Raw genomic sequence first — 81,305 nt, 5'->3', positions numbered from 1 at the left:
ATGACCACCCCGCTGAAACTCCAGGCCGTCGTGACGCTCGACGCCAGCCAGGTTCCGGCTGGTGCGCGCGCCACCAAGGCCGAGATCGCGGGGATAGGAACCGAAGCGCAGACCACGACGTCGAGACTGCAGGCGCTGATCAACGCGCAGATGGGTCTCGGCGCGCCGGCAGCAAACCAGAATGTCCGGGAATGGACCGGGGCGCTTGCCATGCAGGGCCGCTCGCTGGACGAGTTGCGCGCGAAATACAATCCGCTGTTTGCCGTCATCAACCAGTACAAGACGCAGCTGACCGAGATCCGGACGCTGCACGCGCAGGGCGTCCTCTCCACCGACGAGATGACGGCAGCCATTTCGCGCCAGCGTCAGGCAACGCTGGCCTCGATCGACGTGATCAAGGGCCGCAACGGGGCGCTCGGAGAAAGCGACGGGGCTGCCCAGTTCCGACGCCAGAACCTCACCTATCAGGCCTTTGACGTGGGCCAGTCGCTGGCCGGCGGCATGCCGATCGGCATGGTGCTTGCCCAGCAGGGACCGCAGATCGCCCAGATCTATGCTGGCCAGGGAGGCGTCAACACGGCGCTGAAGGACTTCTCGACCATCGCATCCGGGGCAGCGCGCGCCGTCACGCCTTTGACGGTCAGCATCGCCGGACTGACCGCCGCCGCCGTCATCGGCGCGGCTGCCTGGTCGCGCTATCTGCAGTCGACAAAAGAGGTGGAAACGGCCGCCAGAGGCCTTGGCCTTGCCGTTGCCGGCACCTCGGCCGAATTGGAAGCATCGGCGCGCGCCGGCGCATCCGCCGCCGGGATTTCGGTGTCGACCGCGCGCTCGATGGAAGCGGGCTTTCTGCGCACCGGCCGCATCGGCGCGGAAAACTTCGAGAAGCTGATCGCCATCAGCAAGGACTTTGGCGCCACGATCGGGCTTGATGCCGCCTCGGCCGGCGATGCGCTGGCAGAAATGTTCGCCGACCCGGCCAGGGCTGCCCAGACGCTCTATCAGCAATACGGCCTGATCAGCGCGGCGACCGCACGTCAGGCGACGAACCTTGCCCAGCAGAACCGGGTCTCGGAGGCGCAGGCGGTGCTGCTCGATGCGCTGCCGCGGCGCCTTGCCAGCGCGACAGAGGCGACGACCGCGCTCGGCCGGGCGTGGTCAACCGTCTCGACGGCTGCCGGCAATGCCTATGACGCGCTCGGCCGAGCAGTCGATCGCGCCCTTTCCGGTCCCTCCCTTGACGAGCAGCTCGCCGAAGCACGAAAGGCCCTGGCGCAACTGCAGTCCGGTCCGTCCGGCGTCCTCAGCCTCCTGTCACCCAGCGGCATGCTGCAGGCGCGCGCCGCGACACGCGTGCAGGAACTGGAAGAGCAGATCCAGCAGCGCGACGCACAGGAAGCCGCCCGCCGGCGTCAGGCGGAAGAGATCGCCCGCAGCCGTGCCGTGACATCCGTGATCGACACGTCCGGCGCCGGTTCCGATCGCCGCCGTATCCAGACCCTGCAAAACGAAATCGCGACGCTTCAGAGCGGCGCCGGCCTCACGGGCATCAACGAGGACGAACGCACCGCAACGCTCGAGGCCAAGCAGCGGGTGCTGGACAGTCTCGTCAACCGGCAGCAGCGCCTGGCCGAACTGGACCGACTGGACATCCAGATCCAGACCGAACGCAATCCGCTGGTGCGGGCCGACCTTGAGGCGCGGCGCACCCGCCTGGAGATGGCCGGCGAGGAGAATGCGGCAACATCGATCGAGATCGAGGCGGCGCGGGCGCGCAACCGCGTGATCGCGGAAACGATCGGCAATGCGCGTACCCAAGCGCAGGATATGCGGACGGAACTGGAGACCCGCATTCGGCTGAATGGACTCGTGAATGCCGGCTCCATCACAACCGCCGACGCGAACCGGATGCTCCAGGAAGAACTGACGCTACGGCCCCTGATTGCCGCAGCGGCCGTAGCAGAAGGGGATGCGAAACAGCGGCTCAACCAGCAGATCGCTGATCTCCGCGCCGGATATGCCGGTCTTGCCGAGCAGGAGAAGCTGGCGTCCGCACAGGAATACCTGCGCGGCCAGAACGAGCGCATAGAAAAGCTGCGTGTCGAACAGTCGCTGATCGGCGCAAACGACACTGTGCGGGAACGCTCGATCGCCCTCTTGGAAGCCGAACAGGAAATCCGCCGGCGCGGTCTTGCATCAAACAGTGGCCTTGCAGCGCAGATCCGCGCCGAGGCGGATGCCATGGCGGTGATGAACCGGCAGATCGAAAAGCAGGCCGATGCCTGGGGTAAGGTGCAGGGCAGCGCCGAAAACGCCATTGACGGGATCGTAGACGGGCTTTCGAGCGGCGACATCTCCGGCGCGCTCGAGGGCATCGCCAAGGATATTTCCGGGACGCTGATCGATATCGGCATCAAGACGCCGCTGAAGAATGCCATGCTCGGGACAGACAAAGGCACGCTCTCGGATCTCGGCGGCATCGGCGGGATCATCGGTCGCCTGTTCGGCGGCGCGACGCCTGCAGATCCGAGCGTCATCGTCTCCAACGCCATGGGCCGCAGCGTCGGCTCCATGTCGGTCATGGCAGGCACCGTCGTCATCAATGGCGGCCTCGGCTCCGGGCTCGGCAGCGCAGGCGGCCTGATCGGCGGGGCAGCCAACAGCAATGTCGCCGGTGGGCTGGCGTCGAGCGCAGTTGACAAGGCCATGGGCCTGATCGGCGCCAACGAGGTGAGCCAGCGGACCGATATCAATTCCTTCCTGCGGGCCGGAGGTGTCGACATCGATGCCGCGACCACGGCCTGGTGTGCCGGCTTCGTCAACTCGGCCCTGAAGCAGGTCGGTATAGACGGCACGGGATCACTGACCGCGAACGCCTTCCAGAACTGGGGCCGCGCGATCGATCCGTCCCAGTTGATGCGCGGCGACATCCTGCTGCAGACGCGCGGCCTCGGCGCTGGCAATACGGGCGGGCATGTCGGCTTTGCCACCGGCGCCAGCCGCCTGTTCGGTGGTCAGCAGCAGTTCCAGATGCTGTCGGGCAATCAGCAGGATTCGGTAACGACCAGCTGGATCAATGCGTCCGAACTGCAGATCCGCCGGGCAACGGAAGCCGCATCGTCGCTGGCCTCGCTCGCCGGCACCTCAGGCGCCGCGACGCAAAATCTCGGCGTCTTCGGCAATGGGCTCGGGCAACTCGCAAACGGCCTTGGGCAGATCGGAAATATTGCAGCGAATGGCGGCGCCTCGGCTGGCGGCGGCTTCTGGTCGTCGCTGCTCGGCGGGATCGGCCGACTGTTCGGCGGCGTCGCGCCGACCAGCTCGGCCTGGGCCGCCAACACCACGCTCGGCTCCTTCCTGGTCCGGGGCTATTCCAGCGGCGGAGCCACCGGCGGTTCCGACCCCGCACGCGTTGCCGGGCTCGTGCACGAGAAGGAATATGTCTTCGATGCCATTTCGACGGCCGCGATCGGCGTCCACAATCTCGATGCATTGCGGCGCATGGTGCGCGGCGGCGGGAAGACCGGCTTCGACACCGGTGGCTATGTCGGCTCGATCGCCCCGGTCTATGCCAGCGCCAACAGCAACGCCCGGACGGCTGATCCCTATTCGTCCGGTTCCAGCGATCGTGGCTCTTCGATTGTCATCCACAATTACGGCCGCGACCAGGTGCAGGCAGAGGAGCGGACCGACCCGCAGGGCCGCCGGCAGACCGTGATCCAGGTCGGACAGATCACCTCGGCCGCCGTGGCCCAGCGTGGCAACCCGCTGCGGCGTTCGCTGCAGACCGAATTCGGCGTGAAGCCGCAGAGGGTGGCCCGATGACGATTGCCACCTGGCCGGCCGAACTGCCCAAGCCCGAACGCGCCACCTGGTCGTCGCTGCCGCAGGAGGCACGCCTGCGCCGCGCCTCCGATGCGGGACCGGCCGGCTACCGCCGCCGCTTCTCCAACGTTGCCAAGGTTGTCACCCTCTCCGTGCTGCTCGATGCCGATCAGCGGGCACGGTTCGACAATTTCTTCGAACATGACACGAAGAAGGGCTCGCTGCTGTTTCGCATGCCGGACCCGACGACGGACGGCTGGGCGCTGCGCACAAGTGGCGGCTCGCTGCTGCTGACCAGTGACGACCAGCCGATGCTGATCGCGGCGATGTGGCTGTGCACCTTCGGCGACCAGTTGCCCACGGAAACCATTGTCGGGATCGACTTCCGCAAGACCTTCACGGTCGAGGTGATGCCATGAGACGCGTTTCGCTGAACGCCCGCCTAGCCCAGGATGCGGAAGCCACGGCCGAGCTTTATGTCGTGCTGTTCGAGATCAACCATCCGCAACTGACGCAGCCAATCCGGCTGTCCACCGACAACACCGAACGTCTTTCGGACGATCCGCTCTATTACGGCACCCGCTCCACCTGGCGCGGCGCCAATCCTGTCACGGAACCATTCCTCTGGGTCGTCGCCTCGACGGTGCTGCCATCCGACCAGGAGGACGCACCGGCCTCGGCAACGCTCATTCTCGAAAATCTGGATGCCGACATGGCGCGCCTCGTCCGCTCCTTTGTCGACATCGCAACGATCCACATGGCCGTGGTGCTGGCCTCGTCGCCGAACCTCATCGAGCTTGAATACACCGACCTCGAAATCATCTCGGCCGAGATCGATGCCGGCGAGATCAAGCTGTCGATCACGCGCGAAGAAATCGAAAACGAATATTTTCCGGGCGGCCGCATGAGCCGCGACGGGTTTCCGGGGCTTTACCTATGACCGATTGGACGAACCATTTCGTCGGATTGCCGTTTGCCGCCTTCGGCCGCGACCGCTCCGGCTGCGACTGCTGGGGGCTGGCCTGCCTCGTCTATCGCGAGGAATTGCAGATCAGCCTTCCAGATTACCTCGGTTACACGTCCGTCGACGAACATGCCGAGATTGCGGCGCTCGTTGCCGATGCCAAGGCGTCGCCGGTCTGGCTGCCGGTTACCGGACCGGTCGAACCCTTCGATCTGGCGGTGTTCCGGCGCGGCCGTCTCGACAGCCATGTTGGCATCGTCGTGCAGCACGGCCTGATGCTGCATGCGGCCGGTGAGGATTGCGCCAAGGTCGAGAGCTATCTGGCGCATCCGTGGCGCCATCGTTTGACGGGCGTTTACAGGCACATCGAACGCCTTTCGAGGGCAGTTCGATGAGTAAGCGGAAGGGCCTCGTTTCCGTCCTCGCCGCGCCGGCGCTCGATCCCGGTCATGGTCGCATCACGGCAGAGTTTCCCGAAGGCATGACGATCGCCGAGATCGTCGACCAGGTACTGCCCGATCGGGCCATCGGCCGCGAATATATCCGCGTGGCGCTGGTCAACGATCGCGGCGTCCAGATCGTGCCGCCGGCGATCTGGCACCGGGCCTATCCGCATGCCGGCGTGCGCGTCGTCATCCGTGTCATACCCGGCAAGAACGCGCTCCGCTCGATCCTGCAGATCGTCGTCTCGATCGCGGCGATCGCGCTCGGCCAGTTCTGGGCGGCCAGCCTCGGCTTTGTCAGCGGCACCATCGGGTTTTCGGTGGTATCCGGCCTGATCGGCATCGGCGTTTCCGTCCTCGGCAATCTCCTGATCAATGCGCTCATCCCGCCGGAAAAGCCGCAAACACAGGAACGCGAGAACCGCTATGCGATCAGCGGCTGGCGCAACCGCCTCGACCGTGAAGGCGCAGTCCCGGTCGTGCTGGGCAGGATCCGCTATGCCCCGCCCTTCGGCGCGCTGTCGCATAGCGAGATCGTCGGCAACTGGCTCTATATCCGCTCGCTGTTCAATTTCGGATACGGGCGCCTGCCTCTCAGCGGCATGCAGATCGGCGAAACGTCAATCTCGGAATATGACGAGCTTTCGACCGAGGCGACCGAAGGTCTTTCCAGTGATCCGCCAATCTCGCTGTTCCCCCGCCAGGTGGCCGAGGAAACCATCGGCGCCGAACTGACGCGCCCCTATCCGCGCGACGACCTCGGCGAGATCATCAGCGGCAGCGCGGCAAAAGAGACGCCGGTAACGCGCACCACCGGTGCGGACGCCTCCGGCGCCTCGATCATCTTTGGCTGGCCGGCCGGCCTCTATGCCAGCAACGACAAGGGCGGCACCAATGCCACGACCGTCTCGCTGAAGATCCAGCACCGGCTGGTCACGCCGGACGATGGCGCCGCCTGGACGGATGTGACGACGCTCAATGTCACCGCGCGGTCACTGGAAGCCTTCTATCGCCAGCACAGCTGGACATTCCCCACGCGCGGCCGATGGGAGATCCGCGTCATCATGCTGACGCCGGAGGCGACCGACATCAAGGTTCAGCAACGCACCACCTGGGCAGCGCTGCAGACCATCCGCCCGGAATATCCGATCGCCTTCGGCAAGCCTTTGGCCCTGGTCGGCCTGCGCATCAAGGCCACCCATCAACTGAACGGACAGCTGGACAATTTCAGCGCCGTGGCCTCGCGCATCTGCCTCGACTACGACCACACGACAGGCTCCTGGATCGAACGGGCGACCAGCAATCCGGCATCGATCTATCGCTACGTGCTGCAATCACCCGCCAACCCGCGCCCCGCCAGTGATGCCGGCATCGATCTCGATCAGCTGGCCGACTGGCATGACTTCTGCCGGGTCAAGGGTCTCAAGTTCGATGCGGTCATCGACGATCCATCCCTGTCGATCGGCGACGTGCTGAGACAGGTTGCCGCCGCCGGCCGTGCCACCAAGCGGCATGACGGCATGCGCTGGGGCGTCGTGATCGACCGGCCGCAGACGCTGGTCGTCGATCACATCAACCCGCGCAACGCCTATAACATGCGCGCCACCCGCACCTATATCCGGCCCCCGCATGGCTTCCGGGTGAAATTTCTCGACGCCACCAATGACTACAAGCCGGCCGAACGGCTCGTGCCCTGGCCGGGCCATAGCGGGCCGATCACGCTGACGGAAGCGCTCGACCTGCCGGGCAAGACCGACCCCGCCGAGATCTGGCGCGAGGCCCGCCGGCGCATGTACGAGGCACTCTATCGCCCGGACATTTACGAGGCCTCGCAGGACAGCCCGGTGCGGGTGGCAACGCGCGGTGACCTCGTCATGCTGTCGATGGACATCCTGGATCGCACCCAGGCAACCGCACGCGTCCGCTCAGTCGAGGGGAGGCTGATCGAGCTTTCGGACGCGGTCACCATGGATGCCGGCGTCACCTATGCCGTGCGGTTTCGCGTGTTCGGCGATGCCGAGGACACGATCGGCACGTCCGTCGTGCGAACCGTCACGACGTCCCCCGGCGAGACGCGGTTGCTGCTGCTGAACGAAGGTGGCGACATGCCTGATGTAGGCGACATCGTGCATTTCGGGCGATCGACCAGCGAGAGCTTTCCCGTCGTTATTCTCGACGCGGAAGCCGGAGAGAACATGTCGGTGCATTACCGGATGGTGGATGCAGCCCCGATCATCGACGAACTGACCGACGAGGAGGTGCCGCCGGCCTGGAACGGTCGCGTCGGTTCGGAAATCGATCTTGGTTCGGCCGTGCCGCCGACGCCGCGCATTACCTCGATTGCGACCGGCTTCAGCGGCACGGGCCAGGTTGGCGCGATCACGCTTTTGATCACGCCTGGCACCGGCTCCGTGATCACGGCGAGCTATCGCCTACAGCATCGGCTGTCGGGCGCCAGCACCTGGACGCCGATCGACATCCCGGCATCCAACGGCGGGGCGACAATAACCGGCTATGCCACCGGGAATGTGGTGCAGCTTCGCGCGGCCGCAATTGCACAGGATGGCACGGTCGGCGCCTATACGGCCGTGGTCAGTGTGACGGTGGGTGATGGCGATGCGGCCGCACCCGGCGCCCTCGACGCCGGCATGATCTCGATCGGGCCGCTGCTCGGGGGCGCCGTGGTGCAGTGGTCGACCTCGGACGATACCGCAACGACGCAGGTGCAGATCTACCGCTCCACCTCCGCCATCCTTAACCGGGCAACAGATGCGGTCGGCAGCCCGATCCAGGTCGTGCCGTCGCGTTCCTATTCGCAGCCGATCGGCGACGCCACGCGCGAAAACCTGCTCACCAACGGCAGCATGGACAACAGCGGCACATGGACGCTTGCAGCGGGCTGGACAATTGCTGACGGCAAGGCAAGCCATACGCCCGGTACAGCCGATGCGATCAGTCAGCCGCTCGCAGCCGTCAGCGGCAAGTACTACCGCATCTCGGCGCTGCTGGCGGACATCACGGCCGGAACGGTGACGCCCAGGCTGACGGGCGTTTCCACCCGCGCAGGCACAAGCCAATCGAACAACGGGATCTTCGCGGATCGCATCCAGGCGACCGCCGGCAATGACACACTATCGTTCCTGGCGAGCAGCACCTTCGACGGATCGATCGACAATGTCGTCGCCTACCTCGAAACAGCGACCTGTCTCGCCCAGGGCAGCCATCACATCTGGCTTGAGCCCCAAAACTCCGACGGCCTTCCGGGGCCTTTGTCGGGTCCAATCACCGTTAACATCCGCTGAGGTAACCATGGCAGACGGCCCCAGAACAACCAACCTGAACCGCGTTGCGATGAGCGACGAAGTCATCGTCAACAGGGCTAATTCGACCGGCCTGCAGGCGATCCAGGATCTCGCCACGCAGTTGGCCGGCAGTGGCGCGATTGCCTCCGCACTCAACGCAATCGCGCTGGTCTCGGCTGCGGATTACGCCCGCGTTTCCTACGCCGCGCTGAATGCCGTCACCGGCGCATCCAACGGGCAGACGGGTATAGCCCTCGTCGGCGCCGACCGTGGCATCTATGAGCGCCAGTCAGGCGCCTGGGTGCGCGTTGCCGATCTGCCATCGGATACCGGACAGGCGGCGGCCGAGGCGGCGGCGGCGGCGGCGGATGCCGATCGGATCGTGGCGCAGGCGGCCGCCTCCGAGGCGCTGGCGCATCGCACGGCCGTCGAGGCGACCGAGGATCGCATCGAGGCCGCGACAGCGATCATCACCAATTATCGCGGCGCCTGGACTACAGGCACCGCATACGCGGTGCGCGATACCGTGATGCAGGGCGGCGTGCAGTATATCTGCACCGTGGCGCACACGGCCGGCACCTTTGCGACGGATCTCGCCGCGCCTCGCTGGCAGGTCTATCAGGGCGCCGCGCTGGCCGATCTCGCCAGCCAGTCCAGCACGGCGCTGGGCGCCGGTATGATCGGGTACGAGCGGCAGCGCACCACGGTGGCATCACGGCTGGAAGGCGTGTCACTGCTTGAGGGCAAGCATAATCTGAGGGATTTCTATAACGCCCTCTACACCTACAATCCGGGCATTTCGCCGGGAGCTTCCCCCTCTGGCTTCATCGGGATTGGCTACTACGGCGACAGCGTCTCGCCCCATGTCTGGGCGTCTTTCGTCCAGCAGATCTTCCAGGCGATCCCGCAGGGCGCCGTGATCGGCGGCACCTCCTTTTCAATCCCCGGCCCATCGCCAGCGACCTTTACGGGGTCCTATTTTAACAGCGGCAGCGCGGTGGTGGATTGGTACGCAAACGACGGCGCCGGTGGCAAGGCGGACTTCACGTACCTTCCTTCCGGCGGACATCTGACGCTGTTTGATGCAGCGACAATGACCATCGACATGGGGCAGCAAAACGGATTTGCCACCATGCGTGCCTACTTCGCGAAGGGGCCTGGGATGGGCACCGCGACGGTCCAGTTGATCAATCGCGATACCAATGCGGTGATCGACACGCAGACGATCAATCTGGCGGACAGCGCGCTGGGCGGCGCAAAAGTCCAATGGAGCGTGTCAGCCAGCGTCAAGTACAAGATGGTGATCACCGCGAGCGGGCAAGTCGTCGTCCTCAGTGGATTTTGTGGCGGTTTTCGCTCGCACGGTATCGTCCCGCTGGGCTTTGGCCGCGGCGGCAGCATTCTCAGCAACAACAACTATTCCTCGAACGCGATTTTCGCGTATCTGATGGCCGAGTTTAACTGCAAGCTCATGTTCATCCAGGCGAAGGAAGAGAACGCTGCGGTCAATATCCCGGCGACTTTCAGCCGTTTCGCCAGCCTGCCGGCCTGCTCCCTGCTGGTAATCGGCTCTCTGCCCGACGTGACCTCCGAAGCGTCCCAGCTGGCGATCCAGAAGATCTGGCGTGACAACGCGATGGCCAATTATGCCGCCTATTTCGACGGCTACCGTGCCTGCCGCAACTACACCGAACTTGTCCGCCTCGGCTGGATCACCGACGGCACGCATCCGCTCGAACCGGCAAACCGCTTTGTCGCGCAGTTGTTGCACGGGGAATTGGGCATACTGGAAACCTTCGGCACCAAGGTTTATCGCAATGTCGCCGCAGGTGAGGTCAAGGCAAGCGCCTTCCGTATTCCCAAGAGTGGATATTCACTCGGTGACGCCGCTCCGACGATTGACTTCGTGCAGCCATACGGTGGCGGGGATCCGGATCGTGCCATCCTGAAATTCATTCGCGAACTATGGTTTGGAGATCCGACGGCCGCCAACGTCATGCGGCTATCCCAGTATGGCAACTTCGGTCTGGATATCTCTGACAAGGACGGCACCGGGATGGGATTGCGGCTCGGCAACATTATCGAGCTACGCAATCAGGCGGTCACGACAGCAGCACCTGGTCCAGGCGGAGCCGGCGTCCTGCCGACAACGCCTGCAGGATATATGCAGTTCGCCATCAACGGCCAACAGCGGCGCATTCCCTACTACTGAGCATGGGTTTCGTCCGGCGCTTAGCCGGGCGGCCGGTGCACATCATGCGCACCGAACGACGGGCTCTAAGTTTGGCGACCAGACCCGTCCGACAGCACCACACGATAACTGTCGCACCCGTACCCTGCAGGGCGAAGGAGGTGTGACTGAGTCGTGAGCATATGGAAAGATGAGAGACATTCGCTGCGGAAAGTGCTCGGCGCTGCTGTTTAGGGCTGAGCACGACGCAATAAGTAATGTAATAGAGATCAAGTGCCGCCGCTGCGGCACCCTCAACCACCTGAGGCCGATTGAGCCCGCATCCGATCGCCAGGAGCGACAACCGGATCGGGTCCTCCATGAAATCCAGCGATAAGCTCCCTCCCCTGCCACGCGGCGCACCGGGCGCCAACGGCCACGTCCACCGTCAGCAACACGGCGTCATTCTCGTCTGCTCGGACGAGCAGGCCCAACAGCAGCTGTTCGTGGCCTTGCAGGCGCTGAAGGCCTGCAAGATCAAGGTGGTCTGCACATGAAGATCGAGATCCGAAACACCTGCGCGGACTTCGACAGCTACCGTGCGGCTCGCGTGAAATCCCTGTTCAATGTCGAGGACGGCAGCCGGTTCGAGCACGTCGCCGACCTGCCGATCGAGGACGACGCCTGGCAGATCGGCCTGATCGTCGGTCCGTCCGGTTCCGGCAAGACCTCGCTCGGCCGCCGGATTTTTGGCGAGGACAGGATCGCCTCGGCGACATGGCCAGACGATCGACCGATCATCGACGCCATTGCACCCGATGGGCGTTTCGACGATGTGACGGCAGCCCTTGCCTCGGTCGGCCTGGGCTCGGTGCCCTCCTGGCTTCGGCCCTACTCGGTCCTCTCGAATGGCGAGCGCTTCCGCGCCGATCTCGCCCGGCTCATCTGCGAACGGCCGGCCGAGGTGGTGATCGACGAGTTCACCAGCGTGGTGGACCGGCAGATTGCCCGCATCGGCGCGCTCGCCTTCGGCAAGGCGTGGCGGCGGGGCAGCAGCAAGGCGGTCATGCTGTCGTGCCATTACGATATCATCGACTGGCTCGACCCGGACTGGATCTACGACACCGCGACGGGGCAGTATTCCGGGAGGTATCTTCGACGACGGCCGCCGATCACCCTGGAGATTCGCGAAACCGGCTGGCGATGGTGGCGCTATTTTGAGCCGCATCACTATCTGAAGCTCCCGCACATGATCGCCGCCACCTGCTACGTCGCCTTTGTCGAGGGCGAGCCGGTGGCGCATGTGGCCGTCTCCACCCGGCCGGGCCTTGTCGAGGCCCGTGCCTGCCGCCTGGTCGTCATGCCGGAATGGCAGGGCGCCGGCGTGGGCTTACGGTTCCTGAATGCGGTCTGCGGCGCCTGGCGCCGGGGGAAGAACCGCTACGGCAAGCCGATGCCGACGCTGTTCCATACCTCCCATCCGGGTCTCGCAGCGGCGCTCCGGCGGGACAAGCTCTGGGCGCAGGTGTCAAGCACCTTGCATGGCGGCAGGAGCAGCGTCGGCGTCAAGGGCCGATACGGCGGCCACTTCCGGGCCGTTCAGGGCTTCCGCTATATCGAAGGCGCGGAGGTGCGCGCATGAAGATCGGGCTGATTGGTCAGAAATGGCTGGCGGCCGAAGTGTTCAAGGCCCTCAACGATCACCACGACATGGCCTTCGTTGCCGTGCCGCGCGCCAGCGACCGCCTCTATGCCCTCGCCATGGCAGCCGATGTGCCGGCCATCCTCTATGGATCGACGGGGCTCGATGCACTTGCGGGCATCTCCGTCGATCTCCTCATCTGTGCCAATGCCTTCGTGTTCGTGCCGGCATGGGTCCGGCAACAGGCACGCTATACGATCGGGTTTCATCCGTCGCTCCTGCCGCTCTACCGGGGCAGAACCGCGGTGGCCGATGCGATCGCAGCCGGTGAGCGCATAACCGGCGGCACCGTCTATCATCTGACCGACGAGATGGACGGTGGTCCGGTGGCGTTTCAGGACTGGTGCTTCATCCAGGAGAACGAAACGCCGGCCGATCTCTGGCGACGAGCACTGGCGCCGATGGGGCTGGAACTGCTGACCAGGGCGGTCGACCATCTTGCCGCCTATGGCTTCATCCCGGCAGAGGAACAGGCCATCCTTTGAAGGGTGTTTGAAGGGGCTTTGAGACCGCTTCGAGGCCCCTTCGATCTTGTTCAGATGGCGGCTTTCACGCTACCGTCGCGGCGTTGGTTCGGGTGAATGGGGGGCGCCTATGAACGACCTGAGGGAGATCCTCGCGCAACTCGAAGCGGCAAAAGCCCGCGCCGAGAAAGCCGAACTGCCGCTTCTGGTCTATCTCATTGCAATGGCCATTCTTGAAGCAGAAGAGCAGACGCGTTTGCTGGGGCCGCCAACGACGCGTCATTGAGCAAGTTCGCTACTGCGTAACACCCTCGGCCTTGTCCGGCCGATGCGCGAAGCAATAGAAATCCGATTCGCCACGCCCGCGTGGGGACGGGTAACCGAAGGATCCCCACTTCTTGCAGCCTGGCGCCTGACAGTAATGCTCGAAATGGACTGCCGCCCCGGACGCGCCGGTGTTGTCACTGGCCATGCTTGGCGCTCCTCTGTTCGTACATCTTTTCGATATCGTAGTGCAGATTACATCGGTCGTCCTTGTCTCCGACACGCGGGCACCCTTCGGCCAACGCAATTCGGGTGAGCAGATCCGGCAGGACGTAATCCCCGACTTTGGCCAATAACATTGAGGCGTCGTATCGACGCTGGATGCCGCATTTTGGGCAAATCAGATGAACCTTGCCGCCGAGAAAGTCTGACAGGTAAGGCGAGCTGAAGCGTGGTTCTGCTTTACTGTTATTGGGACGCTGCGGGCCGCGCGAATGGGGCATCCGAATCTCCATGTTCGGACCGGCCGCATTCGGTCATTTGGTTCAGGCACCCGCCGCCTTCGGGGCGCTGAGAACTGCCTCATAAAGCTCGAGGCGTCAAGGCTAATGACAGCACCGTACCAAGCTCATAATCTGCGCAACTATGGCCAATGTTAATCATTTGGCAAGCATGTTCTCTGAATGTACCATGGGTCGATTTATGACAGGGAGACGTGCGATGGCCATGAATTCTACAATTGAGTGGACCGACCACACGTTTAACCCTTGGACGGGCTGTACCAATATCAGCCCAGGCTGCGACAACTGCTATGCCGAAGCATGGTCAAAACGATCGGGCCACGTGAAATGGGGCAATTCTCCTCGCAAGAAAACAACTGATGCGTACTGGAAAGCGCCTCATATCTGGCAGCAGAAGGCGGCTCAGTTTGCAGCCCTGCACGGCAGAAGACAGCGCGTCTTTTGCGCATCTCTAGCCGATGTATTCGACAACCAGGCGGACCCGGCGTGGCGAAAGGACTTGTTTGAGGTCATTCGAGCGACGCCGGCGCTCGACTGGCAGCTGCTCACCAAGCGCCCTCAAAACATCAAAAAGATGCTGCCGGCAGACTGGGGGGCTTCCGGTTACCCGAATGTTTGGTTGGGCTTCACCGCAGAAGATCAAACTCGCTTTGACCAAAGGAAACGCTTCATCGCGGATATTCCTGCCGCAGTCTGGTTCGTTTCGTACGAACCCGCTATCGGCCCTCTGCGATTGTCAGAAAGCGATCCCAAACCGGATTGGCTTATCAGCGGCGGCGAAAGCGGCCATGGCGCGCGTCCGATGATGGCACAGTGGGCACGAGACATCGTCGCCGACTGCAGGAAATTTGGCGTCGCGCCATTCCATAAGCAATGGGGCGCAGCGACAAACAATCCCTTAGTGCAGGAACAAGGACTTCCCGCGTCTTTGGTTAAGGAACTAGACCAGTTTGGAAAAGGAGGAGGCTTGCTGGACGGTGAATTAATACGTGAGTTTCCCGCAGAAAAAGAAAGTCAGTTCAAGCTTCGCGCTTGACGAATCAATGACTACACAACTCACTGTCTGAGTATCGGCAGGAGTTACAACAATTAAGACGTTTGGCTGGAAACCGGGCGCGGCGCCTCCCTCGCTAGAAGATCATAGCGACGCGAAACTGAGGTTGATTGCGGCTTATCTAGAGGGCTACTTCCCCGCCATTTTGGTCAGTCCTGCACAACGGCGGCAACGAATTACACTGGTTGACGGATTCTGCGGCGGTGGTCGTTTTCTACGCGACGGGCAATTTGTGAAAGGCACGCCTCTACTATTCCTCGACGCGGTGGATGCAGCAGAACGGCAGGCGAATCAAGGAAGGAATCACAAGCTAGAAATTGACGCTGAATTTCACTTCGTTGACAGTGAAAAGAACCATATTGATTTCCTTCGGGCTGAATTGCACGCCCACGGGCACTCTTCGAAAATCGGACGGTCGATATTCATACATCACTCGAAATTTGAAGACGTATTTCCCCTGATTTCATCTCGCATAGAGATGAGGACCCGACGCCAGGTCGGTCGTTCTATTTTTCTTCTCGATCAATTGGGATACTCCGACGTAGACCTCGAAATCGTCAGGAAAATCCTGAGATTTTCTGCCGCGGAGTGCATTCTGACATTCGCAGTCGGATGGCTAATTGATTATCTCTCAACAGATCCGGAAGTCCTGCGACGATTAGCGCCAATAGAGATCTCGGCGGAGCAGCTGAAAGAATTTCTTCATGTGAAAGGCGAACGGGGCGGACGATATGTAATTCAGCGCTTGCTGCTTAGACATATTATGCAGCAGACTGGCGCGCCTTTCCTAAGCCCCTTCTTCCTGCGATCAAAAAAAGCTCGTAAGGATCTTTGGCTGCTCCACCTATCGCACCATGTAAAGGCACGTAACGTCATGGTCGATAGCCATTGGGAGATAAACAATCAATCATTGCATTTGGGGCATGGCGGGTTGGAGATGCTGGGTTTTAATCCAAATGCCGATCCTCAAAATGCTCCAGATTTTCTCTTCGGCCGAGCCGACAAGGAACTGATGCGGGAGCGATTGGCGGAAGACTTCCTTAAGCGCCTGCACGAACGTCATCGAGACGAGAGGCTGTCCTATGAAGTCTTCGTTAAGTCTATTGCTAACGAGACACCCGCGCGATTGGTTGACATCGCCGATGTCACCTCGTTTCTAGTCAGTGAAAAAGAACTCGACCTCCGGAATACAAATAATTCTGAAAAGCGTGTGCCTACCCCCTCCTGGTCTGATTCCATTTCGTTGAACCGTCAGGGCAGACTTTGGTCTTTCAAGAGATAGAAGCTCTGGGGTGGCTGTGATTCATCCCCGAAGGGCGCACAGGCGGCTCGGGGCCAACCCGCCGAGAACGCTAATGTACCGCGCCCGAGAGGCGCCTTGGGAAGAACTTTCGTCAATAGATATGAGATTTCCGTTTTTCCGGTTTTAGGTGTCAAAATTCCGGAAATCCGCGTCAAGCTTGTTGTCAGTCACCGTTATCCGGAAAACCCGTCATTGTCCGTCAAATCGCGGCAATTCGTGGCAATGGGCTGAAATACAAGGGCTTTTCGCGGTATCAAACGGGCGGAGATGGCAGGCGCGTTTGACACGGAAACGGATAGTAGTGGCCGCTGCGGCGCGTTTTATCGGTGGTTCCGGCGAAAGGTTCGAGGCGGTTTTGAAAACCGTTTGAAGGGCTTTGAAACGGTTGTGAAAGCCCGGAAAACCGGGCTTTTTACATTTTGAGGATTTCCGCAGCCCCGTGCGGAATGGCGCCATTTTTGACACGAAAATCCAATTCGAACATGGAAGTCACTTCCATGTTGCGCTCACTGCCGACAAAACAATTAGAATTCAGTGGGTTACAATAAGCCTTCGCTCTTTTCCAACATGGAAGTCGTCATTGAAAAAGACGGGTTTCTTCCATGTTCGGAGAGGCGTGGCGCTGACACTTATTGAGCGTCTTCAATTTTCAAAAAGCGCTCTCGACGAGAGACACGATAACGCTTGTACCCGTATCTGATTTGCACGTCATCAGAAAGCCTCGGCGTTGAGCACCAGTTTCGTTGCAGGATCATAATCGCATGTATAGGTCATGTGCTTCCATGCGCCGAACCCGTTCTGCAGTTTCAATCTATTGCCCATATAGGTCACAATACCCTTCTGCTGGTCGCGCCATTGAAACTTCGAGAACCTCGGTTCGCCAAATCCATCGGTCCACTGATAATCCCATTTTGCAAGGCTCTGGATGGCGCGTGCGCAATCCACATGTGCGTCGACGGAAACACTTTCTGCCCAGCAGCGGAGGTCCTTCTTGCAGGCGGCCTGCTTTTCGAGTGCTGCCCGCTTATCAGCTTCAGCCTTCTGTCGCACAAGTTCGGCATCAGCCTTGCGCCTGGCCTCAGCCTCGGCCGCAGCCTGGGCCTGCTTCGCGGCCTTCTCCTGCTCGGCAATTCGATCTCGTTCGGGTCGGCCTGCAGCCCATAGAGTGGGATCTGTGATGCCAGCATCCCTTGCCTGCTTCATATCGGCGTAGCTGAGAAATCCGGCATCCTGCGCCTCCCAACCAAGCCCCGTACCGGCCACGAGCGCGAAACATATGAGCGAAACAAATCCTAACGCCAAATAGGCCAGTTTTCTCAGGCGTCTGCCTTTTGAAAAGAGAACACCAAATACGTTCCAGACCATCACCAGCAGACTGATGCCTAAGCCGATAAACCCCACAGTTTGCATGTTCCCCCCTGCCATATCTATCAGATTTATGGTGCACGCATGATGCACATGACGCGACCGAGCGGGACGATCGAGGCGAGTTCGTCTCTGGTATAGGTTTCAGGAGGATAGCCGGCGAGTTGGTTGTCCGAAACCAAATCGATGCGCGCATTGTCCACCCGCCAGCGGGCGCGCTTGACCTTGATCCCCTCGCCCACGCGAAAGACGAAGATCCCGCCCTCCTCGATATGCGTCTTGCTGCGATCGACGAGCAGCAGCGAGCCATCCGGGATGGTGGGCAGCATGCTCTCGCCCTTGGCAAAGATGATCTGCGACTTTTCAGGCGATGCACCAAGCCTGCGAAGGAAGGATCGAGCCAGAATGATATCATGGGGCTCATCATGTTCATCGACGGGCACCAAACCGGATCCGGCAGAGGCGTGAACGTTGTAAACGCTCACAGCCACCAAATCATGAGGGAGTTCCGGCGTGTCTTCGTTGTCGTCTTCTTCCGTCTCCTCGGCACGGTAAGACATCGCCCAAGAGATCATGTCGATAGGGACTAGATAGTTAATCGAGTGGTCCGCGGCTTTTGCCAGCCGAAGAAGCTCCAAAAATTTGGGCTGAGTTTTTCCCATTCTGTAGTTGTCCAGCGTGGTTGGTCCTACGCCCATTACCGCAGCTGCCTTATCGCGACCTCCGGCATAACCGGTCAACATAGTAATCTTCTCAGCTAGATCACGTTCTGCAGTCGGAAGCGTTTCCCAGTGCGCTTTGTATCGCTCAATCGCCTGTTCCACTGACTTGCGATCATAAGTTGGATCCGCATCGGGGTCTATTTTTTTGGATTTTCTCGCCATAACCCTCTTCTAAAGTCCATTTATTTGGACTAACCTCTCCATAAATACGGACCAAATCACCCATGAAAAGGGAGGCCGGCCAGGGCCTCCCTCGTCACAACCGAGGAAAGACTATGCATCGCGACCGCAAGGCGGACAAGACCACCAACGCACGCGTCGAAGAGGCCACCCGCGTCAAGGCCAGGCTGACGAAGCAGGGATACTGCCTGCTCGATGTCGATCGCCTTTACGGCCTTGCACGCGGCACGGCCGGAACCACGTTGCGCGAACCGAACGTTGCCGGTGAGCGCGCCATTGCCGCCATCCTGAAGACGCGACCGGAGTTTCTCTGGCGCACCCGCTACCACGCCGATGGCCGACGCAAGACGCCGCAGCCGCCGGAGAATTATCAGCGATCGACGATGCGCGATCGCCGTCTGGCATCGCCGGCCCAGGCGGCCGCGTGATGTGGAGCGGCCAGCCTGCCGTTCTAGCCTTTGCCATCCGGCGCCGGGTCACCCCTACCGGCAGGGCTTCGATCTCGTCCATCAAGCCCCGGCTGACGGACAGAACTGGCCGCTCCACGCCTTCCACTTTCCCCATTTTGACCGGCAATCCAATGACGAAACGTCACGGAAAATCTGACACCCAAAACCCGTTCATTCCCGCCGCGTCGCCCATCTGCCGCGCGGCCGATACAGCGCTTTTGTTCAGCGTCGCGCTCTTCGGCCTCGCGGCAGCAGTGGCCGCCCTGCTGCGGCAGGTTCTGTCATGATCAACCGGTTCGACCAGGGCCAAATGTACGAGGCCACGCTGCATGCCTGCGTGGTGGCCGTGCAGGAAGGTTTTCCGCATCTTGCGATCCGCGAGATCCTCGACCCACCGCACCACTGGTTCGATGCGGCACTGGCGCGCCAGATCGTCATGCACCTGATGGTGCGCCAGCACGATTGGCCGAAGCGCCGCGTGGTGGAAACCGAGGACCGGTCGCGCGAGGCGATCAATCGAGCGCTGCGCACCATCGACGAGCGCCTGATCACCCCCCGTTTTGAAACGCATTACCGCAGCATGGCCGAGCGCTCGCACGCCCTGTTGGCCCTGCGGCTTACCGAGAGCGAGGCAGCCTGATGGCCGAATTCAAACGCATATCCATTGACCAGATCGCCGTTCCGGAGCGGTTGCGCACCGTCGAGGAAGAGCATGCGCTGGCAATCGCACAATCGATCGTCGAACACGGGCTGTTGAACCCGATCACCGTGCGCGCCACGCCGGCTGCCGGCAAGGGCGCAACACCGTTTACGCTGGTGGCCGGCGCGCACCGTCTGCGGGCGGTGAAGATCAATGAAGACAGCGAGATCGACGCCATCGTGATCACGGCCGACAAGGAAGAGGCGCAGCTCGTCGAGATTGTCGAGAACATCTTTCGCAACGAGCTTTCGGTCATGGACCGGGCGATCTTCGTACAGTCCTATCGGGATATCTGGGAAGCGAAGTTTGGCAAGGTAGAGCCGGGGCGCCCCGGAAATCGCGCCAACTTGTCGCAATTATTTGCCGAGGAGGCTGAAAAGGGAAGTTTCTCGGTTCATGTGGCTGATCGTATGGGGCTTTCCAAGCGATCTGTCGAGCGCCTCAACAAGATCGCACAGAACCTGACGCCGAAACTGCGGGAAAAGCTGCGCGGCACGCCGGCTGCCGATAACCAGTCCGTGCTTCTCGATCTCTCCAAGCGCGGCCCCACTGAACAGGCCAAGATTGCCGCCGGGCTCGACGAGGCGGACCTGCCAAAGGTGCTGTCCGCGCTGGCGCCGCCCAAGCCGAAGCCGACATCGCTGGACAAGCAGGATGCGGCAAAGGCCGAACTCATGTCCGGCTGGCAGAAGGCCGATGACACGACGCGCAGCCTGTTCATCATGGATCGCCTGATCGAAGCCGGCGCCGACGCGGCGCTTGCCCGGCAGGTCAAAGAGCTTCTGGCGAGGGCTTCGTCATGAGCGCGCGCAAGGCCGATCCAGGGCAATTGGATTTCTTTCGTCAGCCGACATTTCCCAGCCGCACGGCGGCCCACAGCATCGACATCGAGCGGTTCCGCGCCCGCCTGAAGCGGGCGATGGCGCGCGCCATCCGCGAATGCCCGCATGACCGGGAGACCATTGCCGAGCGCATGGCGCTTTACCTCGGTCTGCCGTCCATCAGCCGGGGCATGCTCGATGCCTACACGGCCGAGAGCAAGACCGGGCACGACATCACTCTGGTGCGGTTTGCAGCCTTTGTGCATGCCACCGGTGCGATCTGGCTATGGGATGAGGCGATGGCCGACCAGGGCGCCACGCTCCTGATTGGTGACGAGGCGCGCCTCGCGGAAATCGCCCTGCTGCAGCAGGAGCAGGAGCGCATCAAGGCGCTGCTGCGGGACCTGAAGGCACGGCCCGTCAAGCTCAGCAGGGGGCGCTGATGGCCAAGGTTTCGCTCAAGAGCCAGATCGGCGCGGTCGATGCCATCGTGAACGGCCAGTTTTCCATCGTCGCCAGCAGCCAGGCCACGCGCGGCCTGCTGATCGACCAGCTGCGGGCGGTTTCAGACACGCTGCGCTGGGTCGCGCAGCACGAGGCAGAGATCCGCGCCGCCATTCAGACCAGGAAGGGGCAATGACATGAGCGTTATGCTGCTGCTGGTGGTCATCATTATTGGCGCTCTCAACGTGTCCGTCGCCATCTATGGCGTGCGCATACCGCCGCGCGCAATCATGATGCCTGCCCTTGGCTTTTTCGTCAGCATCATCTTTCTCGCCTGGGTGCTGGCATGAAGGAGTGGTTTACATCTGCGGAACTTGAAAAGGCCAAGCTGCCTGACTTGCCGCACACGCGTAAAGGCATTGAGTATCTTGTTGCCGAAAACGGCTGGCGCGCCACGGATCTCGCACGCAAGCGGGCCGGACGCGGCGGCGGCTACGAATACCATGTGTCGCTGCTGCCCGAAGCCGCGCGTCTGCAGCTGGAATTGGCCGATAAGGCATCATCGCTGAATGAGACGCCGAAAGCGCTGATCGCTCGCAAGAACGCGCTCTGGAACCGGTTCAACCAGCTTTCGAAGGCCTATAAAGCGCTCTGTGAAAAGCGCCTCGGCGTGCTGCGCCGTGTCGAGGATCTGGTGCGCCGCACCGGTGTCAATCGCACCTCAGCCATCGCCGTTGCCACGCACGAGGCGGGTGTTGCCAAGAGCGCCTATTACGAATGGCGCCAGCTTGTGCACGGGCTTGACCCTGATGACTGGCTGGCTGCACTCGCGCCTTCGACAGGATCGGCCAATGGTGTCGTTCCGGAAGAGACGCTCTGCCATCCCATGGCCTGGGACATTCTGAAAAGCGACTTCCTGCGCCCGGAAAAGCCGAGCTTCTCCGCCTGCTACCGCCGCATGGAGAAAACCGCAAAGCGCGAAGGATGGGCACCGATCCCTTCCGAGCGGACACTGCGCCGGCATTTTGACGCCAAGGTTCCGAAGTCCGTGCAGGTGCTTTGCCGCGAAGGCAAGGACAAGGCCAAGGGGCTTTATCCCGCCCAGCGCCGCAGCCGGTTGCACCTGCACGCCATGCAACTCGTCAACATGGACGGCCATAAGCTGGATGTCTTCGTGCGGGTGCCCTGGTCGAACAAGCCGGTGCGCATGTACCTCGTGGGCATCCAGGACCTTTTCAGCGGCAAGATCATCGCGCATCGGCTGTCCGACGCCGAGACCTGGGAAGTGGTGCGGCTGACGATCGGCGACATGGTCGAGACCTATGGCATCCCGGATGGCATCTATCTCGATAACGGCCGGGCTTTCGCCTCCAAGTGGATCACCGGCCAGATGAAAAAGCGCTTCCGGTTCAAGGTGCGCGAAGAAGAGCCGATGGGGCTTCTGACGACGCTCGGGATCGAGGTGACATGGACCACGCCCTATGCGGGGCAGTCCAAGCCGATCGAGCGCGCCTGGCGCGACCTGACGGACGTGATCTCGCGTCATCCCGCCGTGGCCGGCGCCTATACTGGCAACAAGCCGGACGCCAAGCCGGAGAACTATGCCAGCCGCGCCATTCCGCTGGCCGATTTCCAGCGGCATGTTGCAGAGCGCATCGCCGAGCACAATGCCCAGGCAGGGCGGAAAGCCAAGGCCTGCGCCGGCCGCAGCTTCGACGAGACCTTTGCCGCCTCCCTGGCCGAGCCGACGACAATCGTACGCTGGCCGACCGCTGCACAGAAGGCGCTCTGGCTGCTCGCCTCCGACATCGTCACCCTGCAGAAGGGGTCCGGCGAGGTTCACTTCCAGGGCAACCGCTACTGGTCTCCGCTGCTCAACCAGCATGCGGGCGACAAGGTGACGCTCAGGTTCGATCCGGACCGGCTGCACGATCCGATCCACGTCTACGACCTCGACAATCGCCTGATCTGCCGGGCCGAGTGCATCGACGACACCGGCCATAACGACCAGGCCGCAGCACGCCAGCACGCCCGACGCCGGTCCGATTATCAGAAGAAGGTGCGGGAACTGCGCGATGCCGAAGTGGTGTTCTCGCCCGATCAGCTTGCCGAGATCTACAGCCGTGGCGACGCGCCCGCCAGCGCACCGGAACCGATGCGGCCGGTGGTGACGCGGCTGGTGCCCAGCCAGAGCGGCAATCTGGCGGTGAAGGCCGAACAGAGCCTCAGTCCCGAAGAATTCGAAGACGCCTTTTCACGAGGGCTCGCCCGCCTCAGCGGCGGCGCCTCGATCCTGGAATTCCCGAAGGGGAATGGCTCCGGCGCGTGATGCCGGGGAGCGAATGAGCCGACATGTAGTGCGTACGGTTCCGACAAAAAAAGAGGGCGGGAATGGAAATCCCGCCCGCCAAACGCCCGAAAGGGCCACACAAGAGGAACCATAAATGAACCAGCATATCATCACAAGCCCGGCCAGCGGATGGGATCGGCCGGAGCCCAGCGAGAAGTTTATCGCCAAGCATTCCGCCGACGACGTCGAGATCTGGCGGCAGCTGACGGGAAAGGTTGCGGCGATCGCCAGCGAAAACGGCTTTGGCAAATCCGAGGTCGGGCGGCGCATGGGCATGGAGGTATCCACCTTCAGCCAGTGGTTTTCCGGGGCCTATCTGGGCCGGCTGGAAACCTATAACCGGATGGCCGAGCAGTGGCTGCATGCCTTTTTCGAGGCATCCGATGTGGTCTCCAACATCCGCCAATCGCCGCTCTTCATCAATACCCGCCTTTCGCGCGAGATCTTTGACACGCTGTCCTGGGCACAGACCACGGCGGATATGGTGATGATCACCGTCGGCGCCGGCATGGGCAAGACCATGGCCTGCCGCACCTATGCGGCCACCCGTCCGCATGTCTACCACGCCACGATTACCCCGCACACCAAGACGGTGCACGGCATGCTCGTGGAGCTTGCGGCGGAACTTGAGGTCAAGGAAAACAACCCGGCACGGCTCACCCGCGCCATCGGCGCCAAGCTTGGCCGCATTGGCGGCGGCTCGCTGCTGATCGTGGACGAAGCGCAGAACCTCGTCGATGACGCGATCAATCAGCTGCGCCACTTCATGGACATCTATCAGTGCGGCATCGCGCTGGTGGGCAATGACGAGGTCTATACCCGGTTCGGCCGCAGCGCCGGAGGCCCTTCCTATGCACAGCTCAAGCGCCGCATCGGCAAGCGCCTCAACCGCGCCAAGCCCTATCTGGAAGACCTGCAGGCCTATATCGCGGCCTGGGGTATCACCGATCCGGAATGCGTGAAGTTCCTGACCGGCATCGGCCTCAAGGGTGGTGCGCTTGGCCAGATCGACAAGACCGCGAAGCTGGCCTTCATGGCGGCGGAGGGAGGCGGCCAGCCGCTCTCCATCACGCATGTGAAAGCCGCCTGGCAGAACCGCGACGTAGAGGAGATCGCCTGATGCTGATCGCCTCGAAAGAACTATCGGCCATTGCGACCGATTTCCTCTCCCGCCCCCGGCCCGTCGCCATCGACGAGCTGCGGGAAACGGGCCGCTTCGTGGCGCATCTGGCGCAGCTCGTCGCGCTGCAGGAACGGGAGCTGGAGATCCACCGGCTGGCCGAGGCCGCACGGCAGGGCAAGGTGATCATCGCCGAGCTGGTCGACCAGCATTCGGCGGAAATCATCCGCATGCATCGCGAAAAGGATGACGACAAGATCATCCGTCCCAGCTTCGGGCGCGGTCCGAAAGGAGACCGGTCATGACCGAGACCATTTCCAATTATGCGAGAGGGCTGGCGAAATTTCTGGAGCCGCATATGGAAAGCGGCCTAACGCTCCGAGCCGAGGATGTGCGCTTTCTCGTAAAGGCCATTCATACCATCCGGGCGCTCGGCATCGAGATTGAACAGGATCACGAGATCCTCAAGCGCCGCATCCTGATGATGCGAGGCCGCAAGGTCGCCCCTGTTCTGGATGGGCGCACCGGCACCGTGATCCCTTTCCCGCCAAAACCCGGCCGACGCTTTGTCGTCGTCAATCCCGGCCCCGACGGAGGTGATGCGGCATGAGCGAGGAGCATGTCACCGTGCTGGTCGAGGTGCCGATCCCGCTGTCGCGCATCGCGGATGCGGTGGGGTTCATGGTGCACCAGCGCCTTGTCGACAAGTCAGCGCCGCGCCTCAAGGTGCGGCCCACCAATGATGCCGTCAAAGCCTCAATCGAGCGCGTCGTTGCCGCGATCGATCACCTGGAGCGCGTCACGCACACCGTCGGCGAGCCCGGCGCCCGTGATGCACTGATGGCCGCCGTGCGCGGTCTGCGCAAAGCCCACCTTTTGAACAGGAAGTCATGACGATGAAGACTGCGCTCAAGAACAAGACGAAGGCGATGTCCCGCGTGCCGCAGAGCCGCGAGGATGCCGTCTGGGCCGTCGGCCGGATCGGCACGCTGCGCCGCGAGATCGCCCACCACAAGGCCATTGCCGACGAGGCCGTGAAGGCTGCCGGCGAAGCGCTGGAAAAGGCAACCGCCGACCTGATGGCAGAACTTACGGACCACGAACGGGGCCTGCAGACCTGGTGCGAGGCAAACCGCCTGGCGCTCACCGTCGATGGCAAGGTGAAGTACCACGATTTCGGCACGGGCCGGATCAACTGGCGTCTGCGCCCGCCCAAGGTTTCGGTGCGCGGCCTGGAAGCCGTGATCGAAGGCTGCAAGAAGCTCGGGCTGACGCAATTCCTGCGGACGAAGGAGGAATTGAACAAGGAGGCGATGCTGGCCGACCCCGACAAGGCCCGCACGATCGCCGGCGTCACCATCACATCCGAAGGCGAGGATTTCGTGATCGAGCCGATCGAGATCGATGCGCCGAACGGCATGAAGGCGTGAGGGAGAGAGAGATGGAAAAATTCATGGAACCGCATTCCTTTCCGTCCGATCTCGTCGATATCGTTGCCAAGGCCATCTTCGACCAGGACGAGACGTTCAATCTGGAGGCCATTGCAAGGCTCGACGCGCAGGGCAACCGGACGCTTGGCGATACCATCGGGCGCGAGCGTGATAGCTGGGATAACCGCAGGAACCGCCCCATTCATGATGGCTATCGCCGACGCGCGGTAGCGGCTCTGAAGGCCGCGCAGATCTGCGGCGTCGTATTGCCATCCATCAATCCATACGTGCCGCAGCCGAAAAGCAAGGCAGAGCGGAAGGCAGGTGCAGTATGACCTATGGCGGATATTTCCTGCTCGGCCTGCTGACCCTCGGTATGATCATCACGGGCACGAATTTCGTGGTGGATGCCGGCCAGTGCCGGGCGATCCAGAGGGGGGTAAAATGACCTCCTCTCTCGCGGCCCTGCATGTGGCCAAGAAACAGCTCGGCCTGGACGATGACACGTACCGGGACAAGCTCAACAAGCTGACCGGCAAGGCCTCGGCCAAGGACATGACCGAGGCCGAGCGGCAGACCGTGCTGACGGTGTTTCGCAACGAAGGCTTCAAGCCGGCTTCGAACGGATCTCGAAAGGGTTTCCAAAAGGGGCTTCAGGGGAAGTATGCCAAAAAGCTGCAGGCGCTGTGGATCGCCGGCTACAATCTCGGCGTCATCAGCGACCGCACGGATGCGGCGCTGCTCGCCTTCGTCAACCGGCAGACCGGCCTCGATCATACGCGTTTCCTCCACTATCCGGACGATGCTGCGGCGGCGATCGAAGGCCTGAAAGGCTGGCTGAAGCGCGAGGCCGGCGTGATGTACGGCAACCTCAACGGCTATGACTGGCTGCGCCAGGATGGCGCAAAAGTGGCCTGGGCGCAGTGGAAGATCCTGCATCCAGGCGCGGATATCATGGTGCGCAAGCGGTTCGATGCCGAGGTGGTGGCCTATTCCGCCACCAAGGGCACCCTGCAGCAGCTGACGGCAAAGGACTGGCAGAGCGTCAACAACGAATTCGGCCGACGCATCCGCGCCCGGAAAGGCGGTGCGGCATGACATCGTCTTTCGAAAAGAACTTTGAGGGCCAGCTTGATGCCGCCCGTCTCCTCATGGAGGCACCTGACGTCCGCATCCACGTCCTCGGGATCGCCGTGAGAGGCAGAAACGTCATGATGGCGCGGTCTGTCAGCACCGGCACTTCGCGGCTTGAAGCCATGGGGATCATTCAAGCGCTGGAGCGCGAGGCGAACCGAATTCGCACTGTGCTCAACGGGCAGGAGCGAACGGCCGAGGGCTCTGGAAAAGGCGGTGCGGCATGAACACCAAGGCGATTTCCGCAGTTTTGATTTCGACGCTCGCCGTCATCGTCGGTATCGCGGACTACCAGATTTCTTCGCATATCGAGACCAAGACAATCCACATTGTGAACAAGGAGCGGCTGATGAAGATCAGCACCGATCGCGATGGCAATACATCTTCCTCGTATACCAACTTCGTCTACGCGGAGGATGAACTCTATGTCGTGCAGGACAGCCTATGGAACGGGCATTTCCGGGCCGGCAGTGTCTATGCCAGCATCCGGATCGGCGCAGACTGCGCGGTGACACTCTCCGGCTACAGATATGGGCCGCTGTCGATGTACCAGAACATCATTGCCGCGAGCTGCGGGCCGGAAGGCGGTGCGAAATGACATCGCTTTTCTGCCCATGCTGCGGCCAGCAGCGCACGGACTACAGTACCATCGATCTAACCAGGTTCACGAACCTGGAGCGCCGCCTGATCGAAGCCCTGGTTGCTACGGGCCAACGGTTCCAGGATAAAAACGTGCTGGCGGACAAGGTCTACAGCGACCGTCCGGACGGCGGACCGTTGGCTGCCCCCAACTCTATTCAGATCTTGATCCACAAGGCCAAAAAGAAACTGGCGAGCAGTGGATGGACGATCGAAAACCGCTGGGGCTGCGGCTATCGGCTCGTCCGCACAAGCGATGCTGGAAAGGCGGTGGCGTGATGAAAGACCGCGAAAAGATCCTCGCGAAGATCCGCGCGCTCACTGCCAAAACGATCACCTCCGGATGCACCGAGGCCGAAGCGATTGCTGCAGCCGAAAAAGCCGCAGCGCTGATGCGGGAATACGGCATCTCCGAAAGTATCGTCGAGATTGACCAGGGCAGCGTTGGCGTCAAATTCAATATGCGGTCGCCAAAGGCAGTCGTGTGCGCGGCCATCGCCTACAGCATCAACGGAATATGCGTTCATACCTACAGGGGCTCGCAAAAGTCCGTTGTCTATGTCGGCCAGGCACCGGGTCCGCAAATTGCCTGCTACCTGCACGACGTCCTTCACAGGGCTGTGGAAACCGCGTTGAAGGAATTTCGAGGCGGGCCTTTCTACAAGGCGCGGCGTAGCACAAAGACCCGTCGTAAAGCGGTCGATGACTTTGTGCACGGAATGGCAATGCGACTGGCAAGACGTGTCATTGACATGTTTGCAGAGACACGTTCGGACGAACAGCGCCGTCGTGCCGATGCCGCAGCTGCCGAGCTGTTCAACGCTGTCGGCGTCAAGCAGCGCGAGCGCAAGACACGGTTTGTCGAGGCTGAGCACCTCGGCGACAGAGCTGGTCGCCGCGTGACCATTGCTCGCGGCGTGAGTGAGGCACCTGTCTCCGGCCTGATTGCCGGAGGGGACCGCTAATGGTTTCCTACGGCTTCAAATCCTACTTCGCTCCCCAGATCGAGGATGGCAGCAAGACGCATACCATCCGCCAGCACCGCCGGCGCCATGCGCATCCCGGCGAGCCGCTGCAGCTTTATGTCGGGATGCGCACCCGCCATTGCCGCAAGATCATTGCGGATCCGATCTGCCGGTCTGTGCGGCCGATCGTCATCATGTCGAGCGACCTCATCGACGCCGGCATTGCCTATATCGAGATCGACGGCATGCCGCTCAGGCGCGACGAGATCGAGGCCTTTGCCGCCTCTGACGGCTTTGCGCCTGACCGGCTGCGGGGCCTTGCGCCGCAGAGCCTGATCGGCCAGACGGCGCGCGAGACCATGGGCCGCTTCTGGCGGGCCACGCACAACGGCACCCGGTTCGAAGGCGTCATCATCCGCTGGGGCGATGCCCGGCCCGCCTGGGAGTGCCGCTGACATGGCCATTCCGCTGCCGCTCATCGACGCCATGGAACTGGCCGAGATCAGACGCCAGCGGGAGGAGCTTCAACGCAAGCTGCAGCGGGGCGGCGTCGATGTTCGCACCCGCCTTCGTCGAGAAGCCAGGCTTCGGCATCTGACGGCGCAGCAAATCGAGATCGAGCTTCGGCTCAAACATGGATCAAGGACATGAGCGAGGATCTGGTACAGGAGCTGCTTGATGCGCTCGGCGAGGATGGCTTCTTTGCCCTTGTTGAGGCGCATGCTGGCATGCGCCTCTATGTCCCGGCCGATCCTGCCCGATCGGATCTGCCGCAGACCGTCGGCGAGGATGCAGCATGGAGGCTTTCCAATCTCTACAGAGGCGGATATATAAAAGTTCCGCTGGCGCGCGAGTTCCGCGCCTTGCGATACCGCGAAGCGGGTGTGAGCAACAAGGATGTTGCCCGCAGATTAGGCCTGACGGAAACCGGCGTGGAACTGCTTTTCCAGCGGGCGAGAAAACGGAAGCCTGGGAAAGGCAAAAAGCCCAAAGATAGCCGCCAAATGCAGCTTCTCTAGCCCCTCCCCATGCCGATGGGCGTTCAGTCCACCCCCTAGTTCAGTGATGTTAGCTCCGACCTGCCCACCGGCGATCGGAGCTTTTTCATGTCCGGCCTTCCCCACGCCATCACACTTTCGACCCTGCTTGCAATCGGCGGCCCCGTTCCGACCAGTCGCTCCGGCAAGCGGGAGGTGAATGCCTCCATCCTGCGCATCACGCTGCCGCCGCTGATGGACACCTATGAGATCGACCGGCCGCTTCGCATCGCGCATTTCCTCGCCCAGCTGGCACATGAAAGCGACAGTTTCTGCACCTTCGAAGAATATGCGAGCGGCTCAGCGTATGAGGGCCGTGACGATCTCGGCAATACCCGGCCGGGCGACGGCAAGCGCTTCAAGGGGCGCGGCCCGATCCAGCTGACGGGGCGTGCCAACTACCGCGCCTTTACCGGCTGGCTGCGTCGCCAGCTTCCAGGCAGCACGCCGGACTTCGAGGAGAGGCCGGAACTGGTGCTCGATGACCAGTGGGTGCCCTGGTCGGCGGTCTATTTCTGGGCCGACAAGGGTCTCAACCGTCATGCCGACCGGGACGATATCCTTGCCGTGACCCGGATCATCAATGGCGGGCGCAACGGCCTGGACGATCGCAAGGCAAAACTTGCCCGCGCCAAGGCGGCCATCGCCGCGCTGCAGGCAGCCGAGACCCGGACGCCGGATCGCGGGATGTTTCCCGTCCTGCATCGCGGGCTGATGAATGACGGCAATGTCGAGCGGCTGCAGTTCTTCCTGCGCAAGCAGGGCGCCGAGGTTGCCGTGGATGGCGATTTCGGCCCGGCGACGGAACTGGCGGTCAAGGCCTTCCAGGCACGTCGGGGCATCGTCCCGACCGGCATCGTTTCGCCCGACACCTGGTCGGCGCTGGCAGGGGAATGAGGCCCATGCACAAGCCCGGCTATTCCACCTCCAAGCGCGCGCTCTGGCTTTCCTCGATCATGGCCTGGCTGGTCATCCTGATCCTGTCGGTCGGCGCCGCCATCAACGGCCAGTCGGTCGAGTTCGGCACAATCGCCGTGCCGTCCATGGTCATGCTGATCGCCGCCCTGCTCGGCATTCATCGTGGCTTCGGCTCGCTGGACTACCGCACGGCCGGCAAGATGCTGGCGGCAGACGGCGCATCCAGCGCTGATGCCAACACGCCGGGGGACGCTCGATGATCCCCGCTTTGCTCGCCAGGATCGCCACGCCCCTGATCGTCGCTGCAGCCCTCGTGGCGGCGGCCGGCTTCTCCTGCTGGCTGACGCTCCGCGTCATCGACGGGATGATCGACGATGCGCGCGCCAGCGCCATTGCGGAGCGGGATGCCCACTGGACGGCACAGATCCAGAAATCGAATGCGGAGGTGCAGACCCGCATCGCCGAAAACCTCAGACAGACCATGGCCGTCCAGAATGCCGCGCGCGACGAGGTCGCCGCCGCAGAAGCGCGCGCCACCCAGCTGGAGACAGAAAATGCGGCTTTGCCGAATGCTGGCGCCTGCGGCCTTGGCCGCGATCGCGTGCGCCTGCTCAACAAACGATAGGACTGCCCCCGTGGTGAGGACCGTCATGATGGACCGCGAGATCCCGGCCGAGGCAAAAATCCCGTGCGCAGATCCCGTCACCCTGCCCGATCGCGATCTCGGCGAGGCGGAGGTGCATAGCCTCTGGGGCCGCGATCGGACGTCGCTCCGGATCTGCAAGGTCCGCCAGGGTGCGGCGATTTCAGCCTCTGCGGAGGGCTCGCATGTACAGTGAGTTTGACCGCGAGATCGGCGAAATGCGCGTCGAGCAGGAACGCCAGGCGCGCATCGATGCGGCACGCCGGGCGCTGAAACAGGAAGGCCGCGAGGAATGCGAGTGCGGCGCCACCATCTCCGCCGCGCGCCGGCGGGTTTATCCCTCCGCCACGCGCTGCCTGGAATGCCAGGAGATCGCCGAGAAGGAAGCATATCTGCGATGATCCTCGATCTTGCCGCGATCAGCGGCCTCGTGGCGCTGGCCCTCTCCAGCCTCAACCTGATCGCCCATATCCGGACCCTGATGTCCCAGGGCGAAAAGAAGCTCGATGAACGCCTGGTCAAGGTCGAGGGAAAGCTGATCGACCATGACCGTCGCATCCAGGCCGTGGAGAGCGACATGAAGCATCTCCCCGACAAGGAGACACAGCACCGGCAGGAACTGCAGCTGGTGGAAATGAACGGAAAACTCGCGGCGCTGGAAGAGCGCCTGAAGCCGATCGCAGCCGTTGCCATCCGGTTGCAGGAATACATGCTGGAACAGGGGAACAAGTGATGCGCAGTTACACCATGGAAGAAGAGGCCCGCCTGATCATCCTCAAGGAGCTTGTAAAGGAGGATAACAGGGCCATGTCGTCATCGCGTATGCAGACCTATCTGCTGACGAATTTCCTGATCGACAAGCCGCGTGAATGGGTTGAAGCGCAGTTCGCCTACCTGAAAGACATGGGCGCGGTTTCGGTCATTTCCCGTGACACCGTCAAAATCGCGCGCCTCGAAGTGCGCGGTGAATATCATCTGTCAGGCATAGTTCTGATCGCGGGCGTCATGCCTGTCAGCGCGCGGCCGGAGTAAGCCGATGGGAAAGGGACGTGGCTGGTTATCGAAAATCGACCTGCTCCCGGAGGAGTGCCGGGGCATCGTCAACTGGGCGGCAAAGGAATTGGCGAACCTGGACCGGACGCAGGTCGATGTGTACGCCGAGTTCAAGCAGAAACTCATTGCCCTGCAGCATGAGCAGGGCCTGGACTTCGAAATCCCTTCTTTCCGGGGTTTCTCTCGCTATTCCGTTCGGCTGGCAGATATCTCCAAGTCGATCGAGCAGGCGCGTAACATCGCAGCGACGCTGGCAGATCGGTTTGACAGCACTGGCAGCGACGATCTGACGATCATCGCTGCCGAGGCGATCAAGTCTCTGATGCTGGACGCTGTCATGATGTCGGCAAACGGAAAGTTGACGCCGAATTCGTTCAAGGAATTGGCCACCGCGCTCAACCAGTTGAGCGCTGCACAGCAAAAAAGCTCAAACCGTCGCCTGAAGATCGAGGCCGAAGAGCGCGCACGCCAGGTCGAAGCCGAGATGCGGGACAAGGCGGAAAAGGCACTCGACATCCTGTCTTCGGAGCCCGGCATTTCCAGGGAAGCGATTGCGAGAGCGCGGCGTGAATTCCTCGGCGTGCGTAAGAAGCCGGAAGGCCCGGCAGCATGACCACGCCGCTCCCCGGCCTGCCGCAGGGCAAGTGGACAGATCCACCGGTGCTCGACCAGGACCCGGCAAATCTGCCGGCCGAGCTGCCGCGCGGTGCCGACATTCCGGATGATCTCGATCCGCTCGCCGATGGCGTGCTGATGGCGCACCAGGCCGAATGGATCGCCGACGAAAGCACCCTGAAGATCTGCGCCAAGGGGCGACGGACCGGCATCACTTTTGCCGAGGCGCTCGATTGCACGCTGATCGCGGCTGCCAAGCGCTCGGCAGGCGGCCAGAACGTGTTCTACATTCCCGACACCAAGCCGAAGGGGCGTGAGTTCATCGGCTACGCGGCCCACTTCGCGCGCACCGTCGCCAAGGAAATGCTGACGATCGAGGACGGGATCTTCTTCGATCAGAAGGCCGATGGTTCCACCCAGGCCATATCGAGCTACATCATCCGGTTTTCGTCCGGCTTCCGCATCGAGGCGCTGTCGTCGCGGCCGGAAAACATTCGTGGTCTGCAGGGCACCGTCGTCATCGACGAGGCGGCGTTTCACCGCGATGTGCGCGAGGTCATTGATGCCGTTGGCGCGCTGCTGATCTGGGGCGGCAAGATCCGCATCATTTCCTCGCACAACGGCATCAGCAATCCGTTCAACGAGCTGATCAAGGAGGCAGACGCCGGCAAGAACGGCTTCAAGGTCCATACCTACAGTTTCGGCAAGGCCGTCGAGAACGGGCTCTACAAGCGCGTTTGCCTGATCAAGGGCTCGGAATGGAGCCAGGAGAAGCAGGATGCCTGGGAAGCCGAGATCCGCTCGGCCTATGGCACGCGCACCGCCAAGATGCGCCAGGAGCTGGACGCGATCCCCGCCGAGGCCGAGGGTGCGGCACTGTCGCGCGTGCTGATCGAAAGCTGCATGTCACGCGACCTGCCGGCCGTTGTGCGCTGGGACAGGCCAGATGACTTCAAGAACCTCGACGATTTCGAGCGCGAGGAGCAGGCGGACGCGTTCTGTGAAGGGGTTTTGAAGCCGCTTTTAAGCGCGCTCAATCCCGACCGCGAACATGTGTTCGGCGAGGACTTTGCCCGATCGGGCGACAAGACGGCCATTCTCGTGTTTGAGAACGGCGCGGATCTCGTGCGCCGCGCGCGCCTGGTGGTGGAGCTGAAGAACATTCCCTTCGACCAGCAGCGCGATATCCTGTTCTACATCGGCGACGCCCTGCCGCGTCTGGCCGGCGGCGCGCTCGATGCGCGCGGCAACGGCCAGTATCTGGCGGAGAAGGCGCGCCAGCGCTGGGGCGAGTGCATCCACGAGGTGATGCTGTCGGCCAAATGGTATGCCGCCAACATGCCCGCCTATATCGAGGCGTTTGGCGATAAGTCGCTGCTCCTGCCCTTTGATGCGGACGTGCTGGCCGACCACCAGGCACTCGCCTATGTCAACGGCATCATCAAGGTGCCGGACGAGCATTCGAGCAAGGGCGTCGATGGCTATGACCGGCACGGCGACACCGCACCTGCCGGTGCGCTCGCCTGGTTTGCGAGCTGCCAGGACGCCATCGCCTACGATTACCAGACCAACCGGAAGACAGCCGGGAACAACATGACGGGCCATAACGGCGGGCCGCCGCTGGACGAGGACCGGCGCGGCCGGACCGTGGACGTCACTTTGAGAGGATCGCTCTGATGGGCAAGAAGAAGCGCAAGAGCCTGCAGGCGGCAGAAGCCACCAAGGTGCCAAAGCCCGTGATGGAGGCGATCGCCACGCCCCAGGTGGGCGGCGTGCGCCAGGTCGTATCTGGACATCCGGCCGACGGACTGACACCGCAGCGCCTGGCGCGCATCCTCAGGGCTGCGGCCGATGGCGAGCCGGAGGCCTATTTCGAGCTGGCCGAGGATATCGAGGAACGCGATCCGCATTACCTGTCCGTGATGGCGACCCGCAAACGATCCGTTGCGCAGCTGCCGATCACCGTCAAGCCAGCATCGGACGCTCCCGAACACAAGAAGCATGCGGCCCTGTTGCAGAAGTGGGTCAACAAGCGCGTCTTGCGCGCATCTCTGTTCGACATGCTGGACGCGATCGGCAAGGGGCTTTCGATCCTGGAAATCGACTGGACATACCAGGGCGGCGACATGCTGCCTCAGGCGTTGATCTGGCGTCCGCAGCGGTGGTTCACCTTCGATCGGGCCGATGGAGAGACCGTCCTGCTGCGCGATGGCATCAACGGCCAGCCTCTGACGGAACACAAGTTCATCGTGCATCGGCACAAGTCGAAATCTGGCCTCACGATCCGGGGCGGCATTGCCCGCGTGGCGCTCTGGGCATGGATGTTCAAGAGCTTCACGGTGAAGGACTGGGCGATCTTCTGCCAGAACTATGGCCAGCCGATCCGCATCGGCAAATATGGTCGCGGCGCAACCGAGGCCGAAAAGGATGTTCTCTGGCGGGCAGTGTCCGGCATTGCCGGCGACTGCGCGGCGATCGTGCCGCGCGAGATGCTGGTGGAGTTTCACGAGGTGGGCTCGAAGAGCAGCTCGACGGACATGTACGAGCGGCGCGCTGACTGGTTAAACCGGGAGGTTTCCAAGCTGGTGCTCGGGCAGACGACGACGACGGATGCCGTCTCGGGCGGTCACGCCGTCAGCCAGGAGCATCGCCTCGTCCAGGTGGATATCGAGACCGACGATGCCGGCATGGTCACGGACACCCTGCAGCAGCAGCTCGTGCCGCTCATCATCGACTTCAATTTCGGGCCGCAGGATGTGTATCCGACCTTGATGGTCGGCCGGCCCGACGAGGTGCCGCTGCTCGATTTTGCGACAGCCTTCGACAAGCTCGCCAAGCACGGCCTGACGGCGGAGCAAAGTTTTCTGCGCGACCGGATGGGCATTCCCACGCCGCAGCCGGACGCCGAGCTTGTCGGCGGCCGGATGCAGCAGCCGGAGCAACAGCCCCAACCCGGCCAGCAGACGCGCAGCGTGCAGGCCTCGCTCGATCGCCTGTTCACCTCGGCCCATGCGACAGCGCCTGTCGATCCGGTCGATGTGCTCACCACGCGCCTGGAGCGTGATGCGGCCGACGCCCTGGACGGCATGCTCGACGAGGTGCGCAAAGTCCTGATGCAGGCGACGGATCTGCGCGAGGCGGCTGATCGGCTGGCGCGACTGGAGCTGTCACCGGACGATCTCGCCGAGGCCATGGCGCGGGGCATGGCGCTGGCGCATCTGGCCGGACAGGCAGCGTTGCTCGACGACATCAAGGGGCGGTCATGAATGGCGGGCCGCTGGTGCGCTTTGCCTGCCTGGAGGTAACGTCGCAGCCGACAGACCCAAGGCGCGCGTCCACGGGCTTTGAAGCGGCTTTGAAATCGATCTCGGGGATGATTGCTCGGATGGCTCTGGACGGTGCGGCGGGAGACGCGCTCGACCTGCCGTTCAATGAGGCTATAGCATTCTTCCGCGACAAAGTCTCTACCCCCACGAAAAGCTGGCGCGATGTCTGGGACGCAGCCCATTCCAAGATGTTCATGGTGGCGGGCGCCAACAGCGTTGCCATCGTGGACGATTTCAAGGCGGCGATTGCGAAGGCGCTGGAACAGGGCACCACGCTTGAAGATTTCCGCAAGGATTTCGACCGGATCGTGAAGACGCACGGCTGGTCCTATAAGGGCGAGCGTGGCTGGCGCACGCGCACGATCTTCGAAACCAACCTGCGCACGGCCTATGCCGCCGGGCGCTACGCCCAGATGACCGAGCCGGATACGCTCGCCACGCATCCCTACTGGCAGTACAATCATTCGGGCTCCCTGCACCCGCGCCTGCAGCACAAGGCCTGGGACAAGAAGATCTATCCGGCCGACGACCCGTTCTGGACGGTCGCCTATCCACCGAACGGTTTTGGCTGCGGCTGTTTCGTGATCCCGATCTCCGGCGCCAGATTGCGCCGCATGGGCAAGAGCGGGCCGGATCGCGCACCGGATCTCGATCAGCTCGGCACAGACCAGCCGCTCGGCGTCGATCCGAGCTTCGCCTACAATCCCGGCATGGCCTGGCTGCAGAAAACAGCACCTGGACCGAAAGCCGTATCGGCCGACGAGGCGAATATCGCGGCCTTCGTGCGATCCTCTCTCAAAGGCAAATGGCCCGATGGCGCGTGGACGCCGGTCGCTACGGCTGACAAGGTGACGGCAAAAACGCTGGAGGTCTCCGTCGGAACGGAGATCCGCCTGTCGGCAGATACCATCCGCAGCCACGTCAAGCATACGATCGCCACGCCGGATGCCTATGGCGTCCTGCCAAAGCGGCTTGCCGAACATGGCAGGCTGATGAAGGACAAGCAGGGCCGCTGGGCGTTTGTCGGCGACTATGACGGCAAGCTTTATCATGCCGCCCTGAAGGTCGTGAAAAAGGGCGATCGGCAGGAGATATGGCTTTCGTCGCTACGGCGGACAGAGCGACGCGATATCGTCAAAAAATTCGGCATCGAGTGGAAATATTGAATGGAAATGACGCGCCGGGGAGCCGGAAAACGCTTGATCCCAAGCCGCCTGAAGGCAGTCCTTCCTGGTCGGCGCGTCAGTCAAGAGTATAAGCCCGAACACGGTGAAAGGCAAACATGAGCGGCGTTTCCATCAGCGTCACGATCGAAGACCGCGCCGTCCAGGACGCGTTCCGCGCGCTGACTGTCCGGATGTTCGGCAATACGCGGCCGATCATGGCCGCGATCGGCAATGAGCTTGTCGCCTCGACGCATATGCGGTTCGTGACCCAGACCGATCCGCAGGGCAATGCCTGGCACGCCCTCAACACCGAATATGCCAAGGGCAAGCGCAACAGCCGCATCCTCACCGAAAGCGGGCGTCTGCGTGACAGCATCAATGCCCAGGCAGGACAGGATGTCGTCGTGGTCGGCACCAATGTCATCTATGCCCGCCCGCACCAGCTCGGCGCGGAGATCAAGCCGGTCTCCGCCAGCCACCTGTTTTTCAAGATTAACGGCTCGCCGGTGATCGCCGACAGCGTCACCTTGCCGGCCCGTCCCTTCCTCGGTATATCTGCCGACGACGAGACATCGATCGCCGAGATCGTCTTTTCCTTCGTCGAGCGTTATACGCCGAACCGCCCCTGATCCCCTCGTTACCCCTGCCCTGATTTGCCGCCCACCGTGGTGGGCATGATACGATTGTCTCGTGCATGGCAGTTTTCGGCCATGCCAAAGAACATCGCCGCCCTGATCATCGCCTTGCAATCCGCCGCCGGCACCCTGCCGGACTGGCTGCACCTTCTGCCGGCCACGGAATTTTCCGGTGTTGACGGTCGCGGGCCTTATGCGGCGCCGGACATGAATGCGCTGATCAGCGCCTTCGCCGCGGATGGCCGCAAGCTTGCTGTCGATGAGAACCACTCGATCGACCTTGCCGGCAAGGCCGGCCTCCCGTCCCCGGCGCGCGGCTGGATCGTGGAACTGCAAGCACGTGAAGACGGTCTGTGGGGACGTGTCGAGTGGACCGACGAGGGTGCGGCCCTCGTGCAGGGCAAGGCCTATGGCTACCTCTCGCCGGTCTTTCAGCATTCCACTTCAAAGCCGTACCGGATCGCCAAGGTTTTGCGCGTCGCGCTGACCAATAGTCCCAACCTCGAATTTCTCACTTCACTTCATCATCAAAGGGAGAGCGACATGCTCGAACAGCTCCGGAAGGCGCTTGGCCTTCCCGAGACCGCGACCGAGGCCGAAATCCTCCATGCTGTCTCGACCACCCATGCCGAACACCAGGCGCAGACGGCCTTGATGGGCCGCGTGCGGGCTGCGGCTGGTCTTGCCGCAGACGTGACGGGCGATGCGCTCGTCACCGCGCTGCAGTCGCGCGGCAAGGCGTCGCCGACCGAGGCGGAGAATGCCCAGCTGCAGGCGACCGTGACGGCGCTGCAGTCGCAGCTCACCACGCTGGTGAACCAGACGGCGAAGGATAAGGCCGTTACGACGGTCGAAGCCGCGATCAAGGCCGGCAAGATCGTGCCGGCGCTGCGCGATCACATGATCAGCCGCCACATGCGGGCGCCCGAAGAGGTCGAGGCCGAGATCAAGCTGATGCCGTCGCTGAATGCCGGCGGCCTCGGCGGTCGGCAGCCGCCGGAGAATGGCGCGCCGTCGCTGACCGAGGAAGACCGCAAGGTCGCCGCGATGATGGGCGTCGACGAAAAGACCTTTGCCGACCGGTCGAAGGCACTGCACGGGAAGGATCTCTGACATGGCGGCAAGTGACGATATCCGGTCAAAGCGGAAGCCCGGCCTTGGTCGCCGTTACAGCTATCCGGTGCTGGGCGGGCAGAAGATCTATGGCGGCACTGCCGTCGGGATCACCGCCAACAAGGAAGCCGTGCCGGCGGGGCACGCCTCGGCCGTCAAGCTGCTCGGTTTTGCCGAGGAGCGCGCCGACAATTCGGCCGGCGCAACGGGCGATCTCTATGTGACGATCGAAAAGGATGTGCGGTTGATCCCGCTGTCCGGTGCGGCCGTCTCCAACATTGGCGCGACGGTCTATGCCTCGGCCGACGACACCTTCACGCTCACGGCCGGCTCCCTGCTGGCGCTCGGCACCATCGACGCCATCGACGCCGACGGCGTCTGGCTGAAAACCATCTGAGGACGTCACATGGATATCAATAGCAGCACGCTGCGCGCCATCTACACCGGGCTTTCGACCTCTTTTAACCAGCGCTTTGCGTCGATCTCGCCGCTTTATGGCATCGTCGCCATGACGGTGCCCTCGACCACGGCCATGAACGAATATCCTCGCCTCGACGATCTGCCGGGGTTCCGCGAATGGCTGGGCGATCGCGTCGTCCATGATCTTGGCGCACAGACCTATGTCATCCGCAACCGCACCTTCGAAAAGACGATCTCCATCAAGCGTGACCAGATCGAGGATGACCAGCTCGGCATCTTTACCCCGGTCGCCGGACAGATGGGACAGGATGCGGCGGAGTTCCCGGACCTGCTCTGCTGGCCGCTGTTCAAGACCGGCGAGACGCTGAAATGCTATGACGGCCAGTATTTCTTCGATACGGACCATCCGGGCTACAACGAACAGGGCAACCTGATCTCGGTCGCCAACTTCACCGATGGCGCCGGCCCGGCCTGGTATCTGGTCGATGACGCGCAGGCGATGAAGCCGCTGGTCTACCAGACGCGCCGGCCCTTCACCCTGACGCCGCTGCAGAGCCCCGACGATCCGAATGTCTTCTACCAGGGCAAGTTCATCTGGGGCGTCGATGGCCGCTCCAACGCGGGTTTGGGTCTCTGGCAGACGGCCTACAAGTCCAAGGCAACGCTCAACGAGGCGAACCTGTCGGCTGCCCTGACGGCCATGAGCACGCTACGCCGCCGCTCCGGCGAGGTGCTCAATATCTCTGCCAAGAAGCTGCTGGTGCCGCCGTCGCTCGAAATCACCGCCCGCAAGCTGGTCGAGGCGGAACTGACCAATGGTGGCGAGACCAACGTGATGGCTCGCATGGTGCAGGTGGTGAAGGTTCCGTACCTCGCCTGACCCTTGGGCCTGACCTCCGGAGGGAGCGGGTCCGCAACCGCTCCAGCCGCCGCCAGCCTTTCCTCGTGGCTGGCGGCGGGTTTCCGGAAAACGCCACCAGGCGCTTTCCCGAACCCCGAAAGGACCGATCATGACCGCAAAAATCCAGATCATCTGCACCTCTCCCGGCATGCGGCGCAATGGCGTGCGGCATCCGGCCAGCGCCTTCTACGATGCCGGCCACTGGAGCGACGAGCAGCTTGCCGCCTTCCGCGCCGACCAGAACTTCCAGGTGCGCGAGGTGCCGGAAGGCGAAAGCACCGTGACGGACGCGGACTTTGAGGCGCGCGTGGCGGCCGAGGTCGATGCCCGCATGATCGCGAAGGCCGAGGAGCTGCAGGCGACCTTCGCCCATGCGGTCACAGAGGCCGCCGCCGAAAAGATCGCCGCGCTGCAGTCGCAGCTGGATGATCTGCAGGCCAAGCTGCAGGCGGCCGAAAAGGCCTCGGCCAAGAAGTAATCCTGGCGGGAGCGCCGCGAGGAAGCGGAGGGCTGTTCAGCACACTGCCCGAACCTTCCGAAGCCCTCTGGTGGATCAGAAGCCCGAACGGGGCCACCGGGAACAGCGGCAAACCTGAAACCGCAACCGAAAGGCAAAAGATGCGCCTCTACATCAACTTGCGAATGGCGACGCTCGGCAGTCTGGCATTCCTGGCATGCGCCGTGCTGCTGAGTGTACCGGCCTCCGCAGACCTGCTGTCGCACGACGAGCATGTCACGGTCATCAGCATGACCCCGATCGACATCGTCCATGCGATCGACCTCCTGGATCATGTGGTCATCCCCGCAGAGACCAGGCACGATGTTGCTCGCGGCACGATCCCGGCGCTGGTCACTATCGCCGTACCCCGTCTCCTGAAGCCGGACTATGTCGAAAGCTACCGGACCGCCGGCCGCAATTTTCTCGACGTGCGATGGCGATGCTAACCGCCTGTCACTGATCTGAAAGGCCAGGGCTGGCCGAGAGGCCAGCCCATTTCCAACCGAGACCCCTGCAATGTACGCCACCGTTTCCGACATGATTGCCCGCTTCGGCGAGACCCAGATGATCCGGCTCTCCCAGCCCGAGGATCGCACGGCCGAGACCGTCGATGCCGGCAGGATCGAGACGGCGCTGAGCGATGTCTCGGCGGTGATCGACGGCTATATCCGGGGTCGCTACCTTGCGCCGATTGCCAATCCGCCGCCGGAGATCGTCCGCGCGGCTTGCGTGCTTGCCCGCTACGAGCTGGCCCAGGGCGAGCATGTCGAGCCGTCCGAAGAGATGGGCAAGGCACGCGCCGCCACGATCACCTGGCTGGAAAATATCGCCCGGGAGCTGATCAATCTCGATGTGCCGGCGGCCCTGCCGGCAGGCCCGGCCGTCGGCTCCGGGCCGCGCATGTCGGATCGCGAGCGCGTCATGTCGCTTGAGACGCTGAGGGGCTTCTGATGGCGCTCGACGTCCAATACACCAATATCCGCCGCATGGAGCCCCATCTGGTGGCGCGCCTGCGGCTTGCCTTCCCGGAGCGCGATTTCACGATCGAGCGCGTGCCACAGGTGATGACCATCAAGGAATTCGAGCGCCTGGCGCGGCAATCGCCTTTCATCGGGCTTGCCTGGATCGGCTTTCGCGCCGACGCCGCCTCCGGACGCATGCTGACCGGCCGGATGCTGTGGCGCCTGATCCTGATTTTCAAGGCTTCGAGCGGCTTTCAAACACGCTTCAAAGGCGATGCGCGCGGCCTCGGCCTGGACGCCATGGCCGATGTGGCGATCGCGCTCATCCACGGGTGGACATTGCCCGAAATCGGACAGGCCGCCGTCACCCTTGCCAACAGCGTGATTGCCGATGGCTGGAGCGACGAGGCCGTGGTGATTGCCCAGGTGGATTTCGAGGTGCAGTGCGCAGCCCATCCCGGCCGGCTGAACCTTGTCACGGCAGACGATTTTTCCGCGCTCGGCGTCACCTGGGATCTGCAGCCAGATCCGGACGCGGTCCCTCTCACCGACACCATCAACCTGGACACCAGTTCATGACGAAGTTTCTGAAGCCGGCCGAGGGCCGGACCATTGACCAGGAGACGGGCGAGCCGTGGCCGATCGACGGCATGGACGCGCCCGACACCCTGTTCGTGCGCCGCCGCCTCATTGATGGCGACCTGATCGAGGTCGCCGCAACCGATCCGGCCGGCCCGATCGACGACGGTAAACAGACCGACACGGCCGAGCCCAGCGCTCCGGCCAGCAAGCCCAAAGGAGGCAAGTGACCATGGATTTCGACGAAATCCCCTATGACTGGCTGGAGCCCGGCACCTTTCTGGAGGTGAAGCCGAATTACCGCAACGCCGGCGTCTTTGCCTGGCCGGAAAAGGCGCTGATCGCCGGCCAGAAGCTGGCGAGCGGCACGCTGGCCGTCGGGACGATCTACGAGGTGACGCGCGCCGAGGAAGGCATAGCCCTGTTCGGTCGCGGCTCCGTCGGCGCCAAGATGGTGGAGGCCTTCCGCAAGGCCAACAAGATCACGCCCCTTTATGTGACGCCGCTGTCCGACGCGGCGGGCTCTGTCAAGGCAACCGGCACGCTGACCTTTGTCGGCTCTGTCGGGGCCGCCATCGTGCTGCGGTTCAAGGTCGGCGGCCGGCAGGTACGCATTTCGGCGCTCTCTACGGATGACGTGACGGGCATGGCAACCAAGCTTGCGGCTGCCATCAATGCCGATCTGGACATGGAAGTGACGGCCACCTCGGCGGCTGGCGTCGTGACCTGCACCGCCCGCCACGGCGGCGAAGTGGGCAACGAGATTGACCTGCGCGTCGATGTCGATGCGCAGCCGCTCCCCTCCGGCCTGACGGTGACGGTTGTCGCGATGGCGGGTGGTTCCGGAAATCCGAACCTGCAGGGCGTGCTCGATCTGCTGACCAATACCTGGATCACCAAGATCGTCACGCCCTGGGCGGATGCGACCAATGTCGCCCTGCTCGCCACCTGGCTGACCAGTCGCTACACCGCCACCGCAAAGCTCGATGCCCATGGCTTCGTCTTCAAGGGCGGCACCTATGGCCAGCTGACCACCTTCGGCAATCTCACCAATTGCCCCTTCCTGACCTGCGGCGGCCTGAAGCGATCGCCGACGCCTGCCTACACCATGGCAGCGTCGGCGATGGCCATCGCCTCGTTCCACCTGACCAACGATCCGGCTCGCCAGCTGCGCTCGCTGACCGTGCCCAATGTCGAGGCGCCACTGCCGGCTGATCAGTTCACCGACGAGGAAAAGAACCTGCTGCTCAATCGCGGCATCTCGACCTTCGACCATCTGTCCGATGGCACGACGGTGATCAGCCGCATGATCACCACCTACAAGACCAGCAATCTCGGCGTTGCCGATCGCGCCTGGCTGGACATCATGGTGCCCGCCACCATGAGCCGCATCCGCTACGACTGGGCGACCTATGTCAGCCTGATGTATCCGCGCTCCAAGCTGGTGGATGACGACGATGTCGCCGCCTTCGTGCGCCGCAATGACGACGATACCGATCCCGGCACCGCCGTCGTGACGCCCGGCCGCATGCATGCCTCCTGGGGCGCCCGCTGCAAGCTCTACGGCGAGAAGGTCTGGCTGGAAGATGTGTCGCGGACCGTCAAGGAAAGCGTCTTCCAGCGGTCCACGGACGATCGCAACCGGCTGGAAAGCCGGCAGCAGGTGATGATCGTCGGCAATCTGATGACGCTGGCCGGCTCGCTCGAATTCCAGGTGTAAAGGAGAAACCTCATGACCCAGGTGCTGGGCATCATCGACATCGTCTGGAACGGCCGGACGATCCCTGTCGAAAAGGGTGCCACCATCCGCCTCGGCGGCATCAAGAACACCGGCGTTGCCTACGGGCGCGGCGTCGGGCGTGCCCAGGAATACCAGGGCACGGAAGTCAACGCCGTCACCAATCTGGAGCGCGGCCAGCGCGCCACGGATCTCTTCGACGCCGAAGAGGGCGAGCTGCAGGTGGTCTGCGACACGGGGCAGACCTTCGTTATCAACGATGCCTTCCTCGAAGGCGACCGGCCGGTGATCACCGGCGGTGAAGGCGGCAAGATCCCGCTGAAGTGGATGGGCGGCACGCCCGAGGAGATCCTGGCATGAAAACGCTCAAGATCGATCTGGACGAAGATGCGCTGGCGCCGGTGACCGATACCGCTGCGGCCGATGTGGTGATCGCGGAAGACGATGCCAGCACCGAAGCCGTCATCGACGAGGACGGCGCGCTGCTCGACAAGCTGCCGGCACGCGCAGTGGAGAATGACGACGGATCGGTGACGCTTCCGCTCGCCTACCCGAAGACGCTGCGTACCAGGAAGAATGGGCAGGAACGCGAGAGGGTTTTCGATGCCCTGACCTTCCACCGCCTGTCGGGCAAGGATCAGCGTATCATAGGTGGGGCATCGCCCGAGATGCAGGCCGTCGTCGCCTTCGCGCAATCCACCCGCATCAACCAGGCGGTCATGAACGCGCTCTATGACAAGCTTGATCTCGCCGACATCACCGATGCGGGGCGGGTGCTGAACCATTTTTTGACGAGTGGCCCGAAAACTGGCCGGTGATCATCGGCGGGATCGCCGAGGGCACCGGCTTCTCGGCCGCCGAGATTGACGCCTTCACCGCGCGAGACGCGCTCTACTGGTGGAATTGCGTCATGGCCTTCCGGGCCGAAATCCAGAAAAAACAGGATTGAGAGCATCATGCCCACTTCGGTGGGCATGATCGTTTTCGCGCGCGCGCGATAGCTTGCCGCCCTATTCTTCGTAAAAGGGGTCGCAATGTCCGCTCGCTCCATGGCCCTCGATGTGATCGTGCGCCTCAAGGATCTGCTCTCGTCGCCGCTGCGCCGGCTGCGCTCCTCGCTCGATGGCATTGCCAGCGTGGCCCGCAAGATCGGGCTGGTCGGCACGGCGATCGCGACCATTTCCTTCATGGGGCCGATCCAAGAGGCCGCTGCGTTTCAGCAGAAGCTGCTCGATATTGCAGGCACGTCGAACCTCTCTGGGCAGGCGGCCTTTGACTATGTGACAAGGGCGAAAGCGCAGTTTCAGGCGCTGGCGCTGGCAGTGGGGCAATCCTCTGACAAAGTTGCATCCGGCGCCGGTCAAATGATCGCGGCAGGCCTTGACCCTGCGCTTGTCGACCAGTCGATCGGTATTATTGGCAAATCCGCTACAGCCGCAAATGCCGAATTCGCGGATATGGCAGGCGTTGCCACCTCCATGCTGCAGACGCTCAAACTTCCGGCAGACCAGCTTGAAAGCGCGCTGGCCGGTCTTGTCGTTGCGGGCAAGGAAGGCGCCTTCGAGCTGAAGGATATGGCGCGCTATTTCCCGACGCTGACCAGCCAGATGGCGAAGTTTGGTGTAACTGGGCGAGAAGCGGTGACATTCCTGGGCGCGGCATTGCAGATCGCACGCAAGGGCACAAGCGACCCAGCCGAAGCCGCCAACAACATGAAAAATTTCCTTTCCAAGATCCTGGCGCCGGAGACCATCAAGAAGTTTGCAGACGTGGGCGTCGATATCGAAGCCGTCATGCGCGACGCGGTTACGAAAGGGCTCAATCCGATTGAAGCGGTCATCCAGAAGATCAGCAAGCTGACGGGTGTCTCTGGAGCCGAAGTCGAAGGGCTGCTGCAGAAAGCGAAGGACAACGGCCTGGAAGGCGCGGATGCTTTGGCCCAGGTGCGCGAACAGCTGGAGAAGATCTATGGCGCCGGCAAGCTCGGCAGCCTGTTCGGCGACATGCAGGTGATGGACTTTGTCCTGCCGATGCTCGGCAATCTGGAGGAATATAAGCGGATCCGCGATCAAGTCGCGAACGCCGATGGCTCGGTGATCGAGAAAGACTTCCTGACCCAGATGCAGGGCCTGAACCGCCAGCTTGAAGTTTTCAATGAACATATGGCCCAGCTGCGCGATCAGCTGGGATCGGCCTTCGGTGAGTGGCTGCCGATGCTGAACGAGGGAATTGGAAAGGCGCGTGACGCCTTCCGGGCTTTCAACGATGAGACCGGAGGCCTTGGCAGCACGTTGCTCTCCGTCGCGGGAGGCGCGGTGCTGCTCGCAGGGGCCATCGGTGTGTTGGGCCTTGTCATCCCGGCCATCACGGCCGGTGCCAGCGCTATTGCCGCAGTGTTCGGCGCAATCGCCACCGCAGCGGCAGCAGTATCCGCGCCGGTGCTTGCCATTGCTGCGGCGGTCGCCGCCGTCGGCATCGCCGTGCACAAATACTGGGAGCCGATCAGTGGGATTGTCTCGGGATTTGCATCCGTCGTTGGGCCAGCGCTTGCAAGTATCAATAAGGCCTTTGACGAGTGGGCAGCCAGTGTCCGCGCGATGGCTGGGCAGAAGCTGATCGATCTTGCTCTCGCGATAGGTGTCGATCAGGGATCGATCGACGCCGTGACTGCCGGTGCGCGCAACGCGGTCGATACCGTGCTTGGGTTCTTCCGCTCGCTGCCTGCCCAGATTGGGCCGATCCTGTCGGACCTCTTTACGATGAACGATTATTCCGACGAGGCGGAGGCAGGGTTCCGCGCGCTTGGCGAGAAGATCGGCCGTGCGTTGGTCGATACGATCAAGTCTGCTCTCGACACGGTTATCGAGTTTTTCCGAGGCCTGCCAGACCGGATCATCAGCGCCATCGGCAATATCGATCTGTCGCGTCTGATCACCTGGCCGGGCCTGCCATCATGGGCAGGCGGCGCAACGCCGACGGCCGCCAACAGCAATGCCGCCAATGCGGGTGCCGCCATCGGGCGCATGGCAACGGCCCTGCCCGCCCAGGGCGCATCCGCCCAGCAGGTGGCCGTTGGCGGCACCGTGGACGTGCGGGTGACCGGGCCGGCCGAGGTGACCAATGTGTCGTCGGACAATCGCGCCGTGCCGGTGACAGCCAATACCGGCCGCGTGATCGGGAGAAACTGATATGGCGATCGACGATCTCGACGCGTTGCCCGGCTGCCTGCCGGGACTTTATCGCGGCCTGCCGTTCCATGTGCTTGATGCCACGTCCGACCACGGCCGGCGCGTGCTGGAATATCTGTTTCCCGGCGTTGATGCGCCCGGCTATGACGATTTCGGCCTGTCTGCCTCGATCATCACGATCGAAGCGCTGGTGATTTCCGATGATTACCGGCTGCGCGCAAAGGCCTTTCAAACGGTGTTCGAAACGCCTGGAACGGGGCTTCTCATCCACCCGTGGCTCGGGCCGATCAACGTGATCCTGGAAGAGCCGGCGCAGATCCGCTTCTCCTCGCGCGAGCTGCGCATGGTGCGCATCAGCGCCCGCTTCAAGCGGGTGTTGACGGGACTTGGCCTGTCCTCGCTTTTCTCGGGTGCCTCGCGCCTGGTGCTGGCGATCTCCTCGGCGATTGCGACAGCGACGGCGCTGACGGTTGCGGTGGCGGATCTCGTTACATCTGCCGTGGCGATCGCAGCCGTCCGGCGGACCATCCGGATCGTGCGGCGCGCGGCAGACAGTGTCCAGTCGCCGGCAGACTCGGCCGCAGCCGTGCCGGAGATCCGCACCGCGCTTGCCGCGACGACACCCGGCACGCCAGCATCTCTTGACGCCTGGACGCTGGGGGCCGTGGCGACGATCCAGACCGTAACCGAGACGCCGGCCGTTGGCAGCGCCAGCCAGACGGCAGGCGCCAGCGCCAGTGCGCAGGCGCTGATGACGATCGGCCTCGACCTCGCCGCGAGCGTGATCGCCGAGATCGTGGATGCGCCGTCTCCGGTGGATCGCGTGCTGCTGCTCGCCATCGCTGCGCATTTTCTGGCGGCCTCGGCTGAGCAGGCCCCCTATGCCGACTACACATCCGCCCAGGAAGCCATTGCCTATCGTGGCCGGTTCACGGGCCTGTTGTCCGATCTGGTGGATGCGCTGGAGGTCATCGCCGTCGACAGTTATCAGGCCGAGACATCGGATTTGATCCGCGCCGCACAGGCGCTGTCGGCCGAGATCGTTTCGGATCTGAACGAGGTGATCGGCCGCCTGCCCGCCATCCTGACCTTCCGCCCAGCCACCTCGCTCGACGCATGGCAACTGGCGGTGCATGTGGCCGGCGATGACCCGTCGCGGATCGAGGAGGTCTATGCCGATATTGTCAGCCGCAACCGACCGCCGATGCCGTCGGCGATCGACCCCGGTCTGATCGAGGTCAGGGAGCTTATCTGATGGGCAAGAGCATCAGCCTGGAGATTGACGGCCAAAGGGTTGACCAATGGACGGCAGCGACAGTGACGCGGGATCTGAAGGACTTCTGCGGCTCTTTCGACTTCACCTTTCGCGACCGGCGACGCTCTGGTCAGGCGCTGCCCTATGCCAGTTTTGGACCATTGCTCAAGCTCAAGCCTGGCCCAGCCGTCGTGATCCGCATCGGGCGTCTGCCCATCCTGAAGGGCTACATAGAAACGGTGGAGCCTGAGATAGAGGACGGCCGCGCCAGTGTGCGGATCGCCGGCCGCGACGTGACCGGTGACCTGATCGACTGCGCCGCAATGCTGGATGCCGCCGAGTTCAGGGATGTGTCATTTGAGGAGGCGGCCGCCCGCATCGTCAGGCCCTACGGGATCGGCGTGCGGACCGAGGTGGACACCGGCGATCCCTTCCCGCGTTATGCCATCGATCTTGCGGAAACGGCGTTTTCCGCGATTGAAAAGGGAGCGCGCGCGCGGCAACTGCTCGTCGTGTCAGACGGTGTCGGCGGCATCGTTGTGACGCGCACCGGCAAGACGCGCGCGCCGGCGCCGATCCGTCAGCCGGGCAATGTGCTGGCTGCGCGCGGCGTCTTCACGCATGCCGCACGGCATAGCCAGACCGTAGTGCGCGGCCAGGCCGAAGGCGCGGCATCCAAGCGCGGCGCGGCAAGACTGGACACCACGGCAGAGCCCATCGATGCCGGCAGCCGATCATCAGGCGATGGATCGGCGACCGAGCGCGAGCGCCGTGGCGTGACCGCCACCGGTCGGGCGACCGACGACGAAATCAGCCGCTATCGCCCGATTGTGCACCTGGCGCGCTCCAAGGCCGACGCCAAGGCGGCGCAGACGGAGGCAGACTGGCGCAGCCGCACGGCCAGGGCCGCCGCCGAAGAGTTTACCGTGACGGTGCGCGGCCATACGGTGGATGGCGCCGTGTGGACCGTCAATCAGTTGGCAGATTGCGCCATCGCCTATGTGGACATTGATCGCGAATTGCTGATCTCGCGGGTGGCCTACAGCGAAGACGAGCAGCGCGGCGCCACGACCGAGATCACGCTTTGCTCGCCAGAGGCTTTTGATGCCGAGCCCGTCGGCAATCGACGCAAGAACCGAAAGGCCAAGACAGGCGCGCTGGACGGCACGGCGGAGGCCCTATGAGCGGCAAGGAAATCTACGACCAGATCCGGTCCCTGGTGCGCCGCGTCGTGGTGCGCTCCGTCGATGACGGTGGCGAGATGCAGAAGGCGACCGTGGAGGTTGCTGACGGCATCCTGCGCGAGGGTGTCGAGGTGTGGCAGCCTTTTGGCCTGCTCGGCAATCCGCCAGCCGATGGCGCGATCGGGCTTGCGCTGTCGATTGGTGGCGATGAGGGCGACATGGTGCTGCTGCCGCTCGGCAATCCATCGGCCCGCGTCGGCGGCGCGCCGGAGGGCGCCGTCGGGATCGCAAATGCCTTTGGCGACCGCGTGCTGGTGCTGCCGGGCGGAGGGATCGAGGTGAAGGCTGCCTCGTCGATCTCTCTGGCGGTCGGCGGCTGCTCCCTGACGATCGACGCCGACGGGTTCCACTTTTCTGGTGGCGGCATCTGGCACGATGGCGTGCCCACGGACAAGACGCACACCCATGGCGGCGTCATTTCAGGCGGTGACCACACCGCCCCGCCTGATCCATGATCTTCACTTCTTGCTGCCCTCCCATGCGGGCATGCCCATGCTGCTGGGCATGATCTATGACGCGCGCGCGCGATAGCTTCGCCGCCATGTTTCTGGATCTTGGCCTCACCTTTGACACGACATCCCGCCAGTGCGATCTCGCGCTTGGCGACGATGGCGATCTGGTGCTCGACACGACGCCCGTGCCGGCCATGCTGGTGTCAATCGGCCTCGATCGGCGCGCGGATCCGGATGACGACCTGCCCGAAGGACGATCCCAGTTCCTGAGCCCCGCCAGCTTTTCAGAGCGGCGGGGCGCCATCATTGATGCGCTGAATGCCGGGTTTGCCAAGGCCGGCAGCCGGCTCTGGCTGCTGGACCGCGCCAAGCAGACCGAGGCGACGCGCCAGCTGTGCGAATACTGGCTGGCGGAGGCACTCGGCTGGGCGGAAGGTGAGACCGGACAGGCTGCCAAAATCGAGGTGTGGTGGGAGCGGCCGGGCCTGCTGGCATTCCGGGTTGAGGTGCAGGATGCGGCCGTGACGCTGTCAAAGCGGGTGGACGCCTGATGCCTTGGTCAATCCCGACAGCCAGGACGATCTTTGCGCGCATGGCCGCCTCCCTGGAGCAGCGGCTAATCGCGCTTCGACCGGATATCGAGGCGTCAAAGATCTCGCTTGCCGTTCGATCGGCCCAGGGCGTGATCTCCAACCTGCTTGCGCCAATTGCCAGCGAAATCCGCAGCATCCACGACCATCAGGCGTGGTGGGGGCGGCAATACATGCCGGATAGCGCAGATGACGAGGCGATAATCCTGCGGCATGCGGGCATCTGGGGCGTGGATCAGCGCGGCGCGCTGAAGGCGGTCGGGTCCGTTTTGATCGAAGGTGCTGCGGGCACTGTGCTGCCGTCCGACATCTTGCTGTCTGCCGGGTCCGGCCAGACCTATGTCACCAAGGCTGGCGGCACCATCGCGATCGGCGGCACGCTGACGGTGGCGGCCGAGGCCGTGACAGCCGGCAGCGCCGGCAATCTGGCATCGGGTGTGCTGCTGACGACAGTGGAGGCCTCGGTCGCGATCACGCGCGTCACCGTCGCCACGGCCTTTTCCGGCGGCGCGGATGCGCAGACGCCCGAGGAAATCAAGGCGGCCTATCTGACCCGCATCCGAACGCCAGCCATGGGCGGCGCCGCATCCGATTACCGTGATTGGGTGGCCGAGGTGGCGAACGTCTATGCGGTCGGCGTCGTTGAAGACTGGATCGGACGTGGATCGGTCGGCGTTGTGATCGTCATGAAGGATGATAACAGCGCGCCGCGCGTGGCCACGACCGAGGAGATCGATGCGATCAGCGCGCATCTGGGCATTCAGGGGAGCCAGACCGGCGTTCGGCCGGTGACGGCCCGCGTGGTGCCTGTCGCAGGCTCTCTGGTTACGGTCCCGATCTCTGTACGTCTGAGGCCGGACACGGCCGCCACGCGCGCGGCGGTAACGGCAGCCTATCAGCGTTTCGTGCTGACGATCGGCGATGAGGATGACGAGCAGAATGACAGCCCGATTGGCGCGACGATCGAGCCTTCGCGGATCTCGGAAGCAATCTCTGCCGCCAGCGGCGAGTATGCCCACGATCTGACGGTGCCGGCGGCGCGCTACACGCTCACCTCGTCTCAATGCCCCGTCGCGGGGCCTATCACCTGGCTGGATTGAGGTCGCGACGATGGCAAGACCCGTCTCCACAATCCTTAAAAGCCTGATTGGAAAGCTTGCAACGGGCTTTGCGCTCGGCCGCCGTGACGGAGTGCTTGACGCGCACCTGCAGGGCGTGGCCACGGCGCTGGCCGATGCCGAGGCGGGCGCAGAAGCGCTGATGACCGAGACAGATCCGCGCTCGGCCGACAAGCTGCTGGCTGATTTCGAGCGCTGCCTCGGTCCCGACCCGTGCGGGCGCGACCGGGCGGCGCTGACCGTGGAGCAGAGGCGCAAGTTGGCGCATCAGCGGTGGACAGCTCGGGGCGGACAGAGCATCCCATTTTTCATCTCGATCGCGCGGGCGCTGGGCGTCGAGATCACCATCGACGAGTTCTGGCCGAGCCGCGCCGGGGGGTTGCGGGCCGGGCAGCGACTGCGCCCCGAGGGCTGCCAGTTCGTGTGGCGCGTCAATATTCCTGGCCTCGTCACGGTCATCAATTTTCGGGCCGGCATCAGTCGGGCCGGGCAGCGCCTGGGTTCCTTCGAGCTGTCCTCGATCGAGTGCGAGCTGCGACGCCTGAAGCCCGCCCATACCCACATCGTTTTCAGCTATGGAGAGGCCTGATGGATCGCATCAATGGTGCCGACACGATTGACATCGGCTCCGGCCGGCGCGGCTTTCGCGATGAGAACCTGGTGGCCGGCCAGTCTGGCACCGAGGTGACCGCCGCCTTCCTGAATAGTCTTCAGGAAGAGATCATGGCCGTGATCGAGGCCTCCGGCCTGGCGGCAGACAGCGCGACATGGCAGCAGCTGGTGCGATCGGTGCGCGGCCAGAAGCTGAATTACTTCGTGGGCGCCGGCACGGCCAATGCGTTGACGATCACGCCACTACCGGCGTTCGCAGCACTCTCCGATCTCGTGGGCGTGCCGTTGCGCGTAAAGTCGCCCGCTGAAAACACGGGAGCCGCGACGCTCACGGTCAACGGGCTCGGTGCCATTGCCATCCGCCGCGTGGATGGGTCGGCGGATCTATTACCAGGCGACATTCGCGCCGGCATCAACACCTTTATTTATGACGGCGCCGTGTTTCGGCTGATGGAGGCGCGATCGGTTCCCGCAGTGGCATCGGGCAGCGGCTACATCGATCTTGGGGGCGGTGTGGTGCTCCAGTGGGGCTCAGGGGTGACGACGGCAGGCACCGCGACAATCACCTGGCCCACCGCTTTTGCGTCTGGCGGCCCCTGGAGCGTGGTGGCCGTGGATAGCGGAGGCGTGGCCTGGAGCAACACCAACGCAACATTCATCGCCGTCGCCGCGCGATCGGCCACGGCAGGCACATTCAGGAGCATCAACTGGAACGGGAGCACCATGGCGCTGATATCGGCTGCATTCAACTACCTCGCCGTAGGACCAAGGGGCTGAGATGAAGTACTCACCGAGCACCCAAGGCTTTTATCAGGATAATGCACCAAGCGACGCCATTCAGGTGTCGGATGATCGATATGCGGATCTCATGTCTGGTCAGGCGCAAGGCATGCAAATCGTGCCTGGAAATGACGGTGCGCCAAGTCTTGCTTTGCCGCAGCTTTCCGCAGAGCAGATGGCGGCGGCCGTCGACATAGAACGTGATCGGCGGATTGCCGCCGGCTTTGCTTTTGGCGGAGTGGTCTACCAGTCTCGCGCCGAAGACCGTGAAAATATCGCTGGCGCAAAGTCGGCAGCGACCGATGCCATCGCGCTGGGCGCTGCAGCCGGCGACATCTCCTGGCAGCAGCTGCTCGATCCGTCCGCGCCTTCTGAATTTGCCTGGATTGCCGCCGACAATAGTTTGCACACGATGGATGCGCAGACCGTGGTGCAGCTCGGCTATGCGGCGCTGCGACACAAGCAGGGACTGATATTTTTGGCGCGCAGGCTGAAGGATCTGGACCCGATCCCCTCCGATTTCACCGATGACAGGTACTGGCAGGCCTGAGCCGCCGGAAAGGACTTTTGATGCCTCTTCGCTTGGATACGACCGCTGCCTCTGCACAGGGCACATCTTTTTCGCCGGCCGAGATTTTCTTTGTGCAGGTTGACGGTGGAGCGGACCAGACCGTTTTTGATGTGCTGGCCCGCGTGGATGCTGGTGCCGTCTGGCAAGTCATCGACAGCCTTGGCGCCAATGAGCGCATTGGCCGCTATGCGCCGTTCCCGTTTGTTCGGATCGACGTGCGCGGCAACACGGCCGGCAATTCGGCGAAGGCCTGGAGCAGCGTATGAGCAGGCTTCAAACCAAGCTTCCCCGGCTGATCGGGTATGCGGATCGGCCGCTGCTGCGAGGCATCGCGACGTCCAGGGCTGCCGGCCTCACCCTCGACGAGGGTGGTGGTGCCCCCAATGGCGCTCTGGCTTTTGCCGGATCCGCGCTGGCTTTTGCCGGCAAATACATCGTTTTCACAAAGGCAGCATCGTAATGGCAAAGATCGAAATAAATCCGGAAGACGCTCAATATGACGCTGCGGAAGTTGCGGATATCGTCGAGGCGCTGGCCGCCAGCGGGGTGGCTTCACTCGATGCGCTTCGACAGGCTGGATATCAGCCTGTCGCGTCGGGAGGGACTGCCCTCAGCAGCAACAACTCTCCGCAAAACACTCAGCTCAATCAGGTATCATATCGCAAGAAGCACACGCTTGCGGTTGACTGCAGCAACTTCATCCTCGTGTATGCCAATTACGGCACGGCGTCTCCCGGCATCATGGAGGCTGGTTATAGCCCCATCAATGTGACCGCTGCGATGGACAAGCTTGGCAGCACTGAGACTGCCAATGACGGCCACACGGTGCCGGTCGCTTTCAACGGGTCGCGGCGTGCACGTGTCGATCCCGGTTGCGTGCTTTTTTCTGACCCGGTTTTCCTGCCTCTCTCCAAAGGAGAGCGGTTCTATACCAAAACAGCCAGCGACACGTTTGCCGCCCCAGCGCCGGATGCGCCTGCTGTATCGGCCTCTGGTACGGGTGGGGCGCTGGCGGCGGGTGCCAGCTATCTGATTTCAGTCTGCTACATTTTTGCAGACGGAAGCGAGAGCCTTCTGTCGGCAGGATCGGTGGCGACTATCCCGGCTGGAGCTAGCACCGGCTCCATCACCGTCACGTCGCCAGCGGCTTATCCCGGGGCCATTGCGTACCGCGTTTGCATCGGATCGCGCAATGCGACAACTGGCGTACAGGCAAATTATGCCAAGGCGTGCCAGGAGGGGCTTGCCGCAATCGGGCAGCCGAAAACGATTATCCGCGAGCAGACCGCTGGCGCTCGCACGCGGCTGATCGGCGGCGCAGCAGGGCGTGCATCGGGCGGAGGTATCCGCGATGTCGGGGAGGTCGCCAGTCTCGGCGACCGCACTATCCCAGGCGCCACGCTAGATGTGTCGGCATCGCCCAATAACATCTATACCCCGCTCACAATTCTTGGCCGCCCCAAGCGTCCGTGTGCGTCTGTTGCCATCGTTGCGGACAGCAAGGGGGCTGGCACCGGAGATGGAGGTGTCGGCTACGGTGAGGGAGGCTTCATCGTTCGTGGCATCACGAACCGGCTGGACCTCAAAATGCAGGACCAGACGACACCGCTGTGCGGCTATATCCCCATGGGTCTCGGCGGTGAAAAGCTGGATGATTTCGTCAATTCGCTCGCCAGCTCTGTGCGCGATCGCACCCGGAACCGGCTTGCCGAGTTGGCTAACAACATCATTTCCAACTACGGCAACAACGACAAAGGGCTGGGCTTCGCGACGTTCCGGGCCAATCTGCTAAAGGCGGTTAGCTGGTATGCGCCGCGCGGCATCAAGTGGCATCAGATGACGCTGCCGCCGTCGACAAACACCACCGACGCATGGACCACTGTAGCCGGTCAGACAAAAGTCTCGACCGAGGCCACCCGTCTGCAAATCAATGCATGGCTGCGCGATACGGGACCGAGCGGATTTCGTCAGGAGAGCGGATATTTCGATCTGACCGGCGTGATCGAGACATGCAGTGCTGTCGAGGTCAATGCCTCCAATGTCAAGACATTGGATGGTGGCTATGTCATCGTGCCGGCCGGACGGCCAAGCATTACCGGTACTCTGACGGGTGTCACTGCCAAGTATGAATTCATTGACAGCAGCAAGGCTGGCTGGGTGGCTGACCTGTACAAGGGCTATTCCATCCGGTTTACGACCGGAGCCGCTGCGAACACAGCGGCCGGTGTTGTCTTTTATACGCGAGCGGATGGCACCATCAACGTCGATGCTGGCTGGTCTGCAACGCCAGCCGTGGGCGATGCCTACGAAATCACGTTTGTTGCTGCGATTGATGCCGCTCATGACAGCACATGGGCGCATATCGAAATCGGCAAGGTGATCCGCGACTACGTGCTGGCAGGCAATCTGCGGGTGTCGTGACGCCCCATCATCATCTGTACGTGCCGGCAGCCCGAAAATGCGTCTGCCGGCAGCTCTTTGAAAACCGCATCAGATTTCGTCGAAAGCATCCATAGCAAAGCGATCGGCGACCAGGCGTCCGGCATTCAGCCGTGGATGCACATAGGTCTCCAGAAAGACTGACGAGGATCGCCAGTCGCCTGCCGCCATTGTGGTGCGCACATCCATTCCAAGCTCGATCGCGCGCGTGGCAAAGGTGTGTCGCCCGCATGTATGCGGCGGCTTGTGCGGGATGCCGGCCCGACCACAGACGGCCCGGATGCGCTCATTGACGCTGTGGCGCGAGGTGTATCGGAAAACCCTGTCGCTGCCTTTGGCAGTGCCGCGCAGGTCCCGGAGCCGTGCAGCAACCTCGTCTGTCAAAAACCGCACGGAGTTGGTCGACGTCTTTGTCTTGAGCAACAGGGCCGTGCGAGCATTCAGGTCTACCTCGGACCACCGCAGCGCAATCGCCTCGCTGATCCGCGCGCCGCTTTGAGCCATGAAGAGCACTACGGCCGCCACATGGGGCAAGCCATCCTTGTCGCACTGCCTGGCGAAGGCATGCAGCCAGACCGGCGACGCTGGTTTCGGCCGAGCCGGTCGGTCTTGCTTGAAACGCCGCACGCGAATGAGCGGGCACCACCCACGGTCATAGCCGTGCATCATGACAGCTCTTGCCGGTGTGATGGCCTGCCTGTTGCGTGTGGCATTGCTGTGCGCGGGGTAAATGCTTTCCGCCATTTTGCGGATATCGAACGGGTGGATCGATGTCAGAGGCCGGCCGGCAAAATAGGCGACGATTGGCGGAATGTACCGAGCCTCGCCGCCATGAGCGAGATAACTCTCTGCTGCCTGCTCAAAGGTAGGTCCGGCTGGCCCAAAAGATGGGATCTCCATCTTGCTTCTCCATTTCACATTGAAGGGATTGGAGATGGGCCAGCATCTCAGCCTCACGGTGCCCGAGACCGATGATACCGTCAAAACCAAAGACCGCTTTTGGTTAGCGCGGTGTTTGAGAAATCGGTAAATTTGAAGCGGCTTTGAAAAGTATTGGAAAGACGTTTGAACGCCGCTCAAAACGCACATTTTGACAGGCTTTCCGGAAATTCCATTTTTCGGTTTTGGCTGTCAAAATTCCGGATGTTGTTTGACATAGATTTCCGGAAAACCGTCATTTCTCGTCATTTCGCGTCTTTTTCCGTCCAAGCATGTGTTTTTGCTGGATATTTTTGACCGTTTTCGGCGCTGTGCGGAAAAGCCATTTTGACAAAAAAGCCTCGAAATTTGCGCAAAAAACGCGGCTTCGGGCCATTTTTAAAAGTCTCTTTGAGAGGCTTTTGAAAAGCCTTTTAAAGGCCAGACGGAAGGACAAAAAAGCCCGCATTTCCGGGCTTTTTCAGACTTTGAGGATTTCCGCCGCAAAGTCTTCAAACCGTGCAAAAAATCGAGAAAAATCCAATTCTAACTTGCTAGTCGCTGGCATGTTCGCTTTTTCAGCGTAAAACCATGTGTTTTCAGTCGGATAGAGCGTGAATGCAGCATGCAAGAACTTTCCACCGTCGAGCGCTAACGGTCCACCAAATTATGATCCACAAGAGCAGTAGCCATCTGATCAACTGTGGGGCATGGGACGCCCGGCGGCAAGCGCTGGGGCAGCATGATCCACGCCTTCGCATAGTCTCTGGCGGCATCCGAACGGAGCAACCTCCAGTAGCAAAGAAGCCAAGCCGGAACGACATTGGAGGCGGGGTATTTGATGCGGGAAAGACGGGCAAGGGAACGCATGACAGAGGCCTTCGAACGGGTGTTGATGAGGCCTCAAAGGTTGTTCAAAAATCACCGGCAGTGAATGACGAAAGCGCAGCGGAAAACTGGCATGGAAAAGGGCGCCGCGACGGATCGCAGCGCCCCTGACCATACCGGACACAAATGCTATTTTTTCTTCGACTGGACAGCGCCACGCTGCTCGTCCTGGAGGAAGGTGAGCTTGTCCCTCGCCCATTCCTCCGCCTGTGCGCGATCCATTTTCTCCGCGCCGCCGCTTATCTTGCGAAGGGCGGCTTCGGTGCCGTCCAGGCGCTGGAATGCGGCATCGAACAGCCTGGAAAGACCAAAGGTGAAATTGCTGTCAACATCGCCATGATCGAGGGCGAGGCAGGAGCATTCGGCCAGGGTTTTCAGCATCGCCATCCCCTCTTCCAGATCTTCGCGAAGCTGATCGATTTCCTTCTTGTCCAGAGTGGCAGTCATGCGCTTGCCTCCTGTTTGGAGGCGGAGGGCTGTTTCGCATCCTGCACCGAGCCGGCCTGATCCAGCTTTGACCGTGTCTGCCGGATCGCCAACAGCCGCTGAAAAGCCTCGCGATCCGCCATGGCGTCACCGTAGATCACGCGAAGATCCTCCACGCGGCCACGGATAAGACCGTGGATACCGGCCACGATATCCTGATGAATGAAGCCTGTCTGGCTCAACGCGCCTTCCAGCATGAAGCAGATAGCCTCCAGTTCTCGCAATGTGTCGATGAACACATCGAAATCGAGTTGGAAGGTCTGCTGACCTTTGGGCGCAGTTGTGCTATCTGCGAAAGCAGCCTGTGGCATAAGGGCCTCCTTTGCCGTTTGGTTAGGCCCTCGCTGGTGCTGGTAACACCCGCTTGGGCCGCTTGAGTTTTGTATTCAACACCGTTATACATATCTAACAACGAAGATTTGTCAACGGTGTGTTATACAATGGCGCTTGAGGACGAGCGAAAATCAGAAGCCTTTGCAGTGCGGATGAGGCCGACAGTAAAGAAGGCTGGTGAACGAGCTGCTGCGCACGCTGGTGTGTCTTTGGCTGCGCTCATGGACGGGCTCTTGATCCAGTACCTAAAAGAACAGGGCTTCCTCACCGCGTCCGGAGAGTTTCCGAAAGGCGAAGAATGACCGGATCGGAACCGATGACCGCAATCATCTTAGCGGAGTTTCCACCACAGGAGATGACGCGGTTTGGCTGAAGTGATCGCGATACCCGTTGATCTGGTGCATGTGCCGGATGGATATGTCCGGCCGCATAACGAGGCTGCTGCAATGCTTCTGATGCGCCAGATGGAGAGCGACGGACAGAAGACGCCGATTGCCGTTTACAAGAGCACCGCACGTGGAGACAGGAAGCAGTTTACGCTGATTTACGGCGCAAGGAGGCTTTGGGCAGCGCAAAAGCTGGGATGGCCCACGATCAATGCGCTCTTGCGAACCAAGGATGAAGCCTCTAGTTTGGCCATCGCTGACAATCTGTCGCAGTCGGAGTTGAACGCTCTCGAAGCGGCGGAACACTTTTCGGCCTATCGCGAATGGTGGGAAGCAACTTTTGGAAAGATAGAACCGGGCCGCAGGAAGAAAAGCGGCCAAGATGGCCGGATTAATGCCGATTTAGATTTATCAAAAAAACCAAGCTTCTACAAAGACTTACTTGATAAATTCGGCATTTCCGAACGTGAGGGTCGTAGGCGTTACTCGATCCGTCTTCTGGAAAAATCGCTGAGAGACGCTATCCGTGGCACAGATTATGCCGATGATCAGACACGCTTGATCAAGCTGGCGAAGCTCGGACCTGAAAAGCAGAACCGTATAGCCGCAAAACTGCGCGAGAACCCTGACCTTGAAGCCGTCCTGCGCGAGCCTGACCCTGAAACCGGTCGCGAGCCGACCGGCCGCATGGAAACCGGAGACTGGCGGGAGAAGCAGTTTCGCGACGCCTGGGAGGCCATGCCGCGAGACCGCAGGGCTGCGGCGCTGGAGAAGATCGGCGCGATGCCGAAGCCGATTGACGTGATGCCGCACCTCAGTGTGACGGTCGGCGTTAGGTCGCCTCGCAACCGGTCGAAGCTGTGGGCAGCGATCGCCGATCCCATGGCATTGCGCGAACACATCAGCGTCGAAGACCAGCGCCTCTGGAAACAGGCAGAAACGACACGGCAGCTCCACTACACGCTCAATGCGATCAACAACATGGAGCGGAGCCTCAAGGTAAGTCACAAGGCTGAGGTGGCAAAGGAAAACGCGAAGAGATCCCGTAAGTCGAAGCCGGGGCCTAAGCCCCGGTCTCCCGAGGAGAAGCGGGTTACAAAGAAAATCAAGGCACTCGAAAAGTCGGGCGTTCTGAAGGAACTGGCAACGCTGCTGCTGGTGCGTTACCGCGCCGAAGGGTGGATCGTTCGAAACATTCACCGTCTGGACGAGGATCAGCAGCGGTATGTGATTTCTGAACTGCAACGAGACGAAGATCTGGATAGAATTGCCTGGGAAGTTGCGAAGATGCTTGATGAGATTGATGAGGTTTACGGCTCGGAAATTGATTTCGAAGCCGCCTCAAAGCCCATAGGCGGATTTTTATGACCTGTTGGGTGCCGCACATCATCTGGACTAAAAAACGCGCCTGACGGGCGAATTTGAGGGATATCGTTTTGGACACGCAGATCGACCTGAACACGCTTTCGAAGGAACAGCTTGTCTTCCTGGTACAGGTGCGCGGACAAGCGCTGCAAATGCATTGCGCTGCCGACGACAAGCTTATCGAGCGCGGCGAGCTTTCGCCACAGCGGGCAGAGGGCTTTACGAAAGCGAAGATCGACATAATGTCTGGCCTCATGGTGGCGGAGGAACAGATCCTTGCCGGGCATGAGAAGCCACCGCTTGCGAATTGAGGCTTGGAGATCAGTCTATGACCGGTGCGCCATTTTCGGTGACAGTGCAGGACAAGGAGGTACAAGCGGCGTTCCGCCAACTTGAAGGCGTGATGCGCAATACTACGCCGGTTATGAAAGCAATCGGCACGGGGCTGGTGGGTTCAACCCATCAGCGTTTTATCAGCGGCACCGATCCGGACGGCAACGCCTGGGCCGCACTCAATAAGCAATATGCCGAGACGAAGACAAAAACATACACCCTGGTTGAAAGCGGCCTGCTTCGGGACAGCATCAATAGCAGGGCATCTTCCAGCGAAGTTCGGGTTGGGCCTAACAAGGTTTACGCTGCCATTCATCAGTTTGGTGGCGAGATCAAGCCGAAAATCGCTTCGCACCTTGCTTTCAGAATTGGCGACCATTTTGTGAAAACCGATAGCGTGACAATTCCCGCTCGTCCCTATCTCGGAATTTCCAAGGAAGATGAGACAATGATTGCAGAGACCATATTCGCGCTGGTCGATCGATACATGCCGCGTTAATTTGGCGGGGTGCCGACCAGGAAGGACCGCCTACAGGCGGATTGGGATCAGGCGATTTCCGGCCCCCCGGCACACCCCATAGTCGCGGGCATGAAAAGCGGATGACTTCCGTGCGATTTTCAGGATGAATGCCGTTTCATGCCCTCCGTTATGGGCATGAACTCCCACCTTGATGTGCCGCATGGTGTCAGCAATTGACACTCAGGGCGGCAAAATGGATATCAACGCAAACACTCTTTCTTCCCTCTTCACGGGCATCAACGTTGCCTTCAACAAGGGGAAGGCCTCTCCCAAGACCTATCTCGACCTGGTCGCCATGCGCACCGTGTCTTCCACCAGTCAGGAAACCTACGCCTGGCTGGACGATCTTCCGGGCATTCGCGAATGGTTGGGTGATCGCGTTCTCCATACGCTTTCCCGCTCCCGGTACACGGTCGTCAATCGGAAGTTCGAGGAAACGATCACGATCCCGCGGGAGAAGATCGAAGATGATACCTATGGCATTTTCTCCCCTCTGGCAGCGCGCCTTGGCGAACAGACGGCGCTTTTCCCGGATCAGCTGGTCTTCGAACTGCTGAGCGACGGCACGTCCGAACGATGCTATGATGGGCAGTATTTCTTCGACACGGACCACAAGGCCTACAACGAGAGCAAGGAAGAGATTTCCGTTTCCAACTTTACGGCGGGAGACGGCGACGCCTGGTATCTGCTGGACTGCGGACAGGTGTTGAAGCCGATGCTCTTCCAGGAGCGGACGAGCTTCGACCTTCAGTCGCTCACCGCTCCCAACGATCCCTACGTCTTCATGAAGGACGAATATGTCTATGGCGTGCGCGGGCGTTGCAATGCCGGCTTCGGCCTGTGGCAGTTGGCGCATTGCTCCAGGTCAACCTTGAACAAGGCGAACTACATTTCCGCGCGGCTTTCCATGATGAACCTGCGCAAGATGGACGGCAAGCGTATGGGCATCACGCCGACGCATCTGATCGTTCCCCCAAATCTGGAGGATCCAGCACGCGCGCTGCTGAATGCCGAACTGGTGAACGGCGGCGAAACGAACACCTGGGCGCGCTCGGCGGAATTGATCGTCAGCCATCACATTTAAGGAATGTGATGGGGGCGTTTCCTGTTGCGCCCCTATCCAAGGCCCTCGTTGGTGAGCGGGGGCAAATCGGCCGCACTTGATGCGGTTGGGATGGCCCGGCGGCTCCACCACCGCCGGGCCATCTTCTTCAAAGGAAAGGGTGACGCATGGCAAACCGCAACATGGCCCTGGACGTGATCGTCCGCCTCAAGGACTTGCTGAGTTCGCCGCTGCGGCGTTTGCAGGCCTCCTTGAGTGGTATTGCCGATGTGGCCCGCAAGATCGGCGCGGTCGGTGCGGCGGTCGGGGCACTTTCCTTTTTGGGGCCTATCCAGGACGCTGCGGCGTTTCAGCAAAAGCTACTCGATATTTCTGTGACACAGGGCCTTGTGGGGCAAGAGGCCTTCAAGAACATTGCCGAGATGAAGGGGATGTACCAGGACCTTGCGCGGCAGGTGGGGATTTCCTCGCAGGACATCGCGGGCGCGGCCGGACAGATGATCGCGGCCGGTCTCGACAAGAGCCTTGTCGATGCATCCATCGGCAACATTGCCCGCACTGCGACCGCCGCCAATGCCGACATCAAGGATATCGCCAGTGTTGCCACGTCACTGATGCAGAGCTTGAAAGTTCCGGCCGGTGAGTTGGGGCAGGCCATGGACAAGCTCGTTGTGGGTGGCAAGCTCGGCTCCTTCGAATTGAAGGACATGGCGAAGTATTTCCCGGTTCTGACCGGACAGGTCGCGAAGCTCGGGGTAACTGGACAGGGTGCGACAACGCAGCTTGCCGCAATGTTGCAGGTTGCCCGCATGGGTACTTCCGACCCTGCGGAGGCGGCGAACAACCTCAATAATTTCCTGTCGAAGATCACATCGCAGGAGACGATCAAGAACTTCGAGAAGATGAACGTCGACATCATGGCGGTGATGCAGAACGCCGTGATCCAGGGCATCAGCCCGATTGAAGCGGTCATTCAGAAGATTTCCAAGCTGACGGGTGTATCCGGCAGCGAAGTCGAAGCCATGCTGAAGAAGGCCAAGGATAACGGCATTGAAGGCGCGGACGCCCTTGAGCAGGTGGGCAAACAGCTGACTGCCATTTCCGGCGCTGGCGCACTGAGCGGGCTTTTCTCGGACATGCAGGTGAACGGCTTCCTGATCCCGATGCTGGCGAACATGCAGAAGTACAAGTCGATCCGCGACGAGATCGCCAAGGCCGATGGATCGACCACGAGGAACGATACCAATACCCAGATGCAGGGCTTGAACAAGCAACTTACCATCTTCAAGGATCTCATGTCGCAGATCAGCGATGAGATCGGCTCGTCCTTTGGCGAGTGGCTTCCGACGCTGAATGAGGGTATCGGCAAGGCGCTGGATGCGTTCCGCGCGTTCAACAAGGAAACGGGTGGCTTCGGACGCCAGCTTCTTGTTGCCGGTGGCGGCGCTATTCTCGCGGCGGGAGCAATCGGCGCTCTCGGCATCGCGATCCCCATTATCACGGCCGGGTTTGCGGCGCTGTTTGCGCCTCTGCGGGCGATCACGGGCCTGATGCGAATGCTTTCGCGCTCCTCGGCTGGAGTTGGTGGGCTTGCCGACCAGCTCGGCCGCGTCAACGAGGCCGCGACCAAGGCGGCCGGGATCGGCAGGCCGTCCATGTGGTCCATGCTTTTCGGCGTCGGCAATGCCGCCTCGCTGGCGAGCGCCATCCCCAGCGACGCAAACGAGCTTCAGAAGTTCATGGACGGCAACAAAAAGCAGTGGGACGGCTACAACAACTGGCTGGAACAGAATGTCGGGACGCCACGCTCCTGGCTTGGCCTGGACAAGGCCAGCCCTGCCGGAAGCGCTTCACCGGCAGACCGGGCGACCATCGACCAGCAGCGCAAAGACCTGGCTGCCCTGACCAATGATTGGCCTTTTGCCGCACAGCAGGACATGCGGGAATTCATTGCGGCACTGTCATCCGGTGGTGTCGATGCGACTGCAAAGGCAGGCAATATCGGCCAGCAGATCAAGGATATGCTCCAGATCTCGGCCAGCCCGGACATTCAGACCGGCGAGATGCAGAAGGCATTTGATCTTGCCAAGGATCTTGCCGGGAAGCTTCGCGAGATCAACACCATTCAGGTGCGCCCCTCCATCGGCGCCGCCTCCAACGACAACGCCGCCGGCATTGCCGGGCGCTCGGCCTTGCCCGCTGTCCAGTCCGGCGTATCGGCAGCACAAGCCCCCGTCCAGATGCAGGGCAGCATGATGATCGGCCTCGATCCGGGATTGCGCATCGTCAACGCTGACAGCGGCGTCGATGGCGTCCGGGTGCAGTCAACCGCCAACACGGGCCGGGTGATCGGCCGAAATTGACACGCTTCCATGGGCCATACCTCCGGCCCATGGCGCCCCCGGCAGAAGCCGCCGCTCATGATCTGCCGGGGGCACTTTTCAGATGGAAGGATTTCATGGCAGGTGCGATGAACTCAATGGAGTATAAGACATCCGACATCGCGCAGGTGCTGCTTGACCTGCTTGGCGAGGATGACTTTTTCCGGCTGGTCGAAGCCCATGCCGGAATGCGTCTCTACATTCCGGCTGATCCTCATCGGTCTAGCCTGCCTGACGAGATCGGGCTAAGCGCAGCGCGGAAACTGGCGGGAGAGTACAGGGGCGGCTATATCAAGGTTCCTCTTGCTCGGCAATTTCGCGCACTCCGCTATCGCGAAGCGGGCTTGAGCAACAAGGAGGTAGCAAGGAGGCTTGGCCTGACGGAGACCGCTGTTGAAGATATCTTTAGCAAAGCAAGGAAGGATTTTCCGGATCGTGGGAAAAATCCGAAACCACGAGGTTTACGGCAGCGACATTGAACGGGAACTGATTGACCTTCTTGGTGAAGAAGGTTTCATCCGCTTGGTGGAAGCATTTGGAGGAACCCGGCTTTACGTCCCCATCCACAGCGAACGTTCATCACTCGGCACCTTGATTGGCCCTGAAAATGCCGCCCTGCTGAGTAAACGCTATGCAAGAATCTTCCTCAAGGTACCGGTATCGAAGACACTTCGCGCTATTCGTTATCGCGAGGCAGGACTTTCCAATCCGGATATTGCCACAAGGCTTGTCATTACTGAAAGCGCCGTCGAGCAGATTTTCCGGCGCGCTCGAAAAACAAACCCTGAACGCGGCAACCGTCCCCCGACTTGCATTGATAGAAGGCGGCGATTGTCCAATGAGAACGGTTGAAAAGTCCCGCGTTTCCAACGGGAGAAAAGCTCGGCGCAAAAAACGTTATGAAGCCCTTTTGAACGGACTTCCAAGGGTTCGCGAACCCGCCTCAAAGGGATTGCTTCTGAACGACGCAGAAGTTGCATTGTTCTGTGTTGAGCGGTTTGGAATATTGCCTATGGAAAAGATCGTTGCCGACTGCGCGGCGACCTTTGGCGAACAAAGAACGCCCTCCGTTCGATCGGCTTATCGCTTCTGGAAACGGCTTCGCGAAGCGCAGCAAATGCGCTTAGAAACAGGCGATACCTAAAAATCGGTTTTTCCGGTTTTGCGTGTCAAAATTCCGGAAATCGCTGACAAGCTACACCGGAAATCGGCGTCCGGCTACAAAGCTACACGCGTCAAGCTACATCCGCGTCAAGCTACAATGGTGAAATTGAGGTGGTGGGCCCGGAGGGACTCGAACCCCCAACCAAGCGGTTATGAGCCGCCGGCTCTAACCATTGAGCTACAGGCCCGGCCTTCCCGTCAGGAAGGTTGGAAGGATGCAATGGTTCATCGCTGCCATAAGGGTGGGCTCTAACGCAAAAAGAGCCAGCCGACAAGCCACTGCCGCATTGGCTTCATATTCTGCAGGCAGCAAGGGGCTGCAACCAGAAATGTCCCGTCATGCACTGCGTGCGCGCGGACTAAAAGATGCGGAGGATGAGCATGATGAACATCTCAAGACGGCGCAAGGGCATGGCCCTCTGCCTGGTTCTTGCCGGAAGTCTGGTGGCGCCGGCGGTGGCACTGTCACAGGCACCGCCCCCGCCCCCCGGTCCACCGCACGGCCCGCCGCAGCCCGCCGTCATCAGCGTCACCGGTCAGGGCATAGCACAAGTCGCGCCGGATATGGCGGTCGTGTCGCTGTCGGTCACGCGGCTGGCGGAAACGGCTGATGCGGCACTCGCGGCCAACAATGCCGCCATGCGCGAGGTGATGGCGGCGCTGAAGGCAGACGGTATTGCCGAGCGGGATATCCAGACCAGCGACTTTTCCATCTATCCACATTACAGCCAGCAGAGCAGCGACAGCAGCAACGAACCGTCACCGCCGAAGACCACCGGCTATCAGGTCACCAATGCATTGACGGTGAAGGTCCGCGACCTGCAGAAGTTGGGCGGCCTGCTGGATCGCTCGGTCAAGCTTGGTGTCAACCAGGGCGGCCAGATCAGCTTCACCAATGACGACACGAAGGTGCCGCTCACGCAAGCGCGCCGTCGCGCGGTGGAGGATGCCGTGGAAAAGGCGCGCACCCTGGCGGAGGCTGCCGGCGTCAAGCTGGGCCGCATTGTCTCGCTGGAGGAAAATGCAGATCTCCCGATGCCGATCCGGCCGGCGCCGATGATGCGCATGGCCATGGCAAAGGAGGCCGATTCCGTCCCCGTCTCCGGCGGCGAGAACACCTATACGGTCAACGTCTTCATGCGGTTCGAACTGGCCCCCTGACCCCCTCGCCTCCCGCCCGAGGCGGGAGGCGTTCCCTCGGGGGAGCGAAGCCGCACAAATGCGCCCGCTTCTGCCTGCTTCAAACGACAAAAGCCGCCGCTCACAAGCTAGGGGGGCGTGAGCGACGGCCTCTTCCGTCCATTGGGCGATGGAGCGGACCATGGCGCAGGTTCCGTCCGTGGCTGGCAGACAACCTGCAGGATTGGCGGCAACGGCTGCAAGGCCGCGTCAAGACCGGAGCGGGCCCTCACCCGTTCCGGCGCGATGTCATCAGGCACGCCACCGAAGAGATGAGCGGGAGCCATGTGCAGGGGCTCCCCCCTCTCTGCGGGTCCGTCTTTCGTCACGGGTGCGACAGATCAGCGGCGAATGACGGGGCAGCCGCGCACATTGGCGAAGACCACGCGATCGCGGCCACCGCGATCAAAACCTGCCACCACCACGACACGGCGGTTCACATCCACCACGCGGGCCCGGCGAAGGCCCATGCGGGAAGCCTTTTCCTGGGCAAACCAGGGAGAGCAACCTTCCCGCGGCGGTGGACGATGGTGGCGGGGGCCATCCCAACGACCGTCATCGCGCCACTGCACGTTCACCACCGGTCCTTCGGCTGCCGAAGCAGCGGACAGCGATCCCATCAGGCTGGATGCCGCGATCAGAGTGGCCAGAGCGGCCTTCGCAAGGAACTGCGTCATGGTTTTCCTTCCTCGTCTTTCATCCCGCCTTTGCGGGCGTTGAAGCAAAACCTAATGTCGCGGATCTGAATGTTAGCCGAACCTTTCGTTCAGGCATCGTTCAGGCTGGTGCACGCGTCAGGGCGAAAGGTGCAGCACCACCTCGCGCCGGTGCGGCCGGTCGCGGTGCTCGAACAGATAGATACCCTGCCATGTGCCAAGCGCCAGGCGACCACCCATCACGGGAATGCCGATGGAGGTGGCCGTCAGGGCCGCCTTTACATGCGCCGGCATGTCATCCGGCCCTTCGGTGGTATGCACCATCCAGCGCATGGAAGGCTCATTGCTCGGTGGCACGAGGCGACGGAAGAATTCGCCGAGATCACGCTGAACGTCGGGATCGGCATTTTCCTGGATCAGCAACGAGCAGGAGGTGTGGCGCACGAAGATGGTCAGCAGCCCCTCCGCCTGGCCTGCGGCATGCACGAAGGCGGCAGCCTGATCGCTGAACGCATAAAGCCCCTGGCCGCGCGTCGGGATGGAAATCACGGTCTGTGGCATGGCCGGCTCCTTTCTGGGACCAAGCAGAGTGTCAGAAACTGGGAAAGCCGCGTTCGCGCCATTCGCTGCGGGGAATGCTCCCCCCTACGGCATAGGAAAAAGCCTCCACCTCCGTGGCATCGGCATTCAGCGTGCAGAGAAAACTGACATTGTACCAGGCACCCCGCGCCCGGAACGCGCCGCGCGGCACGTTCATCACATTGGTGCCGGCCGGCAAGCGGAAGGCTGGCAGCAGTTCCGGCAGATAGGAGGGCGAACCGTGCAGCAGCTGCGCCTGCAGTTCGGAGGCGCAGAGCTGGCCGGCACGGTCGCCACGCGGAATTCCGGCCATGGCGGTGGAGGCCTTGGCATTGCCGGTCTTTTCCGTGGAATAGAGCCGCTTGACCGGTTTTGGCTCGGCCGTGGCGGTTTGCGTGGGGGCAACCGGGCGCGGCTGCGGCACCGCGACCTTTGACAGCAGCGTGATCTGCGGTGCGCCATCCTCCTCCGGAGCGGCCCCCTCTTCCGCATTCGCCTGGGCAGACAGCACGGGCGGGGCCGGCGGCTGGGCGGCGTCGGGTGCAGGCTCCGGCTCGGGCATCGGCGGCGTCGCCTCTGCCTCCGCCGGCTGTGGGGCCGGTTCCGGCTTCGCCTGCGTCTCGGGCTTCGGCGCCTCCTCAGCGGGCGCCTTGTCGCCATCGGCGCTGTTGCCTTCCACCGATTGCTGCGGGCCGGCGGCTTCCTCCCCGAACCGGAACACGGGCCGCAAGGTGGGCACCGGCGGTGATACGGGCTGCTGCGCCTCCGGCTTTGTCTCGGGCGGCGGCTCGGGTTTGGGTGGTTCCGGCTGCGGCGGATCGGGTTTCGGGGGGTCAGGCTTCGGCGGTTCAGGTTCCGGTGGTTCGGGCGGCGGCACGATCTCCACCGAAACGCTCTCTTCCGGCGGCGTCTGCAGGGGGCTGGACGGCAACTGAATGAGGAAGGGGAGAAGGATGGCAAAATGCAGAAGAAGGGAGGCCGCGACGATCCAGCCGCGACGCGACGCGCGGGCCGGCTTCGCCAGCGGCGCCTCTCCTGTCACCCCTTCCTCTGTCATCTCTTGCGGTGCGGCATCATCCTGCATGGTTCCGATGTAGGCGGGAATGGCGGCGGGATCGAGAGGCGCAAGCCATGAACCGGCAAAAAACTGCCGACACCCGAAGGGAGCCGGAAGGAAAGCGGCCCGGCGGAAGCCCATCGAAGGCTTGCCAGGTGCCGGCTTGTCCGCTATCCACACGGATGTCGATCGTCATCGACCGTAAGCGTCTCACGAGAAGCAACGCACCACCCTTCGGACCGTCACGGGGCGAAGGTGTCACGCACAATGCTGCGAGGTGCCCATGTTGTCTTCCGTGCCGCTCCTTCTCCCAAAGAGAAAATCCATGAAGATCAAGCGTCTTCCCGCCCGGACGGCAAGTCTACTCATGCCGTTCATCCTGTCCATCCTGATGACCTTCGTCGTCTCGGCCGTTGCCACGATGACGAATATGGGGCCGGCTCCCGGCTTCCTCGGCAAATGGATGTCCGCCTGGGGACTCTCCTGGCTGATCGCGTTCCCCACCCTGCTCCTGGCCCTGCCGCTGGCACGGAGCATCGTGCGTTCGCTCGTCGAGCGAGCATGAGGGACGCGGCCCTGCCCCTAAACAAAAAACCCGGCGGAACTGCTTCCGCCGGGTTCTGATTGTCTTCGATGCCTGATCGCCTCAGCTATCCAGGAAGCTGCGCAGCTTGCGGCTGCGGCTCGGATGCTTCAGCTTTCTGAGCGCCTTCGCCTCGATCTGGCGGATACGTTCGCGCGTAACGGAAAACTGCTGGCCGACTTCCTCCAGCGTGTGGTCCGTGTTCATGCCGATGCCAAAGCGCATGCGCAGAACACGTTCTTCACGCGGCGTCAGCGAGGCAAGCACGCGGGTGGTCGTTTCGCGCAAGTTCGCCTGAATGGCGGCGTCGATCGGCAGAAGCGCGTTCTTGTCCTCGATGAAATCGCCGAGGTGGCTGTCTTCCTCGTCGCCGACCGGCGTTTCGAGCGAGATCGGTTCCTTGGCGATCTTCAGGACCTTGCGCACCTTTTCGAGCGGCATGGCCAGCTTTTCGGCCAGCTCTTCCGGCGTCGGCTCGCGGCCGATTTCGTGCAGCATCTGGCGCGAGGTGCGGACGATCTTGTTGATCGTCTCGATCATGTGCACCGGAATGCGGATCGTGCGGGCCTGGTCGGCGATCGAGCGGGTGATCGCCTGCCGGATCCACCAGGTGGCATAGGTCGAGAACTTGTAGCCGCGGCGATACTCGAACTTGTCGACCGCCTTCATCAGGCCGATATTGCCTTCCTGGATGAGGTCGAGGAACTGCAGGCCGCGGTTGGTGTACTTCTTGGCGATCGAGATGACGAGACGCAGGTTGGCCTCAACCATTTCCTTCTTGGCGATGCGCGCCTCGCGCTCGCCCTTCTGCACCATGTGCACGATGCGGCGGAACTCGGTGACCGAAATGCCGGTTTCCGTTGCGAGATTCTGGATCTCCTGGCGGATGTCGCGAATCGTCTGGTTCTCGGCGCGCGCAAATTCCTTCCAGCCGCGGGCTGCGAGGTTGGAGATCGACTTCATCCAGTGCGGATCAAGCTCGGCGCCCTGATACTGCTCCAGGAAGCTGTCGCGCTTCACGCCATAGGATTCGGCGAGACGCAGCAGGCGACCCTCGTTCTGCACGAGGCGCTTGTTGATGTCGTAGAGCTGCTCGACAAGGCTGTCGATACGGTTCTGATTGAGCGACAGCGACTTCACCGCCGTGATCAGCTGGTCCTTCAGCTCCTTGTAGCGGCGCTCCTGGCCGGACGACAGCGTGCCGGTGCAGGAAAGGCGCGCCTCCACCTGCTGGTCCTGCAGCTTGCGAAGCTTCTTGTAGGTATCGGCAATGGTATCGAGCGTCTCCATCACCTGCGGGCGCAGTTCCGCTTCCATGGCGGCGAGAGACAGGCTCGATTCGTCATCGTCCTCCTCTTCCTCTTCCATGGGCGGCAGGTCGCCACCGACATTGGTGATGTCGTCCTCGCCGGCAGCCGCCCGCGGCTTGCGCGACTTTTCCTTTTCCTCGGCCGCCTTGCGGTCGGCCTCGATCTTTTCCGGGCTCTGGAACTGCGGGGCAGCCTTGGCTTCCGGACCGGAATAGGTGGTTTCGAGATCGATGATCTCGCGCAGCAGCGTCGTGCCTTCGTTCAGTTCGTCGCGCCAGATGATCAGCGCCTGGAAGGTCAGCGGGCTTTCACACAGACCCGCGATCATCGTTTCGCGGCCGGCCTCGATGCGCTTGGCAATCGCGATTTCGCCTTCGCGCGACAAAAGCTCGACGGACCCCATTTCGCGCAGATACATGCGCACCGGGTCGTCCGTGCGGTCGGTCGGTTCCTTCTTCTTGGCGGTCGCGACAGCGGTGCCGGCGGCAGGCGCCAGTTCGCCACCCTCGCTCTCGGCCTCGTCGTCGCCGTCGTCTTCGGCCGCCTGCTCCTCGACTTCCTCGTCCTCGACGACATTGATGCCCATGTCGGACAACATGGCCATCGTGTCCTCGATCTGCTCGGAGGTCACTTCTTCGGAAGGCAGCACCGCATTCAGCTCGTCCATCGTGACATAGCCACGCTTCTTGGCGAGCTTGATCATCTTCTTGACCGCGTCGTCGGAAAGATCGAGAAGCGGACCGTCCGTAGCGCCGTCGCGTTCGTTTTCAGCTTCTTCGTTTTCTTTGACTTTAGTTGCCATCTATTCGTCTTTCCTTGGACGTCATCCGCGGCGTTCTGCTGATCGGCACCCGCACCCTGCAGAGCGGACGCGATCCGAATCGCACTCAATCACGTACTGGCTGGACATTAAATCTCGCTTAACCAAGAAAGTGTTCCGGCCCTGCAAGCATCGTTTCGCCCTCGGCACACGAGATCCGTTCTCGCAGCCGCCATGTCCCACTTCGCCCTGTTCCGCCTGGAACGGTGATTCCCACAATTTTACTCCCCGTCAAGCCTTTCCAGAGGCAAAGAGCAGATATAACGTGGAAAAAGAGGAGTATCGCGGGCTCACCACGCCCTGGTCGCGTCGGCTGCCTGTTATTTAGGAAGCCGCGCCGCCATGACAAGAGCGGAAACGACCGGAAAGACCGCCCTTCCCTTCTCCATCCCGTATCCTGGCACAACCCTTGGCTGATCAGCTGCCATGGCCCGCCGCAATGCCCTTCACGCGGCCCGACATCACGCCGAAGCCATCGATGATCGCCTCCTGGTTTTCCATCCGCACGATTTCATCCTGCACTTCGGACAAGGCCCGCAGAAGCGGCTGAACCGTATCACCATCGCCCTCCTCGGTGGCGGCCGAGATTTCCCGCTCCAACTCCATCTTCTGAATGCGCAGTGCCTTGGTGCGCTTGTGCAGTGACAAGGCCTGCCGGTAGCCTTCGCGGGCATCTTCCGCAGCCGCCTTTTCGGTTGCCGTCCACAGGCGGGCATTGCGCACCTGCTGATCAAGCGCCGTCACCAGCGGTTCGAAGCCTTCCGCAAACAGCCGCCCAATCAGATACTCCCGCGAGAGATTGGCGCCGGCCGTGGCAGCCGCCGGCAGCACGGCCGACCAAAGCCGCTGAAGATCGCGATTCTCGAAATCGATCGCGGCGATCTCGTCATAATCCTCAAGCAGCAGCTGCGGGTGGTTGACGATGGTGATCGCCAGCACCACCTCGCGCAGAGCCGGCAACTCCTGATGGCCGCGCACGAGCCCGGAACGGGCCAACCGATCGGAGACGCCAAGGCTGCCGCGACCGGCAGTGCCGGCAAAGCCCGCCCCCTGCCCGCCGCCGCGCCCGCGGCCTGCCATGCCACCCGGCCCGCGGCTGTTGGCCTGAAAGCCGGCGCGCGGCTCGCGTCCGCCTCGCTGCGGGGAAAAGAAGGCATTGAGGCGCTCGCGCACATCCTGCTGGTAATGGCGGCGCACATTCTCGTCGGCAATGACGGAGACGATCTGCTTCAGCCGCGCCTCCAGCTCCGCGCGCTTCTCCGGCGTCTCGAAGGAACCATTGGCTGCCTCGCGCATCCAGATCATCTCGGCGAGCGGCCGGGCCTGCGCCATCACCGTGTCGAAGGGCGCGCGTCCCTCGTGGCGCACCAGATCATCCGGATCCTTGCCATCGGGCAAAAGCGCAAAGCTGACGGAGCGCCCGGGCTTGATGTGCGGCAGCGCCAGATCGGCCGCACGGTTGGCGGCGCGCAGACCCGCCCCGTCGCCATCGAAGCACAGCACCGGCTGCGGCGACATGCGCCACAACAGTTCCAGCTGGCTTTCGGTCAACGCAGTGCCGAGCGGCGCCACCGCATTCTCGACGCCGGCCTGATAGAGGGCGATCACATCCATATAGCCCTCGACGGCAATCACCGTCGCGTCCTCGCCATCGCGACTTTTCGCCTGCGCCTGCACGGCCCGCCGCGCGCGGGAGAAGTTGTAGAGCACATTGCCCTTGTGGAAGAGTTCCGTCTCGTTCGAATTCAGATATTTCGCCATGGCATCCGGCGACATGGCGCGGCCGCCGAAGGCAATCACCTTGTCGCGTGACGAGAGAATCGGAAACATGATGCGGTCGCGAAACCGGTCGTAGGAGACGGGCACGTTCTCGTGCACCACCAGACCGCAGGCCTCCATCTGCTCCTTCAGCACGCCCTTGGCCGCCAGATGCTCCTTCAGCGCATTGCGGCTTTCCGGCGCATAGCCAAGACGGAAGGTTTCGATGGTACGGCCGGTCAGGCCACGGTCGCGCAGGTAGGCGCGCGCCTTCGCGCCCGCTGCACTTTGCAACTGGTCCTGAAAGAACTGGGTTGCCATTTCCATGACGTCGAGCAGCGTGGCGCGTTCCTTCTCGCGCCGCTCGGCCTGCACATCCGGCTGCGGCATGGCAACGCCCGCCATGTCGGCCAGCTGCTGCACGGCCTCCGGAAAGCTCAGCCCCTCGATTTCCTGCATGAAACGGAAATGGTCGCCGGACACGCCGCAGCCGAAGCAGTGGTAGCGTCCCTTACGATCCTCGCAATGGAAGCTCGGGCTCTTTTCCCCGTGGAAGGGGCAACAGGCCCAGTAGTCGCCACGCGAGACATTGGTCTTCTTGCGATCCCACGTCACCCGACGGCCGATGACGGCCGAAATCGGCACGCGATCGCGTATCTCATCGAGAAATGTATTGGAAAAGCGCATCATCACCTCACGGACCTCAGTCCATATAGGCATCTTGGCCTGCAAACACCATCACACGCGCCCGTCACACCCGCAATTCACAGGGCGAGTCCCGGCTAAAACCGTGAACAAGCGTGCTGCGTTGCGTCAAAACTAAGGCAGCAGCCGAGCCCGAAAAATTAAGTCTTTGTAATTTGAAACCGGGTTCGTAGCGGGCGTATGTGTTCATCGTCGCTTCCTGACGTCCCACTCTCTCTAACAGGAAGCGACACGCACGGGGATGCGCCCCCCCATACCGCATCCCTGGCACTGGCATCCTCCCCCCGGATGCCGTGCAATGTCCAGGCGTCAGAGGCAGGACTTCCCCCAGTCCTGCCTCGCTTGGTTTTAGGGGCGCCCTCACATGACCCATCCGACCCAGCATCCATGCGTCAGCACGCATTCGTCAGCGAGCAGAAACGCTAAGGCGGCTGAAACGCGATCCGCGCCAGCCGCCCGAAACTCGACCGAAGATGGAATGCCGATTACTTCAGGAGATCCTTCACGATTGCGGAGGCGCGGGCGAAATCCATCTGGCCGGCATAGCGCTCCTTCAACAGGCTGATGCACTTGCCCATGTCGCGCAGGCCCTGGGCGCCGATCTCGGCGATCACCGCCTTGCAGGCCTCGACAACCTGTTCGTCACTCATCTGCTCGGGCATGAAGCCACGAATGATCGCGATTTCCTCACGCTCCTGATCGGCGAGTTCGCTGCGGCCGCCTTCGTCATAGATCTTGGCCGATTCCTCGCGCTGCTTGATCATCTTCTGCAGGATCTGCAGGATGTCGTCATCGCTGACAGCATCCTTGCCGACGCCGCGATTGGCGATGTCGCGATCCTTGATCGCCGTCTGGATCAGACGGACGGTGGACAGCCGGCGGGCCTCCTTGGCCTTCATGGCTTCCTTCATCGCATTGGCAAGCTTGTCGCGCATCATCTTTATTGTTCTCCTTGGGAAAGCCGCGGGCAAAGTCCGCCGAACGGACTACCGCATTTCCATCAGCTTTTGTGCCGCCCTCTTAGACCAGCCGGCAGGTCGGATCAATCGGCGCGAAAAGGCCCTGATCATCAGAGCGGGATAATTCCCCCTGCGCAAGGGCTTGCAATTGACCCGCCGGGTCGCTTCCGTTATTTTCCGGCACCTGCACGAGAATTAACCAGGACACAGGCGCGGGATCGATCTCGCCGCCTCCTTTTCTGCGACCATACATGGCCCCGGCATCCCGCCGCTTCAAGCGGACGGGCAAAGGGCGGAGACGAACCGACATGACTGAGACAGCACCCTGGACCACCCGCAAGCCGACCGCCGTTCTTGTCCTTGCCGACGGAACGGTCATCGAAGGCCACGGGATCGGCGCCACGGGCAAGGTAACGGCAGAAGTCTGCTTCAACACGGCGCTTACCGGTTACGAGGAGATCCTGACCGATCCCTCCTATCTCGGCCAGATCGTGACCTTCACCTTCCCGCATATCGGCAATATCGGCACCAATGAGGAAGACATCGAGGACCTGACGCCGGCGGCCCGCCGCGGCGCGGTCGGCGTCATCTTCAAGGCCGACATCACCGATCCCTCGAACTACCGCGCAGGCCGCCATCTCAACGACTGGCTGGCAGCGCGCGGCATTATTGGTCTGTCGGGTATCGACACCCGGGCGCTCACCGCCTGGATCCGCGAGAACGGCGCCCCGAACGCAGTCATCGCCCATGATCCGAACGGCGTGTTCGACATCGAGGTGCTGAAGGCGGAAGCCCGCGCCTGGAGCGGCCTCGTCGGCCTTGATCTCGCCAAGGACGCCACCTCCGGCCAGTCTTCACAATGGACGGAAACGCCCTGGGTGTGGAACGAGGGCTATGGCACGCTGTCGCCCGAGGATGCCAAATATCATATCGTCTGCGTCGATTACGGCGTGAAGCGCAACATCCTGCGTCTGTTTGCCGGCCTCGACTGCAAGGTCACGGTCGTTCCGGCCAGCACGTCTGCGGAAGACATCATGGCGCTGAAGCCGGATGGCGTGTTCCTCTCCAACGGCCCGGGCGACCCGGCCGCCACCGGCGACTATGCCGTTCCGGTCATTCAGGAGGTCATCAAGACGGGCACGCCGACCTTCGGTATCTGCCTCGGCCACCAGATGCTGGGTCTGGCACTCGGCGCGCGCACCGAGAAGATGCACCAGGGCCATCACGGCGGCAACCACCCGGTCAAGGACCATACGACCGGCAAGGTGGAAATCGTCTCGATGAACCACGGCTTCGCAGTCGATTCGAAGTCGCTGCCCGAGGGCGTCGAGGAAACCCACATCTCCCTGTTCGACGGCACCAACTGCGGCCTGCGGCTGGCCGGCAAACCCGTTTTCTCCGTGCAGCACCACCCGGAAGCCTCGCCGGGCCCGCAGGACAGCCACTATCTCTTCCGCCGCTTCATCAACATGGTGCGCGAGAAGAAGGGCGAACCGGCACTTGCCGAACGCTGATCGGGTGATTCGGCGAGATCACGTGTCAACTGAAGGCCCGCTGTTGCAGCGGGCCTTTTTTCATCCGCGCCGCACCAGCCGCCAGAAGCGCAGGCTCAGCATGATGGAAGCGGCCATCAGGCCGGTGACGAAGCCGACCCAGATGCCGGGGCCGCCGAGGTGGAAGACGAAGCCGAACAGCCAGGCGCAGAAGAAGCCGATCGGCCAGTAGGCGATGAGCGCCAGCACCATCGGCACCTTGGTGTCTTTCAGCCCGCGCAGCAGCCCCGCCGCCACAGCCTGCAGGCCGTCGAACATCTGGAAGGCACCGGCGGCGATGATCAGCGGCACCGCCAGCGCCAGCACCGCCTGGGCATCCGGCTGGCGCGTATCGAGAAACAGCGCGCCGAGCGCGCCCGGGAAGACGGCAAACAGGGTGCTGCCGATCAGCGAAATGGCAAAACCGACAACGAGCACCATCACCGCCGCGCGGCGTATGCCGAGTGGATCCTTGCGACCATGCGCCAGCCCCACCCGCACCGTTGCCACCTGGGCCAGCCCCAACGGAATCATGAAGGCAATCGAGGCGAGTTGCAGCGCGATGCCATGCGCGGCCAGTTGCTGCTTGCCGAACAGCCCCATCAGCAGCGAAGCCGCAGTAAACAACCCGGCTTCGGCCAGGATGGTAAAGCTGATCGGCAGGCCGAGCCCGAAGATTTCGCGAAAGGCCACCCAGTCCGGCCGCCAGAAGCGGACAAAGAGGTCGTAGGCGCGCATCTCGGGCCGGCTCTGGACATAGGCCAGCATCAGCAGGAAACCGAGCGTATTGGCACCGAAGGAGGCAATCGCTGCGCCCTGCAGCCCCCATTGCGGCAGGCCGAAATGGCCGAAGATCAGGCCGTAATCGAGCACCGCATTCAGGCTGAACATGCCGAGCGTGACGTAAAGCACGATACCGCCGCGCTCCAGCGCGCTGGCAAAGGAGCGCATCACCATCAGCAGCAGGGCCGGGAACATGCCCCATTGCAGGATGCGCAGAAAGCTCTGGGCAAGCGCCGCGATATCCGGTTCCTGCCCCAGGGCCAGGAGCAAGGTTTCGGAAAACCACAGGATCGGCGCGGTGATGATGCCATAGGCAATCACGACCCACATGCCCATGCGCACGGAACGGCGCGCCTGCGCGCGGTCGCCACGACCGATCGCCTGGGCGATCAGCGGCACGACGGCGCTGGAAAAGCCGGTCCCGAAGATGAAGACGACAAAGAAGATCTGCGTGGCAAGCACCGCGGCCGCCAGCTGTGTCGTTCCCAGCCAGCCAATCATCACCACGTCGGTGGTGTTGATCGCCATCTGGGCCAGTTGCGCGCCGACGAAAGGCACGCCAAGCCCGATGGTGGCACGCGCATGCGTGGACCAGGAATTGTCACCGGCCTGCCCGGCCAGGGCAGCAGCAGGATGGCTCGCCATGCTCAAAACTCCAGAACGAAAAAAGCCGTTGCCCCGAAATCGGGCAAACGGCCTTGTTTTTCTCTAGCCAATGCCCATCCGGCAGGCAAGTCGCGCATCCCATCCAGCAGAATAATTGCAGCATGGTTCAGTGTCTGTGATGGGTCAGGTACTCTCTCTCGCGTCTGCTGACTCATTCCGCTTCTGTTCGGTCCGCAGGAACTCCACGAAGGCACGCAGCGGCGAAGGCATGTGCCGCCGGCTGTTGTAATAGAGAAATGGTCCGGAAAATCGCGGGGACCAGTCCTGCAGCACGGCAACGAGATCACCACGCGCGAGCGCCGGCGCCAGAAAGTCCTCGAAGGAAAACACGACGCCCAGTCCTCGACAGGCCAGTTCCACCTCCAGTTCAGACGTCTCGGCAATGATGCGGGCCGGCGGCAGGATCGAAAATTCCCGGCCGTTCCCATCCTCGAACAACCATGACAGCACCCGGCCGCTGGAAAAGCGGTGCAGAATGCAGCGATGCGCGAGCAGGTCCTGCGGGTGAACCGGCACGCCACAGCCTGCAAGATAGGCTGGCGCGGCGGCAGCCACGTAACGCTGGATGCGCGGTCCGATCGGCACGGCAATCATGTCCGGCTGCAGCGCCTCCTCGTAGCGAACGCCGGCATCGAACCCCTCGCCGATCACGTCGATCAGCGCGTCATTGGTGGACACTTCCAGCGTGATGCCGGGATGAAGCAGCAGAAAGCGCGCGGCAAGATCCGGCAGGATGGCGCGGGCAACGATGCCGGGCACATTGAGCCTGAGGCGACCGACCGGCCGGTCGCGGAAATCGTTGACGCCGTCGAGCGCCGCCTCGATCTCGGCAAGGCCGGGACGCAGGCGCTCAAGCAGACGCTCGCCCGCGTCGGTCAGGCTCACGCTGCGGGTGGTGCGATTCAAAAGGCGCACGCCAAGCCGCGCCTCCAGCCGCCGCACCGCATCCGACAGCGAGGAGGCCGAGGCATTGCGCAGCTTTGCCGCAGCCCGGAAGCTTCGATGCTGAGCAACAGCGGCAAAGACATCGAGATCGGCGAGCGGGAGATCGGTCATTGTACGAATTTCCGGACAGGGTGTGCAGGATGCATCGGATTATCGCACAAAGCTGTTTGCCGTAGAAGAGAACCACCGGCAAGACCGGAGATCAACCCAAGGATTCAGACCATGAAGACACATCGACTGGGACAGACAGGCCCGCAGGTTTCCGCGCTTGGTCTCGGCTGCATGGGCATGTCGGACATGTATGGGCCGAGCGACCGCGCCGAGAGCATCGCCACCCTCCATGCCGCGATCGATGCCGGCATGACGCTGATCGATACCGGCGATTTCTACGGCATGGGCCACAACGAGATGCTGATCGGCGAAGCGCTGAAGGATGGGTTGCGCGACAAGGTGTCGATCAGCGTGAAATTCGGCGCGCTGCGCGGACCGGATGGCGGCTGGCTGGGCTACGATGCCCGCCCGCAGGCGGTCAAGACGGCGCTTGCCTATACGCTGAAGCGGCTGAATGTGGACTACATCGACATCTACCGTCCCTCGCGCCTCGATCCGGCGGTGCCGATCGAGGACACGATCGGCGCGATCGCCGAGATGGTGCAGGCCGGCTATGTGCGCCATATCGGTCTGTCGGAAATGGGCCCCGATACCATTCGCCGCGCCGCCAGCGTCCATCCGATCAGCGACCTGCAGATCGAGTATTCCCTGCTTTCCCGCGGCATCGAGGAGAAGATCCTGCCGACCTGCCGTGACCTGGGCATCGGCATCACCGCCTATGGCGTTCTGTCGCGCGGCCTGATCAGCGGGCACTGGCAGAAGGACCGCACGACGGACGCGACCGATTTCCGCGCCCGCAGCCCCCGCTTCCAGGAGGGCAATCTGGAGCAGAACCTGGCGCTGGTGGAGGCGCTGCGGCAGATCGCCGAAGCCCGGCAGGCGACCGTCGCCCAGGTGGCGATTGCCTGGGTGGCGGCACAGGGCGAGGACATCGTGCCGCTGATCGGCGCCCGTCGCCGTGACCGGCTGTCCGAATCGCTCGGCGCGCTGGATCTCATCCTGACGGCAGAGGATCTGGCGGCCATCGAACGGGTGGTGCCGAAGGGTGCGGCCGCCGGTTCCCGCTATGCCGAAATGCAGATGGCGCATCTCGATAGCGAGCGTTGATCACCTGAAACATCGGCGGGGCGGCAGGACTGCCCCGCCGCGTCAGCTTGTCGCGTAGTCGTATTGGCTGCCACGCGAAAGAGCCCGCTGATAGGCCGGGCGCGCGCGGATCGCCTCAAGATAGCGGCGCACCGCGCCGACCTCGCCCATGCCGCCGATGCGCGTCATGCCGGCCTCCACCGGAAAGCTCATGGCAATGTCGGCGGCGGAAAAGGCGGAACCGGCGAACCAGCCGTCGCGCGAAAGCTCCGCGTTCCAGAAGGCCAGATGATCGGCGAGCTGCGGATCGACCAGCTTTGCCTGAACACCGCCGGCAATCATCTTTGCCACGGGGCGCAGAAAGAACGGCATCTGGCCGGGCAGCCGCAGGAACAGCAGCTTCAACAGCAGGAGCGGCATCGCCGATCCTTCCGCATAATGCAGCCAGTAGCGATAGCGCATCACCTCGTCGGTCCCGGGCTGCGGTCGCAAATCTTTGCCCGCCCCATGCGTCTCGATCAGATATTCGATGATAGCCCCGCTTTCGGCAATCA

At 62.2% G+C, this 81,305-nt stretch carries 100 protein-coding genes and 1 tRNA gene (1 of these 101 running past the window's edge); 83 read left to right on the top strand and 18 right to left on the bottom strand.

Features of this window, described 5'->3' with window-relative positions; all coding sequences use genetic code 11:
- From F3H95_RS08590 to F3H95_RS27125, 10 genes are all read left to right on the top strand, one after another.
- Positions 1-3,825, top strand: a 3,825-nt coding sequence (locus F3H95_RS08590; RefSeq protein WP_149745588.1) for a phage tail length tape measure family protein, incomplete at its 5' end; no start/stop codon positions are given.
- Complete coding sequence (locus F3H95_RS08585; RefSeq protein ID WP_149745587.1) at positions 3,822-4,244, top strand: hypothetical protein; 423 nt, start codon at positions 3,822-3,824, stop codon at positions 4,242-4,244. The genes F3H95_RS08590 and F3H95_RS08585, both read left to right, overlap by 4 nt.
- Complete coding sequence (locus F3H95_RS08580; protein WP_143125752.1) at positions 4,241-4,765, top strand: hypothetical protein; 525 nt, start codon at positions 4,241-4,243, stop codon at positions 4,763-4,765. The genes F3H95_RS08585 and F3H95_RS08580 overlap by 4 nt, the downstream gene beginning before the upstream one ends.
- Positions 4,762-5,184, top strand: coding sequence for an NlpC/P60 family protein (locus tag F3H95_RS08575; RefSeq protein ID WP_149745586.1), 423 nt, complete (start codon positions 4,762-4,764; stop codon positions 5,182-5,184). Before F3H95_RS08580 ends, F3H95_RS08575 begins: the two co-directional genes overlap by 4 nt.
- A complete protein-coding gene (locus F3H95_RS08570) occupies positions 5,181-8,534 on the top strand; it encodes a host specificity factor TipJ family phage tail protein (RefSeq protein ID WP_210248539.1) in 3,354 nt (1,117 codons plus the stop codon). The genes F3H95_RS08575 and F3H95_RS08570 overlap by 4 nt, the downstream gene beginning before the upstream one ends.
- Before the next feature lie 7 nt (positions 8,535-8,541).
- Positions 8,542-10,746 (top strand): carbohydrate-binding protein, encoded by a 2,205-nt coding sequence (locus tag F3H95_RS08565; protein WP_188134332.1) that lies wholly within the window; start codon positions 8,542-8,544, stop codon positions 10,744-10,746.
- Between the two features lie 338 nt (positions 10,747-11,084).
- Positions 11,085-11,261 (top strand): hypothetical protein, encoded by a 177-nt coding sequence (locus F3H95_RS27130; protein WP_188134331.1) that lies wholly within the window; start codon positions 11,085-11,087, stop codon positions 11,259-11,261.
- Positions 11,258-12,346, top strand: a complete 1,089-nt coding sequence (locus F3H95_RS08555) for a GNAT family N-acetyltransferase (protein ID WP_149745584.1) — start codon at positions 11,258-11,260, stop codon at positions 12,344-12,346. The genes F3H95_RS27130 and F3H95_RS08555 overlap by 4 nt, the downstream gene beginning before the upstream one ends.
- Entirely contained in the window at positions 12,343-12,891 is a 549-nt protein-coding gene (locus F3H95_RS08550; protein WP_149745583.1) for a formyltransferase family protein, read from the top strand. Before F3H95_RS08555 ends, F3H95_RS08550 begins: the two co-directional genes overlap by 4 nt.
- Positions 12,892-13,000: 109 nt before the next feature.
- A complete protein-coding gene (locus tag F3H95_RS27125; RefSeq protein ID WP_188134330.1) occupies positions 13,001-13,156 on the top strand; it encodes a hypothetical protein in 156 nt (51 codons plus the stop codon).
- A 9-nt stretch (positions 13,157-13,165) separates the two neighbouring features.
- Here F3H95_RS27125 and F3H95_RS27120 read toward each other — a convergent pair whose 3' ends face one another.
- Both F3H95_RS27120 and F3H95_RS08545 read right to left on the bottom strand, forming a co-directional pair.
- The gene (locus F3H95_RS27120) at positions 13,166-13,342 is read right to left on the bottom strand and encodes a hypothetical protein (protein ID WP_188134329.1); all 177 of its coding nucleotides are present in this window, start codon (positions 13,340-13,342) and stop codon (positions 13,166-13,168) included.
- The gene (locus F3H95_RS08545; RefSeq protein WP_149745582.1) at positions 13,332-13,637 is read right to left on the bottom strand and encodes a hypothetical protein; all 306 of its coding nucleotides are present in this window, start codon (positions 13,635-13,637) and stop codon (positions 13,332-13,334) included. The genes F3H95_RS27120 and F3H95_RS08545 overlap by 11 nt, the downstream gene beginning before the upstream one ends.
- 217 nt (positions 13,638-13,854) lie before the next feature.
- Here F3H95_RS08545 and F3H95_RS08540 point away from each other — a divergent pair, with 217 nt between their 5' ends.
- A complete protein-coding gene (locus F3H95_RS08540; RefSeq protein WP_149745581.1) occupies positions 13,855-14,691 on the top strand; it encodes a DUF5131 family protein in 837 nt (278 codons plus the stop codon).
- A 52-nt stretch (positions 14,692-14,743) separates the two neighbouring features.
- Entirely contained in the window at positions 14,744-15,991 is a 1,248-nt protein-coding gene (locus F3H95_RS08535) for a three-Cys-motif partner protein TcmP (protein WP_149745580.1), read from the top strand.
- Positions 15,992-16,723: 732 nt separating this feature from the next.
- Here the strand turns inward: F3H95_RS08535 and F3H95_RS08530 are convergent.
- Positions 16,724-17,422, bottom strand: a complete 699-nt coding sequence (locus F3H95_RS08530; RefSeq protein WP_149745579.1) for a hypothetical protein — start codon at positions 17,420-17,422, stop codon at positions 16,724-16,726.
- A gap of 26 nt (positions 17,423-17,448) precedes the next feature.
- Positions 17,449-18,261, bottom strand: coding sequence for a S24 family peptidase (locus F3H95_RS08525; protein WP_149745578.1), 813 nt, complete (start codon positions 18,259-18,261; stop codon positions 17,449-17,451).
- A gap of 113 nt (positions 18,262-18,374) precedes the next feature.
- On the opposite strand from F3H95_RS08525, the gene F3H95_RS08520 reads away from it, so the two are divergent.
- The 58 genes from F3H95_RS08520 (at position 18,375) to F3H95_RS08245 (ending at position 56,167) form a co-directional block, all read left to right on the top strand.
- Entirely contained in the window at positions 18,375-18,707 is a 333-nt protein-coding gene (locus F3H95_RS08520) for a helix-turn-helix domain-containing protein (RefSeq protein WP_149745577.1), read from the top strand.
- Complete coding sequence (locus F3H95_RS08515) at positions 18,707-19,015, top strand: hypothetical protein (protein WP_149745576.1); 309 nt, start codon at positions 18,707-18,709, stop codon at positions 19,013-19,015. The genes F3H95_RS08520 and F3H95_RS08515 overlap by 1 nt, the downstream gene beginning before the upstream one ends.
- Positions 19,012-19,368 carry a hypothetical protein gene (locus F3H95_RS08510; protein ID WP_149745575.1) on the top strand — a complete coding sequence of 119 codons (357 nt, stop codon included), beginning with the start codon at positions 19,012-19,014 and terminating at the stop codon, positions 19,366-19,368. Before F3H95_RS08515 ends, F3H95_RS08510 begins: the two co-directional genes overlap by 4 nt.
- Positions 19,368-20,231 (top strand): ParB N-terminal domain-containing protein, encoded by an 864-nt coding sequence (locus tag F3H95_RS08505; protein ID WP_149745574.1) that lies wholly within the window; start codon positions 19,368-19,370, stop codon positions 20,229-20,231. The genes F3H95_RS08510 and F3H95_RS08505 overlap by 1 nt, the downstream gene beginning before the upstream one ends.
- Entirely contained in the window at positions 20,228-20,692 is a 465-nt protein-coding gene (locus tag F3H95_RS08500; protein WP_149745573.1) for a hypothetical protein, read from the top strand. Before F3H95_RS08505 ends, F3H95_RS08500 begins: the two co-directional genes overlap by 4 nt.
- Positions 20,692-20,889 carry a hypothetical protein gene (locus F3H95_RS08495; RefSeq protein ID WP_149745572.1) on the top strand — a complete coding sequence of 66 codons (198 nt, stop codon included), beginning with the start codon at positions 20,692-20,694 and terminating at the stop codon, positions 20,887-20,889. The genes F3H95_RS08500 and F3H95_RS08495 overlap by 1 nt, the downstream gene beginning before the upstream one ends.
- 1 nt (position 20,890) lies before the next feature.
- Positions 20,891-21,043 carry a hypothetical protein gene (locus F3H95_RS27115; protein WP_188134327.1) on the top strand — a complete coding sequence of 51 codons (153 nt, stop codon included), beginning with the start codon at positions 20,891-20,893 and terminating at the stop codon, positions 21,041-21,043.
- Entirely contained in the window at positions 21,040-23,022 is a 1,983-nt protein-coding gene (locus F3H95_RS08490) for a transposase domain-containing protein (RefSeq protein ID WP_149745571.1), read from the top strand. The genes F3H95_RS27115 and F3H95_RS08490 overlap by 4 nt, the downstream gene beginning before the upstream one ends.
- A gap of 115 nt (positions 23,023-23,137) precedes the next feature.
- Positions 23,138-24,163 carry an AAA family ATPase gene (locus F3H95_RS08485; protein ID WP_149745570.1) on the top strand — a complete coding sequence of 342 codons (1,026 nt, stop codon included), beginning with the start codon at positions 23,138-23,140 and terminating at the stop codon, positions 24,161-24,163.
- Positions 24,163-24,468 (top strand): hypothetical protein, encoded by a 306-nt coding sequence (locus F3H95_RS08480; protein WP_149745569.1) that lies wholly within the window; start codon positions 24,163-24,165, stop codon positions 24,466-24,468. The genes F3H95_RS08485 and F3H95_RS08480 overlap by 1 nt, the downstream gene beginning before the upstream one ends.
- Positions 24,465-24,773 carry a hypothetical protein gene (locus F3H95_RS08475; protein ID WP_149745568.1) on the top strand — a complete coding sequence of 103 codons (309 nt, stop codon included), beginning with the start codon at positions 24,465-24,467 and terminating at the stop codon, positions 24,771-24,773. The genes F3H95_RS08480 and F3H95_RS08475 overlap by 4 nt, the downstream gene beginning before the upstream one ends.
- Complete coding sequence (locus tag F3H95_RS08470) at positions 24,770-25,057, top strand: hypothetical protein (protein ID WP_149745567.1); 288 nt, start codon at positions 24,770-24,772, stop codon at positions 25,055-25,057. Before F3H95_RS08475 ends, F3H95_RS08470 begins: the two co-directional genes overlap by 4 nt.
- Positions 25,054-25,593 (top strand): host-nuclease inhibitor Gam family protein, encoded by a 540-nt coding sequence (locus tag F3H95_RS08465; RefSeq protein WP_244617924.1) that lies wholly within the window; start codon positions 25,054-25,056, stop codon positions 25,591-25,593. The genes F3H95_RS08470 and F3H95_RS08465 overlap by 4 nt, the downstream gene beginning before the upstream one ends.
- Positions 25,594-25,616: 23 nt before the next feature.
- The gene (locus tag F3H95_RS08460) at positions 25,617-25,928 is read left to right on the top strand and encodes a hypothetical protein (RefSeq protein ID WP_149745566.1); all 312 of its coding nucleotides are present in this window, start codon (positions 25,617-25,619) and stop codon (positions 25,926-25,928) included.
- Positions 25,929-26,037: 109 nt separating this feature from the next.
- Positions 26,038-26,691, top strand: a complete 654-nt coding sequence (locus tag F3H95_RS08455; RefSeq protein WP_149745565.1) for a regulatory protein GemA — start codon at positions 26,038-26,040, stop codon at positions 26,689-26,691.
- Positions 26,688-26,954: a hypothetical protein gene (locus tag F3H95_RS08450; protein WP_149745564.1), complete on the top strand. Its 267-nt coding sequence runs from the start codon at positions 26,688-26,690 to the stop codon at positions 26,952-26,954. The genes F3H95_RS08455 and F3H95_RS08450 overlap by 4 nt, the downstream gene beginning before the upstream one ends.
- Entirely contained in the window at positions 26,951-27,325 is a 375-nt protein-coding gene (locus tag F3H95_RS08445) for a hypothetical protein (RefSeq protein WP_149745563.1), read from the top strand. Before F3H95_RS08450 ends, F3H95_RS08445 begins: the two co-directional genes overlap by 4 nt.
- The gene (locus F3H95_RS08440; protein WP_149745562.1) at positions 27,322-27,645 is read left to right on the top strand and encodes a winged helix-turn-helix domain-containing protein; all 324 of its coding nucleotides are present in this window, start codon (positions 27,322-27,324) and stop codon (positions 27,643-27,645) included. Before F3H95_RS08445 ends, F3H95_RS08440 begins: the two co-directional genes overlap by 4 nt.
- Positions 27,645-28,331 carry a DUF2786 domain-containing protein gene (locus F3H95_RS08435; protein ID WP_188134326.1) on the top strand — a complete coding sequence of 229 codons (687 nt, stop codon included), beginning with the start codon at positions 27,645-27,647 and terminating at the stop codon, positions 28,329-28,331. The genes F3H95_RS08440 and F3H95_RS08435 overlap by 1 nt, the downstream gene beginning before the upstream one ends.
- The gene (locus F3H95_RS08430; RefSeq protein WP_149745560.1) at positions 28,331-28,786 is read left to right on the top strand and encodes an ASCH domain-containing protein; all 456 of its coding nucleotides are present in this window, start codon (positions 28,331-28,333) and stop codon (positions 28,784-28,786) included. Before F3H95_RS08435 ends, F3H95_RS08430 begins: the two co-directional genes overlap by 1 nt.
- Position 28,787: 1 nt before the next feature.
- Positions 28,788-28,982: a hypothetical protein gene (locus tag F3H95_RS08425; protein ID WP_149745559.1), complete on the top strand. Its 195-nt coding sequence runs from the start codon at positions 28,788-28,790 to the stop codon at positions 28,980-28,982.
- Positions 28,979-29,350 (top strand): hypothetical protein, encoded by a 372-nt coding sequence (locus tag F3H95_RS08420; protein ID WP_149745558.1) that lies wholly within the window; start codon positions 28,979-28,981, stop codon positions 29,348-29,350. The genes F3H95_RS08425 and F3H95_RS08420 overlap by 4 nt, the downstream gene beginning before the upstream one ends.
- Before the next feature lie 87 nt (positions 29,351-29,437).
- Positions 29,438-30,265, top strand: a complete 828-nt coding sequence (locus tag F3H95_RS08415) for a peptidoglycan-binding protein (protein WP_149745557.1) — start codon at positions 29,438-29,440, stop codon at positions 30,263-30,265.
- Between the two features lie 5 nt (positions 30,266-30,270).
- Positions 30,271-30,546 carry an NAD(P)+ transhydrogenase beta chain gene (locus F3H95_RS08410; protein ID WP_188134325.1) on the top strand — a complete coding sequence of 92 codons (276 nt, stop codon included), beginning with the start codon at positions 30,271-30,273 and terminating at the stop codon, positions 30,544-30,546.
- Entirely contained in the window at positions 30,543-30,911 is a 369-nt protein-coding gene (locus F3H95_RS08405; protein WP_149745556.1) for a hypothetical protein, read from the top strand. Before F3H95_RS08410 ends, F3H95_RS08405 begins: the two co-directional genes overlap by 4 nt.
- A gap of 10 nt (positions 30,912-30,921) precedes the next feature.
- Entirely contained in the window at positions 30,922-31,125 is a 204-nt protein-coding gene (locus tag F3H95_RS08400) for a hypothetical protein (RefSeq protein ID WP_244617923.1), read from the top strand.
- Positions 31,115-31,330, top strand: a complete 216-nt coding sequence (locus F3H95_RS08395; protein ID WP_149745554.1) for a TraR/DksA C4-type zinc finger protein — start codon at positions 31,115-31,117, stop codon at positions 31,328-31,330. The genes F3H95_RS08400 and F3H95_RS08395 overlap by 11 nt, the downstream gene beginning before the upstream one ends.
- Positions 31,327-31,662: a Clp protease gene (locus F3H95_RS08390; protein ID WP_149745553.1), complete on the top strand. Its 336-nt coding sequence runs from the start codon at positions 31,327-31,329 to the stop codon at positions 31,660-31,662. Before F3H95_RS08395 ends, F3H95_RS08390 begins: the two co-directional genes overlap by 4 nt.
- A complete protein-coding gene (locus F3H95_RS08385; RefSeq protein WP_149745552.1) occupies positions 31,662-31,961 on the top strand; it encodes a hypothetical protein in 300 nt (99 codons plus the stop codon). The genes F3H95_RS08390 and F3H95_RS08385 overlap by 1 nt, the downstream gene beginning before the upstream one ends.
- Positions 31,962-31,965: 4 nt before the next feature.
- Positions 31,966-32,595, top strand: a complete 630-nt coding sequence (locus F3H95_RS08380) for a phage protein Gp27 family protein (protein ID WP_149745551.1) — start codon at positions 31,966-31,968, stop codon at positions 32,593-32,595.
- Positions 32,592-34,274 carry a hypothetical protein gene (locus F3H95_RS08375; protein ID WP_149745550.1) on the top strand — a complete coding sequence of 561 codons (1,683 nt, stop codon included), beginning with the start codon at positions 32,592-32,594 and terminating at the stop codon, positions 34,272-34,274. The genes F3H95_RS08380 and F3H95_RS08375 overlap by 4 nt, the downstream gene beginning before the upstream one ends.
- On the top strand, positions 34,274-35,863 hold the full coding sequence (locus F3H95_RS08370) for a DUF935 domain-containing protein (protein ID WP_149745549.1): 1,590 nt from the start codon (positions 34,274-34,276) through the stop codon (positions 35,861-35,863). The genes F3H95_RS08375 and F3H95_RS08370 overlap by 1 nt, the downstream gene beginning before the upstream one ends.
- Positions 35,864-35,982: 119 nt before the next feature.
- A complete protein-coding gene (locus F3H95_RS08365) occupies positions 35,983-37,089 on the top strand; it encodes a phage minor head protein (RefSeq protein WP_244617922.1) in 1,107 nt (368 codons plus the stop codon).
- A gap of 116 nt (positions 37,090-37,205) precedes the next feature.
- Entirely contained in the window at positions 37,206-37,718 is a 513-nt protein-coding gene (locus tag F3H95_RS08360; protein ID WP_149745547.1) for a phage virion morphogenesis protein, read from the top strand.
- 81 nt (positions 37,719-37,799) lie between these two features.
- A complete protein-coding gene (locus tag F3H95_RS08355) occupies positions 37,800-38,837 on the top strand; it encodes a phage protease (protein ID WP_149745546.1) in 1,038 nt (345 codons plus the stop codon).
- Between the two features lies 1 nt (position 38,838).
- Positions 38,839-39,234, top strand: a complete 396-nt coding sequence (locus F3H95_RS08350) for a hypothetical protein (protein ID WP_149745545.1) — start codon at positions 38,839-38,841, stop codon at positions 39,232-39,234.
- 9 nt (positions 39,235-39,243) lie between these two features.
- A complete protein-coding gene (locus tag F3H95_RS08345) occupies positions 39,244-40,137 on the top strand; it encodes a Mu-like prophage major head subunit gpT family protein (RefSeq protein WP_149745544.1) in 894 nt (297 codons plus the stop codon).
- Positions 40,138-40,267: 130 nt separating this feature from the next.
- Entirely contained in the window at positions 40,268-40,636 is a 369-nt protein-coding gene (locus tag F3H95_RS08340; RefSeq protein ID WP_149745543.1) for a hypothetical protein, read from the top strand.
- Positions 40,637-40,776: 140 nt separating this feature from the next.
- Complete coding sequence (locus tag F3H95_RS08335; protein ID WP_149745542.1) at positions 40,777-41,103, top strand: hypothetical protein; 327 nt, start codon at positions 40,777-40,779, stop codon at positions 41,101-41,103.
- 70 nt (positions 41,104-41,173) lie between these two features.
- Positions 41,174-41,608 carry a DUF1320 domain-containing protein gene (locus F3H95_RS08330; protein ID WP_149745541.1) on the top strand — a complete coding sequence of 145 codons (435 nt, stop codon included), beginning with the start codon at positions 41,174-41,176 and terminating at the stop codon, positions 41,606-41,608.
- Complete coding sequence (locus F3H95_RS08325; protein ID WP_188134324.1) at positions 41,608-42,198, top strand: hypothetical protein; 591 nt, start codon at positions 41,608-41,610, stop codon at positions 42,196-42,198. The genes F3H95_RS08330 and F3H95_RS08325 overlap by 1 nt, the downstream gene beginning before the upstream one ends.
- Positions 42,195-42,428 carry a DUF2635 domain-containing protein gene (locus tag F3H95_RS08320; RefSeq protein ID WP_149745540.1) on the top strand — a complete coding sequence of 78 codons (234 nt, stop codon included), beginning with the start codon at positions 42,195-42,197 and terminating at the stop codon, positions 42,426-42,428. Before F3H95_RS08325 ends, F3H95_RS08320 begins: the two co-directional genes overlap by 4 nt.
- Positions 42,429-42,430: 2 nt before the next feature.
- Positions 42,431-43,918, top strand: a complete 1,488-nt coding sequence (locus tag F3H95_RS08315; protein WP_149745539.1) for a phage tail protein — start codon at positions 42,431-42,433, stop codon at positions 43,916-43,918.
- Between the two features lie 12 nt (positions 43,919-43,930).
- Positions 43,931-44,296, top strand: a complete 366-nt coding sequence (locus tag F3H95_RS08310; RefSeq protein ID WP_149745538.1) for a phage tail tube protein — start codon at positions 43,931-43,933, stop codon at positions 44,294-44,296.
- On the top strand, positions 44,293-44,754 hold the full coding sequence (locus tag F3H95_RS08305; RefSeq protein WP_149745537.1) for a hypothetical protein: 462 nt from the start codon (positions 44,293-44,295) through the stop codon (positions 44,752-44,754). The genes F3H95_RS08310 and F3H95_RS08305 overlap by 4 nt, the downstream gene beginning before the upstream one ends.
- Positions 44,751-44,885 (top strand): hypothetical protein, encoded by a 135-nt coding sequence (locus F3H95_RS27635; protein ID WP_280177830.1) that lies wholly within the window; start codon positions 44,751-44,753, stop codon positions 44,883-44,885. The genes F3H95_RS08305 and F3H95_RS27635 overlap by 4 nt, the downstream gene beginning before the upstream one ends.
- A gap of 187 nt (positions 44,886-45,072) precedes the next feature.
- Positions 45,073-47,124, top strand: coding sequence for a phage tail tape measure protein (locus F3H95_RS08300; RefSeq protein ID WP_188134323.1), 2,052 nt, complete (start codon positions 45,073-45,075; stop codon positions 47,122-47,124).
- Between the two features lies 1 nt (position 47,125).
- Positions 47,126-48,379 (top strand): DNA circularization N-terminal domain-containing protein, encoded by a 1,254-nt coding sequence (locus F3H95_RS08295; RefSeq protein WP_149745535.1) that lies wholly within the window; start codon positions 47,126-47,128, stop codon positions 48,377-48,379.
- Complete coding sequence (locus tag F3H95_RS08290) at positions 48,379-49,563, top strand: phage baseplate assembly protein (RefSeq protein ID WP_149745534.1); 1,185 nt, start codon at positions 48,379-48,381, stop codon at positions 49,561-49,563. The genes F3H95_RS08295 and F3H95_RS08290 overlap by 1 nt, the downstream gene beginning before the upstream one ends.
- Positions 49,560-50,078 (top strand): phage baseplate assembly protein, encoded by a 519-nt coding sequence (locus F3H95_RS08285; protein ID WP_149745533.1) that lies wholly within the window; start codon positions 49,560-49,562, stop codon positions 50,076-50,078. The genes F3H95_RS08290 and F3H95_RS08285 overlap by 4 nt, the downstream gene beginning before the upstream one ends.
- 56 nt (positions 50,079-50,134) lie before the next feature.
- Positions 50,135-50,626: a phage GP46 family protein gene (locus F3H95_RS08280; RefSeq protein WP_244617921.1), complete on the top strand. Its 492-nt coding sequence runs from the start codon at positions 50,135-50,137 to the stop codon at positions 50,624-50,626.
- A 41-nt stretch (positions 50,627-50,667) separates the two neighbouring features.
- Positions 50,668-51,765: a baseplate J/gp47 family protein gene (locus tag F3H95_RS08275; protein ID WP_244617920.1), complete on the top strand. Its 1,098-nt coding sequence runs from the start codon at positions 50,668-50,670 to the stop codon at positions 51,763-51,765.
- Positions 51,766-51,775: 10 nt separating this feature from the next.
- Entirely contained in the window at positions 51,776-52,372 is a 597-nt protein-coding gene (locus tag F3H95_RS08270) for a putative phage tail protein (protein WP_149745531.1), read from the top strand.
- Positions 52,372-53,172, top strand: coding sequence for a hypothetical protein (locus F3H95_RS08265; RefSeq protein WP_149745530.1), 801 nt, complete (start codon positions 52,372-52,374; stop codon positions 53,170-53,172). The genes F3H95_RS08270 and F3H95_RS08265 overlap by 1 nt, the downstream gene beginning before the upstream one ends.
- 1 nt (position 53,173) lies before the next feature.
- The gene (locus tag F3H95_RS08260; RefSeq protein WP_149745529.1) at positions 53,174-53,725 is read left to right on the top strand and encodes a DUF4376 domain-containing protein; all 552 of its coding nucleotides are present in this window, start codon (positions 53,174-53,176) and stop codon (positions 53,723-53,725) included.
- 32 nt (positions 53,726-53,757) lie between these two features.
- Complete coding sequence (locus F3H95_RS08255) at positions 53,758-54,012, top strand: hypothetical protein (protein WP_149745528.1); 255 nt, start codon at positions 53,758-53,760, stop codon at positions 54,010-54,012.
- Positions 54,009-54,206, top strand: coding sequence for a hypothetical protein (locus F3H95_RS08250; protein ID WP_149745527.1), 198 nt, complete (start codon positions 54,009-54,011; stop codon positions 54,204-54,206). Before F3H95_RS08255 ends, F3H95_RS08250 begins: the two co-directional genes overlap by 4 nt.
- Complete coding sequence (locus tag F3H95_RS08245) at positions 54,206-56,167, top strand: hypothetical protein (protein ID WP_149745526.1); 1,962 nt, start codon at positions 54,206-54,208, stop codon at positions 56,165-56,167. Before F3H95_RS08250 ends, F3H95_RS08245 begins: the two co-directional genes overlap by 1 nt.
- A gap of 69 nt (positions 56,168-56,236) precedes the next feature.
- Here the strand turns inward: F3H95_RS08245 and F3H95_RS08240 are convergent, their stop codons facing one another.
- The 3 genes from F3H95_RS08240 to F3H95_RS08230 form a co-directional block, all read right to left on the bottom strand.
- Positions 56,237-57,085, bottom strand: a complete 849-nt coding sequence (locus tag F3H95_RS08240) for a tyrosine-type recombinase/integrase (protein ID WP_188134322.1) — start codon at positions 57,083-57,085, stop codon at positions 56,237-56,239.
- A 1,035-nt stretch (positions 57,086-58,120) separates the two neighbouring features.
- Positions 58,121-58,438 carry a hypothetical protein gene (locus F3H95_RS08235; RefSeq protein ID WP_149745524.1) on the bottom strand — a complete coding sequence of 106 codons (318 nt, stop codon included), beginning with the start codon at positions 58,436-58,438 and terminating at the stop codon, positions 58,121-58,123.
- Entirely contained in the window at positions 58,435-58,788 is a 354-nt protein-coding gene (locus F3H95_RS08230; protein ID WP_149745523.1) for a hypothetical protein, read from the bottom strand. Before F3H95_RS08230 ends, F3H95_RS08235 begins: the two co-directional genes overlap by 4 nt.
- Positions 58,789-58,917: 129 nt before the next feature.
- Between F3H95_RS08230 and F3H95_RS08225 the strand changes: the two genes are divergently transcribed.
- From F3H95_RS08225 to F3H95_RS08185, 9 genes are all read left to right on the top strand, one after another.
- Complete coding sequence (locus tag F3H95_RS08225) at positions 58,918-59,112, top strand: hypothetical protein (protein ID WP_149745522.1); 195 nt, start codon at positions 58,918-58,920, stop codon at positions 59,110-59,112.
- A 72-nt stretch (positions 59,113-59,184) separates the two neighbouring features.
- The gene (locus tag F3H95_RS08220) at positions 59,185-60,564 is read left to right on the top strand and encodes a ParB N-terminal domain-containing protein (RefSeq protein ID WP_244617943.1); all 1,380 of its coding nucleotides are present in this window, start codon (positions 59,185-59,187) and stop codon (positions 60,562-60,564) included.
- A 68-nt stretch (positions 60,565-60,632) separates the two neighbouring features.
- Positions 60,633-60,872: a hypothetical protein gene (locus F3H95_RS08215; RefSeq protein WP_149745520.1), complete on the top strand. Its 240-nt coding sequence runs from the start codon at positions 60,633-60,635 to the stop codon at positions 60,870-60,872.
- A gap of 17 nt (positions 60,873-60,889) precedes the next feature.
- Positions 60,890-61,393, top strand: coding sequence for a phage virion morphogenesis protein (locus tag F3H95_RS08210; protein ID WP_149745519.1), 504 nt, complete (start codon positions 60,890-60,892; stop codon positions 61,391-61,393).
- Positions 61,394-61,607: 214 nt separating this feature from the next.
- The gene (locus tag F3H95_RS08205) at positions 61,608-62,498 is read left to right on the top strand and encodes a Mu-like prophage major head subunit gpT family protein (protein ID WP_149745518.1); all 891 of its coding nucleotides are present in this window, start codon (positions 61,608-61,610) and stop codon (positions 62,496-62,498) included.
- Between the two features lie 146 nt (positions 62,499-62,644).
- Complete coding sequence (locus F3H95_RS08200) at positions 62,645-64,840, top strand: phage tail tape measure protein (RefSeq protein ID WP_149745517.1); 2,196 nt, start codon at positions 62,645-62,647, stop codon at positions 64,838-64,840.
- A 95-nt stretch (positions 64,841-64,935) separates the two neighbouring features.
- Positions 64,936-65,337: a hypothetical protein gene (locus F3H95_RS08195; protein WP_244617919.1), complete on the top strand. Its 402-nt coding sequence runs from the start codon at positions 64,936-64,938 to the stop codon at positions 65,335-65,337.
- On the top strand, positions 65,294-65,710 hold the full coding sequence (locus F3H95_RS08190; RefSeq protein WP_244617918.1) for a hypothetical protein: 417 nt from the start codon (positions 65,294-65,296) through the stop codon (positions 65,708-65,710). The genes F3H95_RS08195 and F3H95_RS08190 overlap by 44 nt, the downstream gene beginning before the upstream one ends.
- Positions 65,697-66,002, top strand: coding sequence for a hypothetical protein (locus tag F3H95_RS08185; protein ID WP_149745516.1), 306 nt, complete (start codon positions 65,697-65,699; stop codon positions 66,000-66,002). The genes F3H95_RS08190 and F3H95_RS08185 overlap by 14 nt, the downstream gene beginning before the upstream one ends.
- A 132-nt stretch (positions 66,003-66,134) precedes the next feature.
- On the opposite strand, the gene F3H95_RS08180 is transcribed toward F3H95_RS08185, so the two are convergent.
- Positions 66,135-66,210 (bottom strand) — tRNA-Ile (locus F3H95_RS08180).
- Between the two features lie 196 nt (positions 66,211-66,406).
- Here F3H95_RS08180 and F3H95_RS08175 point away from each other — a divergent pair.
- Positions 66,407-67,183, top strand: coding sequence for an SIMPL domain-containing protein (locus tag F3H95_RS08175; protein ID WP_244617917.1), 777 nt, complete (start codon positions 66,407-66,409; stop codon positions 67,181-67,183).
- 359 nt (positions 67,184-67,542) lie between these two features.
- On the opposite strand, the gene F3H95_RS08170 is transcribed toward F3H95_RS08175, so the two are convergent.
- The 3 genes from F3H95_RS08170 to F3H95_RS08160 all read right to left on the bottom strand — a co-directional run bounded on the left by F3H95_RS08170 (position 67,543) and on the right by F3H95_RS08160 (position 69,493).
- Positions 67,543-67,878, bottom strand: a complete 336-nt coding sequence (locus F3H95_RS08170; RefSeq protein WP_149745515.1) for a hypothetical protein — start codon at positions 67,876-67,878, stop codon at positions 67,543-67,545.
- A gap of 117 nt (positions 67,879-67,995) precedes the next feature.
- Entirely contained in the window at positions 67,996-68,418 is a 423-nt protein-coding gene (locus F3H95_RS08165) for a secondary thiamine-phosphate synthase enzyme YjbQ (RefSeq protein ID WP_143125760.1), read from the bottom strand.
- A gap of 31 nt (positions 68,419-68,449) precedes the next feature.
- Complete coding sequence (locus F3H95_RS08160; RefSeq protein WP_149745514.1) at positions 68,450-69,493, bottom strand: DUF930 domain-containing protein; 1,044 nt, start codon at positions 69,491-69,493, stop codon at positions 68,450-68,452.
- A gap of 325 nt (positions 69,494-69,818) precedes the next feature.
- On the opposite strand from F3H95_RS08160, the gene F3H95_RS08155 reads away from it, so the two are divergent.
- Positions 69,819-70,058, top strand: a complete 240-nt coding sequence (locus tag F3H95_RS08155; protein ID WP_149745513.1) for a DUF2798 domain-containing protein — start codon at positions 69,819-69,821, stop codon at positions 70,056-70,058.
- An 81-nt stretch (positions 70,059-70,139) separates the two neighbouring features.
- Here the strand turns inward: F3H95_RS08155 and rpoD are convergent, their stop codons facing one another.
- From rpoD to F3H95_RS08135, 4 genes are all read right to left on the bottom strand, one after another.
- Positions 70,140-72,188: an RNA polymerase sigma factor RpoD gene (gene rpoD / locus F3H95_RS08150; RefSeq protein ID WP_143125763.1), complete on the bottom strand. Its 2,049-nt coding sequence runs from the start codon at positions 72,186-72,188 to the stop codon at positions 70,140-70,142.
- A 435-nt stretch (positions 72,189-72,623) separates the two neighbouring features.
- Positions 72,624-74,651, bottom strand: coding sequence for a DNA primase (gene dnaG, locus F3H95_RS08145; RefSeq protein ID WP_149745632.1), 2,028 nt, complete (start codon positions 74,649-74,651; stop codon positions 72,624-72,626).
- Between the two features lie 503 nt (positions 74,652-75,154).
- Positions 75,155-75,604, bottom strand: coding sequence for a GatB/YqeY domain-containing protein (locus F3H95_RS08140; RefSeq protein ID WP_185969856.1), 450 nt, complete (start codon positions 75,602-75,604; stop codon positions 75,155-75,157).
- 85 nt (positions 75,605-75,689) lie between these two features.
- A complete protein-coding gene (locus F3H95_RS08135) occupies positions 75,690-75,881 on the bottom strand; it encodes a hypothetical protein (protein ID WP_143125765.1) in 192 nt (63 codons plus the stop codon).
- A 55-nt stretch (positions 75,882-75,936) separates the two neighbouring features.
- Between F3H95_RS08135 and carA the strand changes: the two genes are divergently transcribed.
- Complete coding sequence (gene carA / locus F3H95_RS08130; RefSeq protein WP_143125766.1) at positions 75,937-77,142, top strand: glutamine-hydrolyzing carbamoyl-phosphate synthase small subunit; 1,206 nt, start codon at positions 75,937-75,939, stop codon at positions 77,140-77,142.
- 60 nt (positions 77,143-77,202) lie between these two features.
- Here carA and F3H95_RS08125 read toward each other — a convergent pair whose 3' ends face one another.
- Positions 77,203-78,588, bottom strand: coding sequence for an MATE family efflux transporter (locus F3H95_RS08125; protein WP_149745512.1), 1,386 nt, complete (start codon positions 78,586-78,588; stop codon positions 77,203-77,205).
- Between the two features lie 144 nt (positions 78,589-78,732).
- A complete protein-coding gene (locus F3H95_RS08120; protein ID WP_149745511.1) occupies positions 78,733-79,665 on the bottom strand; it encodes a LysR substrate-binding domain-containing protein in 933 nt (310 codons plus the stop codon).
- A gap of 111 nt (positions 79,666-79,776) precedes the next feature.
- Here F3H95_RS08120 and F3H95_RS08115 point away from each other — a divergent pair, with 111 nt between their 5' ends.
- Positions 79,777-80,772 (top strand): aldo/keto reductase, encoded by a 996-nt coding sequence (locus F3H95_RS08115; protein WP_149745510.1) that lies wholly within the window; start codon positions 79,777-79,779, stop codon positions 80,770-80,772.
- Positions 80,773-80,814: 42 nt separating this feature from the next.
- On the opposite strand, the gene F3H95_RS08110 is transcribed toward F3H95_RS08115, so the two are convergent.
- Positions 80,815-81,305 carry the 3' portion of a glutathione S-transferase gene (locus tag F3H95_RS08110; protein WP_149745509.1) on the bottom strand. The gene runs 181 nt beyond the window's last position, so only the last 491 of its 672 coding nucleotides appear in the window; its start codon lies beyond the right edge, outside the window — the gene reads right to left on this strand; its stop codon occupies positions 80,815-80,817.

Source organism: Rhizobium sp. RU35A (genome assembly GCF_900156005.1).
Lineage (GTDB): Bacteria > Pseudomonadota > Alphaproteobacteria > Rhizobiales > Rhizobiaceae > Neorhizobium > Neorhizobium straminoryzae.
Note: the sequence above shows the minus strand (reverse complement) of the source record. Positions and strands in the feature narration are given on the sequence as shown.

Bases quoted from the DNA above. Each gene is read 5' to 3' on its own strand.
- F3H95_RS08210 (WP_149745519.1), top strand. From the start codon at position 60,890: ATGACCGGTGCGCCATTTTCGGTGACAGTGCAGGACAAGGAGGTACAA.
- F3H95_RS08135 (WP_143125765.1), bottom strand. From the start codon at position 75,881: ATGTATGGTCGCAGAAAAGGAGGCGGCGAGATCGATCCCGCGCCTGTG.
- F3H95_RS08385 (WP_149745552.1), top strand. From the start codon at position 31,662: ATGCGCAGTTACACCATGGAAGAAGAGGCCCGCCTGATCATCCTCAAG.
- F3H95_RS08525 (WP_149745578.1), bottom strand. From the start codon at position 18,261: ATGGCGAGAAAATCCAAAAAAATAGACCCCGATGCGGATCCAACTTAT.
- F3H95_RS08570 (WP_210248539.1), top strand. From the start codon at position 5,181: ATGAGTAAGCGGAAGGGCCTCGTTTCCGTCCTCGCCGCGCCGGCGCTC.
- F3H95_RS08330 (WP_149745541.1), top strand. From the start codon at position 41,174: ATGTACGCCACCGTTTCCGACATGATTGCCCGCTTCGGCGAGACCCAG.
- F3H95_RS08230 (WP_149745523.1), bottom strand. From the start codon at position 58,788: ATGCCACAGGCTGCTTTCGCAGATAGCACAACTGCGCCCAAAGGTCAG.
- F3H95_RS08475 (WP_149745568.1), top strand. From the start codon at position 24,465: ATGACCGAGACCATTTCCAATTATGCGAGAGGGCTGGCGAAATTTCTG.
- F3H95_RS08425 (WP_149745559.1), top strand. From the start codon at position 28,788: ATGGCCATTCCGCTGCCGCTCATCGACGCCATGGAACTGGCCGAGATC.
- F3H95_RS08140 (WP_185969856.1), bottom strand. From the start codon at position 75,604: ATGCGCGACAAGCTTGCCAATGCGATGAAGGAAGCCATGAAGGCCAAG.
- F3H95_RS08360 (WP_149745547.1), top strand. From the start codon at position 37,206: ATGAGCGGCGTTTCCATCAGCGTCACGATCGAAGACCGCGCCGTCCAG.
- F3H95_RS08265 (WP_149745530.1), top strand. From the start codon at position 52,372: ATGGATCGCATCAATGGTGCCGACACGATTGACATCGGCTCCGGCCGG.
- F3H95_RS08460 (WP_149745566.1), top strand. From the start codon at position 25,617: ATGGAACCGCATTCCTTTCCGTCCGATCTCGTCGATATCGTTGCCAAG.
- F3H95_RS08430 (WP_149745560.1), top strand. From the start codon at position 28,331: ATGGTTTCCTACGGCTTCAAATCCTACTTCGCTCCCCAGATCGAGGAT.
- F3H95_RS08495 (WP_149745572.1), top strand. From the start codon at position 20,692: ATGGCCAAGGTTTCGCTCAAGAGCCAGATCGGCGCGGTCGATGCCATC.
- F3H95_RS08465 (WP_244617924.1), top strand. From the start codon at position 25,054: ATGACGATGAAGACTGCGCTCAAGAACAAGACGAAGGCGATGTCCCGC.
- F3H95_RS27120 (WP_188134329.1), bottom strand. From the start codon at position 13,342: ATGGCCAGTGACAACACCGGCGCGTCCGGGGCGGCAGTCCATTTCGAG.
- F3H95_RS08310 (WP_149745538.1), top strand. From the start codon at position 43,931: ATGACCCAGGTGCTGGGCATCATCGACATCGTCTGGAACGGCCGGACG.
- F3H95_RS08550 (WP_149745583.1), top strand. From the start codon at position 12,343: ATGAAGATCGGGCTGATTGGTCAGAAATGGCTGGCGGCCGAAGTGTTC.
- F3H95_RS08165 (WP_143125760.1), bottom strand. From the start codon at position 68,418: ATGCCACAGACCGTGATTTCCATCCCGACGCGCGGCCAGGGGCTTTAT.
- F3H95_RS08450 (WP_149745564.1), top strand. From the start codon at position 26,688: ATGACATCGTCTTTCGAAAAGAACTTTGAGGGCCAGCTTGATGCCGCC.
- F3H95_RS08175 (WP_244617917.1), top strand. From the start codon at position 66,407: ATGAACATCTCAAGACGGCGCAAGGGCATGGCCCTCTGCCTGGTTCTT.
- F3H95_RS08225 (WP_149745522.1), top strand. From the start codon at position 58,918: ATGGCGCTTGAGGACGAGCGAAAATCAGAAGCCTTTGCAGTGCGGATG.
- F3H95_RS08335 (WP_149745542.1), top strand. From the start codon at position 40,777: ATGCGCCTCTACATCAACTTGCGAATGGCGACGCTCGGCAGTCTGGCA.
- F3H95_RS08440 (WP_149745562.1), top strand. From the start codon at position 27,322: ATGACATCGCTTTTCTGCCCATGCTGCGGCCAGCAGCGCACGGACTAC.
- F3H95_RS08195 (WP_244617919.1), top strand. From the start codon at position 64,936: ATGGCAGGTGCGATGAACTCAATGGAGTATAAGACATCCGACATCGCG.
- F3H95_RS08435 (WP_188134326.1), top strand. From the start codon at position 27,645: ATGAAAGACCGCGAAAAGATCCTCGCGAAGATCCGCGCGCTCACTGCC.
- F3H95_RS08580 (WP_143125752.1), top strand. From the start codon at position 4,241: ATGAGACGCGTTTCGCTGAACGCCCGCCTAGCCCAGGATGCGGAAGCC.
- F3H95_RS08410 (WP_188134325.1), top strand. From the start codon at position 30,271: ATGCACAAGCCCGGCTATTCCACCTCCAAGCGCGCGCTCTGGCTTTCC.
- F3H95_RS08270 (WP_149745531.1), top strand. From the start codon at position 51,776: ATGGCAAGACCCGTCTCCACAATCCTTAAAAGCCTGATTGGAAAGCTT.
- F3H95_RS08290 (WP_149745534.1), top strand. From the start codon at position 48,379: ATGGGCAAGAGCATCAGCCTGGAGATTGACGGCCAAAGGGTTGACCAA.
- F3H95_RS08540 (WP_149745581.1), top strand. From the start codon at position 13,855: ATGGCCATGAATTCTACAATTGAGTGGACCGACCACACGTTTAACCCT.
- F3H95_RS08235 (WP_149745524.1), bottom strand. From the start codon at position 58,438: ATGACTGCCACTCTGGACAAGAAGGAAATCGATCAGCTTCGCGAAGAT.
- F3H95_RS08125 (WP_149745512.1), bottom strand. From the start codon at position 78,588: ATGGCGAGCCATCCTGCTGCTGCCCTGGCCGGGCAGGCCGGTGACAAT.
- F3H95_RS08545 (WP_149745582.1), bottom strand. From the start codon at position 13,637: ATGCCCCATTCGCGCGGCCCGCAGCGTCCCAATAACAGTAAAGCAGAA.
- F3H95_RS08480 (WP_149745569.1), top strand. From the start codon at position 24,163: ATGCTGATCGCCTCGAAAGAACTATCGGCCATTGCGACCGATTTCCTC.
- F3H95_RS08455 (WP_149745565.1), top strand. From the start codon at position 26,038: ATGACCTCCTCTCTCGCGGCCCTGCATGTGGCCAAGAAACAGCTCGGC.
- F3H95_RS08260 (WP_149745529.1), top strand. From the start codon at position 53,174: ATGAAGTACTCACCGAGCACCCAAGGCTTTTATCAGGATAATGCACCA.
- F3H95_RS08305 (WP_149745537.1), top strand. From the start codon at position 44,293: ATGAAAACGCTCAAGATCGATCTGGACGAAGATGCGCTGGCGCCGGTG.
- F3H95_RS08345 (WP_149745544.1), top strand. From the start codon at position 39,244: ATGGATATCAATAGCAGCACGCTGCGCGCCATCTACACCGGGCTTTCG.
- F3H95_RS08315 (WP_149745539.1), top strand. From the start codon at position 42,431: ATGGATTTCGACGAAATCCCCTATGACTGGCTGGAGCCCGGCACCTTT.
- F3H95_RS27130 (WP_188134331.1), top strand. From the start codon at position 11,085: ATGAAATCCAGCGATAAGCTCCCTCCCCTGCCACGCGGCGCACCGGGC.
- F3H95_RS08405 (WP_149745556.1), top strand. From the start codon at position 30,543: ATGATCCCCGCTTTGCTCGCCAGGATCGCCACGCCCCTGATCGTCGCT.
- F3H95_RS27115 (WP_188134327.1), top strand. From the start codon at position 20,891: ATGAGCGTTATGCTGCTGCTGGTGGTCATCATTATTGGCGCTCTCAAC.
- F3H95_RS08390 (WP_149745553.1), top strand. From the start codon at position 31,327: ATGATCCTCGATCTTGCCGCGATCAGCGGCCTCGTGGCGCTGGCCCTC.
- F3H95_RS08375 (WP_149745550.1), top strand. From the start codon at position 32,592: ATGACCACGCCGCTCCCCGGCCTGCCGCAGGGCAAGTGGACAGATCCA.
- F3H95_RS08160 (WP_149745514.1), bottom strand. From the start codon at position 69,493: ATGACAGAGGAAGGGGTGACAGGAGAGGCGCCGCTGGCGAAGCCGGCC.
- F3H95_RS08325 (WP_188134324.1), top strand. From the start codon at position 41,608: ATGGCGCTCGACGTCCAATACACCAATATCCGCCGCATGGAGCCCCAT.
- F3H95_RS27125 (WP_188134330.1), top strand. From the start codon at position 13,001: ATGAACGACCTGAGGGAGATCCTCGCGCAACTCGAAGCGGCAAAAGCC.
- F3H95_RS08575 (WP_149745586.1), top strand. From the start codon at position 4,762: ATGACCGATTGGACGAACCATTTCGTCGGATTGCCGTTTGCCGCCTTC.
- F3H95_RS08185 (WP_149745516.1), top strand. From the start codon at position 65,697: ATGAGAACGGTTGAAAAGTCCCGCGTTTCCAACGGGAGAAAAGCTCGG.
- F3H95_RS08115 (WP_149745510.1), top strand. From the start codon at position 79,777: ATGAAGACACATCGACTGGGACAGACAGGCCCGCAGGTTTCCGCGCTT.
- F3H95_RS08200 (WP_149745517.1), top strand. From the start codon at position 62,645: ATGGCAAACCGCAACATGGCCCTGGACGTGATCGTCCGCCTCAAGGAC.
- F3H95_RS08355 (WP_149745546.1), top strand. From the start codon at position 37,800: ATGCCAAAGAACATCGCCGCCCTGATCATCGCCTTGCAATCCGCCGCC.
- F3H95_RS08415 (WP_149745557.1), top strand. From the start codon at position 29,438: ATGTCCGGCCTTCCCCACGCCATCACACTTTCGACCCTGCTTGCAATC.
- F3H95_RS08340 (WP_149745543.1), top strand. From the start codon at position 40,268: ATGACCGCAAAAATCCAGATCATCTGCACCTCTCCCGGCATGCGGCGC.
- F3H95_RS08320 (WP_149745540.1), top strand. From the start codon at position 42,195: ATGACGAAGTTTCTGAAGCCGGCCGAGGGCCGGACCATTGACCAGGAG.
- F3H95_RS08295 (WP_149745535.1), top strand. From the start codon at position 47,126: ATGGCGATCGACGATCTCGACGCGTTGCCCGGCTGCCTGCCGGGACTT.
- F3H95_RS08280 (WP_244617921.1), top strand. From the start codon at position 50,135: ATGACGCGCGCGCGCGATAGCTTCGCCGCCATGTTTCTGGATCTTGGC.
- F3H95_RS08470 (WP_149745567.1), top strand. From the start codon at position 24,770: ATGAGCGAGGAGCATGTCACCGTGCTGGTCGAGGTGCCGATCCCGCTG.
- dnaG (WP_149745632.1), bottom strand. From the start codon at position 74,651: ATGCGCTTTTCCAATACATTTCTCGATGAGATACGCGATCGCGTGCCG.
- F3H95_RS08370 (WP_149745549.1), top strand. From the start codon at position 34,274: ATGGGCAAGAAGAAGCGCAAGAGCCTGCAGGCGGCAGAAGCCACCAAG.
- F3H95_RS08365 (WP_244617922.1), top strand. From the start codon at position 35,983: ATGGCTCTGGACGGTGCGGCGGGAGACGCGCTCGACCTGCCGTTCAAT.
- F3H95_RS08285 (WP_149745533.1), top strand. From the start codon at position 49,560: ATGAGCGGCAAGGAAATCTACGACCAGATCCGGTCCCTGGTGCGCCGC.
- F3H95_RS08530 (WP_149745579.1), bottom strand. From the start codon at position 17,422: ATGCAAACTGTGGGGTTTATCGGCTTAGGCATCAGTCTGCTGGTGATG.
- F3H95_RS08275 (WP_244617920.1), top strand. From the start codon at position 50,668: ATGGCCGCCTCCCTGGAGCAGCGGCTAATCGCGCTTCGACCGGATATC.
- F3H95_RS08170 (WP_149745515.1), bottom strand. From the start codon at position 67,878: ATGACGCAGTTCCTTGCGAAGGCCGCTCTGGCCACTCTGATCGCGGCA.
- carA (WP_143125766.1), top strand. From the start codon at position 75,937: ATGACTGAGACAGCACCCTGGACCACCCGCAAGCCGACCGCCGTTCTT.
- F3H95_RS08585 (WP_149745587.1), top strand. From the start codon at position 3,822: ATGACGATTGCCACCTGGCCGGCCGAACTGCCCAAGCCCGAACGCGCC.
- F3H95_RS08490 (WP_149745571.1), top strand. From the start codon at position 21,040: ATGAAGGAGTGGTTTACATCTGCGGAACTTGAAAAGGCCAAGCTGCCT.
- F3H95_RS08350 (WP_149745545.1), top strand. From the start codon at position 38,839: ATGGCGGCAAGTGACGATATCCGGTCAAAGCGGAAGCCCGGCCTTGGT.
- F3H95_RS08445 (WP_149745563.1), top strand. From the start codon at position 26,951: ATGAACACCAAGGCGATTTCCGCAGTTTTGATTTCGACGCTCGCCGTC.
- F3H95_RS08485 (WP_149745570.1), top strand. From the start codon at position 23,138: ATGAACCAGCATATCATCACAAGCCCGGCCAGCGGATGGGATCGGCCG.
- F3H95_RS08240 (WP_188134322.1), bottom strand. From the start codon at position 57,085: ATGGAGATCCCATCTTTTGGGCCAGCCGGACCTACCTTTGAGCAGGCA.
- F3H95_RS08120 (WP_149745511.1), bottom strand. From the start codon at position 79,665: ATGACCGATCTCCCGCTCGCCGATCTCGATGTCTTTGCCGCTGTTGCT.
- F3H95_RS08505 (WP_149745574.1), top strand. From the start codon at position 19,368: ATGGCCGAATTCAAACGCATATCCATTGACCAGATCGCCGTTCCGGAG.
- F3H95_RS08510 (WP_149745575.1), top strand. From the start codon at position 19,012: ATGATCAACCGGTTCGACCAGGGCCAAATGTACGAGGCCACGCTGCAT.
- F3H95_RS08250 (WP_149745527.1), top strand. From the start codon at position 54,009: ATGAGCAGGCTTCAAACCAAGCTTCCCCGGCTGATCGGGTATGCGGAT.
- F3H95_RS08395 (WP_149745554.1), top strand. From the start codon at position 31,115: ATGTACAGTGAGTTTGACCGCGAGATCGGCGAAATGCGCGTCGAGCAG.
- F3H95_RS08155 (WP_149745513.1), top strand. From the start codon at position 69,819: ATGAAGATCAAGCGTCTTCCCGCCCGGACGGCAAGTCTACTCATGCCG.
- F3H95_RS08245 (WP_149745526.1), top strand. From the start codon at position 54,206: ATGGCAAAGATCGAAATAAATCCGGAAGACGCTCAATATGACGCTGCG.
- F3H95_RS08380 (WP_149745551.1), top strand. From the start codon at position 31,966: ATGGGAAAGGGACGTGGCTGGTTATCGAAAATCGACCTGCTCCCGGAG.
- F3H95_RS08520 (WP_149745577.1), top strand. From the start codon at position 18,375: ATGCATCGCGACCGCAAGGCGGACAAGACCACCAACGCACGCGTCGAA.
- F3H95_RS08515 (WP_149745576.1), top strand. From the start codon at position 18,707: ATGTGGAGCGGCCAGCCTGCCGTTCTAGCCTTTGCCATCCGGCGCCGG.
- F3H95_RS08205 (WP_149745518.1), top strand. From the start codon at position 61,608: ATGGATATCAACGCAAACACTCTTTCTTCCCTCTTCACGGGCATCAAC.
- F3H95_RS08565 (WP_188134332.1), top strand. From the start codon at position 8,542: ATGGCAGACGGCCCCAGAACAACCAACCTGAACCGCGTTGCGATGAGC.
- rpoD (WP_143125763.1), bottom strand. From the start codon at position 72,188: ATGGCAACTAAAGTCAAAGAAAACGAAGAAGCTGAAAACGAACGCGAC.
- F3H95_RS08500 (WP_149745573.1), top strand. From the start codon at position 20,228: ATGAGCGCGCGCAAGGCCGATCCAGGGCAATTGGATTTCTTTCGTCAG.
- F3H95_RS08420 (WP_149745558.1), top strand. From the start codon at position 28,979: ATGAGCGAGGATCTGGTACAGGAGCTGCTTGATGCGCTCGGCGAGGAT.
- F3H95_RS08555 (WP_149745584.1), top strand. From the start codon at position 11,258: ATGAAGATCGAGATCCGAAACACCTGCGCGGACTTCGACAGCTACCGT.